The sequence below is a fragment of the Acinetobacter sp. NIPH 298 genome (assembly GCF_000369505.1).
GTDB lineage: Bacteria > Pseudomonadota > Gammaproteobacteria > Pseudomonadales > Moraxellaceae > Acinetobacter.
This window is the reverse complement of the sequence record NZ_KB850055.1, coordinates 57672-173014: the sequence shown is the minus strand read 5'-3', so window position 1 is coordinate 173014 and position 115343 is coordinate 57672. Positions and strand designations below refer to the sequence as shown.

Annotated in this window: 105 protein-coding genes, 1 tRNA gene, 2 pseudogenes and 1 riboswitch (2 of these 109 cut by a window edge); of the genes and pseudogenes, 56 read left to right on the top strand and 52 right to left on the bottom strand. The window is 40.5% G+C overall.

What is annotated here, in order from left to right; translation table 11 throughout:
- The 3 genes from F903_RS05740 to F903_RS05730 form a co-directional block, all read right to left on the bottom strand.
- Positions 1-331: the 5' portion of a YegP family protein gene (locus F903_RS05740; RefSeq protein ID WP_005195403.1), read on the bottom strand. It extends 5 nt beyond the left edge of the window; the window shows 331 of its 336 coding nt (coding positions 1-331); its start codon is at positions 329-331; its stop codon lies off the left edge, out of view.
- Positions 332-494: 163 nt separating this feature from the next.
- On the bottom strand, positions 495-839 hold the full coding sequence (locus tag F903_RS05735; RefSeq protein ID WP_004669437.1) for a zinc ribbon domain-containing protein YjdM: 345 nt from the start codon (positions 837-839) through the stop codon (positions 495-497).
- 58 nt (positions 840-897) lie between these two features.
- Positions 898-1344: an SRPBCC family protein gene (locus tag F903_RS05730; protein ID WP_005195402.1), complete on the bottom strand. Its 447-nt coding sequence runs from the start codon at positions 1342-1344 to the stop codon at positions 898-900.
- A gap of 187 nt (positions 1345-1531) precedes the next feature.
- On the opposite strand from F903_RS05730, the gene F903_RS05725 reads away from it, so the two are divergent.
- From F903_RS05725 to F903_RS05710, 4 genes are all read left to right on the top strand, one after another.
- Positions 1532-2254, top strand: a complete 723-nt coding sequence (locus F903_RS05725) for a CAF17-like 4Fe-4S cluster assembly/insertion protein YgfZ (protein WP_005195401.1) — start codon at positions 1532-1534, stop codon at positions 2252-2254.
- Between the two features lie 129 nt (positions 2255-2383).
- On the top strand, positions 2384-3100 hold the full coding sequence (locus tag F903_RS05720; RefSeq protein ID WP_005195400.1) for a DsbC family protein: 717 nt from the start codon (positions 2384-2386) through the stop codon (positions 3098-3100).
- A 33-nt stretch (positions 3101-3133) separates the two neighbouring features.
- On the top strand, positions 3134-3439 hold the full coding sequence (locus F903_RS16810; RefSeq protein ID WP_034594927.1) for a low molecular weight protein tyrosine phosphatase family protein: 306 nt from the start codon (positions 3134-3136) through the stop codon (positions 3437-3439).
- Positions 3440-3687: 248 nt separating this feature from the next.
- A complete protein-coding gene (locus tag F903_RS05710) occupies positions 3688-4491 on the top strand; it encodes a tetratricopeptide repeat protein (RefSeq protein ID WP_005195399.1) in 804 nt (267 codons plus the stop codon).
- 67 nt (positions 4492-4558) lie between these two features.
- On the opposite strand, the gene F903_RS05705 is transcribed toward F903_RS05710, so the two are convergent.
- Positions 4559-6691, bottom strand: coding sequence for a TonB-dependent receptor (locus F903_RS05705; RefSeq protein WP_005195398.1), 2133 nt, complete (start codon positions 6689-6691; stop codon positions 4559-4561).
- 208 nt (positions 6692-6899) lie between these two features.
- On the opposite strand from F903_RS05705, the gene mutM reads away from it, so the two are divergent.
- The gene (mutM, locus tag F903_RS05700) at positions 6900-7721 is read left to right on the top strand and encodes a bifunctional DNA-formamidopyrimidine glycosylase/DNA-(apurinic or apyrimidinic site) lyase (RefSeq protein ID WP_005195397.1); all 822 of its coding nucleotides are present in this window, start codon (positions 6900-6902) and stop codon (positions 7719-7721) included.
- A gap of 22 nt (positions 7722-7743) precedes the next feature.
- Positions 7744-8022: a peptidylprolyl isomerase gene (locus tag F903_RS05695; protein WP_004669452.1), complete on the top strand. Its 279-nt coding sequence runs from the start codon at positions 7744-7746 to the stop codon at positions 8020-8022.
- A gap of 204 nt (positions 8023-8226) precedes the next feature.
- Here the strand turns inward: F903_RS05695 and F903_RS05690 are convergent, their stop codons facing one another.
- Positions 8227-9642: a S8 family peptidase gene (locus tag F903_RS05690; protein ID WP_005195395.1), complete on the bottom strand. Its 1416-nt coding sequence runs from the start codon at positions 9640-9642 to the stop codon at positions 8227-8229.
- Positions 9643-9686: 44 nt separating this feature from the next.
- A complete protein-coding gene (locus F903_RS05685) occupies positions 9687-9989 on the bottom strand; it encodes a hypothetical protein (protein ID WP_228128680.1) in 303 nt (100 codons plus the stop codon).
- Positions 9990-10476: 487 nt separating this feature from the next.
- On the opposite strand from F903_RS05685, the pseudogene F903_RS16950 reads away from it, so the two are divergent.
- A pseudogene (locus F903_RS16950) lies at positions 10477-10602 on the top strand (peptidylprolyl isomerase); the annotation flags it as partial.
- A gap of 45 nt (positions 10603-10647) precedes the next feature.
- Here the strand turns inward: F903_RS16950 and F903_RS05680 are convergent.
- From F903_RS05680 to typA, 3 genes are all read right to left on the bottom strand, one after another.
- Positions 10648-10980 carry a gamma-glutamylcyclotransferase family protein gene (locus F903_RS05680; RefSeq protein WP_005195393.1) on the bottom strand — a complete coding sequence of 111 codons (333 nt, stop codon included), beginning with the start codon at positions 10978-10980 and terminating at the stop codon, positions 10648-10650.
- A gap of 160 nt (positions 10981-11140) precedes the next feature.
- Entirely contained in the window at positions 11141-11575 is a 435-nt protein-coding gene (gene mscL / locus F903_RS05675; RefSeq protein ID WP_004640655.1) for a large conductance mechanosensitive channel protein MscL, read from the bottom strand.
- A gap of 242 nt (positions 11576-11817) precedes the next feature.
- Positions 11818-13653, bottom strand: a complete 1836-nt coding sequence (typA, locus tag F903_RS05670; protein ID WP_005195392.1) for a translational GTPase TypA — start codon at positions 13651-13653, stop codon at positions 11818-11820.
- 177 nt (positions 13654-13830) lie between these two features.
- Between typA and F903_RS05665 the strand changes: the two genes are divergently transcribed.
- From F903_RS05665 to F903_RS16650, 5 genes are all read left to right on the top strand, one after another.
- Positions 13831-15189 (top strand): uracil-xanthine permease family protein, encoded by a 1359-nt coding sequence (locus tag F903_RS05665; RefSeq protein ID WP_005195391.1) that lies wholly within the window; start codon positions 13831-13833, stop codon positions 15187-15189.
- 61 nt (positions 15190-15250) lie between these two features.
- Positions 15251-16276 carry a methyltransferase gene (locus tag F903_RS05660; RefSeq protein ID WP_005195390.1) on the top strand — a complete coding sequence of 342 codons (1026 nt, stop codon included), beginning with the start codon at positions 15251-15253 and terminating at the stop codon, positions 16274-16276.
- Between the two features lie 9 nt (positions 16277-16285).
- Entirely contained in the window at positions 16286-17743 is a 1458-nt protein-coding gene (locus tag F903_RS05655) for an amino acid permease (protein ID WP_005195389.1), read from the top strand.
- Between the two features lie 252 nt (positions 17744-17995).
- Positions 17996-19201, top strand: a complete 1206-nt coding sequence (locus F903_RS05650; RefSeq protein WP_005195388.1) for an RtcB family protein — start codon at positions 17996-17998, stop codon at positions 19199-19201.
- Between the two features lie 4 nt (positions 19202-19205).
- The gene (locus F903_RS16650) at positions 19206-19364 is read left to right on the top strand and encodes a hypothetical protein (RefSeq protein WP_004669472.1); all 159 of its coding nucleotides are present in this window, start codon (positions 19206-19208) and stop codon (positions 19362-19364) included.
- Positions 19365-19482: 118 nt separating this feature from the next.
- Here the strand turns inward: F903_RS16650 and omp38 are convergent, their stop codons facing one another.
- The gene (gene omp38, locus F903_RS05645) at positions 19483-20532 is read right to left on the bottom strand and encodes an outer membrane protein Omp38 (protein ID WP_005195387.1); all 1050 of its coding nucleotides are present in this window, start codon (positions 20530-20532) and stop codon (positions 19483-19485) included.
- Positions 20533-20922: 390 nt separating this feature from the next.
- On the opposite strand from omp38, the gene F903_RS05640 reads away from it, so the two are divergent.
- The 3 genes from F903_RS05640 to F903_RS05630 all read left to right on the top strand — a co-directional run bounded on the left by F903_RS05640 (position 20923) and on the right by F903_RS05630 (position 23326).
- On the top strand, positions 20923-21435 hold the full coding sequence (locus F903_RS05640) for a GspH/FimT family pseudopilin (RefSeq protein WP_171063397.1): 513 nt from the start codon (positions 20923-20925) through the stop codon (positions 21433-21435).
- A 130-nt stretch (positions 21436-21565) separates the two neighbouring features.
- On the top strand, positions 21566-22741 hold the full coding sequence (locus tag F903_RS05635) for a thiolase family protein (protein WP_005195386.1): 1176 nt from the start codon (positions 21566-21568) through the stop codon (positions 22739-22741).
- A 135-nt stretch (positions 22742-22876) separates the two neighbouring features.
- Positions 22877-23326, top strand: coding sequence for a VOC family protein (locus F903_RS05630; protein ID WP_005195385.1), 450 nt, complete (start codon positions 22877-22879; stop codon positions 23324-23326).
- Positions 23327-23379: 53 nt separating this feature from the next.
- On the opposite strand, the gene F903_RS05625 is transcribed toward F903_RS05630, so the two are convergent.
- From F903_RS05625 to F903_RS05600, 6 genes are all read right to left on the bottom strand, one after another.
- Positions 23380-24795, bottom strand: coding sequence for a hypothetical protein (locus tag F903_RS05625; RefSeq protein ID WP_005195383.1), 1416 nt, complete (start codon positions 24793-24795; stop codon positions 23380-23382).
- 195 nt (positions 24796-24990) lie between these two features.
- A complete protein-coding gene (locus tag F903_RS05620) occupies positions 24991-25476 on the bottom strand; it encodes a DUF934 domain-containing protein (protein WP_005195382.1) in 486 nt (161 codons plus the stop codon).
- Entirely contained in the window at positions 25469-27112 is a 1644-nt protein-coding gene (locus F903_RS05615; RefSeq protein WP_004669479.1) for a nitrite/sulfite reductase, read from the bottom strand. The genes F903_RS05620 and F903_RS05615 overlap by 8 nt, the downstream gene beginning before the upstream one ends.
- A 218-nt stretch (positions 27113-27330) precedes the next feature.
- Positions 27331-29727 (bottom strand): glucose/quinate/shikimate family membrane-bound PQQ-dependent dehydrogenase, encoded by a 2397-nt coding sequence (locus F903_RS05610; RefSeq protein WP_034595109.1) that lies wholly within the window; start codon positions 29725-29727, stop codon positions 27331-27333.
- 144 nt (positions 29728-29871) lie between these two features.
- Positions 29872-31092, bottom strand: a complete 1221-nt coding sequence (locus tag F903_RS05605; RefSeq protein ID WP_171065255.1) for a carbohydrate porin — start codon at positions 31090-31092, stop codon at positions 29872-29874.
- Positions 31093-31236: 144 nt separating this feature from the next.
- On the bottom strand, positions 31237-32355 hold the full coding sequence (locus tag F903_RS05600) for a CaiB/BaiF CoA transferase family protein (protein WP_005195377.1): 1119 nt from the start codon (positions 32353-32355) through the stop codon (positions 31237-31239).
- A 213-nt stretch (positions 32356-32568) separates the two neighbouring features.
- On the opposite strand from F903_RS05600, the gene F903_RS05595 reads away from it, so the two are divergent.
- Positions 32569-33582 (top strand): AraC family transcriptional regulator, encoded by a 1014-nt coding sequence (locus tag F903_RS05595; protein ID WP_005195376.1) that lies wholly within the window; start codon positions 32569-32571, stop codon positions 33580-33582.
- Between the two features lie 93 nt (positions 33583-33675).
- On the top strand, positions 33676-34140 hold the full coding sequence (locus F903_RS05590; protein ID WP_005195375.1) for a GNAT family N-acetyltransferase: 465 nt from the start codon (positions 33676-33678) through the stop codon (positions 34138-34140).
- Between the two features lie 59 nt (positions 34141-34199).
- Here F903_RS05590 and F903_RS05585 read toward each other — a convergent pair whose 3' ends face one another.
- The gene (locus F903_RS05585; RefSeq protein WP_005195374.1) at positions 34200-34748 is read right to left on the bottom strand and encodes a P-loop NTPase family protein; all 549 of its coding nucleotides are present in this window, start codon (positions 34746-34748) and stop codon (positions 34200-34202) included.
- A gap of 173 nt (positions 34749-34921) precedes the next feature.
- On the opposite strand from F903_RS05585, the gene F903_RS05580 reads away from it, so the two are divergent.
- The 5 genes from F903_RS05580 (at position 34922) to F903_RS05560 (ending at position 40409) form a co-directional block, all read left to right on the top strand.
- Positions 34922-36127: an acetyl-CoA C-acetyltransferase gene (locus F903_RS05580; protein WP_005195372.1), complete on the top strand. Its 1206-nt coding sequence runs from the start codon at positions 34922-34924 to the stop codon at positions 36125-36127.
- Positions 36128-36470: 343 nt separating this feature from the next.
- Complete coding sequence (locus tag F903_RS05575; RefSeq protein ID WP_005195370.1) at positions 36471-38606, top strand: 3-hydroxyacyl-CoA dehydrogenase NAD-binding domain-containing protein; 2136 nt, start codon at positions 36471-36473, stop codon at positions 38604-38606.
- A 165-nt stretch (positions 38607-38771) separates the two neighbouring features.
- Positions 38772-39032 carry a hypothetical protein gene (locus F903_RS05570; protein WP_004669488.1) on the top strand — a complete coding sequence of 87 codons (261 nt, stop codon included), beginning with the start codon at positions 38772-38774 and terminating at the stop codon, positions 39030-39032.
- A gap of 66 nt (positions 39033-39098) precedes the next feature.
- Positions 39099-39953 carry a patatin-like phospholipase family protein gene (locus F903_RS05565; protein WP_005195367.1) on the top strand — a complete coding sequence of 285 codons (855 nt, stop codon included), beginning with the start codon at positions 39099-39101 and terminating at the stop codon, positions 39951-39953.
- Positions 39954-40178: 225 nt separating this feature from the next.
- Positions 40179-40409 (top strand): hypothetical protein, encoded by a 231-nt coding sequence (locus F903_RS05560; RefSeq protein WP_005195365.1) that lies wholly within the window; start codon positions 40179-40181, stop codon positions 40407-40409.
- A 60-nt stretch (positions 40410-40469) separates the two neighbouring features.
- Here the strand turns inward: F903_RS05560 and F903_RS05555 are convergent, their stop codons facing one another.
- Together F903_RS05555 and F903_RS05550 are read right to left on the bottom strand one after the other, a co-directional pair.
- Positions 40470-40898, bottom strand: a complete 429-nt coding sequence (locus F903_RS05555; RefSeq protein WP_034595108.1) for a GNAT family N-acetyltransferase — start codon at positions 40896-40898, stop codon at positions 40470-40472.
- 17 nt (positions 40899-40915) lie between these two features.
- Complete coding sequence (locus F903_RS05550; RefSeq protein WP_005195362.1) at positions 40916-42190, bottom strand: class I SAM-dependent methyltransferase; 1275 nt, start codon at positions 42188-42190, stop codon at positions 40916-40918.
- 100 nt (positions 42191-42290) lie between these two features.
- On the opposite strand from F903_RS05550, the gene trhA reads away from it, so the two are divergent.
- From trhA to lpxO, 3 genes are all read left to right on the top strand, one after another.
- Complete coding sequence (gene trhA, locus F903_RS05545; RefSeq protein WP_005195361.1) at positions 42291-42932, top strand: PAQR family membrane homeostasis protein TrhA; 642 nt, start codon at positions 42291-42293, stop codon at positions 42930-42932.
- Between the two features lie 120 nt (positions 42933-43052).
- Positions 43053-44363 (top strand): MFS transporter, encoded by a 1311-nt coding sequence (locus F903_RS05540; protein WP_004669500.1) that lies wholly within the window; start codon positions 43053-43055, stop codon positions 44361-44363.
- A gap of 188 nt (positions 44364-44551) precedes the next feature.
- Positions 44552-45457 carry a lipid A hydroxylase LpxO gene (lpxO, locus tag F903_RS05535; protein ID WP_034594925.1) on the top strand — a complete coding sequence of 302 codons (906 nt, stop codon included), beginning with the start codon at positions 44552-44554 and terminating at the stop codon, positions 45455-45457.
- Positions 45458-45519: 62 nt separating this feature from the next.
- On the opposite strand, the gene F903_RS05530 is transcribed toward lpxO, so the two are convergent.
- Both F903_RS05530 and secA read right to left on the bottom strand, forming a co-directional pair.
- Positions 45520-45948, bottom strand: a complete 429-nt coding sequence (locus F903_RS05530; RefSeq protein WP_004669504.1) for a hypothetical protein — start codon at positions 45946-45948, stop codon at positions 45520-45522.
- Between the two features lie 145 nt (positions 45949-46093).
- Positions 46094-48823: a preprotein translocase subunit SecA gene (gene secA / locus F903_RS05525; RefSeq protein WP_004669506.1), complete on the bottom strand. Its 2730-nt coding sequence runs from the start codon at positions 48821-48823 to the stop codon at positions 46094-46096.
- Between the two features lie 341 nt (positions 48824-49164).
- Between secA and F903_RS05520 the strand changes: the two genes are divergently transcribed.
- Both F903_RS05520 and F903_RS05515 read left to right on the top strand, forming a co-directional pair.
- Complete coding sequence (locus F903_RS05520) at positions 49165-49800, top strand: peroxiredoxin (RefSeq protein ID WP_005195359.1); 636 nt, start codon at positions 49165-49167, stop codon at positions 49798-49800.
- Positions 49801-49804: 4 nt separating this feature from the next.
- Positions 49805-50141: pseudogene (locus F903_RS05515) on the top strand (dual specificity protein phosphatase family protein); the annotation flags it as partial.
- Between the two features lie 19 nt (positions 50142-50160).
- Here F903_RS05515 and F903_RS05510 read toward each other — a convergent pair.
- From F903_RS05510 to trpA, 4 genes are read right to left on the bottom strand one after another with little or no spacing between them, the layout of a single operon-like run.
- Positions 50161-51240, bottom strand: coding sequence for an SPOR domain-containing protein (locus F903_RS05510; RefSeq protein WP_005195352.1), 1080 nt, complete (start codon positions 51238-51240; stop codon positions 50161-50163).
- Positions 51231-52517 carry a bifunctional tetrahydrofolate synthase/dihydrofolate synthase gene (gene folC, locus F903_RS05505; protein ID WP_005195351.1) on the bottom strand — a complete coding sequence of 429 codons (1287 nt, stop codon included), beginning with the start codon at positions 52515-52517 and terminating at the stop codon, positions 51231-51233. The genes F903_RS05510 and folC overlap by 10 nt, the downstream gene beginning before the upstream one ends.
- Positions 52514-53416: an acetyl-CoA carboxylase, carboxyltransferase subunit beta gene (gene accD, locus F903_RS05500; RefSeq protein WP_005195349.1), complete on the bottom strand. Its 903-nt coding sequence runs from the start codon at positions 53414-53416 to the stop codon at positions 52514-52516. The genes folC and accD overlap by 4 nt, the downstream gene beginning before the upstream one ends.
- Positions 53413-54216, bottom strand: a complete 804-nt coding sequence (gene trpA, locus F903_RS05495) for a tryptophan synthase subunit alpha (protein ID WP_005195347.1) — start codon at positions 54214-54216, stop codon at positions 53413-53415. Before trpA ends, accD begins: the two co-directional genes overlap by 4 nt.
- 273 nt (positions 54217-54489) lie before the next feature.
- Here trpA and F903_RS05490 point away from each other — a divergent pair, with 273 nt between their 5' ends.
- Positions 54490-55821, top strand: a complete 1332-nt coding sequence (locus tag F903_RS05490) for a Na+/H+ antiporter NhaC family protein (RefSeq protein WP_005195346.1) — start codon at positions 54490-54492, stop codon at positions 55819-55821.
- Between the two features lie 35 nt (positions 55822-55856).
- Here F903_RS05490 and F903_RS05485 read toward each other — a convergent pair whose 3' ends face one another.
- Positions 55857-56879 (bottom strand): AraC family transcriptional regulator, encoded by a 1023-nt coding sequence (locus F903_RS05485; protein ID WP_005195345.1) that lies wholly within the window; start codon positions 56877-56879, stop codon positions 55857-55859.
- A gap of 114 nt (positions 56880-56993) precedes the next feature.
- Here F903_RS05485 and F903_RS05480 point away from each other — a divergent pair, with 114 nt between their 5' ends.
- Positions 56994-57869 carry a metal-dependent hydrolase gene (locus F903_RS05480; protein ID WP_005195344.1) on the top strand — a complete coding sequence of 292 codons (876 nt, stop codon included), beginning with the start codon at positions 56994-56996 and terminating at the stop codon, positions 57867-57869.
- A gap of 60 nt (positions 57870-57929) precedes the next feature.
- Here the strand turns inward: F903_RS05480 and F903_RS05475 are convergent, their stop codons facing one another.
- Entirely contained in the window at positions 57930-58925 is a 996-nt protein-coding gene (locus F903_RS05475) for a DUF2804 domain-containing protein (protein WP_005195343.1), read from the bottom strand.
- Positions 58926-59132: 207 nt separating this feature from the next.
- On the opposite strand from F903_RS05475, the gene F903_RS05470 reads away from it, so the two are divergent.
- Entirely contained in the window at positions 59133-60908 is a 1776-nt protein-coding gene (locus F903_RS05470) for a bifunctional metallophosphatase/5'-nucleotidase (protein WP_005195342.1), read from the top strand.
- A gap of 65 nt (positions 60909-60973) precedes the next feature.
- On the opposite strand, the gene trpB is transcribed toward F903_RS05470, so the two are convergent.
- Together trpB and F903_RS05460 are read right to left on the bottom strand one after the other, a co-directional pair.
- Positions 60974-62218 carry a tryptophan synthase subunit beta gene (trpB, locus tag F903_RS05465; protein WP_005195341.1) on the bottom strand — a complete coding sequence of 415 codons (1245 nt, stop codon included), beginning with the start codon at positions 62216-62218 and terminating at the stop codon, positions 60974-60976.
- Positions 62199-62858: a phosphoribosylanthranilate isomerase gene (locus tag F903_RS05460; protein WP_005195340.1), complete on the bottom strand. Its 660-nt coding sequence runs from the start codon at positions 62856-62858 to the stop codon at positions 62199-62201. The genes trpB and F903_RS05460 overlap by 20 nt, the downstream gene beginning before the upstream one ends.
- Before the next feature lie 118 nt (positions 62859-62976).
- A riboswitch (cobalamin riboswitch) is annotated at positions 62977-63190 on the top strand.
- A 36-nt stretch (positions 63191-63226) separates the two neighbouring features.
- Here F903_RS05460 and F903_RS05455 point away from each other — a divergent pair.
- From F903_RS05455 to F903_RS05445, 3 genes are all read left to right on the top strand, one after another.
- On the top strand, positions 63227-65038 hold the full coding sequence (locus F903_RS05455) for a TonB-dependent receptor plug domain-containing protein (protein WP_005195339.1): 1812 nt from the start codon (positions 63227-63229) through the stop codon (positions 65036-65038).
- Between the two features lie 91 nt (positions 65039-65129).
- Positions 65130-65717, top strand: coding sequence for a cob(I)yrinic acid a,c-diamide adenosyltransferase (locus tag F903_RS05450; RefSeq protein ID WP_005195338.1), 588 nt, complete (start codon positions 65130-65132; stop codon positions 65715-65717).
- A 20-nt stretch (positions 65718-65737) separates the two neighbouring features.
- Positions 65738-66457: a glycerophosphodiester phosphodiesterase gene (locus F903_RS05445; protein ID WP_005195337.1), complete on the top strand. Its 720-nt coding sequence runs from the start codon at positions 65738-65740 to the stop codon at positions 66455-66457.
- A gap of 30 nt (positions 66458-66487) precedes the next feature.
- On the opposite strand, the gene F903_RS05440 is transcribed toward F903_RS05445, so the two are convergent.
- On the bottom strand, positions 66488-67015 hold the full coding sequence (locus F903_RS05440) for an META domain-containing protein (protein WP_005195336.1): 528 nt from the start codon (positions 67013-67015) through the stop codon (positions 66488-66490).
- A gap of 211 nt (positions 67016-67226) precedes the next feature.
- On the opposite strand from F903_RS05440, the gene F903_RS05435 reads away from it, so the two are divergent.
- The 3 genes from F903_RS05435 to F903_RS05425 all read left to right on the top strand — a co-directional run bounded on the left by F903_RS05435 (position 67227) and on the right by F903_RS05425 (position 70601).
- Positions 67227-68396 carry an acyl-CoA desaturase gene (locus tag F903_RS05435; RefSeq protein ID WP_004669543.1) on the top strand — a complete coding sequence of 390 codons (1170 nt, stop codon included), beginning with the start codon at positions 67227-67229 and terminating at the stop codon, positions 68394-68396.
- Between the two features lie 150 nt (positions 68397-68546).
- The gene (locus F903_RS05430) at positions 68547-69989 is read left to right on the top strand and encodes a protein adenylyltransferase SelO (protein WP_005195335.1); all 1443 of its coding nucleotides are present in this window, start codon (positions 68547-68549) and stop codon (positions 69987-69989) included.
- A 15-nt stretch (positions 69990-70004) separates the two neighbouring features.
- Entirely contained in the window at positions 70005-70601 is a 597-nt protein-coding gene (locus F903_RS05425) for a L,D-transpeptidase family protein (RefSeq protein ID WP_005195333.1), read from the top strand.
- Between the two features lie 125 nt (positions 70602-70726).
- Here F903_RS05425 and F903_RS05420 read toward each other — a convergent pair whose 3' ends face one another.
- Entirely contained in the window at positions 70727-71413 is a 687-nt protein-coding gene (locus F903_RS05420; protein WP_005195332.1) for a response regulator, read from the bottom strand.
- A 45-nt stretch (positions 71414-71458) separates the two neighbouring features.
- Entirely contained in the window at positions 71459-73129 is a 1671-nt protein-coding gene (gene baeS, locus F903_RS05415) for a sensor histidine kinase efflux regulator BaeS (protein ID WP_005195326.1), read from the bottom strand.
- 130 nt (positions 73130-73259) lie between these two features.
- On the opposite strand from baeS, the gene F903_RS05410 reads away from it, so the two are divergent.
- From F903_RS05410 to F903_RS05400, 3 genes are all read left to right on the top strand, one after another.
- A complete protein-coding gene (locus tag F903_RS05410) occupies positions 73260-73658 on the top strand; it encodes a hypothetical protein (protein WP_005195325.1) in 399 nt (132 codons plus the stop codon).
- Positions 73659-73993: 335 nt separating this feature from the next.
- Entirely contained in the window at positions 73994-75796 is a 1803-nt protein-coding gene (locus tag F903_RS05405; RefSeq protein ID WP_004669550.1) for an acyl-CoA dehydrogenase C-terminal domain-containing protein, read from the top strand.
- Between the two features lie 160 nt (positions 75797-75956).
- Positions 75957-77738, top strand: coding sequence for an acyl-CoA dehydrogenase C-terminal domain-containing protein (locus F903_RS05400; protein ID WP_004669552.1), 1782 nt, complete (start codon positions 75957-75959; stop codon positions 77736-77738).
- An 85-nt stretch (positions 77739-77823) separates the two neighbouring features.
- Here F903_RS05400 and F903_RS05395 read toward each other — a convergent pair whose 3' ends face one another.
- On the bottom strand, positions 77824-78720 hold the full coding sequence (locus F903_RS05395; RefSeq protein WP_005195322.1) for a LysR substrate-binding domain-containing protein: 897 nt from the start codon (positions 78718-78720) through the stop codon (positions 77824-77826).
- 105 nt (positions 78721-78825) lie between these two features.
- On the opposite strand from F903_RS05395, the gene F903_RS05390 reads away from it, so the two are divergent.
- Together F903_RS05390 and F903_RS05385 are read left to right on the top strand one after the other, a co-directional pair.
- Positions 78826-79536 (top strand): glutathione S-transferase family protein, encoded by a 711-nt coding sequence (locus tag F903_RS05390; RefSeq protein WP_005195319.1) that lies wholly within the window; start codon positions 78826-78828, stop codon positions 79534-79536.
- Positions 79537-79747: 211 nt separating this feature from the next.
- Entirely contained in the window at positions 79748-80245 is a 498-nt protein-coding gene (locus F903_RS05385) for a phosphate-starvation-inducible protein PsiE (RefSeq protein WP_005195312.1), read from the top strand.
- 39 nt (positions 80246-80284) lie between these two features.
- Here the strand turns inward: F903_RS05385 and F903_RS05380 are convergent, their stop codons facing one another.
- Positions 80285-80650: an RcnB family protein gene (locus F903_RS05380; protein ID WP_005195311.1), complete on the bottom strand. Its 366-nt coding sequence runs from the start codon at positions 80648-80650 to the stop codon at positions 80285-80287.
- A 152-nt stretch (positions 80651-80802) separates the two neighbouring features.
- Complete coding sequence (locus tag F903_RS05375; RefSeq protein WP_005195310.1) at positions 80803-81294, bottom strand: RcnB family protein; 492 nt, start codon at positions 81292-81294, stop codon at positions 80803-80805.
- 169 nt (positions 81295-81463) lie between these two features.
- Between F903_RS05375 and F903_RS05370 the strand changes: the two genes are divergently transcribed.
- The gene (locus F903_RS05370; protein ID WP_171065210.1) at positions 81464-81910 is read left to right on the top strand and encodes a hypothetical protein; all 447 of its coding nucleotides are present in this window, start codon (positions 81464-81466) and stop codon (positions 81908-81910) included.
- Between the two features lie 35 nt (positions 81911-81945).
- On the opposite strand, the gene F903_RS05365 is transcribed toward F903_RS05370, so the two are convergent.
- Both F903_RS05365 and znuD read right to left on the bottom strand, forming a co-directional pair.
- Positions 81946-83409 carry a phospholipase D family protein gene (locus tag F903_RS05365; RefSeq protein ID WP_171065209.1) on the bottom strand — a complete coding sequence of 488 codons (1464 nt, stop codon included), beginning with the start codon at positions 83407-83409 and terminating at the stop codon, positions 81946-81948.
- Positions 83410-83526: 117 nt separating this feature from the next.
- The gene (gene znuD / locus F903_RS05360) at positions 83527-85605 is read right to left on the bottom strand and encodes a zinc piracy TonB-dependent receptor ZnuD (protein ID WP_005195307.1); all 2079 of its coding nucleotides are present in this window, start codon (positions 85603-85605) and stop codon (positions 83527-83529) included.
- Between the two features lie 135 nt (positions 85606-85740).
- Between znuD and F903_RS05355 the strand changes: the two genes are divergently transcribed.
- The 4 genes from F903_RS05355 to F903_RS05340 all read left to right on the top strand — a co-directional run bounded on the left by F903_RS05355 (position 85741) and on the right by F903_RS05340 (position 89624).
- The gene (locus F903_RS05355) at positions 85741-86508 is read left to right on the top strand and encodes a DUF4184 family protein (RefSeq protein ID WP_034594922.1); all 768 of its coding nucleotides are present in this window, start codon (positions 85741-85743) and stop codon (positions 86506-86508) included.
- Between the two features lie 127 nt (positions 86509-86635).
- Entirely contained in the window at positions 86636-88414 is a 1779-nt protein-coding gene (gene aspS / locus F903_RS05350) for an aspartate--tRNA ligase (protein WP_004669569.1), read from the top strand.
- A 107-nt stretch (positions 88415-88521) separates the two neighbouring features.
- Positions 88522-88743 (top strand): hypothetical protein, encoded by a 222-nt coding sequence (locus tag F903_RS05345; protein ID WP_004669570.1) that lies wholly within the window; start codon positions 88522-88524, stop codon positions 88741-88743.
- A gap of 5 nt (positions 88744-88748) precedes the next feature.
- Positions 88749-89624 (top strand): lysophospholipid acyltransferase family protein, encoded by an 876-nt coding sequence (locus F903_RS05340; protein ID WP_005195305.1) that lies wholly within the window; start codon positions 88749-88751, stop codon positions 89622-89624.
- A 376-nt stretch (positions 89625-90000) separates the two neighbouring features.
- Here the strand turns inward: F903_RS05340 and F903_RS16805 are convergent, their stop codons facing one another.
- Positions 90001-90585, bottom strand: a complete 585-nt coding sequence (locus F903_RS16805) for a glycosyltransferase family 25 protein (RefSeq protein WP_005195303.1) — start codon at positions 90583-90585, stop codon at positions 90001-90003.
- Between the two features lie 267 nt (positions 90586-90852).
- Here F903_RS16805 and F903_RS05330 point away from each other — a divergent pair, with 267 nt between their 5' ends.
- The gene (locus tag F903_RS05330; protein ID WP_034595107.1) at positions 90853-91761 is read left to right on the top strand and encodes a glycosyl transferase; all 909 of its coding nucleotides are present in this window, start codon (positions 90853-90855) and stop codon (positions 91759-91761) included.
- A gap of 189 nt (positions 91762-91950) precedes the next feature.
- Positions 91951-92838, top strand: a complete 888-nt coding sequence (locus F903_RS05325) for a hypothetical protein (protein ID WP_005195300.1) — start codon at positions 91951-91953, stop codon at positions 92836-92838.
- A gap of 79 nt (positions 92839-92917) precedes the next feature.
- Here F903_RS05325 and F903_RS05320 read toward each other — a convergent pair whose 3' ends face one another.
- The 10 genes from F903_RS05320 to F903_RS05275 all read right to left on the bottom strand — a co-directional run bounded on the left by F903_RS05320 (position 92918) and on the right by F903_RS05275 (position 104155).
- Complete coding sequence (locus tag F903_RS05320) at positions 92918-93829, bottom strand: glycosyltransferase family 32 protein (RefSeq protein ID WP_005195299.1); 912 nt, start codon at positions 93827-93829, stop codon at positions 92918-92920.
- Between the two features lie 63 nt (positions 93830-93892).
- The gene (locus F903_RS05315; RefSeq protein ID WP_005195298.1) at positions 93893-94651 is read right to left on the bottom strand and encodes a glycosyltransferase family 25 protein; all 759 of its coding nucleotides are present in this window, start codon (positions 94649-94651) and stop codon (positions 93893-93895) included.
- Between the two features lie 14 nt (positions 94652-94665).
- On the bottom strand, positions 94666-95661 hold the full coding sequence (locus tag F903_RS05310; RefSeq protein WP_005195297.1) for a Stealth CR1 domain-containing protein: 996 nt from the start codon (positions 95659-95661) through the stop codon (positions 94666-94668).
- Between the two features lie 34 nt (positions 95662-95695).
- On the bottom strand, positions 95696-96451 hold the full coding sequence (locus F903_RS05305) for a hypothetical protein (RefSeq protein ID WP_004669580.1): 756 nt from the start codon (positions 96449-96451) through the stop codon (positions 95696-95698).
- A 171-nt stretch (positions 96452-96622) separates the two neighbouring features.
- Positions 96623-97783 (bottom strand): nucleotide sugar dehydrogenase, encoded by a 1161-nt coding sequence (locus F903_RS05300; protein ID WP_005195296.1) that lies wholly within the window; start codon positions 97781-97783, stop codon positions 96623-96625.
- Positions 97784-97939: 156 nt separating this feature from the next.
- On the bottom strand, positions 97940-98866 hold the full coding sequence (locus F903_RS05295) for a branched-chain amino acid transaminase (protein ID WP_004669582.1): 927 nt from the start codon (positions 98864-98866) through the stop codon (positions 97940-97942).
- A 25-nt stretch (positions 98867-98891) separates the two neighbouring features.
- Positions 98892-101639 (bottom strand): bifunctional [glutamate--ammonia ligase]-adenylyl-L-tyrosine phosphorylase/[glutamate--ammonia-ligase] adenylyltransferase, encoded by a 2748-nt coding sequence (glnE, locus tag F903_RS05290; RefSeq protein WP_005195295.1) that lies wholly within the window; start codon positions 101637-101639, stop codon positions 98892-98894.
- A gap of 76 nt (positions 101640-101715) precedes the next feature.
- Positions 101716-102987, bottom strand: a complete 1272-nt coding sequence (locus F903_RS05285; protein WP_005195293.1) for a sensor histidine kinase — start codon at positions 102985-102987, stop codon at positions 101716-101718.
- 444 nt (positions 102988-103431) lie between these two features.
- Positions 103432-103794, bottom strand: a complete 363-nt coding sequence (locus F903_RS05280) for a hypothetical protein (RefSeq protein ID WP_005195291.1) — start codon at positions 103792-103794, stop codon at positions 103432-103434.
- Between the two features lie 274 nt (positions 103795-104068).
- Positions 104069-104155 (bottom strand) — tRNA-Leu (locus tag F903_RS05275).
- A 180-nt stretch (positions 104156-104335) separates the two neighbouring features.
- Here F903_RS05275 and queA point away from each other — a divergent pair.
- The 8 genes from queA to secF all read left to right on the top strand — a co-directional run bounded on the left by queA (position 104336) and on the right by secF (position 112828).
- Entirely contained in the window at positions 104336-105370 is a 1035-nt protein-coding gene (gene queA, locus F903_RS05270) for a tRNA preQ1(34) S-adenosylmethionine ribosyltransferase-isomerase QueA (protein ID WP_005195290.1), read from the top strand.
- A 155-nt stretch (positions 105371-105525) separates the two neighbouring features.
- Positions 105526-106419: a hypothetical protein gene (locus tag F903_RS05265; RefSeq protein WP_228128679.1), complete on the top strand. Its 894-nt coding sequence runs from the start codon at positions 105526-105528 to the stop codon at positions 106417-106419.
- A 105-nt stretch (positions 106420-106524) separates the two neighbouring features.
- Complete coding sequence (locus tag F903_RS05260; protein ID WP_005195287.1) at positions 106525-107553, top strand: hypothetical protein; 1029 nt, start codon at positions 106525-106527, stop codon at positions 107551-107553.
- Positions 107554-107640: 87 nt separating this feature from the next.
- Complete coding sequence (locus tag F903_RS05255) at positions 107641-108210, top strand: LemA family protein (RefSeq protein WP_005195286.1); 570 nt, start codon at positions 107641-107643, stop codon at positions 108208-108210.
- A 128-nt stretch (positions 108211-108338) separates the two neighbouring features.
- The gene (gene tgt / locus F903_RS05250) at positions 108339-109466 is read left to right on the top strand and encodes a tRNA guanosine(34) transglycosylase Tgt (protein ID WP_005195285.1); all 1128 of its coding nucleotides are present in this window, start codon (positions 108339-108341) and stop codon (positions 109464-109466) included.
- Positions 109467-109566: 100 nt separating this feature from the next.
- Complete coding sequence (gene yajC, locus F903_RS05245) at positions 109567-109896, top strand: preprotein translocase subunit YajC (RefSeq protein WP_005195282.1); 330 nt, start codon at positions 109567-109569, stop codon at positions 109894-109896.
- 51 nt (positions 109897-109947) lie between these two features.
- Complete coding sequence (gene secD, locus F903_RS05240; protein WP_005195280.1) at positions 109948-111849, top strand: protein translocase subunit SecD; 1902 nt, start codon at positions 109948-109950, stop codon at positions 111847-111849.
- A 10-nt stretch (positions 111850-111859) separates the two neighbouring features.
- Complete coding sequence (secF, locus tag F903_RS05235; protein WP_005195279.1) at positions 111860-112828, top strand: protein translocase subunit SecF; 969 nt, start codon at positions 111860-111862, stop codon at positions 112826-112828.
- Positions 112829-112934: 106 nt separating this feature from the next.
- Here the strand turns inward: secF and F903_RS05230 are convergent, their stop codons facing one another.
- The 4 genes in view from F903_RS05230 to F903_RS05215 are tightly spaced (at most 49 nt apart) and all read right to left on the bottom strand, a layout consistent with a single transcriptional unit that may run on beyond the window.
- Entirely contained in the window at positions 112935-113588 is a 654-nt protein-coding gene (locus tag F903_RS05230) for a 4'-phosphopantetheinyl transferase family protein (RefSeq protein ID WP_005195277.1), read from the bottom strand.
- Positions 113589-113637: 49 nt separating this feature from the next.
- Positions 113638-114072 carry a hypothetical protein gene (locus F903_RS05225; RefSeq protein ID WP_005195275.1) on the bottom strand — a complete coding sequence of 145 codons (435 nt, stop codon included), beginning with the start codon at positions 114070-114072 and terminating at the stop codon, positions 113638-113640.
- 17 nt (positions 114073-114089) lie between these two features.
- Positions 114090-115313, bottom strand: coding sequence for a beta-ketoacyl-ACP synthase (locus F903_RS05220; protein WP_005195272.1), 1224 nt, complete (start codon positions 115311-115313; stop codon positions 114090-114092).
- Positions 115313-115343 carry the 3' portion of a 3-ketoacyl-ACP reductase FabG2 gene (locus F903_RS05215; protein ID WP_005195271.1) on the bottom strand. The gene runs 695 nt beyond the window's last position, so the window shows 31 of its 726 coding nt (coding positions 696-726); its start codon lies beyond the right edge, outside the window — the gene reads right to left on this strand; the stop codon is at positions 115313-115315. The genes F903_RS05220 and F903_RS05215 overlap by 1 nt, the downstream gene beginning before the upstream one ends.

The following is a 115343-nucleotide window of genomic DNA, read 5'->3' as shown; positions in this document are numbered from 1 at the left end:
CCGTTAAGTCTTTAAGTTTTTCCGACGGACCATTATTTTTGACTGAATCGATTCCTTTATCTCGAGATTGCTCACTGGCATAAAGCTGACTGGTTCCAATCACCTGATGATTTGCAGCCTTTAAATTAAAATAAGCTTTATCATTTTTTGACGTTAATCGCTCATAATGAGCATCATCTGGGCTATTCTTTTGCACTGATGCAATCCCATTCAATGCCGATGCCTTGGTCTTGTATAATTCACTATTTAAAATGACTTCACCATTTCCCGCTTTCAAGACAAAACGATATTGCCCATCGCTTGCCCGACTCACCTCAAACCATCCAGCCATAAATAACCTCTATTATTGGAATTCATATTGTTTTGTTTCTTCCATAATATAAATCAGTCACAACGGTTTAAGTAGATTGTTTTTTGTTCAATTTTGGTAGCTTAAAATTCACTTTTGACATAAAAAAGGAGCATTTGCATGCTCCTAGATAAGATGGTTGGAATTAAACCTTTTTAACAAACTCAGATTTAAGCTTCATTGCACCAACACCATCAATTTTACAATCAATATTATGGCCATCACTCGCATCAGCGACCAGGCGAATTGATTTAACCTTTGTACCAACTTTAACAACTGATGATGAACCTTTAATTTTTAAATCTTTAATGACCGTAACGCTATCACCGTCAACCAAAACATTACCGTTGGCATCTTTAATAATTTCTTGTGCTTCTGAAGCTAGACTATCACCTTCTTTCCATTCATGTGAACATTCAGGACAAATAAGGAGTTCGCCATCTTGGTAAGTATATTCTGATTGGCATTGTGGGCAATTTGGAAAAGACATAAAAAATCTCAAAAGTCTTATTATGAGCGATAGAGGCCATTTTTCAAAATTAAACCGCTTATTGATCTGGGATTTCAGCTTGAATCAACAAACCCAACAAATGAAGTGACTCTTGCCACCCCAAATAACAAGCTTCAACAGGGATAACATCTGGTAGTCCCTCTTGGGTAATATTCACCTCTGTACCCACAAGCACAGGTTTGAGTTGAATGGTCATTTGGATCTCACCTGTCAGATGAGGATCATCGAACTGATCCGTATAGCGAAGCAGTTCATTTTGAACAATTTCGATATACTTTCCACTAAATGAGTGCATGCTCCCTGTAGAAAAATTCGTAAACGACATTTTATAAGTACCGCCAACTTGTGGATCTAAGTGATGCACTTTAGCGGTAAATCCATGAGGTGCCATCCATTTGACTAACGCATCTGGATCTAAGAAGGCTTTAAAAACACGTTCAGGGGGCGCATTAAATACGCGATGTAATCGTACTGTGCCTGGCATCGTTATTCTCCATTGTGGCTATTATTTTACTTGCAGGTTGAGTATCGCAATCTATATCGTCATTGCGATATTTCTAATCTCTTATTTCAACATGAATATCAACAATCAAAAGCTGCTTTTTTGTGAAAAATGGCGCAAAATAACAGTCCATATTTTAGTGACCAAAACGCAGCTTTAGGATCGATCTATGAGTCAGCTTGCTTTTACTGCTTTTAGCTTAAATGGTATAGATGCACAAAAATTTTTACAGGGTCAGGTAACTGTTCACACTGAACGTTTACCAGAGAATGAAAGTCGATACACTGCTATTTGTGATTTAAAAGGGCGTATTCATTTTGGTTTATGGATTAAAAAATTAAATCCAGAAAGTTTTGAACTTGTCATCACACAAGATCAAGCAGAAGAGTTTTCCAAACATATCAAAAAGTTTGGTGCTTTTTCAAAAATGAAATTAGAAGAAATTGGTCAAGTTTTTCCAAATATTGTTGGACATCAAACTGAGTTCTCTCAGACAGAAACCGATGTAAAGACTTGGCAATTACAGGCTATTCAGTCTGGACAAGCTTGGATTACTCAGACAACAGAACATGTGTTTCAACCACAAGAATTACGCCTACATCAACGTGACGGCGTACATTTTGATAAGGGATGTTACTTGGGACAGGAAATTGTGGCGCGCCTTTGGTTTAAAGCAAAACCTAAACACTGGTTACATTTAATTCAAGGAAAAGGTGAAGCTCCCTCTTCTGCGGCTCAAATCACTAAAGATATAGAAGTGGTTAATAGTGTTGCCATTGAAGATGGTTATTTAGCACTTGTGGTGGCAAAACCAGCTGCTCTAGAAGAGTTTGATTTGACAGTGTTGGACTTGCCAGAAGCACTAAGTGGTGATGTGGCGAGACCACAATAAGAGCGCTTAAAAAGCCCTATTAGTAGGGCTTTTTAATTATTTATAAAACAACCTAAAAAATTAAATTAGCACTATACTTATTAAAAAATGAACTAATTATATTTTGACTTTATTTTATAGGAAACTTCTGTGTATACACTCAAATACCTCTTAATTATTACTTTATTGACCTCATTAAATTCGCAAGTAATTTTTGCTAATACAGAGCAAATTAATCAACGTGTAAAACAACTTCCTAGTGAATTAAAGCCAGACTATATCGATAAAACACCTATTTCTAACTTATATAGTCTTTCAAACCCCAGAGGGTCAACATTCATTGATGCTTCAGGTCGATATCTGATTCATGGTAATATTTATGATCTTGAAAATATGCAGAATATCGCCCCAATTAACTATCAAAAACATTATGCTATCAACCCTAAACAACTACCTCTTGCAAACGCATTAAAAGAAGTTAAGGGGAATGGTAAAAGAATTCTATATGTTTTTGCTGACCCAGACTGTCCCGCATGCAGAGTCCTACAGAGTGAACTTGAAAAAGTTGACAATGTAACAATCTATACATTCCCTATGGGATTAACTCATTTACATCCAACGGCGGTAGAAACCTCTAAAAATATTTGGTGTTCAAAGGATCCAGTTAAGACCTGGAAACTTTATTTACTCAATAATATAAAACCGAACAAAAGAGAAAATTCCTGTAATCAACCTATCGATAAAAATATGGAAATTACTAAAAACTATCAAATTAAACATACACCAACTTTATTTAATTCCAAAGGTCATAGAGCTGTAGGTATCCCTGAACTAGAAGATTTAGAAGAATTTATGAATGAGTATTAGAATTGATTTACTATTTGATCGGACGTTTTATTCATCTGTAGTCGTAATCAATCGCGTAGTCCAACTGCTGAACGCATCTTTGCACAAGGGTATGGTCTCCATACCCGATCAGCTGGTACCAGCCGCCACGCTAAACATACAATTTCGCTCAAAGATATACTTTGGGCTGATCAAATCTTTGTGATGGAAATACGACATAAGCAACAAATTAAAGTGAAATTCTCTAAACAGCTCATGAATAAGAAAGTGTTTGTTTTAGATATCCCTGATAATTATCAATATATGGATTCTGATCTAATTGAATTGCTACAACTCACGATGCAGCCTTATATAGCATAACGTTAGCGTTTATTTCCTCATTCATTTTCTCTCCATAAATCCTCCACAAGAATTCTGCAAAATAAAAATATATCCCATTGTTTCCATAAACTTTTATTTAAAAACAGTCAAAAATTAAAGGTATTATTCGGGCATGATATATACAAAATCATCATTTACATTTTTTACCAAACTTTTATGATGTGCACATCAACAAAATATTCTGCTATACAACGGATTAAAGCAGATCGATGCGAAGGGAAAGAAAAATGAAAAAGTTGCTTATAGCCAGTTTAATGATTGTTGCAAGCCACGCCACACTAGCAGCAGACAGCAAAGCTTCAGCCAAAACAGATGTTTTTGCAAAAGCAACCCAACTGTATGAAGCAAAAAACTACCCTGCTGCATTCGCAGAAATGCAACGTCTCGCAGAGTCAGGCAATGCTCAAGCCATCTACAATCTTGGCTACATGACCCAGAATGGACAAGGAACGACTAAAGATGAAAAAAGAGCTTTGCAATATTACCAAGATGCTTCAAATAAAGGCTACGGCAAAGCTAGTTTCACCTTAGCGCAACTTTATCGTCATGGTGGATTGGGTATTACACCGAATACGCCAAAATTCAAAGAGTATTTAGATAGAGCATCAAAACAAGGTTCTGACGAAGCAATCGTGGAAATCGCAACACTATTATTTGCCCAAGGCAAACCAGAAATAGACCAAATTGCGATTCGCCAACTCAGACCATTGATTCAAAAAAACTACTATCCTGCTATACACATTAGGGCTTTATATGATTTAGCGCAAAGTGATAAAAACAAGAATCCTGCGATGCGTCAACAAGCAATCAAAATGATTCAATCCCTTGCCGAAAAAGGCTATGCACCATCATTAATGGCACTAGGTAATATGCTGGCGAATGGCGATATTCTTCAACAAAACTTACCAGAGGCGAAAAAGATTTTTACAGAACTGGCGAGACAGGACATCCCTCAAGCCAAAGAATCTTTGGCAAAAGTAGAACAGATTATAAAAGCCAAAGAACAACAAGCCAAAGCTTCAAAACCGTAGTATTTTATTTTACCCGTAACCACCAAATATCGACTTTTCTAGCAGATATTTGGTGGTGGTCAACAGATTAAAACTGTTTAGTGACTTTAATCCCAGCACCCCAATTGCGCCCATCCGCAGGTTCATAGAAGCGTCCATTGCCATCATTTACAATCACTGAACCGACGTAATTTTTATCCAACATATTATCGACTCGCGCATACGCATTGACGTTCCAATCATTCAATGTCCAGAGATAGCCTGTGTAGGCTGAAACAGTGGTATAACTTGGCGCTGCTTCAGTGTTGGTATCATTCACATAAATTTTGTCATTATACTGCGCATCGACCCCACCATAAAAACCAGTGTTTGGTTTCCATGCCACCGCTGCATAAGCACGTTGCTTCGCAATACCAGGAATCAGATTTCCTGAGGCAATTTCTGCTACAGAGCCAACAGCAGGAACCGTTGAATCAAAAGTTGCATCTAAATAACCATAACTGGCATTAGCCACCAAATCACGCCAAAGTGCTTTGTTCCATGTCAACTCAATCCCTTCACGCAAGGTCTTATCAGCGTTACGAAAGGTCGTGCGTCCATTGCTTGCGCCTGCGGAGACAATGTCGTCTTTGGTCTTGGTTTGGAAAACAGCCAAAGTAAAATCACCAAGTTGATTTTGTGATTTTAAGCCAAGCTCATAGGTATCACTGCTCGATGCATCAAGATCAAAATTAAAACCGCCTACACCATCAGGGCGATAAGCCATTTCAGTAAATGTAGGTGTTTCAAAACCTTTGGCATAACTGACATAAGCCAAAAGTTCAGGAATAACTTGCCAACTTAATGCAATGGATGGAAGTAGCTTAGAATAATCATGTTTGCCACTATCATCACCGTTTACACCAGAAATGTAATGGTCTTTAGATTTGTAATGTACATTACTATAACGAAGGCCCGTATCGACTCGCCATGTCGGTAAAAACTGCCACGATGCTTGTAAATAAGGATCGATATTCCATAAGCTATTGTCTTCGTTACGATGTAAATTACCTTTCACACCATAACTTGGCTGATTACTCATTAAGACAAAGTTTTCATAGCCTTTACGATCTTCATCCATGCTATCAAGTGCAACTCCAAGACTGATGCTCGTATTTGGTAGCAACTCTTTTCCAGTCCAACGGAAATCAGCACCATAATAATTACGATCGAAATCAATCACCCCACCGGCATGACGTGGATTGGCTTGAGCTGATGCAGGTATAGACTGATATTGTGTTACCTGACGATTGCCCCAATACCCCATCACATATAACTCATGCTGATCATTAATTGGCTTCGACCATGTCACCCCAGTTTGAGTTTGTTCAATATCTTTGCGTACATCATAGGTATTATTGGCATCATTAACTTGACGAGGATTTTGCTGCCACTGAGTTTTATTCAATCCTTGAGGGTCGTTTGCATGAATTTTGACGTAATTGGTGATCCAATTAATCTTCGAACCATCGTCAAGATCCCATGTCAGCTTGGCATTGTTGAGCACCTTACGTGCATCACTATGATCACGATAGCCATCAGTATCAAAATATGATGAGCTAATCACATAACTCGGTTCATTGGCATGTTTTGAACCGCCTTGGAGAACTAAACCTGCACGATTTTTATTGTGACTACCACCCGCATAGCTCATTTCGATTGAATCTTTACCCTGTCCCTCTTTGGTCGTTGTCAAGATCGTCCCACCAGAGGAGTTCCCATAAAGGGAGGAAAATGGTCCCGTCAAAACTTCAAGGTGATCTAAACTACTCAAATCAATATTCGAGGTTTGCCCCTGTCCATCAGGCATCGTTGCAGGAATACCATCGGCATAAAGACGAATTCCTCGCACACCAAAAGTAGAACGTGCACCAAATCCACGCATTGATAGCTGTAAATCTTGCGCATAGTTCTCACGGTTATTGAGTTGTAAGCTTGGAATTCCTTTCACAAGTTCAGTTAGATTGACCTGTGCAGACCGTATTTGCTCAGGTGCATCAACGCGAAATACCGAAGCGGGTGTCTGTAGATAGCTTGTATCTGTACGTGTAGCTTCGACTTTAATCGTTGGAAGTTGCACAGGCTTCTGAGTATCAGGCTCGACTGCCCATAGTAAGGAACTGTTTAGCCCCATACTCATTGCGACACAACCGTATAACAGATTAATTTTCCAGAAAGGCATGAAGATTCCTTATTTCTCAAAAAATTGAAACGATGATTTTTAAAAGTAAGCCGCTATTTATTTTATAATTATCTGAATATCATTAATTTTAGCTAAATCAGTCAAAGCTGTTACTGATCTATATTGGCAAATAAAATTAAATATCGACATAATTGTAAGTTAAACATTTACCCTCATTGTATTGTTGTTGAAACAACTTGATCTTATTATGCCCGAACTTCCTGAAGTTGAAACCACCAAAACCAGCCTGTTACCTTTATTGGAACAGCGCGTCCAAGCCGTGAAAGTCTGGAATGCCAGTTTACGTTGGGCGATACCTGATGATATTGATAAGCTGGTTGGCCAACGCCTAATACACCTTTTACGGCGCTCCAAGTATATTTTAGCTGAGTTTGAACATGATCAAATGCTTTGGCATCTGGGTATGTCTGGAAGTTTTCGTTTGTGTCAGCCGAGCGATGAACTAAGAAAACACGACCATCTGGTGATTGATTTTGAAGATTTTCAGCTCCGCTATCATGATCCTCGTCGCTTTGGCTGTATTCTTTGGTTAGATCAAAACAATCAAACTAAGCTCATTGACACACTTGGCCCCGAGCCGTTAAGTGATGATTTTAATTCGTCATATCTTTTAGAAAAACTAAGCAAAAAAAATGTCGGCATTAAAATTGCTTTAATGGATAATCATATCGTGGTCGGTGTAGGCAATATTTATGCGACTGAAAGCCTATTTAATATCGGCGTTCATCCAGCACAACCTGCGTCAACCTTAACCAAAGTTCAAGTGGAAAAGTTGGTGATTGAAGTCAAACGAATCTTGCAACAAGCCATTGATTTAGGTGGTTCGACTTTACGTGACTATAGCAATGCGATGGGTGAAAATGGTTATTTTCAACAAACCCTTTTGGCATATGGTCGAGCTGGCGAGATGTGTGTTAACTGTGAGACGACCTTAGAGAACCTAAAACTGGGACAACGTGCAAGTGTTTTTTGCCCACAATGCCAACCATTGAAACTGAAAAAAGCATAGTTTTTTTAAAGGAGAACAGCGCATGAAAACTGCTATTGTTCGACATATCTTAGTCAAAGATAAAGACATGGCTGAACAATTGAAAAAACGTATCCATTCTGGTGCTGATTTTTCAAAAATTGCGAAGCAATATTCAACCTGTAATTCAGCCAAACGTGGTGGCGAGTTAGGCGAAGTCAAAAAAGGACAGCTTGTTCCTGTTATAGATAAACTGGTTTTCAGCGCTGCTGAACGCGTCTTACATGGTCCGATTAAAAGTCAGTTTGGTTTCCACTTGATCGAAATCAAATTTAGAATGTGAATCAATAACCAATTCTAAAAACACAAAGGCTTGTGTAATGCTTTACTCTCGGCTAACCGAAAGAACAATTGCAGTAGTATCGCCATAAGCAATCGATTCAAAGCAAGTTTAAAGAACTTGTAAAGTTTGGCAAAAGAATCCATAAAAAATGGCAACTTATAAAATATCAGTTGCCACTCATTCAACTATTTCACTTCGTTCAATTTATACATACTGGCAGATTGTAAAGAAGAAATAGTTAGTACACACCTGCTTTGGTGCTGGTGTTGGTGTTGGTGTTGGTGTTGGTGTTGGTGTTGAAGATGTTAAACCATCAACTGCTGCACTCAAGTTCAGACGTGGAAAACGTTGATTCGTACGATGATCGGTCACCAATGTTCCTGTATTCTTCAAACGGTTTACAATGTCATCTAAGCTAGCATTTGGTAAGGCATTATTTGCAAGCAACACAGCAACTGCGCCCGCAACATGTGGAGCTGCCATGGATGTACCACTTTGGGTATACCCCCCTGCCGTAATCGGTGCTCCTGGCGCCAATAAAGTTAAATTTGATGCACTATTACTGAAGCAAGTTACTTTATCCATATAGGTCGACTGATCTGAGCAATTTTGATAACCCCGTCCTCCAACATTTGCATCATAAACAGCGCCAACACTGACTGCACCAGCTGTGCATGCTGGATATGAGATACCATTGGTATAAGCATCATTACCAGAAGCAACCACAGGGATTACGCCCGCATTACGTAATTTTTGGAATGAATTAGTCAACGATGAAGAAGTACAAGTTGATGAATATCTTGTTGAATTACCCAAACTCAAGTTAGCCGACTTGATATTGAGAGTTTCCGCTTGATTCGTCACCCAGTTTAAAGCCGAAATAATATCGCTATCATAGGCACTTCCGCCACGAAATACATCAAGAGCAACAATTTTAGCCTCAGATGCAACACCAGCAACAATTGAAGATACATTTGAACCATGACCATTGTCATCCAATGAGTTATCTTCTGGTGCAAAATCAAGTGCATAGCTGACTCGACAACTAGCTGGCGTGCCAGGTGCAGTACAACTTCCTAGATCGGGATGTCTATAATTTGCACCTGTATCTAAAACTGCAACTGTTGTACCCGCACCTGTAAAGCCTTTATTTTTGGCTACAGGTTGACCAATTTGGTTTAAACTCTGTGACAATGTGGCTTTGGATACACGGTTCGGATAGACCGCTTTGACATTTGGATTATTTAATAAATTCACCAACGCATTACGATTTTGTATACGATAAAAACTAATAGGTAAGGCATTGTAATCACGCAACAACTGAACACCCGAGTTTTGTTGTGCAAATTGATTAGATATCATTTGTTTTTGTTGTTGGAAATACTTCCTTAACTGTGCCGCAGTCAAATTTTGGTCTGCATCGTTATAATATTCAATAATCAGGTCATTCGATGCATTTTGTAATAATGCATTGATGTCAATTTTACCCTGTTGAATTTTTTGTTTAGCAGCATTACTCAATTGCGCATTTGCAGCCTGCGGTGAAATTTGCGCTTGTACATTACTAGCCCCAAACGATAACCCCATGCATAGCGCTAACAGAATCTTTTTGTAAATCATAAACATTTTCCTTTTTTTTTGCTTGTTTTAACAAATTATGTTGATCAATTTGGTTCAATAATTTGGTTGCCTACATCGGTTTCTGGATCAATCGGTTGAATGCTCATATCACTTTTAGTATCAACCAACTCATTGTCACCCGAAGTACTAGTGGCAGCCTGTTCAACATTAGAAGCTAACTGAGTTGGATGACTTGCGAAGGCATTTTGATCGTTTGGAGCACTTTGTGATGTTGTATCTATTGGATACATATTGACCGAAACTGACGTTTCGTTAGTTGGTTTAAAATAAACAACCAGTGCAATCACCAAACCAAACATAATGACAATACTTAAGATAACTTTCATCTTATTATTCATAGCTCTGTTCACTTCTATTTATTTGCTTGAATTAAATTGCGTTTACAATCCGTACGCAATCAATAGTTAAAAATTAAACAGCGACTGCCATTTATTGTCTAGATATGACATAAATTATTAATGTGAATGCCCTCACAAAAGATTTTCTTTCTTTGATTTAAATTAATCAAAATTACAAAAAAAATTTATTTTTAAATTTGAAATGTTATAACGTAAAAAATAGCCCATTTTTCTTAGAAAAATTTTTATAATAAGCAGGTCGGCAAACTAGATGATTTTTCAAGTATATTGGCGCACTCTCAACCTCATACCAACAACTATTATTTGACATATTTTAGTCAAAGATAAAGATATGGCTAAGCAATTGAAAAAACGCATTCATTCGGGTGCTGATTTTTCAAAAGTTACCAAACAATAAATATTCAACCTGTAATTCAGCCAAACGTGGTGGCGAGTTAGGCGAAGTCAAAAAAGGAAGCTTGTTCCTGTTATAGATAAACTGGTTTTCAGTGCTGCTGAACGCGTCTTACATGGTCCGATTAAAAGTCAGTTTGGTTTCCACTTGATCGAAATCAAATTCCGTATGGATGGGGTGAGGTAATCAGAATTGGGCTTAAATTTAAGCACCCAGAAACTGAAATAATTTTCAGTCTTGCGCTTTCATCACATAGGTCCATGCCAGTATTCTTTCACCCGAAATTAGATATACTTCAGTCTGTACCCGTTGGTATTGCATTCCTTCAAAATCGTCCAGCATTTGCCAATTTTCTTGTAATTTTTCAGTGCTAAATAAGTAGCCTGCTACCAAAGCATCTTTTTGGTTTAATACAATTGCAGGTAAGCCTTTATCTGGTCCCCAATCTAAAATATGTACTGTGCCATGCACAAAGGCTTGCTGCCAGTCTCCCCCAATTCCACCGAGAATATGCGCATTTTCTCGATTTGGACATAAAGTACCGTAGACGAACAATCGATTCATTTTTGTCTCTTTCTCCCTCATATTTGCATAGCATCTTAGAATGAAGTTGGCTATTTTCCTAGATGCTTAAATGACCATCAAATCTATATCGCCAGCTCTCCCCGAAACGAATAGCCATAAAAAACGGCATCTTAAGTGCCGTTTTTTGTTTAAAGCTAATTTAGCCCTGTTTTTTTAGCTCATCACGAATTTCACGTAACAATTGAACATCTTCTGGTGTTGGCGCTGGTTCTGCTGGTGCAGCTTCTTCTTGTTTGCGTAGACGGTTCATCACCTTAACTAATAAGAAAACCACCCATGCCAATAATAAGAAGTTAATCAATACTGTAATGAAATTACCATACGCAAACACATTTAAACCGGCTTCTTGGGCTGCTGCAAGATTACTAATACTATTCGGGTTATCTCCCAATACGACAAACCAGTTGGTGTAGTCGACATCGCCACCCAATATCCATGAGATAATTGGCATCAAAAGATCTTTGACCATTGAATCAATGATTTTACCAAAAGCCCCACCGATGATCACACCAATGGCGAGATCCATTACATTGCCTTTTACAGCAAATTCTTTAAATTCTTGAATAATACTCATCTTAACTCTCCAGAGTTGAATTTTGTCGTGCCCTGTTTTTGCATTGTTTATTACACAGGCACAGCGACCAGCCATATAGTTGATAATTTAATATTTTTTCAAAAAAATGAAAGTTATTTCACACTTTAACAACATATTTTATTTTAATAAAAAGATGAATTTAAGCACGCTCGTTGTTTTATGTTTTGCAATAAAAAACCGCTAAATAAATTTAGCGGTTTTTCACTTTTCTGTTAAAAAAATTATTTACCACGGTTACGCTTACGTTCGCCTTCAGTAAGATAACGTTTACGAATACGAATAGATTTAGGTGTTACTTCAACTAATTCATCATCTTCAATGAATTCAAGTGCCTGTTCAAGCGTGAATTCAATTGCAGGAACTAAGGTTAACGCTTCGTCTGTACCAGATGCACGTACGTTGGTTAACTGTTTCGCTTTAGTCGGGTTAACAGCCATGTCGTCAGAACGTGAGTTAATACCTACGATCATACCTTCATAAACTTCTAACTGTGGTTTAGCAAATAAACGACCACGGTCTTGCAATGTGAACAATGCATAGCCCAAGCATACGCCTTGAACCATAGAAACTAGAACACCGTTTTGACGTTGTGCGACAGTACCTTGTTTTGCAGGACCATAATGCGAGAAGCTTGACGTCATGATACCCGTACCAGAAGTCATGGTTAGGTATTCTGAACGGAAACCAATCAAACCGCGTGAAGGAACAGTTGCCTCAATACGCATACGACCTTTGCCGTCAACTTCCATATTGGTCATTTCGCCTTTACGGAAACCCATTTGTTCCATAACGAAACCTTGATGCTGTTCTTCAACGTCAAAAGTCACGTTTTCGAATGGCTCGTGTTTCACACCATCGATTTCTTTCATGATCACTTGTGGACGTGATACGCCCATTTCAAAGCCTTCACGACGCATGTTTTCGATCAATACAGAAAGATGAAGCTCACCACGACCAGACACTTTGAAACGGTCTGGACTGTCAGTATCTTCTACACGAAGTGCAACGTTATGAATCAATTCACGATCAAGACGTTCACGAATGTTACGTGATGTTACAAACTTACCTTCTTTACCAGCAAACGGTGAATTGTTTACTTGGAATGTCATCGAAACAGTTGGTTCATCGACAGACAATGGTGGTAAAGCTTCAACCGCTTTCGGATCACAAATGGTGTCAGAAATGTTAAGTGCATCGATACCAGTTACACAAACGATGTCACCAGCGTTTGCTTCGGTAATATCAACACGTTCTAAACCATGGTAACCCATAATTTTTAAGATACGACCATTACGCGTCTTACCTTCTTTATCGATTACAGTTACTTGTGTGTTCAATTTAACTGAACCACGTTGAATACGACCAACACCGATTACACCAACAAAACTGTTATAGTCAAGTGAAGAAATCTGCATTTGGAATGGACCATCAACATCTACTGCTGGTGGCTCAACGATATCTACAACGGTTTGGAACAATGGCGTCATATCGTCAGCAAGTTCTTCAGGTGAAGGACCAGCAACACCACGAAGACCTGATGCATAAACGATTGGGAAGTCTAACTGTTCGTCAGAACCACCAAGGTTATCAAATAAATCAAATACTTGATCGATAACCCAGTCACAACGTGCGCTTGGCTTGTCAACTTTGTTGATAATCACGATTGGCTTCAAACCACGCGCAAAGGCTTTTTGTGTCACAAAACGAGTTTGTGGCATTGGACCTTCTTGTGCATCAACCAAAAGTAATACGCAATCGACCATCGACAAGACACGTTCTACTTCACCACCGAAATCGGCGTGTCCCGGGGTGTCAACGATGTTGATGCGATACTCAGTGTTTGTGCGTGCATCTAACCATTTGATTGCAGTATTTTTTGCAAGAATGGTAATACCACGTTCAGACTCAAGCGCGTTAGAATCCATAACACGTTCAATCTCGCCTGCGCGATCACCAAGAGCACCTGATTGTTGTAAAAGTTTGTCTACAAGAGTCGTTTTACCATGATCGACGTGCGCAATAATGGCAATGTTACGGAGAGTTTTAATATCTGACATGTATAATTCAATACGCTTTAAATTTGAGGGCAAATTATACAGAAAAATATTACGCTTTAGTAGTGACAGTTTATTGACAGACAACTTTTTTTCTGACGAATTGCAATCGAATCGTTGGTAAAATAGTCCAACTCTATTAGAATATTCCACTAATGCTTATCGCTTTTTTATGCTCCCATGTCGAAACCCCTACCTCAGCAACAGCTCGATCTTGTTTACGGGCTGAATGATCGCCCGAAACCTTTTGTTGCATTTTTAGCCGCTTTGCAACATCTTTTAGCCATTTTAGTCCCGATTATTACCCCCGGATTACTGATTTGTCTCGCACTTGGTGTCTCTCGTGAAGACACCAATATGATTTTATCGATGTCTCTCATCATTTCAGGCATTGCTACTTTTTTACAGTGTAAAAAAGTAGGGCCTTTCGGTGCGGGATTATTAATTGTTCAGGGGACAAGTTTTAATTTTATTGGTCCAATCATTGGTATTGGTAGTGCAATGGTGGCTGCTGGCACGCCTGTTGAACAAGTGATGGCTGCCATTTTCGGGGTTGTGATTGCAGGTTCATTTATCGAAATGGGTGTTTCACGCATTTTACCTTGGGTCAAAAAACTGATTACGCCTTTGGTTACGGGTATCGTGGTTCTGCTGATTGGTTTGACCTTGATTAAAGAAGGTTTGATTAGCATGGGTGGTGGTTATACCGCGATGCAGAATCAAACATTCGCCAATGCTGATAATTTAATCATGTCATGTACCGTACTTGGCATCATTATTTTGCTGAATCGTATTCGTATTATTTGGGTGAAAAGTTCAGCAATTTTGATCGCCTTGGTGATCGGTTATATTCTTGCAGGATTTATGGGGCATTTAGATTTTTCTGTTTTAAATGATGCACCGCTTGTGCAAGTTCCTACCCCGATGCATTTTGGTTTAAGTTTTTCTTGGAGCTTATTTATTCCAATGGCATTTATTTATTTAGTCACTTCACTTGAAGCGATTGGCGATGTCACTGCAACCAGTAAAATTTCAAATCAACCCGTTGATGGTCCGATTTGGATGCAGCGAATTAAAGGTGGCGTACTGGTCAATGGTGCAAATTCATTCTTAGCAGGTATCTTCAATACTTTCCCGAGTTCAGTTTTTGCCCAAAATAATGGGGTGATTCAGCTCACAGGTGTCGCGAGTCGATATGTGGGTCTTTGGATTGCTGCTCTGCTGGTCATTTTAGGGCTATTCCCTGCTGTTTCAGCTGTGATCCAAGCGGTCCCTCAAGCTGTTTTAGGTGGCGCGGTAATGGTTATGTTCGGTGCTGTTGCAGCTTCTGGCATCAACATCCTGTCAGGGATTCATTTGGATCGTCGTGCCTTGTTAATCATTTCAATTTCTCTAGCTTTAGGTCTAGGGGTTGCACAAGTTCCACAGATTCTTGAACACCTACCCGAATTATTTAAAAATATTTTTAGCTCTGGTGTCGCAACAGGCGGTATTGCCGCTTTGATTTTAAATATAGTTTTACCTGAAACGCATAAATAATCATCCAACCTCGACACTTACCCAGTTTCACGACTGGGTTTTGTTTTGATGAGAGATCAATATGGATCCACGTAGTGAAGTCGTCTTACGTCAACAAGATTATTTAAATGGGCATATCTTATTGATTAATGCCCCGAATGATCAACTCGCCAAAGAACTACCCAGCCAAGCACAAGCATCTGTATGGACTTGGAACTTTGCTGAGCATCAAGGCTTTTTAAATGCTGGAATTTCATCACATTTCTCAGTTGAATTTCCTCAAGCTGTCTTTGAACAAGTCATTATTTTTGTGCCTAAATCAAAGGAATTGTTGAACTATATTCTGCATGTGGTGGTGAGCCATTTACAGCAAGGTCAGCACGTTTTTCTCGTTGGTGAGAAAAAAGGTGGGGTTGAACGTGCAGCAAAACAATTACAGCAGTATGGTCAAACACAGAAATTAGATAGTGCGCGTCACTGTCAACTTTGGCACATGAAAATTGAAAAAACTGAACAATTGAAACCACTAGATTACTGGTTAAAAACCTATACCGTACAAGTGAATCAAGATCGTTTAGAAGTTTGCGCACTGCCCGGTGTATTTAGCCAAGATCATTTGGATATTGGAACGGCCGTATTAGTTCCTTACCTTGATCAAGTAAAATCGGGTAAGATTGCCGACTTTGGCTGCGGTGCTGGGATTATTAGTGCATATTTGGCCAAACTAAATCCACAGCAACAAATTTTTGCGCTTGATATTGATGCATTTGCATTACGGTCAACTGAAATGACGTTTCAGCGAAATGGGCTAAATTTAGATCAGTTACACCTTCAACCTGTAACAGGCTTTGGTGATGCACCCAAAGATTTGGCTGCGATTGTCAGCAATCCGCCTTTCCATCAGGGAATCTATACCGATTACGATGCCAGTGAAGCGCTATGCAAGCTTGCAAAATCACACCTAAAACGTTCAGGTGAATTATGGATCGTCGCAAATCGTTTTTTGAATTATCAGCCACTTATTGAACAAAGCTTTGGTCAATGTGTCATCAAAACTGACCAACAAGGGTTCAAGGTTCTATATGCCAGTGCGAAATATAAAGTTTAAGGAATTTTTATGAGCGATACATCTGCTCCCCAACACCTTCAGCGTAAGCTCGGCGCTCGCCACCTCAATATGATTGCCATTGGTGGATCAATTGGTACTGGCTTATTCCTTGCTTCAGGCTCTACCATTGCAAATGCTGGCCCTGGTGGTGCATTGCTGGCCTATGCATTGATTGGTCTGATGATTTATTTCTTGATGACCAGTTTAGGCGAATTGGCAACACACACCCCAACATCAGGTGCATTTTTCACTTATGGTAGTCGTTATGTTGAGCATGGCTTTGGTTTCGCCTTAGGTTGGAATTATTGGTATAACTGGGCCATTACCGTTGCTTTTGAACTTGTCGCTGTACAATTCATCATGAAATTTTGGTTCCCAGATCTTCCTGGTTTTTACTGGAGTGCGATTTTCCTTGCGATTATTTTTGGGATCAACTCGTTAACAGTTAAAGGCTTTGGTGAGAGCGAGTTCTGGTTCTCCATGATCAAAGTGATTGCAATCATCGTCTTTATTATCATTGGTATTGCCATGATTGTTAAAATCATGCTCACGCCAAATGTTGCTGCTTTTTCCAATTGGACCTATCAAGACGCGCCCTTTGTAGGTGGTCTGCAAGCCATGATTGGTGTAGCAATGATTGCGGGATTCTCTTTCCAAGGTACAGAAATGGTCGGGGTCGCTGCGGGTGAATCAAAAGATCCGAAGAAAACAATTCCTTTGGCAATCAAACAGATTTTTTGGCGTATCCTCTTATTCTATATTCTATGTATTTTCATCATTGGTACACTGGTCAGTTACGATGATCCAATGCTATTAAAAGCTGCTGCAAGTGAAGATATTGCGTTGTCACCTTTCACCTTACTGTATGAAAAAGCAGGCTTTGCTTTTGCAGCCAGTTTGATGAATGCGGTCATTCTCAGTGCGATTTTGTCTGCTGGCAACTCAGGCATGTATTCTTCGACTCGTATGTTATGGAATATGGCACGTGAAGGAAGAGCGCCTAAACTCTTCTCCAAACTTGATCGTCGTGGCGTACCGATGAATGCACTCTATGCGACAACTGCCGTTGCTGCATTATGTTTTTTGACAACCTTTATGGGCGAAAAGCAGGTTTTTAACTGGTTGCTCAATATGTCAGGCATGTGTGGCTTTATTGTCTGGTTAGGGATTGCGATTTCACACTATCGTTTCCGTAAAGGATATATTTTACAAGGCTACAAGCTGGAAGACCTCGCCTATCGCGCCAAGTTCTTCCCATTTGCACCGTGGTTTGCATTTATTCTTTGCTCAATCATCATCCTTGGTCAAAACTATGAGGCCGTGCTCGGTGGAAAAATTGATTGGCTTGGAGTTTTATCCACCTATATCAGTATTCCTCTATTTTTGGCAATCTGGCTCGGTTATAAGTGGAAACATAAAAGCAAGTTAATCGCTTATAAAGATATGAATGTGAAAGCAGGTGAATAAATCATTGATTTATACTTGACTGAACACAAAATATGAGTAGAATCTCTGCTCATATTTTCAACGGCACTATTATATAGGAGGACGACATATGCCATTACAACTAGGAAACACATTGTAAGATTTGGCACTGTCACCTCACGGACAAGTGGTGAATCTTCATGATCACTTGTCCGAATGTCTATTTAAACCTAGCATTCGCTAGGTTTTTTTATGCCTATTCGGACAAAAAAATAAAATGACCGAGATAAGAAAATGGGCATACAAAAAATACTGAATGCTGATGCTCTATATGGCGTTCCAGTGAAAATCTTCACCAACGACATTGATAGTGAAAGCATTGAACAACTCAAAAAAATGGCACAACTGCAATTTATATATTCACATATTGCAGTGATGCCTGATGTACATGTCGGTAAAGGCGCAACTGTTGGTAGTGTAATTCCCACCAAGCACGCCATTATTCCTGCGGCAGTCGGGGTGGATATCGGCTGTGGAATGAATGCGATTCGACTCAATCTAAAAGCATCACAATTGCCAGATCACCTTGCACCATTGCGACATGCAATCGAACGCAAAGTTCCTGTGGGTTTTGAACTGCATAAACAGATCAAAGCCAAAGCTTCGAGCATTATCCCTTTGGAAAAACGCTTACAGCCTATTATCAAAAAGCATCCAGGCTTGGTGCGGATGTTAAGAAAGTTTGACGCGACTTGGCAGAAACAACTCGGTACGTTGGGTGGAGGTAATCACTTTATTGAACTGTGCTTAGATGAAAATCAGGACGTCTGGGTAATGTTACATTCTGGAAGCCGAGGTTTAGGTAATGTGATTGGCACATACTTTATTGAACTGGCGAAGAAAGAAGCTCAGCATCGTTTTGGTCATGTTCCAGAAAAAGATTTAAGTTACTTTGCCGAAGGTTCGAACAGCTTTGATGACTATGTAGAAGCTGTGCAATGGGCGCAAGAATACGCTTATGAAAATCGTCGCGAAATGATGCGGTTAATCCTAGAAGCGATCCGTCCGCTTCTACCACCCTTTCAAATGACCAAGGAAGCGATTAATTGCCACCACAACTACGTCAGTCGGGAAAATCACTTTGGTGAAGATCTATTCATTACTCGAAAAGGTGCTATTCGAGCAGGTTTAGACGAATTAGGCATTATCCCCGGTTCAATGGGAGCACGCTCTTATATTGTCAAAGGCAAGGCCAATCCTGAATCGTTCTGCTCATGTTCACATGGTGCTGGACGGAAAATGAGTCGCAATAAAGCGAAGTTACTGTTTAGCCAAGAGGATCTTATTCAACAAACCCAAGGCATTGAATGCCGTAAAGATGCGGGGGTGATTGATGAAATCCCAAGCGCATACAAAGATATTGATCAAGTGATGGCAAACCAATCAGAACTGATCGAAGTCGTTCATACACTTAAACAAATTTTATGTATCAAAGGATAATCAAATGAAACTGAAAGAGATGCCAAAAATCAAAGTTCGCAATCCTGTAGCTTTGTCCCCTTTACTAAAGAAAGGAGGGATTCACGAAACAGAAAAGCCACGCGCACAACACCGTCGCGATCGTCAACAAGCCAAACAACAATTGAATAAAGGTGTTTGGTAGACACATTTTTTGATAAAATGAGTAAAACTGAGGAGAAATAAAATGAATATTTACAGCGTATCGACAATAAAAAAAGCGACTCAAATGAGTCGCTTTTTTTATTATCAATGACTTGAAATTATTGACCTGGTTGAACTAAAACAGTACGGCTACCAGAAATCGCAGCGAATACGCGACGGTTCATAGCACGACCTTCTTTAGTTTTGTTGTCAGCAATCGGTTGATCCCAAGCGAAACCTTGAGTAGACAAACGAGATGCATCAACATTGTATTCATTTACAAGTGATGATTTAACTGAGTTAGCACGAGCCAATGATAAACGTTCGTTTAATGCACGTGGACCAGTGTTATCTGTATGACCTTCAATACGAGCAGTCGCATTCGGGTACTCAGCTAACTTCTCTGCTACTTTCGCAATCTCAGACTTGTATTGTGGCTTGATGTCTGATTTATTTGTATCAAAGAATACGCGAAGTTCCATGTTAAGATCTTCGGTCAACTCTTGTGGCTGTGGAGCAACTGGAGTTGGTTCAACTGGAGCAACTTCTACGACTGGCGCAGCAGGCTTCAAGTGACCACCAAGAACTACGTTTAAACCAGCAAGTGCTGTATAGTTCCAGAAGTCTTCATCGATGTTATAAGTACCACGAGCTTCAGTACGAAGAGATAAAGCATCGTTCAAGCGCCAGAAAGCACCGATACCAGCATTACCCAAAGTACCTTCTTCTTTCAAACCACGACCAGCACGACCTAACTGAGTATCAGTTGCATCGGTGAACGAGTATTTATAGTGACCAGCACCTAATAAAACATAAGGTTTGATTTTGCTGTCATAGTTTTTAGTGATCAAATCAGAAGTAACATAGAAGTTACCGTTGATTTGTTGTTGCTTATATTCAGAGTTAGCAGCAGCGCTATCAACGTCGCCTTTAACTTGGTTATATTCAACTTCAAAACCTAACCAAGGTGTTAATTCCACACCAATAGCAGCACCAACGAATAAATCGTCTTGTAATTCACCGCTACTAGTTAAATTTTCAGAACCATTGTTGTGCTTAGTGTCTTGGAATGTGTAACCAAGCAATAATGGAGTAATTGTTACGCCCGCATTAGCAGCAGCTAAGGGAGCAGCAACAAGCATAGCAAGTGCGATACGACTCAATTTCATGGATATCCTCCAGAGATAACAATTGTTTGTTGTTCAAGCTCAGCCTATGATTTTTGGCCCCTGAGAACAAGGTATGTTCCACAGTATTTTTTTTAAGCTATTCACTTCACTTTGAATCATACAAACACTTGATGAATTTTCCAAGTGCTTGATAACCTTAACCTCGTAAATTATTGACAAATTTTCTTACAATTTCCGTTGTAGTTCAGTAATTTTTAATTCAAAGCGATAGAGAGAATAGCTTATTGTTCACTGTCTTTGATTTTAGCAGTCTTTGTAGTACGAAGTAATCATTAGTTTGTCTAAATACTAAACTTAACAGAATAAATACAGCCGTTACTTAACACTTTGTTAATAAAAAAATTACAGAAATATTATATGGGTCAAACAATGTTTAAAATTTTAGGTCTCACAATCAGTGAATTAATCACGTGTATCGCAATTTTTGCAATTTTAGTGTGTCTCAGTCTACCCCATTTTAATGACTTAATGATGTCAAATGAAGCCATTCAACTCAAAAGAACACTCACAATTCATATACAAAAATCAAAAGCTGATGCACAAACCTATCGAAGAAATGTGACGCTGTGCGCAAGTCAAGATTTATTGACCTGTGATCGGGATTGGAATAAAGGATTTATAAGCTTCATTGATACAAATAACAATCGACAACGTGATCCCAGTGAGACCCTCCTCTATGCCACACCACTTAACTATAAATATGGAAGCTTAGACTGGAGAGGTACACTAAGAATCAATTCGATTACTTTCCAAGGCGATAGTGGGTTACCGAGAGGTTCAAATGGTAGTTTCTTTTATTGTGCAAATTCCCCCAAATATCATACGCGAATAAAATTAAGCCAAATGGGTCAAATTACCCCTGAACCTCTAGCCACTTGCTAAGAACTGTTCAGTCTAGCTTAAGCGATGTAAAACACTTTCTTCATTGCTTTTTTTTACTATACTGCATAGGTTTTGAACATTCTCTGCAAACGAATTATTTGCTACAAACTATAAAGTCTGGAGACACATAATGACTGACATCGTAATTGTCAACGGCGCTCGTACAGCAATGGGCGGCTTCCAAGGTGCATTATCAAGCGCAACTGCACCTGAATTAGGTGCAATCACAATTAAAGAAGCAATTGCTCGCTCAGGCCTACAACCCACTGATGTAGAAGAAGTCATCATGGGTTGCGTTTTACCAGCAGGCTTAAAACAAGGTCCTGCTCGCCAAGCAATGCGTAAAGCAGGTCTGCCAGACTCTACAGGTGCCGTGACCATCAATAAACTGTGTGGTTCAGGCATGAAAGCCGTCATGCAAGCAGCCGATATGATTAAAGCTGGCAGTGCAGAAATCGTTGTTGCTGGCGGTATGGAGTCAATGACCAATGCACCTTATGTTTTACCAAAAGCGCGTGCGGGTTATCGCATGGGTCATGGTGAAATTAAAGATCACATGTTCTTTGATGGTTTAGAAGATGCTGAAACTGGTCGTTTAATGGGTTCATTTGCGCAAGATATGGCAAACAAACGCAGTTATACACGTGAGCAAATGGATGACTTTGCCATCCGTTCATTGAAGCGTGCACAAAAAGCCATTACTGAAGGCTATTTCAAAGACGAAATCGTTGCAGTCACCGTATCGAGCCGCAAAGGCGATGTTGTGGTTGATCAAGATGAACAACCATTAAATGCAAAAATTGATAAAATTCCAAGTTTAAAACCTGCTTTTGCAAAAGATGGAACGATCACAGCAGCAAATGCCAGCTCAATTTCTGATGGCGCATCTGCTTTAGTATTAACATCAAGTGATGTTGCTGCTCAGCGTGGGTTACAACCTTTAGCAAAAATCGTAGCAACGGCTTCAAACTCTCAACATCCATCTGAATTTACCATTGCGCCAGTTGGTGCAATCGAAAAAGCCTTGAAAAAGGCAGGTTGGGATGCACAAGACGTTGATCTATGGGAAATCAATGAAGCGTTTGCGATGGTCACCATGTGTCCAATCGATGATTTCAAACTCGATGCAGAAAAAGTCAATATCAATGGTGGTGCATGTGCACTTGGTCACCCTGTGGGTTCTACAGGTTCGCGTATCATCTTGACACTGATCCATGCGCTTAAACGCACTGGTGGTAAGAAAGGTGTTGCGGCACTTTGTATCGGTGGTGGTGAAGCAACGGCGGTTGCGATCGAATTGATCTAAGTTCTAACCGATCTCATAAAAGATCTTGCTTCATGCAGGATCTTTTATTTTCAGAATTACAAAATAATAATCAACCAATCGTTAAATTCCCGCTATGTTATGCATTGTATAAAAAAACAACAATGGAGCTATCTTATGCAACTGAATCATTATTTAAATTTTCAAGGACAAACTGAGCAGGCATTTAATTTTTACAAATCAGTTTTTGGTGGTGAGTTTGCAATGATCAGCCGCTATGGTGACTTACCGCCTGAAGAAGGTGTGACATTGACTGAGGAGGAGAAAAATTCCATTCTCCATGTCTCTTTACCAATCAATGACTTCACGGTACTGATGGCTTCAGACGTCAATAATCAATTTTGTGCCCCAAACAGCATATTCACGCAAGGGAATAATCACTATATATCCATCAATTTAGATGCAGATGAAATGGATGAAGCTAAACGTTTATTTGATTCCCTTTCTGTCAATGGCCAAATCGAAATGCCGCTAGAACAGACCTTTTGGGGCGCACTGTATGGTGCTTTTACCGATCAATTTGGAGTGAAATGGATGGTGAACTGTCAACTTGACTCAACCATTTAAGGCTTCCCAAACTTTTGATGCAATATGCCCCATATTGCATCATTTTTCTTTGATCAACTTAAATATTTCTCTAGTACTTTCTTTACACCCTTTTCTTCAAAAATTTCAGGATACTTTTGCACAAAGATCGGCAGATGTTGTTTCATCTCAACTTTCTGTCCCACTGTCCATCTTGGCGGATAGGTTTTATAGTGCAAAAACTGTAAACGGCATCTGACTTCATAATCAAAGTTCTGCTGTTCTCGTTCACTTTGTATGTATGGTTCTTGTGTCACAAACCAGTAAACCTGATCCCATAAATCATAATCTTGGGTCAAATTTAATCTTTGCTCAAGTGATATACTCTCTTTAAGCAATTGAATATATTGCACTAACTCATCTAAAGTGGGTTGCATTCCACTATACGTTTTTGCTTTAAAAAACTGATGGGGCAATAACTTTTGTTGAGTTGATTGTAAATAGGATAGATATTGATCAAACTGAATAAACTTCTGTTTAACTGCATATAAAACCAAAGCATTGCTAATTTGCTGAGTTTCAATTTTTTCAATGATCTTAAAAAATTGGGCTTGATCCCCTTTAAATAATATCCATTGATAGGCTCGAATTTTTGCCTGTTGCGAGTTAAGCAACTCAATTGGATGTTGATTAAAATATTCTTGAAAATCAAATTTCTGTTGTCTAAGTACAAAATAAGCATAATCCATCACGGATAAAAAACGACTATGCCATAGTTCAATCACATCTTCGGGATTCAGAATTTGTCGTTGATATAGAACATCAAATAAATGATATTTCACCTCTCTAAATTTGCTGTGTTTTAATTCAAAAACTAACGTTTGCTCCGATTCATTTTTAATAATATGAGCTAACCAAAATTTACGCACCAGTTGATCTTTGGCATTTTTGCATAACTCAAGTAACTGTTTTGATTCAATCCATTGATATCGTTCAATATAAGTCAACAACACTCTAGGCAACTGACCTTGTTCAGAAATTAATATGCGCTGTAAATACTCTTGATTTTTTGCGACTTCATTAAGTAACAAATTTTCAATTTCAGGAACAGTGCGTACCCGTTGTTGTACTGCTACAATCTCTAAAAAATAATCGAGACACAGTTGAGCAAATTCAGGATGTTGACTCCAACGCTGAATATGTTTAGCCGCTAAGTTTCGATTGATTTCCACGTAATCACTTAAACGAAAGAGTAAAGCAGGAAATAATGCTTGGTCATAGCAATCCTTTAAATGCTCTAATGTACGTTGTCGTGTGTAACCATCATAAGATCTCAATGAGCATAGCAACTCATCTAAACTCATTGTTATAAATGGAATTTGTACAATTTTTGGTGTAGGCATACTTGCTATGCGTATTTGCTCATCAAATGCTTGGCGTTCTGCCAATATTTCTGCTGTATCTCGATAAGGTTCAGGATACCCAAATATCTTTTTAAGGAATTTAAACATTTTCGTTCTGATTCAAGTGTTATATTTTTTATAACAAACTCTAAAATCGCTGTCACCCCTTGCTTGCATAAAAACTCACATTTAAATATTGAATAACTCCTATTCAACCCAGTCAAATCAATAATTGCTATATGGAAAATCCCCATCCATAAAAAAAGCTGAACCGTAGTTCAGCTTTTTTCATTTTCAGACGACTTATGCACCAGTCTGATAACTTGCTTGTGGTACAGCTGTTGAAGCTTGATAAGGATTGGTAAAATCTTGAAGCCCAGCTGCTGCTTCATGAATATCTTTACCCTCTTTCACCACAAAGGTATCAAATCCAGAGCGTTTTAAATAATTTAAAACATCCTTAAAGATATCGCCCACCGCACGTAACTCACCTTGGTAACCTTGACGACGCAATAACGCAGCAAATGAATAACCACGACCATCGTTAAAACCCGCAAACTCAATGAAAATGGCATCAAAATCATTTAATGGAAATTGATGCGTTTCAGGAGAATCATTCACGGTCAAATAAAGTGCTTTTTTACCTTGCACATTTTCCAATTGATCGATTTGCGCAGTTGTTACAACCACATCACCTTGAGGAATCACACCATCTTCAGCGATGGCTTGATAAGTATTGTCGGCAATGGTGCCATCTTTAGAAAGCACTTGTAGCGTTGTATTAAGCATAAGCACGCTCCTTAAATGGTTGAATCCCCACACGACGATAGGTATCGATAAAACGCTCACCTTCTGTACGTAAATCAAGATAAGTATTCAAAATCTCTTCAATCACATCAGGGACAACGTCCGCAGCAAAAGATGGCCCTAAAATATCACCAATCGATGCATCATGATCTGCATGACCGCCTAAAGTGATTTGATAGAACTCTGCACCTTTTTTATCGACACCGAGGATTCCGATATTACCGACATGGTGATGACCACAGGCATTCATACAACCAGAGATATTCAGATCAAGTTCGCCTAGATTGTAAACAGTATCTAAGTCATCAAAACGACGTGTAATGGCTTCTGAAATTGGAATCGATTTGGCATTTGCCAATGAACAGAAATCACCACCCGGACAGCAAATGATGTCCGTAATAAAACCAATATGCGCACGCGCCATATCGTTTTGGTCAAGTGTTTGCCACAATTCGAACAAATCTTTTTGTGGAACATCAACCAGTGAAATATTCTGTTCGTGTGTGGTACGGAACTCACCAAAAGTATACTTATCCGCTAAATCTGCGATTAAGTTCATTTCTTCAGAAGTTACATCACCTGGTGCAATACCTGCCCGTTTCAAAGAAATCGTCACGATACGATAGCCTTTGACTTTATGGGCATTGGTGTTGACGTTAAACCATTGTTTGAATTTTGGATACTCAGCAAACAATGCAGTAAAATCTTGGTCTTCTAAAGCTTGATAATCAAATGGCGTAAATTCTTGATCTAGTTTTTTCAAGATTTCAGGTTGAATCTTTAATGATTCACGGGTGTGTTCAAATTCAGCTTCAACTTTTTGTGCAAATACTTCAGGCGTTAATGCCTTTACTAAAATTTTGATACGCGCTTTGTATTTGTTATCACGACGACCATGTAAATTGTAGACACGTAAAGTCGCTTCCAAATAAGCAATCAAATCTTCGCGTGGTAAAAACTCACGAATGACATTACCAATAATCGGTGTACGACCTAAGCCACCACCAACCATGATTTTATAACCCATTTCGCCCGCTTCATTACGTACCAAATAAATACCAATATCGTGGAATGCAGTTGCCGCGCGATCTTTTTCTTCTAAAGCAGAAACAGCGATCTTGAATTTACGAGGTAAAAAGGCAAACTCAGGATGGAAAGTACTCCACTGGCGAATCAACTCACAGGTCGGTCGTGGATCTGCAACTTCACCTGCAACCACACCTGCAAATTGGTCAGTTGTGGTATTACGGATACAGTTACCAGAGGTTTGAACGGCATGCATTTGAACAGTTGCAAGTTCAGCAAGAATATCAGGCACATTTTCTAATGCAGGCCAGTTCAATTGAATATTTTGACGGGTTGATACGTGAGCATAACCACGATCATATTCAGTCGCAATTTCTGCAATTTTACGTAACTGTTTAGAATTCATTAAGCCATACGGCACAGCGATACGCAGCATTGGCGCATAGCGTTGCACATATAAACCATTTTGCAAACGTAATGGACGGTACTCATCTTCAGTCAATTTTCCCGCTAAATAGCGTTCTGTTTGATCACGGAACTGAGCAACACGTTGATTAATCAATTGTTGATCGAAATCAGTATATAAATACATGGCGTACGGCTAGTAAATTCATGATAAAGGCGACTAGCATAACCAGCTTTCCTTCATCAACAAAATGCTTTTTTTGCATATTTAATAACTGTTTTATTGATAAGCCTATATCACGACTCAAAAAAAAGCCCAGATGAATCTGGGCTTTCAATCTCCCCTAGCCCCTCTTTTATAAAGAGGGGAACTCCTCCCTTTATGAAAGGGAGGCTGGGAGGGATTTAAGGCAATGCATACGCAACGAGATAATCACCCATTTTTGTACCAAATGAACCATGTCCACCAGCCATAATCACCACGTATTGTTTGCCATTAATTTCATAAGTCATTGGTGTTGCTTGTCCACCCGCAGGTAAACGCGCTTCCCATAACTTATCACCATTACTGACATTAAATGCGCGAATATAATTATCTTGTGTCGCTGCTACGAACATCACATTACCCGCAGTCGACATTGGACCGCCTAGTCCTGGCACACCAATTTTTACAGGTGGTAATTGGAATAATGTTGGCAAACTATCACGAATCGTACCGATACGTTTCTTCCAAACCACATCATGGGTCTTCAGGTCGACACCAGCAACAAAGCCCCAAGCTGGTTGCTTACATGGCAAGCCAAATGGTGAGAGGAACGGGCTAATATCAACACCATAAGGCGTACCATACATTGGCTGCATACCGTGTTCAGTACCCGCACCACGCGCAACCGCTTGACGATTTGGGTCTGCTGGTATTAAACGACTTACAAACGGTAAGCCAATTGGATTCATGACTGCAACTTGACGATCCGCATTGACTGACATGCCGCCCCACTCAAACACACCTAAGTTACCCGGGAAAACTAAAGTACCATTTTCAGATGGTGGCGTATAAATACCATCGTAGTTCAGACGTTTAAATTTCACACGACACATGAGCTGATCAAACATCGTGGCACCCCACATGTCTTTATCAGTTAACTTATCTTTCGGTGCTAAATTAAAGTCAGAGAACGGCTGAGTTTTTGCGTAAAACTCACCTTTGGTTTGTGGTCCCCATTTCACTGTTTGCGGTACTGGTTTCTCATTAATCGGTACAACCGTCTCACCAGTACGGCGATCTAACACAAATACATTACCTGTTTTTGTTAATACATAAATCGCAGGAATGGTTTGACCAGATTTATCTTGAATATCAGCGAGCGAAGGTTGCGATGGTACATCCATATCCCACAAATCATGATGTGTGGTTTGGAAATGCCAGACCAACTTACCTGTGGTTGCGTTAATTGCGAGCATTGAGTTGGCATAACGCTCTTTTAACTCAGTACGATCTCCGCCCCAAATATCAGGGGTACCCACACCTGTCGGCACGTAGACAATATCAAGTTTTGCGTCATAGGCAAGTGGCGCCCATGCATTCGGAGAGTTGTGAACAAAAGTTCCACCCTCACCTGGCAATGCATTTGGATTTTCAGCACCCGTATCAAATGCCCACAGCAATTTACCTGTATTTACGTCATAACCACGAATGACACCAGATGGTTCTTTATTCGAGTGGTTATCTGTCACAGAGCCTGCAATCACTACAGTTGTACCTGATACCACTCCCGGTGAAGTCGGGTTATAGCCACCCGGATAGGCAAAAGGCATAAAGGCTTGTAAATCGACTTCACCATTGTCACCAAAGTCAGAGCATGCTTTACCCGTATCTGCATTGACCGCAACCAAACGACCATCATTGACAGGAACAAAGACTTTACGCGGACATTCTGTCGAACTTGATTTTTTAGCCTGTAAGCTTGTTGCAAACTTGGTGGTATTATCCGCATCGTAGTACATCACACCACGACAGGTTAAGTGTTGGAAGGTTTTATCCGTTTTCAGTTTTGGATCAAAGCGCCATTTTTCTTGACCTGTTGCAGGATCAATCGCAATTAAATGCTGATGTGGCGTACACATAAACAGATTATTACCAATTTTGATCGGTGTAACCTGATTGGTGGTTTCACCTGAATCATTTTCGGTTCTAAAATCACCAGTACGGAAAGTCCAAGCAACTTTCAAATCTTTGACATTTTGGTCATTAATCTGTGCAAGTGGAGAATAACGCTCGCCACCTTGGCTACGACCATAAGCTGGCCAATCCTCAGGTGCAATCCCTTCAAGCGCTTTTGCTTGTTCAGGTTGCGGTGTTTCAATCACACCATTAATCTCTTGTGGATCATTAAAGATCGAATACACCATTACCACGATAGCAATCGCCAAAGTAGAGGATAATGCAACTTTACTTGAGGTCAGATTATCAATTCCTCGCGTTACCGCAGGAACTAAAAGCCACAAGCCTAATATACCTAATATATCTAGACGTGGTGCTAGTGCCCAAAAGTCAGTACCAACTTCCCAAACACCCCACACCACACTGCCTAACATCAAAGCTGCATAAACCCATAAAGGTCCAGATGCGCGCTTATACAGTTGCACTGCTACGATAAGCAACAACACACCAGCAATTACATAATAAAAAGACCCGCCGATTGCTGCGAGCCAGATACCGCCAACGAGCAAGAACAATGCAATGAGGGCAAGAATTATTACCGTCAATGTTCTAAGCCCCGATTTTGAAGCAGATTGATTCATACGATCACCTTGCATCTTTTGTATTTTGAGGTCCATCAACAAGACGATCAATCTTGTAAATGGTCGAGTTCAAATCACAACGAAAAACCTTGCAGATCTCACCCAATAGATGAATCAAATCTGCAAAATTTTTCGAATGTAGAATTAGAAAATAGTTTGGAACTTAATGCCGCCAACCCACGTTTTATCGCCATTCTTCAATGCACCCACATGGTGTACATATTGAATATTTGGTCGAATGGTTAGCCAGTTAGTCGCATGAATGCCGTAATACAATTCAGTGTTGTATTCTTCATTCAATAAACTGTTGTTTTTGTCATTGGCATGAATACGCGCAACACCCAAAGCAAGTTCGTCTTGGGGACGTTGATCAAGTAAGCCTTTATAAATCAAACCGACATTTTGCATGTCTTTGACTGAGTTGGTTTTAGAATCATGCACCGTGACATTGACGAAACCTGTTAGACCACGATCAGATTGACCATCATGACGGGTTAACTGTTGCTTGGCAGTAAACCAACCACCCTGCTTATGTGAAGTTTTCGCTGGATTCGCAATTTCTTCAGCATCCGCTGTACTGTAGTAATAGCCAAAACGATATTCACCAGCTAAAGCTAGCGAGCCTAATTTTGGTGTCCAAACCACTTCTGCTGGAATAATCGCACCATGAGAGCCATCAGTACTTAAGTTAAAACCTTTGCCGCGCTGCAAATTTTCAGGGTTATATTCATATGCCCCGATTTGCGCATAAAGATCTGGTTGTAGGTTATATTTGACACGTAATGCCCACTGGCTCACAGGCCAGTTGTACCATTGGTCACCCACCCAGTTACCGACTTGTGAACCACATAGTGCTAAGTTTTGGAAATCACAATCAAAACTGTTGAAATCTGCACCTTCACCAAAACGCCCGACTTTAATATCGAGCGCTTGATCTAAAAATTTCTTTTTGATCCACAATTCAGATAAGCGCCAAGTTTGACCACGCCCCCAGACTTCTTGTGCAGAACTTAAGTGTCCTTGCAAGCCATCTGCAGTTTGCGACAATGACTGACCATCACGATAAGTTAAAGTGAGTTGTGCTTCGGTGTCTTGCCAACCTAAAATTTTATTTAGGTCGAGATGCGTGCCTAAAGCCAACTGTCCAGTATATTCACTGCCATGACTAGAATGCTGTTTGGAGTCTAAAACTCCTGCGAATTCACCCGTGTAACCTGCAGAAAACTGATAACCCTGTTCCTGTAACGCAGTGCGTTGACCGTTCCAATCACCAAACATCCACTGACCATTTGGATCAAATGCTGCGGCTGCTTGAGTATGATGTGAAAAAAGACTCAATGATAGAACGGATAAACAAGAAACAATCATAGATTTAGAGATTGTCATGTTTACGTAACCTTTTATGTTATTGTCTATAAAAGGTTACTCCGATTTTTAAATAACAATTTATTCAAAATGTTAACGATCTGTACAATATTTTAACAATCAGTGATTATATGCACATATTTTCTACCATTTACCCTCTCCCAAGCCCTGACCAATAAAAGTATATTTCATTTTGGAGCGAGAAAATTGAATCGGACAACCCAATTGAGGTTCGGTCTGTTCAGCATTCTCAGATACCGGAACATCCACGACCCAACCGCGTTGTTGAGCAATCGGCGAAACCAATGCCTCATCCAGCGTTAATACAGGTTCTACGCAAATATCTAACGCTTGGAATAAAGACTGCCAATCTGCAAAATCTTGAGTTTTAAACTTTTGCTGCAACGCTTGTTTAACCGCGTTGCGATCGTCTGGATCGAATGATGTGCCTTTTGCCAAAAGTAATGGCAACTCTAAAGCAGCAGCTAAACCAGCCATGAATTGAGGTTCTAAACTCCCAACTGAGAAATAGCGACCATCTTTGGTTTCATAATAGTCATAGAAACTCGCGCCGTTTAACATTCCAGCTTCAGGTGCTTGTGGTGTTTTCCCAGCAAGACTGGCTGAAGCAGCCATACTATTTAGACTCGCCACACAATCGGTCATGGAAATATCAATATATTGTCCCATACCACTGCGTTGGCGCTCTACAACTGCGGCTAAGATTCCAATCACAGCATGTAAAGAACCACCTGCAACATCAGCAATTTGAATCCCCAGTGGCGGTGGTCCACTGTCTTGACGCCCACTATGACCTGAAATACCAGCCAGAGCTAAATAGTTAATATCATGCCCCGCTCGATCCTTATATCCTCCCGTTTGACCATAGCCCGTAATCGAACAATAAATTAAACGTGGATTTATCTCTGCCAAGGTTTCATAATCCAACCCTAGACGGCGCATTACATCAGGACGGAACTGCTCAAGCACAATATCAAACTCAGAAATTTTATTTTTGATCAGTTCAATATTTGCCGCATCTTTCAGATCCAATGCAATCGACTGCTTATTTCGGTTGAGATAACTGTGTGCAGTGGCTTGACCATTGGCATAGGGTGGCATAATCCTTACAAGATCTGGACGCGTTGGAGATTCAACATGGATCACTTCTGCACCCATGTCTGCTAGATACATACTGGCAAATGGACCTGGTAATAATGTGGAAAAATCTAGGACTTTCAATCCCTTTAGTGCAGATGGCATAATAATTTTTACTCAATTTGTTCAAATTTTCTTTTATACTAGGTGTGGATAAACACAAAAACAATGTCATGTTCAGCCATTTACCTTGATAGTTTCGGCAATTTAACATGTACGCATTGGGCAATTATTTTTATTGTCAATTGCCCAATTTGATATTTTAGACGGTTATTTAGGTCAATTATCGTGAATAGTAAAGAAACTGAAGGATTCAATATGAGCCGTGATACGATCAGCATCCACTTCGTGAATGCGGCTTTAACAGGTGTAAAACGCCTAGGCATGGACGTTGAAACATTACTTTCACATGTCGGTATAGAAGCTGAGCTGCTGCGACAACCCAAAGCGCGGATCTCCCCAGAGCAGTACACTCGCTTTGTCAAAATGTTATGGATGGTGACCCAAGACGAGCATGTTGGTTTCGATGTCCAACCGCGTCGTTTAGGTACATTTGCCATCATGTGCCAATTAATAATTCACTCGAAGACACTTGGACAAGCACTTGAGCTGTCATCCCAATTCTACAAACTATTTGGTGATGAATGGTCAGTAAGCTTAGAACGCGATAAACATGAAGCGCGTTTGGTTCCACATATTCCTAAAGCATTAGACCCAGATCATTTTATCACTGAAAGTATGCTGATGATTTGGCATGGACTTGCCTCATGGTTGATTGAACGTCGTTTACCCTTAGAACGTGTTCATTTTGGTTATGAGCGTCCAAATCATGCCGATGAATATGATGCGCTGTTTTTTGCGCCTGTGATGCAGTTTGATGCGCCACGTACCGAAATTACTTTTGCTGCAGATTATCTTGATTTACCCATTCGTCAAGATGACAAAAGTTTAGAAGAATTCTTGAAAGCTGCGCCAGCTCAGTTATTGGTGAAATTCAAAAATACCAACTCGCTGACGTCACGTATTCGTGATGTGCTAAAAAGCCAAATTGGCGAGGAAATGCCAACACTCAATGATGTTGCGTCAATGTTGTATTTATCCCCACAAACCTTGCGTCGTCGTTTAGCAGCCGAAGGTAAGAGCTATCAAGGTGTGAAAGATGCATTACGTCGTGATGCTGCGATTCACTTATTGTTGACGCCGAATCTCACCCTTGAAGATGTTGCTCAACAGGTCGGCTTTAGTGAAACCAGTACTTTCCATCGTGCTTTCAAGAAATGGACTGGTGTCACTCCGGGTTTATATCGCCAGTTGCATGGACATCATAATTAATTAATTCGATATAGTGTTCAACTTATCAAAGTTGAACACTTATTAAAAATTATGGTATTTATCTACCATAGTTATCAACAATCAAAATGAATAATGATTTTAAAAAAAGGTGATTTTTCACACCCTCAAGTTCAGGAATTAATTCGTATCCATTTATATGGTATGCATCAAAACACTCCGATTGAAAATAGTTTTGCATTAAATCTAGACAGTCTACAAAAGGACAGTATTAGTTTTTATACTCTTTGGAATGAAGACAAATTATTAGGTTGCGGCGCTATTCAAGAATTGACACATCAACATGCTGAACTCAAATCAATGCGAACTCATCCTCATTATTTGCGCAATGGGGTAGCCACGCAAATTCTAGATTATTTATTAAGAATAGCAAAACAACGTCAATATCAAAAAATCAGTTTAGAAACTGGAAAAGATTCAAACTTTGATGCCGCAATCCATCTGTATAAAAAGTTTGGTTTTATACAAGGGGAGGCTTTTGCTGAATACACAGAATCTGAGTACAGCCAATTTTTTCATTTAGATTTATCAAATAAATGAAAGCAGTATATCTATTCTGTAAATAGCCACTGCTCTATTCCTTTGGGATAAATAAGATGTCATTCCGACATATCCATAATCTGCTGTAAAAATACTGCCGCCTGCTTAGGTGAAGTTAAACGAATAAATCGAATATGCTGATATTTGGGATTTTGCATCATTTCTAAATATTTCTTTCGATTTTTGGCATGATGATTCATCATCCATAAGATGATGGAATCTTTAGATAGAAAACTTTTCCTAAAACTTTCTCGATTGTTAGAATTAGCCCATAATCTTTTTTGCGTAGCAGCTCGGATGATTGCTCGTTTTACTGAACGATAAAGATTTAAAGAAAATGAATAATCCAACCAAATAATCGTATCAATATACTTTAATTTTATATCTTGAGTCCGTGAATAGTTACCATCCAAAACCCATCCATCTTTTGCTTGGTCCATTTGCTTTTGCAATTTAGAAAAAAATTCATCATCTGATGTTTCTTGCCAATCATCCAACCAAAATAAGTCATCCATTTCGATAAGCATGAATCCTCGTTTTTGTGCTAACTGACGGGAAAACGTTGTTTTGCCAGAAGCAGTTGTTCCTACAACATTAATGAATTTCATCAAGATAATTGGGTTGAATTATGGCTGTCTATTTTACTGAACAATTCACTTGCTAGACAATCCAATAAATTGGCGAAAAACATCAGATTTGCCAATGTTTATCATCATTGCACTGACATTTAAATTGAGTACACTCAATACACAACAATTTTAAGGTGACACAAGGAAAAGCTATGAGCGAGGCCTATATTATTGATGCCATTCGCACACCACGCGGAAAAGGAAAAAAAGACGGCTCACTGCATGAAGTCAAACCTATTACTTTACTCACAACATTACTCAATGAATTACAACAACGTCATCAACTCGATACCTCAAAAGTCGATGATATCGTTTTAGGTTGTGTAACCCCTGTTGCTGACCAAGGCGGTGATATTGCCAAAACCGCAGCGATTGCAGCAGGTTGGAATGATGATGTTGCAGGTGTCCAAATCAACCGTTTCTGTGCGTCTGGTTTAGAAGCCGTAAATATGGCAGCACAAAAAGTACGCTCAGGTTGGGAAGATATTGTGGTTGCTGGTGGTGTTGAATCAATGTCACGTATCCCAATGGGTTCAGATGGTGGTCCATGGGCGCTTGATCCTGAAACCAACTTAAAATCATCTTTTGTTCCTCAAGGTGTTGGCGCTGACCTGATCGCAACGCTTGATGGTTATAGCCGCGAAGATGTCGATGCTTTTGCTGTGGCTTCACAACAAAAAGCAGCAGCGGCACAAGCCAATGGCTATTTTGATAAATCTGTAGTCCCTATCAAAGATCATTCAGGCGTAATGATCTTAGACAAAGACGAGTTCATTCGAGGCAACACCACCGTTGAAGGTTTGGCAAAACTGAATGCCAGCTTTGAAATGATGGGACAAATGGGTTTCGATGCAGTTGCACTACAGAAATATCCAGAAGCGCAAAAAATTAACCATGTGCATCACGCAGGTAACTCATCAGGTATCGTGGATGGTGCAGCAGTTGTATTGCTTGCTTCTGAAAAAGCAGTTAAAGAACAAGGCTTAAAACCTCGTGCCAAAGTACTTGCAACCGCATTGGTGGGTACAGATCCAACCATTATGTTGACTGGTCCTGCACCTGCTGCACGTAAAGCATTAGCCAAAGCTGGTTTAACCATTGATGACATTGACTTATTTGAAGTAAATGAAGCTTTTGCCGCAGTGGTTATGCGTTTTATCACTGAACTTAAAGTTCCTGCTGAGAAAGTTAACGTCAATGGTGGTGCAATCGCAATGGGCCATCCATTGGGTGCAACTGGTGCAATGATCTTAGGCACTTTACTTGATGAATTAGAGCGTCAAGGCAAAAAACGTGGTCTGGCAACTTTATGTGTTGGTGGTGGTATGGGCATCGCTACCATTATTGAGTTGGTGTAAATCACTCAAAACCTCCCTGAAATATGAGACTCGGAAACGTCATTCGCAACCTGAGCAAGCCAAAGCGGCTAAAGCTTTGGCTCAGCGCAAGACAAACAAAGTGCGTAGTTTATGCTCAAGCATAGCTTTCGCCTTGCGGTACGGCAAAGATTATTAATCTTTGCTATTCGTACCTCAGGTTTTGCGAATGACAATGGTTTTGCCTACTTTTGACGAAACAAAAGTAGGTCGAACCGAAGGTTTATCCTAAAATTAGATAAGAGCTTAACAAGACGCTGCGATGCTTATATTTACTTATGCAGGTCACTTACGATTAAGCTCATAAAATATTGGACGATGATGTATGAGCGCTATTAAATACGAAAAAAACGCTGACAATATTGTAATTCTTACCCTTGATTCATCTGGTCAATCTGCCAATACCATGAATGCAGAGTTCCGTGATGCTTTAGATGAAGTGAGTCAAAAGCTCAAAGCTGAAACTGATCTCAAAGGTGTGATTTTCCGTTCAGCCAAGAAAACCTTCTTTGCTGGCGGCGATCTTGATGAACTGATTCAAGTTCAACCTGAACATGCCACTGAATTTTTCAATATGATTGAAAAGCTCAAAGGTGACTTACGCAGCATTGAAACGTTAGGTGTGCCTGTCGTTGCTGCTTTAAACGGCACTGCCCTCGGTGGTGGTTGGGAGATTGCTTTAGGCTGTCACTATCGTATTGCTATCAATGACCCGAAAAGCAAGTTTGGTTTACCTGAAGTGACTTTAGGCTTACTTCCAGGCGGTGGTGGTATTGTACGTATGGTACGCCTGCTTGGCTTACAAAATGCCTTTCCATTCCTCATGGAAGGTAAGCAATTTGGTGTAGATAAAGCAAAATCTCTCGGTTTAATACATGACACGGCTGAGAATGAACAAGAGCTGTTAGATAAAGCTATTGCTTGGGTCAAAGCCAACCCTAAATCGCAACAACCCTTTGATGTGAAAGGCTACAAAATCCCGGGTGGTGATCCAAAAACCCCAGCAGTCGCTCAAGTGCTTGCGATTGCACCAGCCATGCTGCGTGATAAAACCAAAGGCTGCTACCCTGCACCTGAAGCCATCATGGCAGCGGCAGTTGAAGGTGCACAAGTTGATGTGGATACCGCTTTACGCATCGAGTCTCGCTATTTTGCCCAATTAACAATTAGTAATGTCGCCAAGAATATGATTGGTACTTTTTGGCATGGTCTGAATGCGATCAAGTCAGGCGCAAGTCGTCCTGCCGATGTCGCAAAATGGCAAGCGAGCAAAGTCGGTGTACTTGGTGCAGGTATGATGGGGGCAGGTATTGCCTATTCAACCGCGATCAAAGGCACGCCTGTGGTACTCAAAGACGTATCAGTCGAAAATGCAGAAAAAGGCAAAGCTTATTCGCAGAAACTGTTGGATAAACGCGTTTCACAAGGTCGTATGACTGCGGAAAAACGTGATCAGGTTTTAGCATTGATTACCGCCACAGCAGATGCAGCAGACCTACAAGGCTGTGATTTGATTATTGAAGCAGTGTTTGAGAATCAAGCACTCAAAGCCAAAGTCACCCAAGAAGCTGAACAGTATTTGGCAGAAGGTAGTATTTTTGCATCAAATACCTCGACATTACCTATCACGGGTTTAGCACAAGCTAGCAAAGATGACAAAGCATTTATTGGCTTACACTTCTTTAGCCCAGTCGACAAAATGCAATTGGTTGAAATCATCAAAGGCAAAAACACATCTGCTGAGACTTTAGCGAAAGCCTATGACTTCGTTCAACAAATTGGAAAAATCCCAATTGTAGTCAATGACAGTCGTGGCTTCTTTACCAGTCGCGTGTTTGGTACGTTTATTCAAGAAGGTATGCGCTTACTGGCTGAAGGTGTACACCCTGCCAAAATTGAAATGGCGGCACTGAAAGCAGGTATGCCCGTTGGCCCACTCGCCATTCAGGATGAAGTGTCACTCACTTTGACTGAACACATTACCAATGAAACTCGTAAAGCACTGCAAGCTGAAGGCAAAGACTTACCCAAAACACCTGTGGATGATGTGGTACACAGCATGGTTCACGAGTTAGACCGTAAAGGTAAAGCTGCGGGTGCAGGTTTCTATGAATATCCTGAAAGTGGTAAAAAGCATCTATGGGATGGACTCAGCCGTTGGAGCAAAGAAAATGACATTTCTGAACAAGAAATGATTGATCGCTTCTTGTTTGTTCAAGCACTTGATACTTTGCGTTGTTATGAAGAAGGCGTTTTGGAATCTGTGATTGATGCCAATGTCGGCTCGATTTTTGGAATTGGTTTTGCACCGTGGACTGGCGGCGCGATTCAGTTCTTAAATCAGAATGGTATTGAAAAATCATTGCAACGTGCTGAACAATTGGCTGCTCAATATGGTGAACGTTTCAATCCACCACAATTGTTGAAAGACAAAGCACAAAAGAAAGAAATCATCCAATAATTGATTTCTTTATAATAAGTTAAAGCCCATATCGATCGTCATGATCGATATGGGCTTTTTACTATTCGACAAAATCACTGCAAAACTTCTGCCTAATACATCACAAAATATGCTATAAATTCTCCTAATTCTGCCTTATTTTTTGTCCTTTGGAAATTTTGTCTTATGTCTGAGAAATTGTGCCCAGAAACTTCACCTTGGGGGTGGAAAGCGCTGATTATCACGATCATTCTAAGCTTTGTTTTTATGGTTATTTTTTACTTAGCGATTACTAACGAACCTGACTATATGCCAAGTCACAAACAAACCAGTAGCCAACAACATGCATTGAAAACAGCACCAGCAATGTCTCCTGAAGCCTTAGAAGCGGCTAAAAAAAATGCGGCAGCAACAGTTGCCCCTGAATCAGAGCATCATCAGCACTAAAGTGCTATTGTCGAACATGATAAATCCGTGTTAAACAGGGATTTATCATGTTATTCGAGATTTTCAATGCTTCAACAAAATCGTCAGGCACTCGTCGTTGAAGGTGGCGGAATGCGTGGTGCATTTACCAGCGGTGTCTTAGATGCATTTTTACAGCAACACTTTAATCCTTTCGATCTTTGTATTGGCGTTTCCTCAGGCTCAACCAATGTTGCAAATTATCTTGCAGCCCAACACGGTCGCACGCTAGAAATTTGTCTAGATCACTCCCTTCGTTCTGAATTCATCCATTATGGTCGCTTTTTCAAAGGCGGTGACTTACTCGATTTAAAATGGATGTGGGATGTGGTGGAAAAAGAGCATCCACTGAATCAAAGCCATCTATTTTCTAATCATCCAGAGTTTTATATGGTGCTGACTCATGCCATTTCAGGTGAAGCAACCTATATCAGAGCATCTAGAGACAATATTCTTGATGGGTTAAGAGCATCTAGTTCTATTCCTGTGCTGACACGTCAGGCCGTTGAGGTCTTTGGTGAACCTTACTTTGACGGTGGTGTTGCAGATGCATTGCCTGTGCATTGGGCAGCCAAACAAGATCATGTTTCCAAACTGATGGTATTACGAACGCGCCCTAAAAATTATTATAAAGCCAGCAGTAAAGGCGATCAGTTTTTGGCTAAATATTTATTTAAACAACAACGTGGTTTTGCTCAAAGTCTACTAGCAAGAACCCAACGTTATAATGATGCAGTCAATTTCGTACGTTCTTCATCGGAACAAAAAATCCTAGAAATCTGCCCACCTGATTTAAAAAACATGGCAAGTCGACTTTCCAAAAATAAAGCGAAGATTCGCTATAGTTATGATGTCGGCGTAGAAACAGGTCTAAAAGCCATTGAAGACTGGCATTCTCTTTAGACCTGATAATCTTCCGAGTTTATAAGCTAAACAAAAGAAACGATTAGATCGCTTCCATCATTAATCACACCCTCTTTGTGTTTCTTCTATCGGGAGGAGCACAAGGAATCGTGTAAAAAGTCTATTTAAGGTATTGCACAACAAAGCATAAACCTCTGCAAGTCTCCCCCTTGTCAACGGATATAAAAAAGGCGCAAAATCACATTTTTATATTTGGAATCTCTTATGAGCAATCAACCATCCCCACAAAAAGATTCAAATGAAACGGTATTAGGATGGAAGTTTGTCATCATTGTTGGGATATTAAGCACGATCTTTTTAAGCTTTTTCTATTTGGCGATGACCCAAGAGCCTGACTATATGCCCGGCGCTCAACGTAAAATTCAACAAGAAAAAGAGCTGAACCATAGCCATTCCGCAGCCTCAGAAGTTGCGGAACAACATCAACATCCTTAATACCCATTCAAAGCTAAACCAAGCAATCAAATAAGTGATGAGTTCACCTGCTGACTCGACTTATTTGATGATTGGCATCATCATTTCAATATGCGGAATACCACACTCATCATATTCATCACCTTGCACCGTAAATCCAAGCTTTTCATAAAATGAAGTCGCATGCGTTTGTGCAGAAAGATGTAACAATGGTCGATTTTGGGATTTGGCATAAGCAATCATATCAAGCATGATCAATCGCCCAATGCCCTGCCCTCGGTATTCTGGTAGTACCGCAACACGTCCTAGATGATGATCTGGCAATAATCGTGCCGTCGCAATCGCTCGATCTTGCTCATAAACCACAAAATGTTGTGACACTGGATCTTGATCATCCCATTCATCTTGTTCAGGAATATTCTGTTCCTGAATAAAGACCAATTCTCGAATCAATTTAGCATCTTGCTGCAGCTGCAATTGACTCCATTGCCCATTTTCAACTTTAAACATATCTTTCTCAGCTTGATTTAACATTTACAACCCAAGTTCTCGATTGGCATTTGATCTTGCAACAACAATTCCAAACTTTGTTTTTCAATGCCATACATGGTTTTCAAGGCTTGAATTTGTTGCATGATCTTAGGGTCGGGTTGTTGAACATTTTTACGCTTGGTCGCCAAGATCATCTTGTTTTTACTGGTATGTTCCAAAGACACGAACTCAAACACTTTGGTTTCATAACCATACGCCTTAAGCAACAAAGCACGTAAAGTATCTGTAAGCATTTCTGCCTGTTGCCCTGCATGAATCCCAAATTGCAACATCGGTTGCAACACTTCTGGACTCTTGAGTTGTGGTCTTAATTCTTTATGACAGCACGGTGCACACATGATCATCGAAGCATTGAGACGGATCCCTGTATGAATCGCAAAATCCGTAGCCACATCACAGGCATGCAGTGCGATCATCACATCTAAGTCACTCGAACGAGGTTCTCGCCTTGCGCTCGGATGAAGCGATGCTTCATTTAATCCTCGCTCATCATCAGGTTGATAACTACGGACGTCCCCCTCAAAGAAATCGAGGTGATTAAATCCTACCTCATCAGCCACTTTCTGACAAAACTCGACTAAATTTGAGCGTAACTCAACCCCAGTGATCAATGGTGTCTTGCCTTGTGCTTGCAAATAATCATATAAGGCAAACGTTAAATAGCCTTTGCCTGAACCAAAATCAACGATCTTCAATGCTTGTTGTGAGGCATCAATTTGCTCATAGGCATTGGAAAAGATCTCGATAAACTTATTAATCTGTTTCCATTTACGCGCCATGCTTGGAATAATTTGACCATTGGCATCGGTAATACCTAAATGCGTTAAGAACGGACTTTGCTGTTGAATATAACGTTGCTTTTCACGATTGTGCTGTTGTTCAACGATGCCTGTTGCCTGTTTTTTCTGTGCATTTAACATGGCTTTCTTTTTATTTTTCTTGAGTTGAATCTCTTGTGTTGCGCTAAATAAATTCGCCTGCTTAGACTGAGCTAATAATGCTGCAATTCTCTCTACACCCTCGTCCATAGTATAGTTCTTGGTGATGTCTTGCGTCTTATGGTGATATAAACAGGACAAAACCGCCTGCCCTTGCAGCTCAATAATCCGAAACGTCATTTTCTCTAAATCTGCCAATTCACCTTTATATTGACTGAGAATCAGGCGATCAAAACTTCTATTTTCAATAGCTTGCTGTACTTCTAGAAAAAACTGCTGTTCTTGTTCAAAAGAAAAAATCGGCGCAAACATAATGAAAACCTAACAAATAGAAACTAAATTTTAAAGCGTCTTACTTTAAAAGGGAAATTGCATTACGATACAGTCGTATTTTTATGCAAAGCGTATTGCCATGAACATGAACTCACTGTTGGATTATGATCCAAAAGAAGAACGACTAAACGCTTATAGTCATGCTATTGGCGCAATATTCGCTTTAATTGCCTCAATTTTTCTCATTATCAAAGGTTACTATCTCCCTTTAGCTCAATGGATGAGTTTATGGATTTATGGTTTTAGTCTGGTGCTATTACTGCTTAGCTCAACGCTCTACCACTTCGCCCAAGATGAAAACAAACGATACTGGTATAAAAAACTAGATCATACCGCGATTTATTATCTCATCGCAGGGACATACACCCCCTTTTTAAGTATCGCGATTCCAACGGCAAAAGCACATTACCTACTCATTGCACTTTGGGTCATCGCAATGATCGGAACACTGTTTAAATTAGTGTTCATTCACCGTTTCCAAAAGCTTTCACTGGCAGCGTATTTGGTCATGGGTTGGCTCGCTGTTCTACTGATGGATGATATGCAACTCTATCTCTCTCGAGAGGCGCTACAGCTATTAATCGCAGGTGGGCTTGCCTATACCGTCGGTACATTGTTTTATGCCTTAAAAAAGGTAAGATATAGCCACGCAATTTGGCATGTTTTTGTGCTGCTAGGAGCAGGGTTACATTTTTTAGCGATCTACTGTTATGTCCTATGATGAGCACCAATAAATACGCGCTCCATAACATCAGGTTTCCTGAGTAAACTCCGCATTAAAAAAGGAATATCCAAACAATACATCTATCTATGTTTTGGATAATGAGAATTAAGGTCTTGTATGTCGTCAAACGCTACGGCTGCCACCCCTGAAGTGGCAAGCAATTCAAAAGTACGGGTATTATTTGCCAGTCTGGTTGGTACTACGATTGAGTTTTTTGACTTTTATATCTACGCCACAGCCGCAGTACTGGTTTTCCCCCATCTCTTTTTCCCTGAAAGTAGCGATGGCGCAGCCGTATTACAATCCCTTGCAACTTTCGCACTTGCCTTTATTGCCCGCCCGATTGGTGCTGCAGTTTTTGGACATTTGGGTGATCGAATCGGACGTAAGGCAACCTTGGTTGCCGCCTTGCTCACCATGGGGATTTCAACCGTCTGCATCGGCTTACTGCCAACCTATGTACAAATTGGTATTGCAGCACCACTACTGCTCGCCTTATGTCGTTTAGGACAAGGTTTAGGTTTAGGTGGTGAGTGGAGTGGTGCGGTTTTACTCGCCACTGAAAATGCGCCTGAAGGAAAACGCGCTTGGTATGGAATGTTCCCACAATTGGGTGCACCGATTGGCTTTATCCTTGCAACAGGTTCATTTCTATTACTGAATGCATTTATGTCGGAACAAGCCTTTATGCAATGGGGCTGGCGTATTCCGTTCATCGCCAGTGCAGTACTGGTGTTAGTCGGTTTATATATCCGTTTAAAACTGCATGAAACGCCTGCTTTCCAAAAGGTCTTAGATAAGCAAAAAGAAGTGAATGTACCCTTCAAAGAAGTCATGACTAAACACTTCAAAATGTTGGTACTCGGCACAGTTGCTGCGATTTGTACTTTTGTGGTGTTCTACCTGACAACGGTATTTGCGCTGAACTGGGGAACCACCAAACTGGGTTATGCACGTGGAGATTTTCTTCAGCTACAACTGGTTGCCACCTTATGTTTTGCTGCATTTATTCCAATAGCAGCTATTCTCGCAGAGAAATTTGGTCGTAGAAAAACCTCCATCGCAGTCTGCATACTTTCTGCTTTATTTGGATTGTGTTTTGCGCCGCTACTCGATTCAGGTAATCCAATACTGGTCTTTTTATTCTTATGTATTGGTCTTTCGATCATGGGACTCACCTACGGTCCAATCGGTACGATTTTATCTGAACTTTTCCCAACTTCAGTCCGCTACACGGGCTCAGCGTTGACCTTTAACTTGGCTGGCATTTTTGGTGCTTCATTTGCACCTTATATTGCAACCAAACTGGCTGAAAGTTATGGACTTGGTGCGGTGGGTTTGTATCTCAGCTTGGCTTCAATTTTATCGTTGATCGCATTTTTAATGATGCGTGAGACTAAACATGACGATGTAAATAACCAAGTTTAATCACGTCTTTCGTCGAAAACACACCTCCCTTACACAAGGGAGGTTTAAATAAATATACAAAAAATCACCGAATTGGCATCCATTCATCGCATGGCGCGGCAATCAATAAAATTGATTTTATCGCAACATTCTACACAATATTTTTTATGCTAAAATGGCCGCCTCCCATTTTCTAGATGATTGCACTTATGTACGCAGTGATTATCGTTGCCGTATTTTTAGTCAGTTTTTTATATACATATTATCGTGGCAAAGAGCGATTAAAAGCATCTCGACAATTATTCGATCATTCGACCTTCTTAGCGCCTATCAATATGTTTATGACTGGTTTCTCGAAGTTACCGAACCAGCCATTTTTTGATGTGGCGCAATTCCCTGAACTCAAACCACTACAAGATAATTGGCAAGTGATTCGGGAAGAAGCGATTCAACTACAAAATCAAATCAAAGCTGCTGAAAAAAATAATGATGCAGGTTTCAACACGTTCTTTAAACGTGGTTGGAAGCGTTTTTATTTGAAATGGTATCGGGATAGCCACCCTTCCGCACAACAACTTTGCCCAAAAACTGTGGCATTACTAGAAAGCATCCCATCAGTCAAAGCCGCTATGTTTACTGAACTTCCATCTGGAAGCTATTTGGGTAAACACCGTGATCCTTATGCAGGTTCAGTTCGTTATCACTTGGGTTTAGTGACGCCCAATAGTGATGATTGCTTTATCGAAGTCGATCAGGAACGGTATAGCTGGAGAGATGGCGAAGCCACTGTATTTGATGAAACCTATGTACACTGGGCACATAATAAAACCGATCAAACTCGGATCATCTTGTTCTGTGATATTGAACGTCCAATGAAATGGGGCTGGGCGCAAAGATTTAATCACTGGTTTGGTCGCAATATTATGTCGGCAGCAAGCTCACCAAATGATGATCAAGATAAGACTGGTTTTATTAACCGTATTTTCAAATATGGTTATGCCGTTCACCACTATGGTCGTGGCTTAAAACAGCGCAATCGCCCACTGTACTATGCTTTAAAATGGTTAATGTTTGCGATCATTATTGGTTTGATTTTATTACCAAGCCTCTTATAAAGGTTTGTATTAAAATAAAAAAGAGATGCCTTAGCATCTCTTTTTTATTGAAAAATGATCAATTAATTTGTTTTCGCTGTTTGAGTGCTTGCTGTCTGTGGTGCTTGTGCACTCGCAGTTTGTGCAGCTGCTGCATTCGCAGCTTGTACCGCTGCTTCACCAATTAAAGCAATCTTGGCTTTTTCTTGGCTCTTTTCAGAGAGTGCAGGATTTGATGCCACGATACGATTGATATTGGCAGAATTTGCTGGTGCAATCGCAGCGGTTTGCAACACGATTGGACGGTTACCCGTATCGCCTAAAGTATAGCGAATGCCCGTACGTGGACTAATGACCGTTGTGACATCATGCTTAACCTGTGCTTGAGCAGAAGTCTCTCCTTTTGCAGCCTGCACTTTATCCACTGTCGTAGTTTGTGGAACATCTGCCGCAAGTGCAAAACCTGATGTCGTCGCACTTGCTAAAATTAAAAGTTGTAATGCTTTTTTCATTGTCTTCCCGCTTCTAATATCAATTCAACGAAGAACTGTAAGTCTGCTAATAAAACTACAAAGCTTGATTCCACTCAAGTAGTTTATCGTAAAAAAAGCAGAGTCTATGCTCTGCTTTTCTATCATGACCAAATAAAACCTAAGCTTAGATTTTACCGTGACACTGCTTGTATTTTAAACCAGAACCACAAGGACAAGGTGCATTGCGACTCTCAGGCACTGGGAATACTGCATTTTGCTGTTCTGTTTCTTCAGAAGCAGTCACTTCACCCGTTAAACCATCGACCTCATCATGCTCAAAAGAAAGACGCATCGATTCAGCTTGACGTTGCTGCTGTGCTTCCATTTCTGCAAGTTCTTCAGCCGTCGGAACATGTACACGAGATAGATCAGTCACCACATCAGATTTGATCACACCCAACATATTCACGAATAAATTGAATGCTTCTTTTTTATATTCTTGCTCAGGATTTTTTTGCGCATAACCACGTAAATGAATCCCTTGACGCAAGTAATCCATCGCAGCCAAATGCTCTTTCCAGTGACGATCAAGTGAATTCAACATAAAGTGACGCTCAAGCATAACTGCTGACTCAGCACCCATTTGCTCGCGACGCTGAAGATAGCGGTTCACAATTTCATCAGAAATACGCGCAACTAAACCTTCTTCATCTAAACGACGATCTTGGTCTAACCACTGTTGCACTGGCAATTCAACGCCCAAATCGGTACGTAAAGCAGTTTCTAAGCCTTCAACATCCCACTGATCATGTACCGATTCTGGTGGAATAAAGTTTGCAATCACACCCTTAATCACATCTCGGTGCATTTCTTCAATGTAGTCTTGTAAAGTGCTTTCAGTGAGGACTTCATCACGCTGAGCATAAATAATCTTACGTTGCTCATTATTGACATCATCGTACTTCAATAGATTCTTACGAATATCAAAGTTACGTGCTTCAACTTTACGCTGCGCATTTTCGATCGAACGACTGACCATCTTGTGTTCAATGGCTTCATTTTCTTGCAAGCCCATTGCACGCATCATCGCGACAACACGATCACCGGCGAAGATACGCATCAAGTCATCTTCAAGCGATAAATAGAAACGAGATACACCTGGGTCACCTTGACGACCAGCACGACCACGCAACTGGTTATCAATACGACGAGACTCATGACGCTCAGAACCAATGATATGCAAACCACCAGAACTTAGAACATCCTCATGGTCTTTTTCCCATTGCGCTTGTAAACGTGCTTCATCTTCTGCTGTTGGATTTTCAATTTTCGCCAGTTTTGCTTTCCAGTTACCACCTAGCAAAATATCTGTACCACGACCTGCCATGTTGGTGGCGATCGTGACTGCATTTGGGCTACCTGCTTGGGCAATAATATCGGCTTCGCGCTCATGTTGTTTTGCATTCAAAACTTCATGCTGAATACCCGCCTGTAATAACTTAGAAGATAAGATTTCACTGGCTTCAATCGTTGCCGTACCGATCAGAATCGGTGCAACACCCTGCTGACGAATATTGGCAATTTCTTCAATAATGGCACTATATTTGCCATTACGATTTAAATAAATTAAGTCATTATGATCTTTACGCACCATCGGACGATGCGTTGGAATAATGATCACATCCAAACCATAAATCTCTTTCATTTCTGCTGCTTCTGTATCAGCAGTACCAGTCATACCTGAAAGTTTTTTATAGAGACGGAAATAGTTCTGGAAGGTTGTTGTAGCAAGCGTTTGATTCTCAGGTTGAATTTCCATACCTTCTTTGGCTTCAACCGCTTGATGCAGACCTTCTGACCAACGGCGACCAGGCATGGTACGACCTGTGCTTTCATCCACAATAATGACTTCTTCTTTTTGAGTCTGTGGATTTACACCGATGATATAGTGCACATTTTTTTGATACAGATAATGCGCACGAATCGCAGCCGTAACATGATGAACCAAGTTCAAATTGGTTGCTGAATATAAGCTCTCGCCTTCAGCCAATAAACCCATACGAATCAGTTCATCTTCAACTGTTTCATAACCGATTTCAGTCATTTCAACTGAACGTTGTTTTTCATCCACCCAAAAGTGTCCACCGTCAGCCACTTTTTCTTCTTTCTGCGGGCGTAAGGTTGGTGGAATACTATTGATTAACTGGTAAAGATGCGATGAATCTTCACTTTGCCCAGAAATAATCAATGGTGTACGTGCTTCATCGATCAGGATGGAGTCAACTTCATCGATAATCGCATAACTTAAACCACGTTGTTTTTTCTCTTGTAGAGAAAACACCATGTTGTCACGCAAATAATCAAAACCAAATTCGTTATTGGTTCCGTAAGTAATGTCGGCAATATAGGCTTGCGCTTTTTCATCTGGCATTTGCATGGAATAAATCACGCCAATGCTTAAACCTAAAAACTCAAATAATGGGCGGTTAAGCTCAGCATCACGTTGCGCTAAGTAATCATTTACGGTGATCACATGCACGCCTTGTCCACTCAATGTATTGAGGTAACATGCCAAGGTACCCATGAGGGTTTTACCTTCACCTGTACGCATCTCAGCAATTTTACCTTCGTGCAAGGTAATACCACCAATCAACTGCACATCATAATGACGCATGCCCATGACACGCTTTGCAGCTTCACGGCAGACCGCAAATGCTTCAGGCAATAATTGATCTAAACTTTCACCGTCTTTATAACGTTGTTTGAATTCTTGAGTTTTTGCAGATAGGTCTGCATCGTTAAGAACAGATACCGTCGGTTCGAGCGCGTTAATTCGTTCGACGATTTTACGCATACGTTTGAGCTCACGCTCATTTTTAGTACCGAAGATACCTCCGATCAGACTTGCCAACATGAAGAACTCTCTAATCCTGTTTGTTTAAGTTTAAATAGGTAATTTTTTCTTAGCTGTTATTATGGAGTCAGAAATAAGAACTACAAGGGCTTTACATTCAAACAGGTAAAAAAATCTGCCCTACGATTCTGACATCACACAACCAAAGAGCGTTAATGTAGCAAATTTGCATTTAAGTTACACCGATTTAAATGTGAATTCCTGATCAATTTTTTAACCACGCTACTTATTCGATATCTAAAAACATCATAAACATATGAAAAAACAATAATTTTATTTATAAAATCGATACTGCATATTAAATAAACATTGAGCACCTATAGTATGGATGGAGAATTGAAATGACACTACGTTTAGGCGATATTGCCCCAAATTTCCAGCAACAATCAAGCGATGGAACAGTTGATTTTTATGAGTTTTTAGCTGACAGTTGGGGGATTTTATTTTCACACCCAGCGGATTTTACCCCCGTTTGCACCACTGAACTTGGCTTTACCGCCAAACTTAAAGATGAATTTGCAAAACGTGGCGTCAAAGCGATTGCGCTTTCTGTGGATGATGTTGAATCTCATCAAAGCTGGATTCAAGACATTAATGAAACCCAAAATACAACAGTGAACTTCCCGATTATTGCAGATAAAGATCGTAAAGTTTCTGAGCTTTATGGATTTATTCACCCCAATGCCAATGAAACACTGACAGTACGCTCGTTGGTCATCATTGACCCAAATAAAAAAGTGCGTTTGATTATTACCTATCCTGCCTCTACGGGTCGGAACTTCAATGAGGTGTTACGTGTGGTCGACTCATTACAGTTGACGGACAAACATAAGGTCGCAACGCCTGCAAATTGGCAACAAGGCGAAGATGTCGTCATTATTCCATCACTTAAAGATGAAGAAGAAATTAAACAACGTTTTCCTCAAGGCTATACAGCAATAAAACCGTATTTACGATTAACCCCCCAGCCTGAGTGAGGATAACTGGGGAACGCTTATTTCCAATATTCATAATTTTTATCAAATTAGCCCAGATGTATTTCGTAGCAATCAATCGTAATGACCTCTTGCGCGCCATTCAAACAGCAAAACAACACAATTAAAAAGTCTTAGTACATTGCTATCATGGTTCTGACCGTACAGGGGCCACGATCACAATGTATCGTATTGTCTTTGAAAACTGGTCAATTGACGATGCAAAGCAAGAAATGAAGCAAAGGGACTACGGCTACCATGTCATTTGGAAGAACATTGATCATTTGCTTAGTCCTGAAAATGTAAAATGGATTCAACAGCAACTGAAGAATCCATTAACTTAGCACTTAGTAAGTGTTTGATTTAGCGCTGTTCGAGTGGCACCCAGTCAATCACCCAAGCTGATTTCATATTTAAACTTTCATCTGCAGCAATTTTCTTACGCGCGGCATCCGCAGTTTCTCTGTCTTTGGATGGACCAACCATGATGCGAATCCCTTTAGAGGTTGGGCTAGTTGTAACTTTATAGCCTTTCGCTCGCAACTTGGATACTACGGCATCTGCATTGGCTTGGTTTGCAGCCAAAGCCACTTGTACCATCCAGTTCTTGTCGCCATTTTCCAAAAGTTCGCGTGCCTTTTCAGCATCTGCTTTCTTCTTCGCATCTTCTTCGGCTTTGCGTTTTTCATCAGCAGCTTTCTTGTCTGCTTCGGCTTTACGCTTATCTTCGGCAGCTTTCTTATCGGCTTCCGCTTTACGTTTATCTTCGGCAGCTTTCTTATCTGCTTCCGCTTTACGTTTATCTTCGGCAGCTTTCTTGTCTGCTTCCGCTTTACGTTTATCTTCAGCAGCTTTCTTGTCCGCTTCCGCTTTACGTTTATCTTCAGCAGCTTTCTTGTCTGCGTCCGCTTTACGTTTATCATCAGCGGCTTTCTTGTCTGCGTCCGCTTTACGCTTCTCTTCTAACTTACGCTTTTCTTCCGCAAGTCGTTGTGCTTTGACTTTGTCATCTTCAATCAACTCTGGTGGAATATTATCCGAGCTTTCTTGTGCAGCATTTCGACGGGCATTAATTGCAGCATATTCCTCCGCTGCCTTACGTGCTGCAGCAGCTTCTGCTTCTTGTTGCATCTTTAAAAAATCAGCAGCAAGCGCTTCTTGTTCAGCAACGGCTTTTTCACGCGCTTGGCGCTGCTCTTCAAGCAGACGTTTTTCGGTTTCAATGTCAACAGCCATGGGTTGTAACGATACCATTTCACTGTCTTGCGCAGGCTGTGCAAGTTTTGGTTTAGACTCAGTTTGAGCACTTGGGTGTTCAATCTGAGTCTGTGTCTTGTCTTGTTCTATTTCTTCATTACCTTTGAGAAGTAATGCTGCCAATAAAACACCACCTCCAAGTAAAACAACGCCGCCCATCCAGCGTTGTTTGTTATTCATTGACATTGTTCTAAATACTCCCAGACCGCTTCTAAGGTATGAAACGAACCACAGACTAAAATCAGCTGATTGTTATTACATTTGTTCAGCGCAGTTTCAAAAGCTTGTTGGATACTGCCAAACTCATGTACCTGTTGACCGTGCAATGCATCATGTAACTGTTGCACAGGCGCGGCTCTAGGCACATCTAAATTAGCAATAAACCAATTTTTTACTGTTGTTTTTAGTAAATCAGTGACCGATGCAATGTCTTTATCTGCCAACATTGAAAATACCGCAACAACTTCTGTGTACTGTTTATTGTATTTTAGGAATTTTCGCAACTGCTTCAATAAAAATTCAACACCATGCGGATTGTGACCTGCATCAAAAACAACCGTTTTACCTTGAATTTGACGTATTTCAAAACGACCTTGCAAACACGCTTGCTGAATTCCTTGTGCGATTGCTGTTTGCGATATTTCTATGCCACTCAAGAGCACAGCAGCAACAGCCGTAGAAATATTATCAAGCGCTAACTGCCCGACTGGGAGCTGTAATGTCGTTCCTGATGATGCAAATGACCATGTTTGACCATCATCATTGAGCTGATAAAAATAATCTCGATTTAAAATAGACAAGTGAGCTTGAGTCTCGGTCACTTTATCTTGCACTGCTTGAGGTAGCTGTTGTTGACCTGCAAAAATAACGGGAATATTTGGGCGAATAATGCCTGCTTTCTCAAACGCAATTTTTTCGATGCTATCACCAAGCCAATCAGTATGGTCTAAACCGATATTGGTAATGACTGCAATGTCAGGATCGATGACATTGACCACATCTAGACGACCGCCAAGACCGACTTCAAGCACCCAAACATCACATTGTTGTTGTTTAAAAATAACAAAAGCAGCCAAAGTGGTTGCTTCAAAGAAAGAAAGTGATAAACCACATTCACGGCGGGCTTGATCGACCAAAACAAAAGCATCAATCAAAGTTTGATCGGCGACTTCCACGCCAGCCAACTTCACACGCTCGTTGAAACGATAAATATGCGGTGACTGATAGAGACCAACTTTATAGCCTTGCGCATTTAAAATAGCGGCTAAAGTGGTTGTGGTTGAACCTTTACCATTGGTACCCGCGACCGTAAATACTTTTGCATCAGGCTGCATCACACCTAATCTTTCAGCGACTGGAATGACACGTTCTAGGCCTAAATCAATGCCTGTAACATGAACATGGCTCCAATAATCGAGCCATGTTGTTAGGGTATCTTTTGAATGTGGGTCGTGCGGTTTCAAGGTAAATTCATCAGCTTTGCAACAAGTCGATATACAGTATCACGTAACGCATGACGGTGAACAATCTGATCGATCACACCATGATCGAGTAAATATTCTGCGCGTTGGAATGGTTCTTCCAGTTTTTCACGTACCGTTTGTTCAATCACACGTTTGCCCGCAAAACCAATCATGGCTTTCGGTTCAGCAATATGTACATCACCCAGCATCGCCAATGATGCAGTTACGCCGCCATAAACTGGATGCGTCAATACCACCACATAAGGTACACGTGCTTCTTTCATTTTTTGAATCACAGCCGAGGTACGTGCCATTTGCATGAGGGACAACATCCCTTCTTGCATACGTGCACCGCCCGAAGCAGCAAAACAAATCATAGGTTGATGCAGTTCAATCGCGCGTTCAGCCGCTTGTACAAAGCGATCACCCACAACTGTACCCATTGAACCGCCCATGAAATCAAATTCAAAAGCACAGGCAATCAAATCTAAACCTTTCAGAGAACCTTGCATGACCACGAGTGCTTCTGTCTCACCCGTTTTATCTTGTGCTTCACGCATACGATCTGGATAAGGTTTAGTATCTACAAACTTCAATGGATCTTTGGCGCTAAACTCTTGACCTAACTCAGTGTTGACTTGATCAAAAAACCAATTCAAACGATCACGCGCACGCATGCGTAAGTGTTCGTCGCATTGTGGGCAAACATAAGCATTGAATGACATCGCAGTACGAGTAACCAGTGCATGACACTCAGGACATTCAATCGTCGGTTCAGTAAAGGTCGCTTTGAATATCTGTTGTTGATCCGCGACCTGAATCCCAGGAACTTCACGCTCCGTCCAAGGGGTTGCAGGGTGAAGTACTTTCCCTGTTATGATTTCTACGTCTTGACTCATACTAACTCATCGAGCGCAGCTCGAAGCTCCTTCACTTTATTCACCGTCTGTTGCACAGCCTCATCGACTGGCAATGTTGCAAAAGATTTAACGAAAGCACTACCTACAATCACGGCGTCGGCAACTTGTCCCATAGCTTTTGCAGATGCAGCATCACTAATCCCAAAACCCACACCGACTGGCACATTAGTTTTAGATTTAATTTTTGCAATCCGCGCTGCTGCTTCTGAGGTATCTAATGTTGCTGCACCTGTCACACCTTTGAGGGACACATAGTAAACAAAGCCACTGGCTTGATTGACCACATGTTGAATACGCTGATCTGTCGAAGTTGGTGCAAGCAAGAAGATTTGATCCATCTCATTTTGTTTTAAGATGTCTCCCAACTGCTGTGATTCTTCTGGTGGTAAATCCACGAGAAGAACACCATCAACGCCACAATCTTTCGCATAAGCTGCAAACTTTTCATAACCAATCACTTCAACAGGGTTTAAATAGCCCATTAAAACAACAGGTGTCGTTTGATCTTGTTGACGAAATTCTTTCACCATATTCAAAGCATCTAAGGTATTTGTTCCACCTGCTAAAGCACGTTCAGCGGCTAAGGCAATGACTGGACCATCTGCCATTGGGTCAGAAAATGGTAGACCCAGTTCAATGACATCAACGCCCGCTTCAACCATTTGGTGAAGTAAAGGAACGGTTACCTGTGGATGCGGATCACCTGCCATCACATAAGAAACAAGCGCTTTACGTTGCTGAGATTTAAGCTGTTCAAAACGAGTGGCAAGACGTGACATAGGATTATGCTTTCCTTGATTTATGTTGAGGAGTTGTTTGTAGTCGTACAAAAAACACTGCATTGTAACGCTATTTTTTGTACATTGAACAGCGTTTGACGTGATTGCACGTGCTGATTATGACCACCAACAACAGCCCTAATACATTTATCTATATTTTGGACTTTTTCTCAATGATCAAAGCTTCCTAATTTTAGACCAATCGCACTACATTTTAGAAATCCGCCAAGCTCCTTTATACTATGCGCAATTTTTGAATGTTCTTTTGATTTTATGTCTTCCCACTCTCAGGAAAAAGTGCACAGTAATGCGCTTGCGTTGCTACCTCTATTGGTATTTTTGATCATCTTTCTAGGGAGTGGTATTTATCATTCAATGATTGGGACAGAATTTGCCTTTTATCAAATCAAAGCCCCTGTCGCTGCAGTTCCAGCAGTGATTCTTGCACTACTCCTCTACAAACAAAAACTCAATACTGCTATTGAAGATTTCCTACAGGGCGCAAGTCATCCCAACCTGATTTTGATGTTTATGGTGTTTATGTTGGCGGGCGCATTTGCCAGTGTTTCCAATACCATTGGCAGTGTCGATGCTACAGTCCAACTAGGGCTTTCATTGATTTCAGCAGAGTATGTTTTACCCATGCTGTTTATCATCTCCGCGTTTATTGCAACAGCAATGGGAACGTCAATGGGTACGATTGCAGCCTGTGCCCCGATTGCATTTGGCTTTTCTCAAGCAACCGATATTGCTCCGATTTATGCCATTGGTGCCGTGGTGGGTGGTGCAATGTTTGGCGATAACTTATCGATGATTTCAGACACGACTATTGCCGCAACACGCAGCCAAAATGTTGAATTAAGAGATAAATTCAGAGTCAATATCTGGATTGCTTTGCCTGCAGCATTGATCAGCTTGATCGTTTATGTTTCATTGAGCCAGCATGCCGAGGAGATTCAATCCAAGCCGTATGATTTATGGTTAATTCTGCCCTATCTAGCCGTTTTCTTCCTCGCATTTAGCCGCTTACATGTACTTGCTGTTTTAATGATTGGTGTGGTTTTATCTGGGGTTATGGGGCTTATTGAAAAGCCAGAATTCAACCTGCTGCAATTGAATAATTCAATTTATAACGGTTTTGTGGGCATGTTTGAGGTGGCATTACTTTCCATGCTCCTTGGCGGACTGTCAGCTTTGATGCAAAAAGAAGGCGGTTTACAATGGTTAATCCAACGAATCTACGCCATTACTCGCTTATTTAAATTTGGGAGACAACGTGCAGGTGAATTAGGCATTAGTTTCCTTGTGGTCTTCTCAAATCTATTCGTTGCCAACAATACTGTTGCGATTATTTTATCGGGAGATATGGCACGTGAGGTCGCCAAAGAATACGGGGTTGATCCGAAACGTAGTGCCGCTTTACTTGATATTTTTTCTTGTGTAACCCAAGGGATTATCCCCTATGGCGCACAATTACTTCTTGCCTGCTCGATAGCCAAACTTTCGCCTATAGAATTGATTGGACATATCTACTATTGCTGGATTTTAGCTATCGTTGCGATACTGGCAATTGTATTTAATTATCCACGCTTAAGAACATCTTAAAAACTTATATGAGTCTCTTTAGTTTGTTCTGAAAACTAAAGAGACTTTAAAAACTGCTTTGGTGTAATACCTGTCCAACGCTTAAACGCACGCCCAAATGCGCTTTGATCCGCATAATTTAAACGTTCTGCAATCTCAGAAAATGATTTGCCTTGCTGCAAATAAAGCTTACTTTGCTCCAACCGATATTGATCTAAAATATCCTGAAAATTCAACTGATAGGCTTTAAGTTGACGCTGTAAAGTTCGTTCAGAACAATGCAAACGCTTGGCGACATAACGTTGCAAAACTTCTTCTTGCTGCAATAAACCTTGCTCAATATAACTTTGAATTTTCTGTTTAAATTGTTGTTGCTGCATTTCCACCGAAGTAATGCTATTCATTGATTGCTGTGCTTGACTCGATAAAACCTGATTGAGCTGTTGGTCGGCGGCAATACTTTTAGCTTTTAAAACTTGATTAGAAAAATGAATCGCATAATGTCCTGCTTGTACTTGTATTGAACATCCATAAAAGCGCTCAAAATGATATAAAGCCATATGCGGCGTATAACCAAACTGGATAACTTGAGGAGGAATTAAGGCATCTTGCACAATAGACTGCGCAATTTTAAAGATCAGAGCCAAATTCAACTCATACATCCCACGATAATCAGGATATGAAGCACTCCACACTATTTGGATATGATCCGAAAATTGCTGAACATTAAGTTGTTCTAAATTGGTCTGTTTAAAAATCAAGGAATAATAACGTTGTAATAGCTGTAAAGCTTGTTGTAAATCTAAACTGGTCGATGCCAGATACCCCATGAGGCCAAAATCTTGCAAATTGGCATGTTCAGCCAAAATCAACGCAATTGGACGAGAAAAATAGGGTTGTGCGGCTTGCAACAACAAAGCATAGCGTTCAACATCAAAATCTTGTTCATCTGGATTCGCCAAGCAGGCCTGAAAAGTCTGCCAAAGTTCAGGCGCAACAACTTTAGACAAATCAATGTGTTCCTGTTGCAAAACACGATTAAACAATCGTAAGTATCCAATAATTATTTTAACTGACATACGTCAATCTCATCCTGATCTGTCGTTATTTGTATAAAAATTGGCTGTAACTGTCAAAACATTTCATCGAACTTTTTCCATACTGAACTCATGAAAAGAAAAGGAATAGCACCGATGAATGCACATGTTTCCTATCAAGTTGATCCAATCGTAAGAACGAACTTAGACTTCCACTTAAATGAAGCACCTCGTTTTTGGTTTGGAGGCGATCCGTTCCGTACCCGTATGTTTGATGCCTTGAGCCTCACATTTCCTGATGGTGAGCGCTATTTCATTGAATGTGTTCGTTTATTTCGTGACAAAATCAATGATCCTGAATTGCAGGAACGCGTGACGGACTTCATTCGTCAAGAAGCTCAACATGGGATTGCGCATGACAAAATGAACCAAGTCATGAAACAACAAGGTATGCCTGTTGATCAATTCACCCATCGTTTAAAGAAAATATTTAAATTTGAATTGATGAATCGCTCTCCACAATACAACATTGCCATGACTGCAGCGGCAGAACATCTAACTGCACTGATGGCGGATACCTTCTATAGCCAAAAAGAAACGTTAGCGGATGCAGATCCTTTTGTTCGTGCCCTGTTTGCTTGGCATGCTATTGAAGAAATGGAACATCGTGATGTGGCATTTGATGTAATGCAACAAGTCGGCGAAGTACCTGAGTTTACCCGTAAATCTGCATTGGTGATTACGACGGTATTAATGTTTGGATTTACCCTTTATCGTACCGACGTGATGCTAAAATGTGATGGTTTCAGTTTAAGACAACGTTTTGATATGGCGCATAAAGGTTTACCTTGGTTCTTTGGTCGTAACGGTATTTTGACCGCAAAAAGAGCGCAATATAGCGACTGGTTTAAAAAAGACTTCCATCCGAATCAGCATCCTGTGATTCGTCAATACGATGTTTGGATTGATACTTTAGCTAAAACCAATGACCCAATTGCAGCGGGTGAGGCTTTTTGGCAAGCAGGGCTATAATATTTAAAGAGAAGAATCCCCCTCCTTTTTAAAAGGAGGTTTGGGAGGATTTCTCAACCATCACCACTTCGCATAATGCTGTTCCAATAAACCATACTGATCATTCAACACCAGCAATTCACCATTTTCTTGCTCAATCGTGCCACTCACTTTGGCTTGCCATTGATTAAACTGGCTTCCGATCAAACGCAAATTGATATTTTCAAAACGACACCACCCTGTTTGCACCAATAAATTTAATCGGGCATCCAAAGAGCGAATTGACCAATTTTTTTCATCTTGTTGTTCAAATAAAACATCCGTAAGTGGATATAAACGCCCATCAACCCACAAGGCATTTTCATTGCCAAAGCTTTCATTCACACCAGAAGCAAGGTTAAGCCCAATACGACGATCTTGTTCATCACGGAACTGACAAGACAACCAGAACCAAGCCGTTTCAGGGCGTAAAAAACCACAGGTATCATCTAATGATGCAAGGCTTTGTGCATTAAATTTTATCTGTTGCTGTTTTGGACTTATAAAATAACCTTCAACCGCTAAGGTGGTTTGCTTTTGGGTATACGTCCAACCATTGATCCCAGTTGGACTACATAAACTCAGTGCATCAGTCCCCGCACAAAAGATACGCGCTTTAAGCTGAACTTCACCATGTCTGGTGATTTGGATATAACGCACACCATTGGCGTGTTTCATGTTAAAACAATAGCCTGATTTTTTAAAATAGCTTTGACTAAATAGCGGTTGTTCATCCAGTTTGGTTTGATAGCCAAAAGGTTGAATTGCATTGCATTCAATCACTTGTTCAGCATGATGATCATAGATATAAAAGAAAGCATGTCCAGCCCACGATAAATCAACGATTGCGACGCCGATACTGTAGTGCTCATGCTGTATACCGCAAAACTTGAATTTCTTATATTTTAACTGTTTACGCCAGCCTTTAAGTATCTGACCATACGGCGTTTTATAGATATAGTCATCGAGGTTAATTCCAGATGGTACCTGATCAAAACGCCCATAACGTGGCTGACCATTGGCTTGTATCAAATCCATGATTTTTGATTCCGTGACCGCATGAGAGCTTCCTGTCTATCATAGCCGCTAATTCATAATATTTACTCAAAACCATTCACAATTTTTGAGCATATTTCAACTTCACTCGATCTTCATTTCATTCGCATTAAAGTTCAATATTTCATCAAATATTCATACATAAGTTTTATCTTTAAAAACAATCTTATACCACTTGATCAAAAAATCATGAAGACGCGTACTCTTTTTAAAGTAAATGCATTGTGTGTAATGCTGTTGGCGCTAACCGCCTGTAATGATAGTGATGATAATCAAGCACCCAAAACCGAACGAAAAAATCAAAGTATCAATGTTCTTGCCTTTAATGACTTTCATGGCAATTTAGAACCACCTAAACGCTTTATTGAAGCAGATGATCCACATGACCATAGTAAAACGGTACAGATACCTGTTGGTGGTGTCAGCTATTTTGCCGATGCAATCAAAAAATTACGGGCACAATATCCCAATAATGCTGTGGTCTCGGCTGGTGACTTAATTAGTGCTTCCCCATTAATCTCATCGTTATTCTTAGATGAACCGACCATTGAAGTAATGAATGACATTCAAATCGATTTTAATGCGGTTGGAAATCATGAGTTTGATCGTGGAACCGATGAACTTCGTCGTTTACAAAATGGTGGCTGTCAGCAATACACCAGTACTAAGCCATGTCAAATCAATCCAAACTTCACTGGGGCAAAGTTTAACTTTCTCGCTGCCAATGTTTCCATGAAGGCCGATCCAAATAAGACGCTTTTTCCTGCCTATAAAGTCAAAACTTATGGTGGCATCCCTGTTGCGTTTGTTGGGCTTACTTTAGAGGCAACTCCGAGCATCGTTTCTGCTGCTGGTATTACCGATGTCAACTTTCATGATGAAGCAGATACCGTCAATGCATTGATTCCTGAGTTAAAGAAACAAGGGATTGAAGCGATTGTGGTGGTGGTGCATGAAGGCGTTGCGCCAAGTACCAAATTCAACAAGAAAACCTGTGATGGGTTGAGTGGCCCATTAATCGATGTATTGGAACGCTTAGATCCTGCGGTTGATGTTGTCGTATCGGGTCATACACATCAATCTTATATCTGTGACTATGCAACCCAAAATCCACAAAAACCGTTCTTACTCACATCTGCAGGACAATACGGCACAGCCATTACCAATATCCAACTCGAACTAGATGGAAAAACAGGTGATGTGATCAAGAAAGACGCGACCCAAGTTCCTGTGCAAAGCGAAAGCTATACCTCTGGGACGACCACGGTCAGCTTAACGGATCTATACCAAAAGTTTAGTAAAACACAAAGTATCGAAGCGATATTAGATAAATACCGTCCAGCCGTTGCGACTATTTCCGCACGCGTGGTCGGATCAGCAAGCACTGTTATTGATCGTAATCGTACTGAAAGTGGCGAAACCGCGCTGGGTAATTTGATCGCGGATGCTCAACAAGCGGCAGCACTTGCAGCCAGCAATCAAGGTTCAGATTTTACATTGATGAATGCGGGTGGTGTACGCGCAGACTTATTGATTAATAGTAGTAATCAGATTACCTTCGGTGATGTATTCAGCGTACAACCGTTTGGTAATTCGTTAGTCACGCTGAGTCTCACAGGCAAACAAATTCGTGAGCTATTAGAACAACAATGGTCTGGTGCCAATGCGGCAACCACTCGGATATTACAGCCGTCAAAAGAATTCAGTTATTCGTATAAACAAGATGCCGCAGTATCTCCTCGCACCAGCAATATCATGATTGCAGGACAAGCTTTGGTCGATACTCAAGTCTATCGCGTTACTGTGAATAGTTTTATTGCCGATGGTGGTGATAACTTCACAGTTTTAAAACAAGGGAAGAACCCAATCGGTGGCGGACAAGATATTGATGTTTTAGAGCAATACGTGACTCAAAACTCACCGCTTAGTGCACCTGCGACAAATCGTATCAAACTGATTCAATAATAGGTTTTAGACAATAAAAAAAACAGGGAAGCATTTGCTTCCCTGTTTTTTTATTCCGCTGAGATTTACATCTCAACCATTTCCACACCATCAATACGTGCAACAGTCATCAAATCTTTATCACCGCGACCTGAGACAGTGGCAATAATGATTTGATCTTTAGACATCGTTGGCGCAAGTTTGGTGACATAGGCCATGGCATGAGCGCTTTCAAGCGCAGGAATAATCCCTTCGATCTTGGTTAAATCACGGAAACCTTGTAACGCTTCTTCATCATTGATCGGCACATATTCAACACGGTGCATATCTTTTAAGAAACTATGTTCTGGTCCTACACCTGGATAATCAAGACCTGCTGAAATACTATGTGTCTCAATAATCTGACCTTGTTCGTCCGACATCAAGTAGGTACGGTTGCCATGTAATACACCCACATGACCTGCATTCAATGGTGCCGAATGCTTGCCTGTTTCAATGCCATAGCCTGCAGCTTCAACACCGTACATTTTCACATCTTGATCATTCAAGAATGGATAGAACAAGCCCATTGCATTTGAACCGCCACCAACACAAGCCACCAAAGCATCAGGTAAACGCCCTGCTTGCTCTTGGATTTGACGGCGCGCTTCACGACCAATAATCGACTGGAAATCACGAACTAGCTGCGGATATGGATGTGGACCAGCCACGGTACCAATCACGTAATAAGTGCTATCCACATTGGTGACCCAGTCACGCATCGCTTCGTTCATGGCATCTTTCAATGTTTTTGAACCGCTTTGCACAGGCACAACCTTCGCACCGAGTAAACGCATGCGGTATACATTCATCGCTTGACGTTTAACATCTTCCGCGCCCATAAATACCACACACTCAAGGCCTAAACGCGCTGCGATCGTTGCTGTCGCAACGCCATGCTGACCAGCGCCTGTTTCTGCAATGATACGTTTTTTACCTGATAGTTTTGCCAATAAGGCCTGACCAATGGTGTTATTGACCTTATGTGAACCTGTGTGATTTAAGTCTTCACGTTTCAAGTAAATCTGCGCACCGCCGAGGTGCTGTGACCATCGCTCTGCATGATAAAGTGGGCTAGGGCGACCAACATAGAACGCAAGATCACGGTCAAATTCTGCCAAAAACTGTGCATCATTTTTCATACGACCATAAAGATTTTCTAAATCTTCAAGTGCAGCCATCAGCGTCTCTGACACAAAACGTCCACCATGAATACCAAAATGCCCTCGAGCATCTGGAAACTGGGTATAGTCAATTGTCTGATTTTTTTGACTAAGATTTTGCTGATCCACGTTGGACTCCTTGCATAAATTTTTCAATGAGTTGTTGGTCTTTTATACCTTTTGCGGACTCTACGCCTCCGCTGACATCCACAGCAAAAGCAGCTGTAGTATCAATAGCTTCACTCACATTTTCAGGGGTTAGTCCGCCTGCCAAAATTAGTGGAATATCTAGTTGTGGAAATTGATTCCAATCAAAGCTGTGCCCTGTTCCACCCTTTAACTCAGGATGCCATGCATCTAATAAGACTGCACTAGCACCCGCAGCTTGATAACGTTGAATTTCGGTCACAACATCGATATCTGGTTTTACCTGAATCGCTTTATACCAACGACGCTTGCAGTGTTGAGCAATCTGTTGGCATTGTTCAGGTGTTTCATCACCATGTAGTTGTAATACATCCAAAGGAACTGAATCAAGCACCGTTTGTATTTCTGCGGGGCTTGCATTGACAAACAAGCCCACCAATTGTACATACGGCGGAACGAGCACTGCTAATGATTGAGCTTGTTCAATGCTGACATGACGTGGACTCGGTGGGAAAAACACCAAACCAATCGCATCCGCACCAGCTTGCACTACAGCCTGAATATCTTGTGCTCGGGTAATTCCACAAATCTTGGCGCGAGTTCGCAGTTGGATTTGGTGCATGTCATGTCCAATTTTAAATGAATACTTTTAAACCATCATATTGTAATGCAATTTGACCTTCATAGGGCAAAGTTCATTCCGAAATGCGATTGTTTAAAAAACGTTAACACTTTATACTTTGATAAATTTTGCAACAAGTCTAAAGCAATTTCTTTTGCTTATAGGGAAGTTGGTGTAAGTCCAACACTGCCCTCGCAACGGTAACACCGTATTATTAATCTTAGCTCTACGCCAAATCACTGCATCTGAATGATGTGGGAAGATGATTAATAGCATCATTATTGTGATGATATAGTGAAGTCCGGAGACCTGCTTGTTGTTATCTTCTACGCAAACATTCACGAAGGGTGAATGTATGGAGCAACATCATGTCTACTACTTTTCAACCGACTCGTTTAGTTGGTGCTATCGCTATTGCGATGGGGTTTTCCTCTCCTGCTTTTGCTCAAGAACAAACAACTGATAAAATAGCTTCACTTGATACCATTGTTGTAACAGCGTCAAAAACACCTGAATCAATTAAAAACGTGCCCGCAAGAATAACCGTTATTGATGAAAGAACAATTGAGCAATCTCCGATTGCGGATTTACCAAATCTATTGGCACGAGAAGCGGCAGCCAATGTAGTACAATTGGGTGGCTACGGACAACAAACCTCGATCTTTTTACGTGGTACAAACTCCAACCAAACACTTGTGTTACTTGATGGTGTCCGTTTAAATACCGCTACTACAGGTGCAGCCTCACTACCATTTTTAGATACAACTGGCTTACAGCGTATTGAGGTTTTAAAAGGTCCAGCATCGGTGTTGTATGGAACAGATGCGATTGGTGGTGTGGTACAACTTATTTCTAAAACACCTGAGAAAACCTCTGCCTTTGTGACAGGTGAAATGGGTGAACACAATACTTATAAAGCAATTGTTGGTGCTGATCTTGCCGAAAATGGTTTTTATACACAAATTCGCGGTCAACGTTTAGAAACTGATGGCACTATTATTAAAGAAGTTGCCAATGCTGAACGTGCGCCCTATGATCAAAAAGGCTACAGTACGAAAGTAGGCTATGATTCTAATCGTGTCGCAACCTCTGTGGATTTTAGTCAAAATGAAGGCAATAGTACCTATGATAATTTCGGTACAATGACCAGCCAAGACTTCAAAAATCAAAGTATTAACCTAAAAGGTCGTGTATCGATCAATGAACAATTCGATATACATGCTCGGCTATCTCAATTTAAAGATGATCTTGATCAAGTGGATAGCCCAAGCTTTGTACATAGCACCACAGAAGAAGCTGAACTCTATACAGTCTATAATTTAGCAAAGTATCAAAACATCCTTGTTGGAGCAACATTCCGTAATACTGATGCAAAAACCGCCTCTATTAAAGAGGATGTAGATTCAACAGGCTATTACATCCAACATCAATACAATGATCATGGATTTAATACGCAGGTTGGTGTTCGTGTTGAAGACAATGAAAAATTTGGAACACATACAGTCGCACAAGGCGGTATTCGTTACCAACTTTTACCATTAACCAGCATCTACACCAATATTGGCAGTGCATTTAAAGCACCGACCTTTAACGATATGTATGGTTGGGGTGGCAACCCTGACCTTAAACCAGAAGAAAGTATTTCTTATGAAATCGGAATAGATCAGAAATTTAACTATGGAATTAATGCTGGACTCTCTGCATTTGTTACCAAAGTGGATGATCTGATTAATTCAGATCCTGTCACCTATCAAATGGTGAATATTGATAAAGCTAAAATCGAAGGTGCTGAAAGTTATATCAAATGGCAAGGTGACAATCTCTATACTAATTTAGGTTATAGCTATGTTCGTGCCAAAGATAAAAAGACAGATGAAGACCTTAGCCGACGACCTCGCCAAAGTGTTTCATTGACTGCAGGTTGGACAGATGAACAATATACTTTCTCGACCACGATGCTTGCGAATGATGATTACGATAACACTGCCTTTGACGATGTTCAAATCCCTGGACATTTCCGCGTAGACATGCATGGACAGTACAAAGTAAATAAAAATGTCGATGTCTTTGCGAACATTCAAAATGTAGGTGATTCAAAATATCGTACAGCATATGGTAGTGGCGGTTATTACATCAATGGCGGTCGCTTAGCTTCAGCGGGTGTCACATTCCGTTATTAATCTTGCGATAACATCATAAACATATTTTCTTAACTCCAGTTTCGAGGTAATGTCTTGACCGCATTGCCTCTTTTTTATTTTAGGAAATCCGATGGGACATCGTTTAAGTAAAATCTATACACGTACAGGTGATTCAGGCACAACAGGTTTAGGCGACGGTTCACGTGTTGCCAAAGATGACTTACGTATCACCGCTTTGGGGGATGTCGATGAACTCAATGCGACGATTGGCGTGCTTCGCTCACAAATTAGCGCGAGTCAAATCAGTGATAAACATCAATGGGACCAAAGCCTGAGCTTGATTCAACATTGGCTCTTTGATTTAGGCGGCGAAGTTTGTATTCCAAACTACCACCTGCTTCAACCTGTTTGTATCGAATTTCTAGAAAAAGAAATTGATCGCATGAATGAATCCTTACCGATGTTGAAAGAGTTCATTTTACCCTCAGGTACTTTAGCGTGTAGCTATGCACATCAAGCACGTGCGGTATGTCGTCGTGCAGAACGCGCATTGATGTCAGTGCATGCACGTGACCAAAATATCCAAGCAACCGCATTACAATTACTCAATCGTCTATCAGATTGGTTATTTGTCGCTTCTCGTGCATTACAACGTGCTGAAGGTGGCAGTGAAGTGTTGTGGCAGAAAAATATTAATGACAGTATTGATCCAGAATAACCATATTAGGCAGCACATAAATGCGAATCATCGGTCATCGTGGAGCACGTGGTGAAGCACCAGAAAATACCTTAGGTGGTTTTCATTATCTGCATGGTCTTGGCGTCCGTGCTGTCGAATTTGATGTTCGACAACTTGAAGATGAGCAACTGGTTGTAATTCACGATGACAACTTTATTCGTACCACAGGTCTGTCGCAGCATGTCGAAAGCTGCAGCTTAGCTCAGGCTCAACAATTCGACCATCGCCATCTATGGCAAACTTGGGCTGAACCAGAATACACGCCGAGTTTAGTGCAAGTCATGGCATGCTTAACCGACTTTGAGCATATCGAAGTTGAAATTAAAGCGGTGCCTGATGAAGCTGCTGCGGAAAAGCTGATTATCCAGCTACACCAAGACCTTAAAGACTTTGAGAAAACGGCAATTATTACCAGTTTTGATGTCAAAATTTTTGCGGCATTACAACAGTATCAGAGTCATTTTAAACGTGGTTTATTGGTTGAGATTCCCATCGCTGGACATGCAATTGAATTGGCTCAGCAATATGGGTGTCATCAAATAGGTTGGAAAGATCAACTTGCAACAGATGAGATGATTAAACTCACTCACCAAGCAGATCTAAATGTCAGTGTTTGGACAGTCAACGATATAGAACGAGCTAAACACTTACAGCAGTTAGGCATCCATGGCTTAATTACTGATATTCCAAGCACCATGTTGCAACATTTATCCTTATAGAAATGGTGGAATAAATTCCACCATTTTCCTCTATTTTTTCTTTTGTGCCTGAATCAAACGCTGCCCTTTTGCATCTAGCAAATACAAATGAGTTCCATCAAATTGAAAACGCTGAACACGTTGAATGGCATCTAATAGATCGGCCTCTTGTGCCAATGCTTTATTACAACTCAAATGACCAGCTCTCACATCAAAATCAAGTTTACGCTGAGCAAAATCAAAGGTGTAGCCCCCATACATATTATTGCAACCCGTATGCCCAGAAACACTCTTGCTAATTGAGTTCAGCGAAAAACTCGGGTATTGGTTAAAGAACAACGCACGCTTGTTCTGGATCATGGTAATTTGCCAATCAACATCTTGTATTCCATCTATACTCTTACGAACCTGCAAACTCGGTAGTTGGTTACCATGTTTGGTTTGTAAGGTCTTCTTTTGCATTTGAGTTGGTTGACTTTGACAAGCGGCAAGCATCAAAACAGCAGAAAGTATTAAAGTTTTGTGAACATATGCCTTCAAAGCGTAAATGGGATTTTTCACGATAATTTGCTCAGACATTGATTTGTTTCACCTTTTAATAGATAAGCCGATGTGGTAAACGAATTCTGTTACGGTTCTTTCGATACAACTGTAGAATAATACTAGTGCTTATTGATTTGAGCATGTTAATATCAGGACTAAAATAGCAATATATCGTCATGATTGGTCTTGCTATCTCGTTTAGTTTTATTATCTTGTGTGAACAAGGTTATTAGGAGCGCTGACGGATATGAATTCCGCCCCACTCAAAAAAGCACCCATTAACTGGACTGCTAGCATTACCTTAATTGGAACTCCAATTCTTGCTGCTATTTTAATCCCTTTATATGCTTATTATTATGATTTTAGTGTAAGTGCTTGGGTCAGTTTGTTTTTCCTTTTGGCTTTAAGTAGCTTAGGAATTACAGCAGGTTACCACCGTCTTTGGGCACATCGTGCTTATGATGCGGCATTACCACTCAAAATCTTACTGATGATTGGCGGTACTTTTGCAGTTCAGAACAGTATTTTGTTTTGGGCTTCAGGTCACCGTACTCATCATCGTCATGTCGATGACATTGATCAAGACCCGTATTCAATTAAACGCGGCTTTTGGTATGCTCATTTAGGCTGGATGATTCGTGATCACTCACCATCTGAACCTGACTATAAAAACTCACCTGATTTATTGAATGATAAATTGGTGATGTTCCAACATAAATACTATGTCCCACTGGTGATTGCTGTCCATGTTGGTGTCTTAGGTGGTATTGGTTGGGCTGTCGGCGATATTTGGGGTGTGGTTTTACTTGGTGGTTTACTGCGTCTCATCATTAGCCATCATGTTACCTTCTTTATCAACTCACTTTGCCACATGTGGGGCAAACGTCCTTATACCGATGAAAATACTGCACGTGACAATTTTGTCTTGGCTATTTTCACTTGGGGTGAGGGCTATCATAACTATCACCACATTTTCCAATACGATTATCGTAACGGCGTGAAATGGTGGCAGTATGACCCAACAAAATGGTTGATTTGGACCAGTTCTAAACTCGGTTTAGCCAAAAATTTACGCCGTATTCCAAGCTTTAATATCAAAAAAGCTGAGCTTGCAATGCGCTTTAAATATGCTGAACAGGATTTGGCGATTTATGGGCATGACGTCAATACTGACATCGTACAAATGAAACAACGTATTGCTCAAGAATATGAAGCATTTACCCATACCTTAAATGATTGGGCAAAATTGAAAGAACAAGAGCTTCAAGCGAAAAAAGCAGCGATGGCTGAAAGAATCCATCAAATCGACCACAAGCTGAAAGTCGATTTCCAATTGCTTGAACATCGTTTAAGCCACCATCGTGAATGTTTAGAAACCTTAATGCGCAACATCAAAAAAGCGCCTGTTTCTGAATAACTGACTAAATAATTTCTAAAATGGTCTCTTTATGGGGCCATTTTTTATGCCTAAGTGCATGTACAAGCAGCCCCCCTTACACGGCTTTAATCGCGACTCAAATCAAAATTTGCTATAGTCTTTGCTCTGCCCTTTCAAGATTTCTATCTTATGCATTTTAACCCACGTTATGCGTCTCTCGATTCCAAGCTTTATCATCAGCAACAGCCCACCCCCTTACGTGGTGCGAAAGCAGGACATTTCAATGAAAGCTTAGCTGACGAATTGCAATGGAGTGAAGAAGATAAAGCCAACTGGGTTGAGATTTGTAGTGGGCAAAAAACTTTTTCCGAATTCACCCCATTGGCAATGGTCTATGCAGGTCATCAGTTTGGACAGTGGGCTGGGCAGCTTGGAGATGGCCGTGGTTTGTTGATTGGGCAAATTTTAAATCAGCAAGGTCAAACCATAGACCTACATCTCAAAGGTGCTGGTGCGACCCCCTACTCTCGTATGGGTGATGGTCGTGCGGTACTTCGCTCAGTCATTCGTGAGTACTTAGCTGGCCATGCACTCAATGCCTTGGGTATCGCCTCAAGTCATGCAGTTGGTTTTACCACCTCGACCCAAGGGGTCCAACGTGAAACATTAGAACTGGGGGCAATGTTATTACGCACCTCAGAATGTCATATTCGTTTTGGGCATTTTGAGTGGATCAATCAATACGCACCTGAACTTTTGCCAGAATTCACACAAAAATGTATCGAATGGCATTATCCAGAATGTTTAAATGCTGAACAGCCAATTCTCGCTTTTGCTCAAGCGGTGATTGATCGAACCGCACTGATGATTGCCCAATGGCAACTTGTCGGTTTTGCACACGGTGTCATGAATACCGACAATCTAAACATTACTGGTTCAACCCTAGATTTTGGGCCTTATGGATTTTTAGAACGCTTCCGACCGAACTGGATCAACAATCATTCGGACTATCAAGGCAGATATACTTATCAAAACCAACCGAGTATTGGACATTGGAATCTTTGGAAATGGTTAAATACACTAATTCCATTGGCAAAGCCTGAAGATAAAGAACAATTCAAACATGATTTGGCGCAATGTTTAGAACAATATGAACCGACCTTTTTACAATATTATGGTCAAGGATTATGTAAAAAGATGGGTTTGCCAAATTTTCATAAAGACAGTTTAGATTGTAGTTTTGCTTTCCTCGGAATCCTGCAATCAGAGCAACTGGATTACACCCAAAGCTTTATTCGTTTACAGCAACACGAGTACAAAGCTTTGAGAGATGATTGTATCGATGTGCAACAGTTTGATAACTTCCTCACACGTTATCAAAACATTCGTCAGCATCAAGACACTGATGAATTGGATCTGGCGATGCAACAGGCAAACCCACACTATATTTTACGCAATCATATGGCGCAAAAAGCCATCGAACTGGCTGAACGCGGTGATTTTAGTGAGGTAGAACGTCTATTTCAACTGCTCAATCAGCCTTATCAGAAGCAACCTGATTTAGAAACTGAACAAGATATCGCACCATTGCCAAGTGATGTGCCTGAAGTTGTAGTGAGCTGTTCATCTTAAAAAGAGGTTCAATTAATGAAAGTTTGGCTGGCACTATGCATTATTGTAATTCTAATCATCATTGGCGTTGTGGTTTATCATTATAAACAATACCTCCCCAGTTCGATTTCGACACAGCAAACACACGTGCCCAAAGCACTTTCGACCGAAGAGATTCAGCAACTTAAACAAAGCAAGCCAATTACCGAGATCGAAGTCTTTAAAGAAAAACGTCGTCTTCATCTTAAACACCATGATGAAATCGTACGTGATTATCCGATGCGTTTAGGCTTTGATCCAATTGGGCATAAACAATTTGAAGGTGATGGAAAAACGCCTGAAGGTGAATACCGAATTGATTGGCGCAATCCACAAAGTGCTTTTTATAAATCACTGCATATTTCTTACCCCAATCAAGCTGACCTTGCCTATGCACAGCAACATGGTCAATCTGCGGGTGGCGATATTATGATTCACGGCACGGTGCCCAAAGATCGGACGGCGATCCCCTCAAGTGCAACCTATATGCCACAAGGCGATTGGACTTTAGGCTGCATCGCTGTACGCAATATTGATATGGATGAAATCTGGCAATTGGTGGATAACAATACCAAAATTAAGATTCATCCATAATATCGAAACAATCTAGACTAGCAGTAGATATAAGCAGTACTATATAAAGAAAACTATCCACATTTTCTGTGGATATGAGCCACGATTGTAGTGGCGCAAGGGTTGCCCACAGGATAAACTTTTATTTACTCATCAGGATATTCGAAACGATAGCCTACGCCATACACAGCTTGAATCCATTCATGACGATTCCCTGTTTCGGCAGCATCAGAGATCTTGCGGCGCAGATTCTTAATGTGACTATCAATCACACGGTCTGCCACATCAAAACTATCCGGGTTGATGTGATCCAATAACTGCGCACGTGAATACACCTGCCCTAAGTGCTCTAAAAATAGCTCCAATAAACGGAACTCTGTCGGGGTTAAGGTCAACGCTTTTTGTTGATACCAAATCCGTTGCTGTGCTTTATCAATACGGAATAAATCATTTTGCTCAGGCTCGGCTTTACGTTCTAAACGGCGTAAAACCGCTTGCACACGTGCAACCAACTCTTTCGGGCTAAACGGTTTACAGATATAATCATCTGCCCCCATGTTTAAGCCCAAAACTCGATCAATTTCTTCAGTACGGGCTGTCACCATAATGATGGGTAAATCTGATTGTTCACGTACTTTACGGCAAATGGTCAAACCATCCATCCGTGGCACCATCAAATCTAAAATCATCAAGGTTGGTTTGCGTTGTTGAAAATGCGTATAAGCCTCCTGACCATCATGAAACATACTGACTTCAAAACCAGCCGCTTCTAAATAATCACGAACCAACTGCGCCAGTTCCACTTCATCTTCAACCAACATAATATGTTTCATGTCTTCATCCTATTCATTATCCTCAAGCAAAAGAGGATCTCAACGTTATTTCATTTGTTTGGGAAAAGTCAGCACACAACGCAATCCACCTAATGGTGAATGATCAAAAGTCAACGAACCACCCAATGCCTGTGCCAATTTACATGAAAGTGCCAAGCCTAAACCTGTTCCACCTGTACTGCGGGTACGTGAGTCATCGACGCGATAGAAACGCTCTCCTAGTCGTGCCAATTGTTCGTCATTGACCCCAAATGGACTATCGTCTACATACAATATCCATTGTTGCTCATCTTGTTGAGTGTGAATCTGTATTTTTCCACCCTGTTCGGTATAGCGGACACAATTGCCTAATAAATTCACGATAATCTGTTTAAACCGATCTCGATCTAAAGATAAAGTTGCATCCTCTCCTGCAAGCAATACTTCCAACTGATGTTGTTCAAAGGTTGACTTAAAATTCTCAACTTCTTGTAACACCACATCCCAAGGATTCACTTCAGCAAAATAACATTTCAATTGTTGTGCTTCGGCTTGCGCTAAATCGGCCAAATCCTGCGTCAGCTTCTTTAAACTGGCGACTTGTCGCATCATTGCATCTAAATGCTCTGGTGTCGCTTTACGAATCCCATCTTGCATCGCCTCAATTTGCGCTTGCAATACAGCCAATGGGGTTTTTAGCTCGTGTGAAGTATCGGCGACCCATTGACGGCGTGATTGTTCATGTTGATGCAGAATATCAGCCAAATGGTTCAACTGATTGGACAAATCACCCAATTCATCATTTCGTCTAATCTTAACTTGGTACTGATAATTGCCTCGCGTCAGCTCCAATGTGGCATCAAGCAAACGACGAATCGGATTTCTAAAGTAAGCGGCCATCAGTAAAGCAGCCACCATACTGGATAACACTGTTAATGCGTATACTAAAAGTAAATAGCGCTTTTGATTGCTAAAAAAGTTAATACTTGATGCATCATCTTGATCTAGCACAGGCTTTAAGCCGAGATAGCCCACCACCTTTTGCTCAACCATAATCGGACGATACGAAATTTGATCTGTGGTTGGCTCACCCACAATAAATTGTTGTTTTTCATTATATAAAGATAGTCGAGAACTTAGCCCCAGACGATCAGGAATGGATACAAAGCGCTTTTTCCCTTGCGCATTCACATTGTTCGATTTACTTTCCTGTTCACCTTCTGAGCCTTCTTTCTTTAGACGAAATTGACTTGGACTGAGCGGAAAGCGTAAGCCCTCAAAGGGTTGGTATTCAGAAGGCAAATTCTGCTTTAAAACACTGAGTTCTTCTTCATTAAAAATCTGACGATTTCTTATTTCAGTATTGTTTTGAGTCAAAGCTGGAGAAAGGTTTAATAAAGTATGCTCATTAAAATAGCGCTGTTGCAGTGCAATATCATATTGACGACGCAACCACCACTGAGATAAACGATCATAATCGTCAGGCGCAGCAGTACCTTCAATCTGTAAAATTTGTGCCTGAACCGCATTGCCCCAATCATGATAAATCGTATACACATTGGCTAAGTTGGCAATCAGTCGATCGAGCTTCTGCATTTCTACATCAGCAACATAACGTGCAAAGTTCTTTTGCATGGTCCAATGCAAAACACCCAAGCTGATCGTTGCGATCAACAAAGTGGTCAGTAGCACAGTCAGAAATAAACGTAAGGCTATCGGAATACGACGAACATTCAAAAGCTAAGTCTCAATAGTGTTCTATTTATGGATTGTAACCAACATGGTCCAAAAAAACTCTCCATTGTTTCTTCATGTTTATTATCTAATCTTTAACCATCAAATCACAACCTATTTGCTGGATAAAACAATGAACAAAACAAAAGTTGCCTTTATGACTACACTACTCGGATCCATGTTTGCTTTAACTGCATGCCAATCAACACCACCAAGCAAATATGCAGATGAAAGACACCATCATGGTAAATATCAAATGCAACGAGACGGTGACTATCGTGATCACAAACAACGCCCACAGCTTACACCAGAACAACGTAAAGAATGGCAAGCAAAACGTGATCACCGCCAACATCAACAAGGGAAAATCCGTCAAGAACGCCAACAACAGCGCGCATTAATTGAAAAAGCCTGTGTCGGCAAAAAAGCAGGGCAAACTGTTAACGTACGATGGCAACAACGTACCATTCAAGGCAAATGTGAAATGCGCTTTAGCCCTGAAAAATCGCAATATAAACGTCAAAGCAATTAAACAACTTAATTTGGATTTCCTCAAAGGCGCACTAAGCGCCTTTTTAGTGTGCGCCATTGAGTAGCATGAATAAATGAAGGCCCAATACCTGATACACAGCTGCTTACGATTTTCAGTAAGCAGTTGGAGTAAAAAACAATAAAACCGCTACAATCTAATGGTTTGAGCAGGTGACATCACAAACTTTGACTTAGCAGTCACTAAGAAATGACCTGCAAGAGCTTGTACCGAACTATAACTTGTTGCACGATTAGCGGTACAAAATGGTGCCATTGGGCACATTTATCATTGACTAAGATTATAACTCTGGTTTAACCAGTATTGAGGAACCCGCTATGCCACAATACAAAGCACCCTTACGTGATATGCAGTTCGTATTGCACGAATTATTAAATGCTGAAGCACATTACGCGAAACTTCCTGCATTTCAAGACACAGTAAGCCGTGAATTGGTTGATCAATATCTAGAAGCAGCGGCTGATTTCTGTGAGAACGAACTTTCTCCTATTAACCAAACAGGCGACCGCGAAGGTTGTACTTGGAATGATGGTGTTGTTACTACACCGACTGGCTTTAAAGAAGCGTATCAAAAATATATCGAACTTGGCTTCCCTTCTCTTTCTGCAGATGAAGAATTTGGCGGTCAAGCATTACCGAACTCTTTAGGGATTACCATCTCTGAAATGGTGGGTACAGCGAACTGGTCTTGGGGTATGTACCCAGGTCTTTCTCATGGTGCTGTTCGTACAATTGAACACCATGGTTCTGATGAGCAAAAAGCGACTTATATGCCAAACCTTGTATCAGGTGTTTGGACAGGTACAATGTGCTTAACAGAGTCTCATGCTGGTTCAGACCTCGGTATTATTCGTACTAAAGCAGAACCAAATGATGATGGTAGCTATGCAATTTCTGGCGAGAAAATCTTTATCTCTGCTGGTGAACATGACATGGCTGACAACATCATCCATATCGTACTTGCTCGTTTACCAGGTGCACCTAAAGGCACGAAAGGGATTTCACTCTTCATCGTACCTAAGTTCCTTGTAAATGCTGACGGTTCAGTTGGCGAGCGTAACGCTGTACGTTGTGGTTCTATCGAACACAAAATGGGTATCCATGGTAACGCAACTTGCGTGATCAACTTTGATCAAGCAAAAGGTTACTTGATTGGACCAGAAAACCGCGGCCTAAACTGCATGTTCACATTCATGAACACAGCACGTATTGGTACGGCAGTTCAAGGTCTTGCTGCATCTGAAGGCTCTTTCCAAGGTGCTTTAGCATATGCGAAAGATCGTTTAGCAATGCGTTCACTTTCAGGTCCGAAAGCACCTGAAAAAGACGCTGATCCAATTATCGTTCACCCTGCTGTTCGTAACATGCTTTTAACGCAAAAAGCATTTGCTGAAGGTGGTCGCGCACTTGTTTACTTATTGGCTCAATATGCAGATATCGTTGAAAAAGGCGAAACTGAAGAAGAGCGTAAGTTTGCTGACAACATCTTGTCTTTATTAACGCCAATTGCTAAAGCATTCTTAACTGAAACTGGTTCTGAATCTGCGAAGCACGGTGTACAAGTCTTTGGTGGTCACGGCTTTATTTCTGAACATGGTATGGAGCAAATCGTACGTGATACACGTATCGCTTGCTTATACGAAGGTACAACTGAGATTCAAGCACTTGACTTGTTAGGTCGTAAAGTATTGCAAACTCAAGGTGCAATGCTGAAAGACTTCACCAAGATCATCCATAAATTTGTTGAAGCAAACAAAGACAATGCTGCGATGCAAGAATTTGTTGCACCATTGGCTGCGGCGAACAAAGAATGGGGCGACATCACTATGCAAATCGGTATGCGTGCGATGCAAAACCCTGATGAAGTGGGTGCAGCTGCGGTTGACTACTTATACTTCGCTGGTTATGTAACACTTGCATACTTATGGGCACGCATGGCGCTTGTAGCTCAAGAGAAATTGGCTGAAGGTACAACTGAAGTTGACTTCTACAATGCGAAAATCACGACAGCTCGCTTCTACTTCAAGAAGATCTTGCCACGCGTTCGTTCTCACGTAGATGTACTTTCAACTGGTGTTGAGCCATTGTTTGAACTCGATGCGGAACACTTCGCGTTCTAATCATAGATTAGAATGGGATGCAACGTTCATCACAAAAAAAGGACTGGTCAGTTTTGACCGTCCTTTTTTTGTTTAATCAGTGCTAAATTTATAGCATTGATTTATTTCTTCGTTTTATTTGATCACTTTGCACATAAGTTGTGCGTATAAGGGAACGATTATGCCAGTTTACAACGCGCCTTTAGCAGACATGAAATTCATCTTAAATGATGTATTTAAAGCAGAACAATTTTGGCAGTCTAATGAGAAACTTGCTCATGTAGATGCTGCAACCGCTGAAGCAATTTTAGAAGAAATGGCTAAATTTGCTCAAAACGTCACTCACCCGCTTAACCGCACAGGTGATGAAGAAGGCGCGCGTTGGGAAAATGGTGAAGTATTCACACCTACAGGCTTTAAAGAAGCCTTCCGTCAATACGCTGAAGGCGGTTGGATTGGTTTAGGTGCTGAAGAAGAATGGGGCGGTCAAGCAATGCCAAAAATGCTGACTGTACTTTCTGATGAGATGTTATTTGCGACGAATCCATCATTCATGCTTTACCCACTGCTTTCTGTGGGTGCTGGTATGGCGTTAAACAGCTATGCATCACAAGCACAAAAAGAAACTTACTTACCTAAGATCTATTCTGGCGAATGGTCAGGTACCATGTGCTTAACAGAACCACATGCGGGTACTGATTTAGGTATTATCAAGACTAAAGCTGAACGTAACGAAGACGGTACTTATAACATTACGGGTACTAAAATCTTCATCACTGGTGGTGATAACGATTTAGCAGAAAACATTATTCACCTCGTGCTTGCGAAAACCCCTGATGCCCCTGCTGGCTCACGCGGTATTTCTTTATTCATCGTACCGAAGTACCTTGTAAATGAAGATGGTTCTTTAGGCGAACGTAACCCAGTTGGTCCAGGTTCTATCGAACACAAAATGGGGATCAAAGCTTCTGCAACTTGTGTCATGAACTTTGACGGTGCAAAAGGTTACCTCGTTGGCAAAGAAAATGAAGGTCTTGCAGCAATGTTCGTGATGATGAATTACGAACGTTTGTCTATGGGTATCCAAGGCCTTGGTGCTTCTGAATTTGCCTATCAAAATGCAGCACAATATGCGACTGACCGTTTACAAGGTCGTAGCGCTGCCGGTGCTCAATCACCAAACAAACCTGCTGACAGCATCTTAGTACATGGCGATGTTCGTCGTATGCTACTCAACGTACGTGCTAACAATGAAGCTTCTCGTGCATTTGCAGTCTATGTCGGTCAACAACTGGATATCACCAAGTTCTCGACTGATCCTGAAGCAGTAAAGCAAGCCAACAACCGTGTTGCATTGTTAACACCAATCGCAAAAGCATACCTTACGGATACCGCATTCCAAGCGACTTTAGATGCACAAATGGTCTTTGGTGGTCACGGTTATATTCGTGAATGGGGTATGGAACAATGTATTCGTGATCTTCGTATTGCTCAAATCTACGAAGGTACCAACGGTGTTCAATCACAAGACTTAATTGGTCGTAAAACCATTAAGTGTGGCGGTGCATTCATTGCAGAATACATCACTGAAATCCGTGACTTTGCGAATACCTTAGATGCTGATTTAAACTTCATTAAAGATGCAACACTAGATGCTGCAACTGAAATTGAAGCAGTTACCCAGTTCATTATTGAACAAGCGGCTGAAAATGTAGACTTCCCGAATGCTGCTGCAGTTGATTACTTGCATGCGGTTGGCTTACTCAGCTTTGCTTATATGTTCGCTAAGATTGCTGCGGCAGCTAAAGACAAGTCTGGTGATTTCTACCAAAACAAACTTGCCTTAGCGCAATACTTTGTAACGCGTATCTTGCCTGAGTTAGATTCACGCATTAAGAAAGTTGAAGCAGGTTCTGACTTACTAATGAACTTCAGTGAAGATTACTTCACCAATCAAGCTTGATCATCTAAGTAAACAAAAAAGCGTCTGATTATTCAGGCGCTTTTTTTATGTTCCAATCAAATTTACATATCGGTGAAACGCATTTTTATTTTTTTAATTTTTCAACGAGGAAATCAGCCGTAGTCGTGACACTCGGTAATAATCCACGTCTTGTCGGCATCAATAAACTGGTAGTTACACTCCCTGCATACCACTCAGGTAAAACATTAACCAAACCTCCATCAGACAATTCAGGTGTACAAAAGGCTTCTGGCAATAATGCGATCCCGATACCGCGCTTAGCAGCCCCTTTTAACACCTCAGTCTCATTCGCCATAAAACGGATATTCGGACGAACAGAACACTCCTCTCCTGAGCGATGCTGAAAATGCCACGGATTCATTTGCATGTCTGACCACAACCCAGCATGATTCACGAGGTCTTGAGGTTCATGTATTGAGCCGACTTTGGCTAAATAACACGGCGCAGCAATTGCGATAATATTTTCATGGCTAAGTACCCGCTGAATTAAACCTGAGTCTGCCAAGGTATGGAAATGACTGCGTATCACAATATCAAAGTTTTCATTCATGACATCAACATATCGGTCAGTCACTTCAAGTTGTAAAAGTAGTTTAGGATAGCGTTCTGCGAGTTCAGGCAAACAATCAGATAAAATATACTGTGCGACAGGGACAGAAGCACTCAGTCGTACTACACCGCTGGGTTCTTGCTGACGCATTAGCAAATTTTCTTCAGCGTAACGGAACTCATCTACCGCATTTTTAGCATGTCGATAAAAAATTTGCCCTGCCTCAGTCAGAGAAAAACTTCTTGAGCTGCGATGAATCAGTGTTAGACCTAATTTGTCTTCCAATATCGCAACACGCTTGCTTACCGTGGATTTAGGAATATTTAGCTGTCTTGCTGCAGCAGAAAATCCCTGATGCTCTACTGCGATTACAAATAGAAAAACGTCATTTAAATTTTGTCTGAGTCGCATAAGCCAATGTCCATATATGTAGACAATAGGTTTCATAATACCTGACTACTCGAAACCTTTCCGCTGTCTTAAGATAACTCTATCTTCAATGAATGAGTAAACATCATGTCAGTTTTCACTTTATTCTACGGTATCCCTTCTGGTTGTTCATTTGGTTCAATTGTTGCGCTGGAATGGTCTGGCTTACCCTATCAGCTATGCAGAATAGAAATGCCAGCTCAAAGCAATACCGAGGCATACTATCGAATCAACCCATTGGGTGAAACGCCTGCACTACTCTACGACAGTGGTAAAGTTTTAACCGAAAGCATGGCGATTTTGAATCATCTTATCGCAAAAAGCTCAAATACAGCTTTTCATTATCAACAAGGGACTGAAGCATTTAATCTGTTTAATCAAAAACTCGCATTCTTGAATACCACCTTATTCAATGCATTCAGCCCGTTGTGGTATAGCCTTGAACATCCATCATCTGAAGATGCAACACAAGCATTACGAGCGTATGGAACCACACAAGCTGAAAAGGCATTCACTGCTTTAGAACATGCGTTAACAGGACAGGAATGGCTACTAGGTGAACAAAAGTCTTTTGCAGACGCTTACTATGCAGGCATTGCCCGATGGTTAAAATATCACAATGTGATTGATATTGATCATTTTCCAAACTGCCAACGTCTTTATCAGCAGCTACAAGAACAGGCAGCCACTCAGTTTGCACATGCGATCGAACAACAACACCCCACTGGGAGTTCGGGCAAATTTTTAGGTCATGTCTCACTTGAAAAAATCTTACAACAATACCCTAACCTAAAATAACGTCTTCGACTTACATCACTGAAATTATTCCATTAGCTCATTAATGATGAACTTCAGTGAAGATTACTTCACCAATCAAGCTTAATTTTTACGAAGCTAATCAAAACTGCCTAAATCATTTGGTTTAAGCAGTTTTTTATATTCACTTTTCATAAAAACAGCACAGAACTTGCATAACATTCTTATCATCATGCTGAGAGTCGTTATTGCTATGTCTACTCAAAAAGATAAACTTGCAAGCTATCACCGCTTATTCGATCGTCTAGGCCACTATGCGGTAGAGGCTTTTCATTATACTGCGCTGTTTATTATCGGCTGTATGATTGCTTGGTCAGCAGTGCATACCATCATCGAAATGCTGACGGTTAAACAATACGCAACGATTGACGATATCCTACTGCTGTTTATTTATCTTGAACTCGGTGCCATGGTCGGTATCTATTTCAAAACCAATCACATGCCTGTGCGCTTTCTGATTTATATCGCCATTACCGCACTGACTCGCCTTCTAATTGCCGATATTCAACATAATCATAAAGCATCCATGGATTTAGTGATCATTACTGGCTCTATCTTGATTTTGGCGGCCGCCATATTGGTAGTGCGTTTTGCATCATGGCATTATCCTTCTGTACTTCGCGGTAAAGATCAAGAACAAACTTTAGCTGCCAACAAAACACCAAAACCGCAAGATGATGAACTGGCATAAAAAAAGCAGGCAAATGCCTGCTTGGATTTTTGACCATACTTATGCAACACGATACACACGGTATTTGGAATCGACTAGCACATAGCGACCTTGTACTTGCATCCACTTATAACCACGCGGTGGTTGATACAGGCGATGCTGGCGATAGTTTGATACGACATAACGGCTACTACGGAACTGTGATGGTAAACGTTCTCCACGGTTAAAGCTAATGCGTTGACCATAATGATGCCCTTTGTTGGCATTTGACCAATGTGGCGGATTACGATGGTCTTGGCGGTGATCATAGCGTTGATCGTAACGATCTTTATGCTCGTTTTTCCAACGATTTGATGAGTCCGCCATCGCAGATGCTGACATGCCTAGCATAAGGGCTGAAACAAGCAATACCAATGTCTTTTTCATTCTTTGATCCTCAGTGTTTTGATCTGAACTCAGATTAAAAGAAACTCAAGGAGAAACCATGAATAAAACAAAGGACATTGCAAAGCTTTGTAATGATATCCAAGAAATTGTGGAGAGCTATCACCTGAGCAGATCTCCAACACTTCTATTCATCAACGAATAATCTCAATGGTGAAGTTATCATTGGTGACCAGAAAGTAACGACCATCAACCATCACCCAGTGTCGCCCTTTTGGTGGTTCGCGCAATGAATAATATCCCCAATCCCGAACCACATAACGCTCACTACGAAACTCACTCGGCAAGGCATTGCCGACTACGAAAGACTCTCGGCTATAGCGGTACTCAGTTTGAGTATCTGGATAATACTCTATCCGTACTCGCGGCTGTGGATAGTGAGGATAAGGATGGTTGTTTTGGTAAGGCTGATAGTAATATCCTTTCGGCGGTGCTGTAGGGGTATAGCGCTGATTTGAAAATGCAAATGGGTCTTGCGCAGGCGCTTGATAAGACGGCGAAGTTTGATGGTATGAACGACGTTCTACTCCACCATAACCACCCCAAGCATTGTCGGCATACAGCAGTGTAGGGAAACAGCTGAACACACCAATCAAAGCATAATGATAATATTTAGATTGCAGCATTGCGCTCCCCCCATATTGAGTACTATTGTCTTATTTTAGAACAAAAAAACAGCAGTGACTGTTACCTTTCTATACTTTTTAGCGCAGATTGAGGATGAAATAAGGAGGCCATTTTTAGCTCACTTTTAGAATATGCTAGAATCCATTTTTCAGTTTTGAGTCAATAGCTGTGTCGGAAATGAACTTTGATCGTCTCTATCAATTTTTTTGTAATGTTCCTAGCGTTCAAGAGTCTCGTATTGTTGCGCATGGCTCAGATGGTCAACATGCGTGGTGGTTTAAATTTAGCATTGATGTACAACATCCACTCGCTTGGCAAACGGTTCAAGAGCTAGGGCATGTACTGAATTATTTATCCACCAATGAACGTTTACCGACACAATTCTTTCCTGTATCGCCACCACCGTATATGAATGGTGAAGCCAAAGACTTTTTAGCTTGGGTGATTCAATGTAATCATGCAGACTTTACGCCGGATGTCGTTTGTGACTGGTTAGAAGGTCGTTTGCCGAATCCTGTTGATGATGAAAAGCAGTGGGCAATTAAAACCGATCTCAATGAATTAGAAAAGTTAAGCGATAAAGATTTGGATCAGCTGATTCCGCCAAGCCCATAATTAAAAAGAGGCATTACGCCTCTTTTCTTTTTTCTTCAAAAAGTCGATAGCCCCGACCATTCCATAAAACGATACACCCAGTACTTGGTTTTCGACTCGTCAGCATATTTTGCATATTCAACGCTGATCTGGCGACCATTGGCATTGGTCCAAGAAGAATCAAAATACTGTCCAGCATCCTTAAACACTTGCGCTTGAACTGAACCAATCACACGCATATTGGTCTCAAGATTATAGTTTTTCAGATTGCGTGCCGTTAGGTTTGCAGAACCCAAAATCAACTCAGCTTGTTGAGAATTGTATTTCAACAGCATTTTACTGTGGCATTGCTCACCATGCGTATCACACCAGCGAATTGGAATACCAACAGCATTGAGTTCAGAAGCCACTTGTCGATTTGGCATACCATTCTTTTGACGACCAAATGCATCTTTATTCGGATCAAGCACCATACGGATGCGGACACCACGCTGTTTAGCTTGCTTTAATGCTGAAATAATCTTCCGTTCAGACAAGTAGAACATCGCGATATCCAAATGTTCATCCTGTTTAGCGGTGTTTATCATTTCCAATACTGCATCATAAATTGCTTTTTCAGTCAGCACCTGAACTTGGGGCAAGCTTTTATCTTCCGTTAGCTCACCCATGATCACAATTGGGCTTCCCCCCTGCGACATTTGCGCAACCGCCTGTTCAGTTTGCAGCATATCAATCGCTGTAGCACCATCGACCACCAAAGCGACATTGCTATGATGCGAACTTCCATCATGTGGATTCGCCGAAGTCACTAGACTTTTCCAACCTGCCTCAGTATCCACTACCAAGGTTTTACGGTGATTGGCTTTAAAATTAAACAATGCGAGATAACTGCGTAGCGTGATCTTCTGCTCACCAAATGGATTTTTTAGCCAGCCTTTTTCAGGATTATTGCCGACATCTTGACAACAGATATACCAAAATCCCGACCATAGCGGATTCGATGCACGCAATGGTTTTAAATCGGTTTCGATCACTTCAATGTTTGCTTGGCGGAGTTGTTCATAATGCTTTGGTTTAAGCCCACCATAAACAGAATTAATCGGATCTGTAATCACCACAATTTGTATCAATGGATTTTCATGGCGCTTGGCAATCAAAGCGTCAGTCAACTGTTGCATCAAGGTAAACTGCTTTACTTTAGATGCGCCCACTTCTTGATTGAATAGAAACATATCCAAAACAATGGTGCTTCTCGCATCTTCAATCAACTGAAACACTGCTTTAAAAATCTGCTGATCAACTTGCTGCTGACCCTGAGCATCTAGATAGGTCTGATCAGCTAAGAACTTCACATTGGCATGCCGTAGTTGACCAGTAAAATCCAATCCTTTCGGAAGTGGTTTTACGGTATGGTAAATTGCAGAAGCAAGATACCCAATCACCAAAATACTCAATATGACTGCCATGTAACGCCGACCTGACCAGTTTAATTTTTGATGGATTCGTTGGAAGATACGCATATAAACAGAAAAAGCCCTAGCCTAATGAGTTAAGGCTAGAGCTTATGCTTTGATTTTTCAATGCTAATTTGGTGATCGTTTATAAAATCAAAGTTTTATAATCAATTTTACTTAAGCTTAGAAGCTAAAGTTCACACCTACAGTAAAGTTACGCCCAACTTGTGGAATCGTCGATAAGAATGAAGCATGTTGATACACCTTTTCATCCAAAACGTTATTGGCATTTAGGAAGACACGATAATCCCCAGCATTACTATATTGACCTGAATACGCCACACCAAGATTCAACATATTATAACTTTGGGTATCTGTTTCATATGCTGCAATCTTATTTTGCTGGAATACATGATAGTACTCAGCCGAACCGCTGTATCCATCACCAAAATCAGCCTTTACTTTAGTTCCGACGCGACCAGCTGGTACACGTGGTGCATTTTCATTGTCGATCTTGCCGCGTACATAGTCACCGAATAAGCTGACTTTATAGATTGGTGAGATTTGATAGCCTGCTTCAGCTTCTGCACCGTAGAAACGCGCTTTATCTTGCGTATATTCAACCAAACGGAAATCTTCGTAACGATCTAAAGTTTGTGCAAAGATGTAGTCATCAAACCAGTTATGGTAGACGTGTACATGGTAATCAAACTTGTTATTGTCATAATGGAAACCAAGTTCTAGATTGTTTGATTTTTCTTTCTTCAACTGATCATTACCCAATTCATAGGTATTGGTCGCAAAGTGTTTGCCATTTGCGTACAACTCTTGTGCCATTGGCAAACGTTGTTGATGAGAGGCAACAAAAGACAGCTTGTAATCTGGGGCAAATTCCCAGTTGGCTGCACCAGAGAATGAATAAGCTGAGCCATCAAAATCTTTCTTGCTTGAATCATCAATATCGATCTTTTGTTTATCCGCACGTGCTGCGAGTTCAACATGGACATCATTGAATTGTGCGTGTTCTAAAGCAAATACACTCCATTTCTTGGTGGTATTTGGTGCCAAGAATGCTTCTTCGCCTGTTAATGTGAGTTTTTGCTGACTGTATTGCGTTCCAATCACACCTTCCCATGCACCGAGTGGGTTATGAACGAGCTCAAAACGCCCATCATAACCTTTATTTTTAAATCGGGTTGTGATGGTATCTTCTTCAAGTTCATCATGGCGATAGTCGGTATAGCTTGCTTGCGCACGCATCTTTTTAAAGCCTGCAAATGGATCGTCTAACTCTGTACGGAAGTCATAACGCTCAGACTTTAGGTCAATCCATGGCCCGCCATGTGCATGTTCGTGGTCGTGGTCGTGGTCGTGGTCGTGGTCATCATGACCGCCATGTCCATGATCATGATCGCCACAATGTAAGTGAGGTCGTCCCGTTAGGTGCGCATCACAACTTTCATATTCATGGCTGTGTCCAGGCAAACCATATTTATCTTGACGGTTACTATATGAAATACCAGTAAAACCACGATCATAGATCCAAGACAAACCGACATTTACCGTTTGACCTTCCGCAAAAGTATTGTCGACTCGACGTTCCTTTTCGCCCTCATGGAAGTAATTAGGAGCGATATAATCATTTGCTTCGCGCTTGAGTCCTTCAACACGCAAGGCAACTTGGTCACCTAAACCGACAGTTACACCAGCACTTGCTAGTTTTTCATCACTGCCCGTGTTGTAACGTAGACCCACATTGCCTTCATAGCCTTTTTCTGGCATTTTGGTAGGGATTTTGTTGTCCGTTACATTGACCAAACCACCGACAGTACCAGCGCCAAATAATAATGTTGATGGCCCGCGAATCACTTCAACCTGCGAAGCCAATGCTGGATCGACAGTTACTGCATGGTCAGGTGAAAGGGTTGAAACGTCAATATTTTCAGAGGAGTTTTGCAACACTTTAACACGTGTACCGTCTTGTCCACGAATCACAGGACGGCTTGAACCAGCACCAAACTGGTTAGAATAAATACCAACTTCGTTGGCTAATGCATCCCCAATGGTTACCGCACCTTGCGCTAAAGTTTTTTGATCAACCACCGTATCTGCAACCGCAAAGTCCTGTGAAGTTTGCTCAAGCGGATGCGCTTTAATTCGTATTGTTTCTAATGTTTTAACTTGCTCATTTTCTGCTGCAAATGATGATACTGATGCAGCAGCTAATATAGATAAAGTCAGAATACTTTTTGAAAATGACATACCGTGTCTCGGATCAGCTCAAATATTAATTGTTATACTATAACATTTCACTTAATTTGCAATAAAAAACATAGCTGAAAAAAACATTTGCTACACTGTCGCTCCATGATTTTAAAAAACTCGTTTTCTAACGATATGCCTTTTACCCTGTCTCATGCAGTTCTTGCACCACCATTATCAAAAATCAGTAAAGGTCATTTGCCCATCGCAGCTTTAGCGATTGGCTGTATGACACCTGACTTATATCGTTTATTTACACAAGGAAATATTGCACTGACCCACCAATGGAGCGGCATTTTATTTCCAAATCTTCCAATTGGCCTATTCTTTTGCATCCTGTGGTATTTACTTTATCGTCCAGTGATCTACCGTCTGTTCGCGATCCAAGATCCTTTACATATCCACTCATTTGACCGTTTTATTGCCTTTAGTTTGATGAGTTGTTTTGCGGTTATCGTGGGAACTGCAACACATCTAATTTGGGATGGACTCACCCATTTAGATTTCCGTACTTTTGCATTTAAAACAATGCTTGCTCAGCAAATCTCATTGTTTGGCTTTAACTATCCATTACATTTCGTTTTACAGATTGGCTCATCCATTATTGCACTGCCCTTTATCTTTTGGATGTGTTTAGGTTATTACCAAAAACATAAGCAAAACGGGATTGCTCCAAAGGCGTTTAAATTTTTTTTATGGATTAGCCTGATCATTTCAAGCATTGGTGGACTGTTATCACTTTGGGATTATAATCGTCATATCGCATCCGAGATTTGGATGAAAGAGCCTTACTTTTTCATTGGTAAATCAATCAATGAATTTACTCAAACAGGACTAACGATCTTCACACTGTCTTGCTTATTATTGTTATTTTTCGATCGAAAATCACCTCAGCATTTGTGAAGTGCCAATAAACCCGCTTAAGACTTGAGACAATCCGCTCAACAAGGCATAATCTCCCTCTTCATTGGTGCTGCGCTGTTTACGCATTCACCTTTACAGCCAATATAGTTTGGATAAATAATTCAATATGATGCGCACTCATTACTGTGGCTCTTTAACTGAAGCCCAAATCGATCAAACCGTAACTTTATGTGGTTGGGTTCATCGTCGCCGTGACCATGGCGGTGTGATTTTCCTTGATATGCGCGACCGCGATGGTCTCGTGCAAGTGGTCATTGATCCAGATACCCCAGAAGCTTTTGCAACTGCGGATAAAGCACGTTCAGAATTTGTTTTAAAAATTACTGGTCGCGTTCGTCGCCGCTATGAAGGCACTGAAAATGCCAATATGGTGAGTGGTCAAATTGAAGTTTTAGGCAAAGAGATTGAAGTACTTGCTGCTTCAGAAACGCCGCCTTTCCCTTTGAATGATGAAAATACCAATATTTCTGAAGAAATTCGTTTGAAATATCGTTTCTTGGACATTCGTCGTCCAGAAATGTTAGACCGTCTGCGTTTCCGTTCTAAATTAACCAACTTAATTCGTAATTATTTCGAAGACAATGGTTTCTTGGACGTTGAGACACCGATTCTCACTCGTGCAACACCAGAAGGTGCACGTGACTATCTCGTTCCTAGCCGTGTTTCAAATGGTAGCTTTTACGCTCTGCCACAATCACCACAATTGTTTAAACAATTACTGATGGTCGGTGGTATTGATCGTTACTACCAAATCGCTAAATGCTTCCGTGATGAAGACTTGCGTGCTGATCGCCAGCCTGAATTTACCCAAATCGACGTTGAAACATCGTTCATGAGTGACGATGACATCATGGATTTGATGGAAGTCTTAACAGTGAAGATGTTCGATGAACTTCTTGGTGTTAAATTCGATAAATTCCAACGTATGACTTATGCGGATGCAATGCGTGATTATGCGTCAGACAAACCTGATATGCGTATTCCGTTGAAACTCATCGATGTTGCTGATCTGATGCAAGAAGTTGAGTTCAAAGTGTTCGCGGGGCCTGCTAAAGACCCTAAAGGTCGTATCGTTGCTTTACGTGTTCCAGGCGCAGCATCATTACCACGTAGTGCGATTGATGAATATACCAAATTCGTCGGCATCTACGGCGCGAAAGGTTTGGCATATATCAAAGTCAATGAATTGGCAAAAGGTATTGAAGGTCTTCAATCTCCAATCGTTAAATTCATCGAGCCAATCGTACTTGAACTGTTAGAACGTGTCGGCGCTCAAGATGGCGATATCGTGTTCTTTGGTGCGGATAAAGCTAAAGTCGTCAATGACGCGATGGGTGCTCTTCGTGTCAAGATCGGTCATGACTTGAATCTTGCAACGTGTGAGTGGGCTCCTCTTTGGGTTGTAGACTTCCCAATGTTTGAAGAAACGGATGATGGTAAATGGACCTCGGTTCACCATCCATTCACATTACCAAAATCAAGTGTTGAAGAAGTGAAGAACAACCCAGGTGCTGCACTCTCGGTTGCTTACGACATGGTACTCAACGGTACTGAAGTCGGTGGTGGTTCATTGCGTATTTATAACTTAGAAATGCAAAAAGCGATCTTTGAAGCTTTAGGTATTTCTGATGAAGAAGCAGAAGAGAAATTCAGCTTCTTACTCAATGCATTACGTTATGGCGCGCCTCCACATGGTGGTTTGGCATTTGGTTTAGATCGTCTAGTGATGTTAATGACAGGCGCATCTTCGATTCGTGATGTGATTGCATTCCCGAAAACCAAAACGGCTGAATGTCCATTGACTCAAGCACCTGCACCAGTTGAAGCAAATCAATTACGTGATTTGGGTATTCGTTTACGCGAACAACAAAAGAAAGAAGCTTAATCATTTAAGCAAAGGAAAGGCGCTGTTTACAGCGCCTTTTTTTGTAAATTGAGATTGATTCTCTTTAATGGCATAATAAACCAGTTTTTTATTGAAGGTATCTGCCCATGGCCATGCGTCCAGATGTGCGTCGACACACAATTGTCCTTATTGTGTTTTCACTTGCGCAATGGTTTCTTATGCGTTACATCTTGTCGAATGAACTCTTCAATATGACCACCTATCAACGAATTTTATATTTTTGCGTCAGCAGTCTAGCAGGTGCATTAGTGATTTTTGCCGCACTGATTTACATGGTGCTCAAAGGCAATGCAGATAAAAAAGACTAATTCAAATGTCCTTTTATAGCGCACTGCTTCGTCTTTTACCTTTGCCATTTTTGCGTAGTATTGCAAAAGTGGCAGCGTATTTGATCAATCAAAATCCCAACAAAAGCATGTTGTGGAAAACACGAATCAATCTAGGTTTAGCTTATCCAAGCATTCCAGAGAATGAACGCGAGCACCTTGCAAGAGAAAGCGTTACCAAGCAATGTTTGAGCTATATTGAATCTGGAAAATGTTGGGCTATGTCGCCCGAATGGAGCATCCAACAAATCCAAAAAGTTCATCACTTAGATGTCTTAACAGATGCCTTAAAAGACCCTAAAGGCGCATTGATCATTACACCGCATCTCGGAACTTGGGAAATGATGAATGCATGGGTACACCAATACGGTATCCCCACCATCATGTACAAACCGATGAAAGATAGTGGCTTTAATAGCTTTGCTCTCCATGCTCGTCAGCGACTCAATGCAACATTGGTTCCAACTGATGCCAATGGTGTAAAGGCTTTATTTAAAAACCTTAAACAAGGCGGGTTTAGCGTGATCCTGCCCGATCATGTACCTCAACCTTCAGGTGGTGTTGTGGTTCCTTTCTTCGGCATTCCCTGCCTTACGAGCACATTAGCAAGTAAAATGGCACAAAAAACCCAATGTCGTTTAGTAGGTTTAAGCTGTTTTCGTCGCGAAGATGATGAAGGTTTTGAAGTCTACTGTGATGATCTTAATGATCCTCAACTCTATGATCGAGATATTGAGGTTGCAACGACTGCACTGAATAAAGCAGTTGAACAGATGATCAACCGTTTTCCTAGTGAATATATGTGGGGATATAAACGGTTTAAGGGTGGTAAAGGTTCTGAGGACCTCTATAAAAAGAGCTGATTCCTTAAAACCCAAAAGTTACACAATTATTTAAATGTAACTTTTACCAGTCTCTCCCCTCTCAACTTTCGCGCTAACACTTTAAAGCACTTCATGATTTGGATAACAGGGCGCAATCCTTCTCTTCGTATTTTATGCGTTAGACTACGTTTCATCTTATTTTTAGCCTTATATTCATATTCACCTTTACGAATATTCCGGTCTTGCTCTAAAAAACTTGAGAAATTATTATGCTCGTTCTCTAGATTATATCTCTTCGCTAATAGGTGATCTTGGATACAAAGAGCAGGTAACATTTGAAAAATGTCATCAGGGAATTTCATCATATAATCTTTAAAAACAATATGATCGACAGGAATTAACTTATCGTACTGTTTTAATAGTGATAGTAATTCACGAGCTGATTGCTGAGATAAAATATATCCACCACAGCCCATATGTACTGTTTTAATAGTGATAGTAATTCACGAGCTGATTGCTGAGATAAAATATATCCACCACAGCCCATATGTACCGTTTTTAATGATGATAGATTACGTTCCATTGGCAATGGTCTAAAGGAGGATGAAGCCACGCCAACTTTGGGATAAAAAGCTTCTAGTTTAACAATTGAACAGTTTTCAGGTATCCAATCACTCTTCGTCAAGAAGCGATCAGCATTTTCACCTAAATGTATATCATCTTCAAAAATAGCAATGTAGCTCAGGTTTTCATCAATTGCCTTTTTCCACAATGCCGCATGACTTAATAAACAAGCTATTTCACTTTTTGCTAAGTCTGTTTTTGTAATATCTAAATCTAGATCCTTGGCAACTTGTTCCAGAGTGATTGGTGTTATCGCATCAAAAAAACTAAATTCGATCGATTGTTTTTCAAAAATAGAGAGAATATGATCGCGACGCTGATTAGCAAACGTGAGACTAATCACAAAATTTTTCATAGTATAATCTTCATCAACCACAACAGGTCACAATATTAAGGCAGTAAATCTAACGTATTATTCATATTATATATTGTAAATTCAACCACAAACTATATCTCATTTGTATTACCTAAAAACCATGCCCCATATGAAACCTCTAGACTAATTTGTTTCAACACACATCAACCCTAGTCATGTTGAAAATATAGACTTACAATGTTAGCTTTAATTCGTCATGCAGTGCATTTTTAGAGATCCATTTCTACCTACTGCATTGATTTATATATTATGAAGTGTATTGCAGATATGAATAGTGAAGTAATTAAAATTTTTGTGGGCTGTGATCCCAATAACTGTGATCTCGAGCAAATGATGGTGCTTGATTACAGCATTCGTAAACATACCCAACATCAAGTCGAAATTGTTTGGATGCAACTCAGTCACGATCCACAAAGTCCGTGGTATACCAACCCACAAGCCGATGAAGGCTGGCATACTGAGAAATGGGCAACACCCTTTTCTGGTTTCCGCTGGGCTGTTGCTGAGTCATCAAACTTTGAAGGTCGTTCGATCTATATGGATGCTGATGTCATTGTACTCTGTGATATTGCTGAATTATGGTCTCACCCAATGCATGATGATGCCATCGTGATCGCCAAAGGCGGTAAAAGCACAGCTCGTCTTTGTACATGTGTTTGGGATTGTGAAAAAGCAAAGCAATACCTCCCCTCCTTGAAAGCGATCCAAGCAGATCCAAATAGCCACAAACAATTAATGCAGCTTTTGAAAGACAAACCTGAGTTAGTTCAACCTTATCAAGATTCCTACAATAATATTGATGGTGAAGGCTTAACTATTGAACAGATTAAAATTTTGCATTACTCAGATATGGGGACGCAATTTAGCCACAAATATGCGCTACCACGTCTTGAAGCCGCAGGCCAAAAACATTGGTTTGATGGTAAAATCATGCCTCATCCAAGACAGGATTTAGTTGAGCTATTTGATCAATATTATCAAGAAGCTTTGGATCACGGTTTTAAACCTGAAAACTATCTAGTGGAACCTTTTGGCGCATTTCAAAAAGCCACCCAAGTTAACTATCAGGGTAACAAGGTAACTCGCCCTGAAGATGACGGGAACTGGTTCAGCCGATCGATCAAATATCTTAAGTCTACGTTTAAAGAAAAGAAGAAGTTTACTTTAGATGATTGAGTGAACCCACACTTTAAAACGGTACTGTTGACCATATATGTCTGAGTACCGTTCATCGATTGAAAAATATTCAATATAGATTTTTTGACACGCTGAGCACTCTTTGCATTAAAGATATAATATAATTAACCTGTTAGTCATGGTTCGCCTCCATTGCTACAGCGATAAACTTATTACTGGGTATCCTCAATGCAACAGTTTTTTTTTAATCACATCACCAAGAATATTCTCAAATTCCTATATAAGTCTTTTCATTCCAAAGCATATAAACATAATCGACGTTATTGGCCGTATTACAAAGCCATTCGCAATGACGAGGGTGACCTAGAGCAATTATTCTTCAACAAAAGATTGATCGCCGACCATACAAAACCATTTAAGAGCGACAAAAAAACCTGTGTATTGGTTGCAACAGGACCTTCAATCAAAGAGATAGATCATCGTTTTTTTTCAAACCCTGATTATGACTATATTGGTGTCAATGGTGCCATCTCACTCGATTATATTCATTTTAAATATTATGTAATTATTGATTTTAACTTTACAACTAAACGCTTTGATCTTGTCTTAAAAGTACTTAAAAGTGATTGTATTTTTTTTACCACACCGCGCTGTTTAGGTATTATCTTAAATAAAATAGATCCGAGTCAGATTAAGTGTCAAATCAAAATCATCGAGACCATACTTCAAGATGACACGATAGAACCTTTTATGGGTAAAAAGCAAAAGATTGACCCAACAAAACCATATTTCCATTTATATGACAAATTTGGCTTCTCAACCAATATATTTAATGCTGTTTTTGACTATTTGACTGTACCTTACGTTGCTCTGCAAGTTTGTTATGCTATTGGTTTCAAAGAAATTTATATCGCGGGGCTAGATATGAACAATTTCTCACAACCACGTTTTTATGAAAATAGCGAAAATAAGCAACCGACCATGCTAGACCAATATTTACATTTAATCTTTCCTGCATTTGATGCAGCCGCAACATTCCTTTCAGAGCAGAATGTTCAGGTCTATAACCTTTCGCCTCAGAGTGCGATAGAGTCCTTTAAAAAGATACAACTCTAAAATTAAACATCCAAATACAATACTGCTCACCCAACAGGAACTATTTAAGCCAAATTAAATGAGAATCCACTACATCTGACTAAATATCAATCAACGATCCTTCGAAATACATACCTTTATTATAAAACTGGCACAAATAGTTACGCTCTTTCCCTGCCAGTTTTATCAATTTCGGGTATTCATCTGCTGGATAATTAATTGCCATATTGATTAATATTTTTTCTTTCACCCATCTATTTTTGACTTGGTAATAGAATGCATTTTCATCACAATCAATCAAAGTAATACTAGGGAAATTTTTTCTCATAATTTTTTGGCATGCAACATAGGCCACCAAGTATTCTAGATTACTGATCTGTTGAAATATATCCTTAGTATTTGATTCCGTTGCTTTAATATGCTGTATATATTTTTTGGGTGTCTGTTGAATTGCTAAATACAATTCATCATACCACTGTTTAAAGAAAAGATGATTTCCAACGCTGGCCAATAACCAGTTCTCCAAAACAGGATAACTCAAATTTGTTGTATTTTTCCGTCGATAATATGCGAAGTTCTCTGTCTTATTTTTTTGCATAATATCCGATATCCAATCCAAGCTATCATACAAAATAATACTGGCATCTAACCAAATACCACCGTGCTGGTACATCAGATCAAATCTAAGTAAATCAGCTTTTTGCTGGGCTGTTGCATCTTTAAGTAGGCTAAAGTCAATTTGGCTATATTGCTTGACATTATCTGGATTGAGCACAAAAACCTCATAATCAGGGTTTTTCTCACGCATCCGATCAATACACTTTTCAACAAATTCGGGAATATCATTTTCCCAATACATCCATATTTTTTTCGGTAGAACAATATTTTTCTCGGTTGGATTAAATGTGAGCATTCCCGCATAATTGTCGATTTTTTTATTCTTATGCCTAACTTTATAGGAATACATCAAATGAAATTTTGCTAAATAGAATAATTTTTTAAAAATTTTCATCAAAATACTCAGCTATAAATAAATATAATGTGGTGCATTGTGATCCACTCAAGTGACTAACCTTTAAGAAATCAAATGTCGAATAGCATAAAAGCGGTCACGCCACATTCGCTTCTGCTTCTTTAAACCATGAGACGCACTGCGGTTTTCTAAATCTTTACGTTTGATACCCTGTGTCGCAACAGTACCTAAAATATCACTATCTATACCCGCCGGCTGCACAAAGGGTTGCCATACTCCCAATCCTTTACCATTTTTACTTAACCAGCTTTGGAGGAAAATATCGACAGGAACTTGCATCGTTTTACCAAGTCGAACAAACGCTTCTGCCCCCTGTCTTGACCAAACCAATCCCACACCGCGAATCGGGAAATAATAAGCATGCCAGAGTGTATATTCATGGATTTGAACAATATCTTTTGCGAGTTTTTTCTTTTTTGCAGCAAGGTTTACCACATACCAATCAAGTTCTTTATGCTGATCGAGATAACTTAAAAGTGAGTTTAGATTTTGCTTAAAGTTCGGTAAAACATCAATATCATCTTCTAGTACTACGAGATAATCTGCATCAGTTTCTAAAAATTTTTCAGCACAGCCATAGTGACTCAAATAACAACCGAGCTCTGAACTGATCAAACTACGCCCTAAGATTTTTTGAGCGCTTTGATCATCATAATTTTCAAACTCAGTGAGTGCTTTGCCTCGACCATCGTATGCAGGGAAACGACTAAACGCCCAATTTTCTTTTTGTAATTGGGCTGTTGCATTGGCTAAGCGTTGCTCACTACCTTCAAGATTGATCAGATAAGTTACGACTTTCATATGAGATCTCTACCTTATACTGCGACACTTGCTCGAATCTGACTCGGCAAAACATCATTAAATTTATCGATCAATGCTGAACGTACTGTTTGCTCTGCATTTGGCTCTAACTGATCTAGACTTTGGATACAGCCAAACTTGGTTTCACCTTTTTTCAGTTGCTGCATAAACCATTCTAGATCACGACCATCTTTCAAATAGGCAATTTCAACGTCATCATTTAAAATCGTTTGATTAGACTGAATAGCTAAATGATTTGACAAGCCGACAGGCAAAAATTGGTCGATATGTCTAAATCTAAAACTTATTTGCTTTGCTAAAACACTAGGATGTTGTTGAAAATACTGAGTTAAAATTGTTTTATCGAGAATATGCGGACGGTGGTGTATTTCATAATATTTAGGTAAACCGAGCATATCTGCACTTAACATCTGTGCAATTGAATATTTGGGTTGCGCGATTTTCCCCATTTTTTCTTGGAGAAATCGACGAATGATGTATTTCATTTTTTTTATAAAATTACTTTGCCAATGACCATAGATCACCATACGGCTAGCATCTAAAAAATCATGGATATTAGAGATACGATTAAAAAAGAAATCATCATTTAGATAAATAAAACGCTCCGATAGCCCTCGGATATTCCAAAGCATCGTTTCTATGCTCAATGAATTAAACGTCGGCAGTGCAGACTCATGGCCTTCAAATAATTCGGTATGATCGACGATTCTAATTTTGTCTTTTTCACAGAGATTTTGTTGTTCAAATTGATCTAACCATTGTGGTGACTGTTGATCTGTCACCACATAGATTGTTCCACAATACGGCACATATTTTAGGATTGAGGCAATACAAAAATAAATTTCATCATTACTGGCAAAACGGGTGGCTTCTACAGCATTTGATGGTGCAGATGGGTTTATAAATTGTTGACGCTTGTTTTTTAACTTAGGATCGCTCCCATCAACCCAAGCAATCACGATATCAATAGGTTGTATGGTATCTATCATAAATCAAACTCTTTTGTCCTTATCGCAGTTACACTTACTGCCAAGCGTCTTTAATCCAATCCGATGGCAATACATAACGATACCATTTCCCACCGCCGCCGCTGACTGCATCAGGTGGATTAATCTCACCGTGGAAAATAATAATTTTTGCACCTTTTGGTTTGATTGGTGGCTGAAAATAAGCAAATGGTACTTTTCTTAAGCAATGGTATTTATAGCTCTTACACCATTCTTTATTCCAGTAGCTTAATTTACCTTCTTTATGCACAAACCAAGATAAGTATTCTTGCTCATTTCTAAATTTATGACTGATTTCATCAAAGTTTTCGCGGAAATACGGCAAAATTCCAGAAAAAGCACCCAACTTAAAACGATAAACTGAGCTATTGCCTGTGACACGCCAAGGACGTTTCCAATCATGGATAACCAGGAACTCACCTGATTCTTGAAAGAAGCAATCGATGTTATCAATAATCACAACATCAAGATCAAGAAAAAGTGCATTACCTTTCAAGCCGTATAAATCTGGCTCAAAGGTAGAAAGTTTATTCCAACCACGCTCAGGCGCACCTGCTGGCAAATCTAAAGGTGGGATTGGGAAACATTGTACATTGGGGTCAATCCCCTCGGTACGATCAGTGAGACAGACCATTTTAAAAGGTAGGGTCAAGTGGCGTTTGACCATGTTATACAAACGATTGACGTATTCAGCACCGTATTTGGTTCCCCATTTCATACACAAAATGATATTTTCTTCGTGTGTTGCTGAGCTTTGTTGAATGTCGACCATTTGATAACCTTGAATGCCTGAAATAATATTTTTTGCGTTGCGCGTCCGATATCGCAAGCCTTAAATAGTACGCACCGAATATTGAGCTATCTTAGCATAGGCATGATTAAATTGATTATTATAAATTCGTCAAACGATTAGGATTATTTCATTTTGTTTTTGCTACAAAAGCTAGTTCACTCCAAACAAATCCCGTGTATAAATTTTTTCCATTACATCACTAAACATAGGAACCATTCGGTTCACAATAATTAAATCAGATTTGCTCTTAAATTTTTGTAGGCTTGATTCAATCGGATGACCTAAATATTCCTTTACATCCAAGGTCGGCTCATAAATCACAATATTGATACCTTGCTCAGCCAAACCTTGCAACACATCATGCACAGCCGACTCTCTAAAATTGTCTGAATCAGCTTTCATGGTTAGTCGATAAACCCCGACACAGGATACTTTTCGACTCAAAATATCTTCAATAATCGCCTGTTTACGTGTCTGGTTGGAACGAATAATCGCTGAAATCAGTTCTTGTGGCGTATCGTAATAATTGGCTAACAGTTGCTTGGTATCTTTCGGCAAGCAATAGCCACCATAACCAAAGGATGGATTGTTATAGTGATCTCCGATACGCTGATCCAAAGCAACACCTGTAACAATATCTAAAGCACTCAATTTATTCTTCAAACAATAGGTATCGAGTTCATTAAAGAAAGCCACTCGCATCGCCAAATAGGTATTTGAAAACAGCTTAATCGCTTCAGCTTCAGTCGAGTCGACACAGAGCAACACAGCATCTTTTTTAATCGTTGCTTTTAGATACAACTTGGCGATTTTTTCTGCGCGTTTGGATTTTTCGCCGACAATAATTCGTGATGGATATAGATTATCCTGCAATGCCTGCCCCTCTCTAAGAAACTCAGGCGAAAAGATCAGATTTTTCAACTTGAGTCTTTTAGAAATTTCAGCAGTATAGCCAACGGGTACGGTGGATTTAATCAACATGAGTGCTTTGGGATTGATGCTGTGAATATCTGCGATCACGCTTTCAATACTTGAAGTATCAAAGTAATTGGTTTCAGGATTGTAATTGGTTGGGGTGGCAATAATAATCAATTTTGCCTGTTGATAAGCCAGTTCTTTATCACTGGTGGCTTCAATATGCGATTCGGCTAAGTAGCTTTGGATACAGGCATCACTGATTGGGGATATCTTTTGATTGATCTGCTTAATTCTTGTTTGGTCAATATCTAGTACGATCACATCGTGTTGTTTGGAAAATAACAAGGCATTGGATAAACCCACATAACCTGCGCCGACCACGGTAATTTTCATTGTTTCTCTATTTTTTAATTGTGCTTAGAGATCAACGTAGCCGAGTTTAATTAAGGATTGATGATGCTTTGATTGCAATCTGTTGACAGCTTCACTATTAAAAAGCAGCTAATAAAAAAGCGAAGCCTGAGCTTCGCTTAATCTATGGTTATTTACTTATTTCACATAAGTCAACCAATGCGCATATTTATCATTACGGCCTTGAACAGCATCAAAGAAAGTCTTTTGAATTTCAGTGGTGATCGGGCCACGTGAACCACAACCGATTTCACGATCATCATATTCACGAATTGGGGTTACTTCAGCAGCAGTACCAGTAAAGAATGCTTCGTCAGCAATATAAAACTCATCACGAGTAATACGACGCTCTACGACTTCATAGCCAAGGTCTTTAGCAATGGTCATCACTGTTTGACGAGTAATCCCTTCAAGTGCACCCCCTGCTAAATCTGGGGTATGTAACACGCCATCTTTGATCAAGAAGACATTTTCACCAGCGCCTTGGCAAACAAAACCTTGTGGGTCAAGCAGCATTGCTTCGTCATAACCCGCACGAGCAACTTCTTGGTGTGCCAAGATTGATACTGTGTAGTTACCACAAGCTTTTGCTTTACACATGGTCACGTTTGGATGGTGATGCGTAAATGAAGACGTTTTTACACGAATACCGTGCGCCATTGCTTCGTCACCAAGATACGTTCCCCAAGACCACGCCGCAACCGCTGCATGAACGGTATTATCCGTTGCCGCGATGCCTAACTTCTCAGAACCGATCCAAATCAATGGACGTAAATAGCATGACACCAATTTATTTTCACGCACGACATCAATTTGTGCTTGTTCTAAAGTCGCTTGATCAAATGGAACTTTCATTTGATAAATTTTTGCTGAATTTAATAAGCGTTTGGTGTGATCTTGCAAACGGAAGATTGCTGTACCGTTCGGAGTTTCATAGGCACGAACACCCTCAAACACACCCATACTATAATGTAGTGTATGTGTTAAGACGTGAATCTTTGCATCACGCCAATCAACCATTTTTCCATCTTGCCAAATAAAACCATCACGATCAGCCAAACTCATCGCACATACTCCATTTTTTTCACTATTATTCACTTTCCAATGCTATTGCATTTGGATCAACTAATCTTTGCCATAACTTGCAAACGATCTCGCGGGTATCGTGCCAATCCGCAGCATTGACTTGCATAGATTGATTTGCAAGCGCTAAACGGTGACTCTCAGCTCGTTCACGGAGGTAAGCTTGTATTAATGCTGTGGCATCTTCACTTGATAAGCAGCCTGCTTTAGCAGCATCCTCTAAAATTCTCACATTGTCGGAAAAATGGGCGAGATCTGTATTCGTCCCACTCCATGCAAGCACTGCATACTGTGCCATAAATTCTATGTCAACGATACCACCCGCATCCTGTTTTAAATGAAAAATGCCATGTTTTTTTTGCTCAGAAGATGAACCCAAATGATCTTTCATTTTTTGCCGCATTTTGATCACTTCGTCACGTACTACGTTTTCATCACGAACTTGAGTAAGGATTTTGCACCGAACCATTTCAAACTGCTGACAAAGCTGTGTATCACCTGCAATCGAACGAGCACGTACCAAGGCTTGATGCTCCCATAGCCATGCATGTTTTTGCTGATATTGCTCAAAGGCCTTTAGGCTAGTAACCAACATTCCCGCCTCGCCTGACGGTCTTAGACGAGTATCAATTTCATAGACGCGCCCATCTAGCGTTTGCGTGGTCATGAGCGACATAAATTTCTGTGCCACACGAATGGCAAATTCAGCACCACTAATATGCTTTCTGCCATCCGTTTCACTTTGTTCTTCAAAGGCATGGATAAATACCAAATCAAGATCAGAGCCATAGCCCAATTCAATTCCACCGAGCTTGCCATAGCCAATCACGGTGAAGCCTTTTACATCCAGACTGCAACGCTGTCCATTGCTCCCCATCGGATAACCATGTCGTTGCGCAACCGCTTGATAGGCCAGATTTAAGGTGGCTTGAACACTGACCTCAGCGATATCGGTTAAAGCATCTGAAACTTTCATCAATGGACTTTCAGCCAATACATCACTGGCAGCAACAGTTAAAACGTTGCTCTTTTTAAATAAACGTAGCACACGCATTTGATCTTCAACTTGATCAATCTCGATACGCAGTAATTGCTGCCGTAGAGAGTCCTCTAGGTCTTTGCGTAAGGGCAAACCAAAGTCCATTGATAAGAACTCATCGAGCAATACTGGATATTGTGCTAACTCCTCACAAATCCACGGGCTCACCGTTGCCATTTTCACCAAGCGTTGCAAAGCACCACGGCTTTCCATCAACATGACCAAATACACGGTACGGCGCAGTACCGACTCCACCAAGGGCATCAAACGTAACAATGCCATTTGCGGTCGATCAGACTGTAAAATCGCTTCAATCAAATGTGGCCAAAATTTCTTTAGCCGTTCGAGTGCACTTGCAGGAATTTTCTTTAAGGCCTGTCCATGCCAGAAGTTCTGAATTAGTTTCTGTGCATCATCATCTAATACCGCATTCAGTTGCTGTTCCAACTGCTCAAAATCATCAACAGGCTCAGCAAATTCGTTTTCTTGAATCAATTGTTTAAATTGGACTTTAACCTTATCGCGCTTCTGGTTCAGCACATTTAAAAATGATGACCAATCCGTAAAACCCAAGGTATCCAACATACGTTGTCTGAGTTCAGGTTCAGTCGGTAAGGATTGTGTCTGCTGATCATTGAGTGCTTGAATCGCATGTTCGACTCGTCTTAAAAATAAATAAGCATCCTCTAGGTCAGTCACTGCCTGCTGATCAAGTAATTCGGCCTGCCCCAAATGCTGTAAATTGACCAAGCACTGACGATCATGCAGTTCGCGTCTTGATCCACCATAAATCAACTGAAAAACTTGGACAATAAACTCAATTTCACGAATCCCGCCTGCGCCCAGTTTAATATCATCCTCTATATTACGACGCATCACCTCACGTTCGATCATGGCTTTCATTTCACGCATTGCAGAAAATGCGGAATAATCGACATAGCGACGGAACACAAAAGGACGTGCCATCGCCATCAAATCTGCACCCTCTTTGCCACCAGTAATTACCCGTGCTTTAATCCACGCATAGCGTTCCCATTCCCGACCATGCTGACTTAAATATTTTTCTAAACCTATGTGGCTAATCGCAAGCGCGGAACCATCTCCCCACGGACGTAACCGCATATCCACGCGAAACACAAAGCCATCTGCGGTAATTTGATCCAGCAAATAAATCAGTTTTTGTCCCCACAAAATACAGAACTGCTGAACATCAATACATTTACGACCATTGGTTTCGCCTTGTTCATCAAAAGCAAAAATCAAATCAATATCGCTAGAAAGATTAAGCTCCTGAGCACCAAGTTTGCCCATACCGATGATTATGAGATCTTGCACCTGACCTGAATAACCGATTGGTTCACCATGTTTGGCAATTAATGGAACACGTGCGAAAGCTTTCGCAGCACAAATACTGGCATCAGCAAAGTCGGAAAGCTCACGAGTCAGGGTAACCACATCCGTCAGTTGATTGGCATCTTGCCAAATCCAGCGAAACATCAGCTTGGCACGCAAGACACGCAAAGCTTTCATCCAAGCTTGTTCATCACTTAAATCTGCAATGGCCTGTTGAACTTTTTGAAAAATACTTTCCGTCGAAAGTGGACCAAGAAATTGATCTTCAGCGTAATCTTGTTCTAATTGTAATGTATAAAAATTTAAAACTTGCTCTGCATACTGACTGGCAACTAAAGTTCTTTGTAGCTGTGCTGCATTCATATAAAAAAGCTCGACTGATGTCATCTTAATGAGGTCTGTAGACCTTTCAAGTTATATCCTTATCTTTAAAATCTCTTTAGGCTAATTTTTCTTGACTTTTATGCTGTTCAACACATGAATCCACATGTTCACGTGCTATAGGCAATCGTACAGTAAAGAGCGTACCTTCCCCTTCTTTCGAGCTGGCACTAATTTCACCAAGGTTCATTTCAACAAACCGCTTACACAAAGCCAGCCCTAAACCAGCGCCTTTTTCCCCAGCCGTCCCTTTTAAACTCATGGTAATCCTAGGTTGAAATAGTTCCTTTATCTGTGCTTGAGTCATACCTAATCCTGTATCTTTGACATGGATTTCTACAAAGTCACCGTTGTTTTTCGCTCGAATAAAGACTTTTCCAGCGCTATCAACATCGGTAAATTTCAATGCATTTGAAACGAGGTTCTGTATCACCGAAGTGATCATATTCATATCGGCATAAACTTTAAGATTCTCATCGACTTCATTGACCAGTTCGATATGTTTTTTCAAAGCCAACGTTTTCAAAATATCAGTGACAATGTTGGTAATCTGCCGCAACTTAAAGTTGATGGGATGATAAACAAAACGGCCACCCTCAGCCATTGCCCAATTCAACAAACTTTCCAATAAGTTATAAGTCGATTGCGAAGTATCATGGAGATAGTCTGCGATATTTTGGATACTGGATTCATCTAAAGTATCACGCTCTTTCGCCAATATTTCAGAAAAGCCAAGTAAGCCATGAAAAGGTGCGCGTAAATCATGTGAAATGATCGAAAAGAATTTGGTTTTACTGACGTTCAAAGCCGCTTCTTGTTCGTACAATTCTTTTAATTCATCATGATTGAATTTCAACTCTAGCTGTTGCATAAAATTAACACAGTGGGCTTGTAAGAGCTGTTTTTGTAACTCGCTGAATGCTTGGGCATCCTCATCAAATAAAACCACATATCCTAATGAGGTTTGATCTGGATGTCTGAGATGCAATGCAATGGCACTTTGAACTTTTCGCTTGAACGTATTTAAAAAGGCAATCAAGGTTGGATAGCGAGGATGTTCACTATCGATCAGATCATCATTGACAAATAATGTATTTAAACTTTTTGCAATCTTTGTAGAATCAATTGCTTGTAATTTTTCAGGGCAACGATGCCAAAGATAAGGTTCTTGGTGAAAAGAGAGCAATGCTGTGCTGGCCTGCATCAATTTACGATTAAATTGCAGGAAATGTTCAATCAAGTTCTGTTCAGTGTTTAGGCCTAAAGACAAAGATATCTTACAAGCACTTAACTTTTCGGCCTGCTGTAATTCTAATAGTTGAATAGCCATGCCCGCCTCTCGAATATTATCATTATACGGTTGCTTACGTTTTATTAAGAAAAATGTGACAACTATCACTTAGTATTAACAAAGTTTAACATAAAAGGCAATAAATGCTTCTCATTATTTCGAAACAAAACGTGAAATTTCATTAAATCTTAACATGAACATTTGATTAAAGAGAACCGTATCACACAAGCGCTCTTCTATCGTTTTTAGCCGCTTTGTATTTCCCCATAGAGAGAATGATGAGCGATTGAAGTACCGCAAGGGTATGTATGAAAGAAGTCTACTAAAACTTGCGGACGAATAAAGCAGATTACACTTGTCATCAATGCGCAAAGAAGCAGTCATAGACCACTGCTCTTCGCCATTGATGTTTGTTTAAAAATTATTTAACGACAAGCAATTGAAAATTATTAATTTATAAAAGATGAAGCAATAAAGATCTTTTTATGCATAGTTATAGTATAGCGCAGTGCCATAGTCATAAAAACTCACATTATTTCCCTGACATGCAATCGAATAATAACGACCACTTCCATAATGATACCCCTCGTAACAACCAGCAGATTTTTGTTTTATCGAGATGTATTCACCATGCCCGTAGTCATAAAGACGATATTCACCGTCATTAAACCGCCCCTCAAAATAGGTATTTCGATCGTAATCAAAAAACTTTATGCACTCTTTATCGGCATGACCTGAAATACGAGGATAACAAGACTGAGTATAATCATAGATATTGCGTTTTGTGTTATTGGTTTCCAGCTTTAGTACTGCCAAAGCAAGTGCGGCTCTTTGATACGGCTTCATTATTTATCCTTTTCATAGGATCTGCTGACATTACACAAATACTGACGACTCAAGTGTTTTCGACTTAAGCAATCCTAAACAGTACGAGGCATAACATAATGAACAATTAGAATGACAACAGATCCTGATTATTCTTCAAAAAATTTACGCCTATGGCTATAAAGCAACCACGACCTAAACTAGAGTAAAAATTAAACAAGCTTCTTAGACTAACATTTTTAATCGCCATAAAAAAACCCCAAGCCTTTAATACCAGCTTGGGGTCTTTGAATCTTGGTCCCGAGGGTCGGACTCGAACCGACACGTCATCTCTGACAGCGGATTTTGAGTCCGCCGCGTCTACCAATTTCACCACCTCGGGAAGAGTGCGATGCTTTGTGTTGCGTATCATAACCTGTTTGATTTTATTGTCAAACCCCATCTCGCACTTATTGCTCACTTTTAAATCATTCAGATATTTTTTTAGCTATAAACATCAAGCTCAGCGAAAAAACACAAAAAAGACTATACTACGCCCAATTTTTTGCAATGTTTTAGATGTATGCAGCTCTCCGACTTTTCTTTTGATCTTCCAGATGAACTTATCGCTCGCTACCCACTAGAAAGCCGTAGCGCATCACGCTTATTGCATATCGATGCACAAGGTCAATATCACGACCATGCTTTTACCGATATTTTAGATTTATTGGAAGATGGTGATTTACTGGTTCTGAATGATACTAAAGTCATGAAAGCACGATTAAAAGGAAAACGTGCCACTGGCGGTGCTATCGAAGTTTTGGTTGAACGTATGTTGGATACACATACAGCACATTGCCATATCAAATCGAGCAACTCACCTAAAGCAGGCGCAGAACTGTATATTGGTGAAGATGCAATTCCTGTGACGGTACAAGGTCGCCACGAAAATCTATTTGTGGTGAAATTTTCACAACCAATTTTGTCGGTGTTGGATCAATACGGTCAGTTACCGATTCCACCTTATTTCAATCGTGAAGCTGAAGAGATTGATACTGAACGTTATCAAACGGTTTTTCATGATCCTGAAAAAATCGCCAGTGTAGCTGCTCCGACTGCAAGCTTACATTTCGACCAAGATTTGTTAGTAAAATTGGCAGAAAAAGGCATTCAAAAAACTTTTGTCACTTTGCATGTTGGTGCGGGAACCTTCATGCCAGTTCGCACCACAGACATTAGTAACCATATTATGCACAGTGAATGGTGTGATGTACCGCAAGCGACGATTGATTTAATTTTAGCAACCAAAGCACGAGGCAATAAAGTGATTGCCGTTGGCACAACTGCGACACGTGCCTTAGAAAGTGCAGCGCAAGCAAATGGTGGTAAGATTGCAGCTTGGACAGGTGACACTCAAATCTTTATCTACCCAGGTTATCAGTTCTGCATGGTGGATCGTTTGATTACTAATTTCCATTTACCTGAGTCCACGCTATTGATGCTTGTTTCCGCCCTATCAAATCGGAATAATATTTTGGCGGCATATCAGCATGCCGTTGAACAACGCTATCGCTTCTTTAGCTATGGCGATGCGATGTTGATTGATCAACTCGCATAAATATCACTCATAGGCTAAATCATGGTTTAGCCTATTTTTTCAGAATGATTATCTAAAAAACTATGCCATTCATATCCAATAAAATTAAAAAAACTTTTCAAAATCAATCTACTCATAATCAGTCGACCTTAAAAAATATTGAGACCATTCGCCACTTGCTAGAGAAACAACCCTCACCAGAACTTTTAATTAATACCTTAAAACACTGGGATGGCGAGCAATATCTGTATATCAAGAATTACCTATATTGGACAATGTGCACGCTGAGTCTGATTTTTTTATTGGCAGGCCTTTTGTTCTCTGCCTACTATCTAATTGTTTGTGTTGTTCTGTTTGGTGTTGGTACTCGTTATCGTATTCCGACAACTGAATTAGACAGCCTAAAAGAACAATTAAGAATCTATGTTCTGGAGCAGACCTATCAGGTTAAGTTTCATGCTGATAGCACCCCCTTAAATCCTGCTTTACTGGATCATCCCTTATTTAAATTAGGTAATAAAGACAATACTGTTAAAATATTGCTAGATGGGCAATTAGTGATTAAACAAAAAACATATGATTATTCTGTTTTTAATTATCACTACACCTATCAAACAAGGACAACCGATGATCAGGGAAAAGAAATTTGGCAAACAACCCATTGTGATCTATGGGGCGTACTGATGAAGAATTTTCCATTCAAAGGCATCAGCATCTCAGCTCACTATAAACATCAATGTCATCTAGGTATAGAGTGGAAATCTAGTGATATTCTCTTTAATAAGAAGTATCAGCAAACTGGCGTAAATGAATACGAGTTTGTTAAGTTTTTAACTCCAGAAAGAGTATTGTCATTGGAAAAAATGATGCAGACTTTTTATGGAGATTTTTATGTACACCCACAAACGAGTGTGATGTGCTGGCTATTCAATGAATCCCCTTTAGCGGAGAATAATTATTTATTTCAGGCAATCACGGTTAATAAACTTGCTGAAAAACTAGAACAACTTCAAATGCCAAAACTTCAACGTTTACAAGAAGCTCTCACCAGTCTGCTCAAGACTCTCTAATTCCATCTATACTGATTAAAATAGCCCACAAGGCACTTCTTAGTTTCTGAAATTTAAAGCATAATCTATACCTCATCAATCTAATATAATGAATTGATCATCGCCATGCCGATCGACACTGTACAACAAGCACTCCATATAAGACGTAAAAAAAACGCTCAAGTTTTTCGCAATATTGCTCGGCTTTGGGATATTGGAAATAAATCAACAACCGATCAAGAACTGCTCGATAAACTACATCCTTGGGGTGAAGCGCATAGCTTGCATTTCTTTAATATACTGCCCCTACTCCTTGCGATTATCAGTGCATGCTGTTTGGTTTTCGGCTATTTTATTCATCCGCACATTCAATTTATTTGGAGCTTTTTAGGCGCATTTCTTTCTGGATTTTTAGCCTATTTGCTTTATGAACCGAAACAGCCCTTGATACAAGTAACAGAATATCTAGAACAACGCTTGATGACACTACGTTATCATTTAAACTTCCAACAACTCCCTGCATATCTCCCAATTCAAGCGCAGCCAACACTGGTGATCAGCCGACTTAAACAATTTTTTCCATTGTTTCATCGGGGCACTGAATCAAATGACATTACGCAATACGCCTCCACAACATGGCATGATGGTGTCACGGAACATCAGGTGCTGATCTTCCAATATCATTATGTCAGCGAACTGCCCATTCTTAGAAATGGTGATAAGAATCAACAGATCAGTAAAGAAATACATAAAGACTTATGGGGCGCATTTATTTTTCAAATTCCTGCTTTAGGGATTGCTGTCAGTAACCAACGTTCTCGTTTTTTTGAACCTTATGCTCATGCGTGGGAAAGTAGTGATATCTCAGTCAATCGCAATCTTAAAATTTTTGGGCGAAGCCAACATGAACTCGCTAAAAGCATTAGCCCAAGCATGACCTTAAAATTACATGATTTTTTTCAACATTTTAAAGGCGATTTAATCTATCATCATCAAGAGCAAATTCTTTGTTATGTTGGTGAACAAAACCTATTACAAACAACGAGTAAACGCGACCAAATCAATGATATTCCAGCACTACGTGGCCATCTTCGTACCATGACCATGCCTCAATATCAAAGATTTCAAGAAATGATGCTCAATTTAATTAAATAACTCATCCTAGCCCTGATCCACAACTAAAACGGTAAGGGATGAGGAACGATAAAAGTTCGACTAGGTAAATAATAAAGGGGAATGGCAATGACAGGTTTACTCATTTTCTTGGGGATTTTTGTTGTACTCATCGTTTGGGGAATTCATATCCGCAACACGATCGTGCGATATTTCAATGCCACCAAACGTGCTTGGGCAGAAGTTGCCAATTTTGAGCGCCAGAAAGTCAAAACACTGGAAGCACTCGAAGATACCTTAAGCAAATATACGGTTTTTGAAAAATCGACCTTAGAACAAGTGACTGCTTTACGTCAGCAGATCATGAATCTCAATATCAATGATACCGATATTGCCAAGTTACAGCACATCGAAAAATTAAATACCGATTTAATGAGAAGTTTAAATGTTGTGGTTGAAAATTATCCTGAGCTGAAAGCAGATACGCTGTATAGCAAGATGATGGATGATATTCAAGAACAGAATGAAAATGTCGGTGCTGCGATTACCATCTTTAACCGCAATGTCGAATTGTTTAATAATCACATTCAAGTTTTTCCAAATAATTTGGTCAATACCCTCACTTTATCAAAGAAAGCGATTCGCCCTTTCCGTGATCCCGTGATTGATCGTAATTTTGACTATAAACCGAATTTTTAACGCCAGCTACATTTAGTAGTAGAACTGCGCGCCATAATCAAGGAAAATAGCCGTTTTTGATCAGCGAACTGTTTTTTCGCCTCCTAGTACTCCCTTAAAGGGTACTTCGATCTTGCTCGGGTTATGACATGAAATTTGAAAAATTAGGCCAGTCGGGACGCGCCCGTCGTGGTCGACTCACTCTAGAACATGGTGTGGTAGAAACACCAGTGTTTATGCCTGTCGGTACTTATGGTACGGTTAAAGGCATGTTGCCTCGTGATCTTGAAGAAATTCAAGCACAGATTATCTTAGGCAATACTTTCCATTTATATTTGCGTCCTGGCTTAGAAGTGATTAAAGAGCATGGCGGTCTACATGAGTTTATCAAGTGGGATAAACCTATTTTGACCGACTCAGGCGGCTTCCAAGTGTTTAGCTTGGGTGCAATGCGTAAAATTAAAGAAGAAGGCGTGACGTTCCGTTCTCCAATTGACGGCTCAAAAGTCTTCTTGTCTCCTGAAATTTCGATGGAAATTCAACAAGTCCTCAATTCAGATATCGTCATGATCTTTGATGAGTGCACGCCCTACCCTGCAACCCATGAAGAAGCGCAAAAATCTTTACAGCTTTCACTACGTTGGGCCAAGCGTTGTAAAACCCACCATCATGATGAACTCAAGAATAAAAATGCCTTATTCGGTATTATTCAAGGTGGCATGTATGAAGATCTGCGTGATGAATCTCTCTCAGGTTTGTTAGACATTGGCTTTGATGGTTATGCGATTGGTGGTTTATCTGTCGGCGAACCAAAAGATGAAATGATCAAGGTGCTTGATTATTTACCCAATAAAATGCCAGAGGACAAACCACGCTACCTCATGGGTGTTGGTAAGCCTGAAGACATCGTGGAAGCAGTTCGTCGTGGTGTCGATATGTTTGACTGCGTGATGCCGACACGTAATGCACGTAATGGGCATTATTTTGTCACTGATGGTTTAGTGAGAATTCGTAATAGTCGATATCGCCATGATCAAGGTCCTTTAGACCCACATTGTGATTGTTACACTTGTAAAAACTTTAGTCGTGCCTATTTATATCATTTAGAGAAGTGTGGAGAAATGTTGGCATCGATGCTCGGCACAATTCATAACCTCCGTTACTACCAACGCCTGACGCAAGGGATGCGTGATGCGCTGGAAAACGATACATTTGATGCCTATGTACAGGACTTTTATGCACGTCGTGGATTAGAAGTTCCACCTTGTCCAAATTAATTCATCTGGATTTGCACGCAAAGCCAAGACAAGGTACATTGCAAAACGAATTGGAACTTATTGTCAATTTTTTGACCTTTTTAAACTTTAGGAAATCAAAATGAGCTTTTTCATTTCTACTGCCCACGCTGCTGAGGCTGCTCAACAAGGACCAAGCTTGATGGCTAACATATTGATGATCGCTGTATTTGTTGCGATCTTTTATTTCTTAATCTGGCGTCCTCAAGCAAAACGTGCCAAAGAGCATCGTAGCTTGGTTGATAGTCTTGGTGTTGGCAGTGAAATCGTATTTGCTGGCGGCTTAATGGGCAAAATCATTCGCTTAGATGGTGACTTTGCAACCGTTGAACTGAGCCGTGGTGTAGAAGTTAAAATTCAACGTGCAAGCGTTATTTCAGTGTTACCTGAAGGCACACTCAATAACCTTTAATCATAAAATAGTCGTGCCTCAGCACGACTTTTTCATTTAAGAAGAAAGCGAATGCGTTACCCTGCATGGAAATATTTACTGATCATTGTGGTATTTGTGATCAGTACGTTATATGCACTTCCTAGTCTGTATCCTGATGAACCTGCTGTCCAAATTTCGGGCGCAAAAGCAGGTACTCAGATTGATCAGAGTGTCGTGCAAAAAGCTGAGCAGATTTTAAAAACTGCCAATATTAGCAGTCACGATAATAGTTTCTCTAATAATGCAGCTTTATTACGTTTAGACTCATCAGAAGAACAGCTGAAGGCGAAAGCGATTCTGAGCCGTGATTTAGGCGAAGACTACGTGATTGCACTCAATCTTGCGCCAACAACACCAGAATGGTTGCAAAAGATTGGGGCTAAACCGATGAAACTCGGCTTAGACTTACGTGGTGGTGTACATTTCTTGCTCGAAGTCGACATGGATAAAGCGATTAGTCAGCGTATGGAAACATCTGCGACTGATTTGCGTCGTCAATTTCGTGACAATAAAATTAAATTCAATAATCTCGCTTTAAGTAACAACACCATTACCGTCCAGTTTGCAGAGAATGCAGACCGAGAAGCTGCGGCTGATTTCTTACGTCGTAACGGTAACGAGTTTACGCAGCAGCCAGTTGCTACCGCAACAGGTGCAACCTTAAGACTGAGCTACACTGATGCACGTCGTCAAGAAATTCAATCTTATGCAGTGAACCAAAACTTAACCACCTTACGTAACCGTATTAATGAATTGGGTGTTGCTGAGGCATTGGTACAAACCCAAGGCAGCAATCGTATCGTGGTGGAGTTACCAGGGATACAGGATACTGCTGAAGCAAAGCGTGTTTTAGGTCGTACTGCGAACTTAGAATTCCGCTTAGTTGCCGATAGCAATGATCAATATATTGATCCTTATACGCGTCAATATAATGGGCAACCTGTTCCTCCTGGAACAGAAGTGTTTGCTTTTGAATCAATGGATAGTGGTCGTCAATTATTGCTCAATCGTAGTCGTATTTTGACTGGCGAACGCGTTCAAAATGCAAGTTCGGGCTTTAGCCAAGATTCTGGCGGCGCAGAGGTAAATATTACCTTGGATAGCGCTGGCGGCAAACTCATGGCTGACGGCACACGTAATGCTGTTGGTAAACGTATGGCGGTTTTGTTTATTGAAAATAAACAACGAATCAGTTATGTCACCGATCCTGAGACTGGTGCACAAACTGAGGTACGCACACCATATACCGAATCTGTGGTCATCAATGCGGCAACGGTTCAAGCTGTTCTAGGTTCACAATTCCGTATTACGGGCTTAGATTCACCACAAGAAGCGGCTGAACTTGCGCTTATGCTCCGTGCAGGTGCTTTGGCTGCACCGATGTATTTCGTTGAAGAGCGTGTGGTTGGTCCTAGTCTCGGTAAAGAGAATATTGAGAAAGGGGTTCAGTCGACCATTATCGGCTTTATCTTAGTCGCAATTTGGATGGTGGTTTTCTTCCGTCTATTTGGTTTCATCGCAAACTTTGCACTTGTGTTTAACTTGGCGATGATTTTGACCGTAATGTCATGGTTAGGTGCATCTCTTACCCTTCCAGGGATTGCAGGTATCGTCATTACCATTGGTATGGCGGTCGATGCCAACGTTCTGATTTGTGAGCGTATACGAGAGGAAATTCGTTGGGGTGCTTCACCAAAACAAGCCATTGTGGCGGGCTATGATCGTGCCTATAACACAATTCTTGACTCCAACTTAACCACTTTCCTTGTTGCATTTATCTTATTCGCTATTGGTACGGGTCCGATCAAAGGCTTCGCTGTCACGTTGATGATCGGTATTATTTGTTCGATGTTTACTGCGATTACAGTCACACGTGCAATTGTGCAACTCATTTATGGCAAACGCCGTAATTTGACCAAGTTGAGTATTTAAGGAGATTGATATGTCAGATCTGACTCAACGTGACTCAAAGCAATACGGTCGTCCAGATGATTTAAAAATCATCCCATTTATGAAGATTGCCAAACCTGCAGCAATCATCTCGATCTTACTGACGATTGCCAGTCTGTTCTTTATTGCAACCAAAGGTCTAAATCTCGGTTTGGACTTTACGGGTGGTGTGTCTGCTGAATTGAACTATGAACAAGCGGTTCAACCATCGCAGATTACCCAAGCATTGAGTCAAGCTGGATTTAAAGATGCAGTTGTTCAGACTCTAGGCAGCAATACGGACCTCATCGTTCGTATGCCTGTACAGGATGATCTAGAAGTTGAAGACCTTAGCAATAGCATTACCAAAGCAGTTCAGCTACCGAATAATACTGTTAACGTTCATAAAGTGGATGCGGTCGGTGGTGCGGTTGGTAACGAACTCTATGTTCGTTCTGCTGGTGCGGTTGCACTTGCGCTGATCCTGATGTTGATCTATGTCACCATTCGTTTCGAGTTTAAGCTTGCGATGGGCGCTGTGATGTCGTTATTCCACGATATTGTCATCATTCTAGGTGCATTTGCATTGTTCCAATGGCCATTTGACTTGACCGTCTTGGCAGCATTGTTAGCGATTATCGGTTTCTCGCTCAACGATAACATCGTGGTATCGGATCGTATTCGTGAAAACTTCCGTAAGATTCGTGACACCAGTTCGCAAGAGATCATTGATATTGCCTTAACCGAAACCCTACGTCGTACTCTCCACACTTCTGCAACGTTATTGCTGGTTGTGGTGGCTATGTTCTTCTTGGGTGGTGATGGTTTACATTGGTTCTCGGCGGCGATGATTGTCGGTGTGTTTGTTGGTACTTATTCATCTATTTATATTGGTACTGCATACGCATTATGGCGTGGTCTAAATCGTCAAGATTTTATCGTACAAGTGAAGCCTGAATTTGAAGAAGACGAGATTCCTTAAATCTCACCACTCTTCTTGATTCAAAAAAATGCCAGTGTAATCACTGGCATTTTTTTGAGTATACGATTTGAACATCTATGAAAAAGCCAACTAAAAGCAGTAAAAATTAATGCTGAATCATTTGGATCTGTGGAAACTGAAAACCTCGACAAGACTGCTCTGCTCGCCATGCAACTGTCACCACAACACGATTTAAGATGAAATTCTGATAGGCAAAAGTGCCGATCAATGGATGCGTACACATTCCACCATGATTTGATGAATGAACTTGCGTATTTAAGCTATTTAAATCTAATCGAATACCTAGGCCAGAAGCTTTTAAAATCGCTTCTTTGGTCGTCCAAACTTTAAACCAATACTCCTGATCTTGTTCAGATTGCTGCCATATTTGATATTCTTCAGGATGAAAAGCATGTTGCGCCAAAGCATCAAAACGTACTTTTCGATCCAACTCTTCGACATCGACCCCAATATCATTTACTCGTTCGCTCATGGCCAAAGCATAGTATTGTTGACTATGCGAATGGTTAAAATGCAGCGGATGTGAGTTTAAAAAAGGTTTGCCCTGTTCATGTTTGGAAATGTTTAAATCTTCAATTTCGCAGGCTAACTTTTTTGCGAGCAGTCGGTTGCGATAAGCTTGAATCTGATCTTTTTTATAATAGTTAAATGATCTTAAGTCAGCAAAATCAGCTTTATCCAGTTTTAGAAGCTGAGCCAATGCCTGAACATGTATTTCGATTTTACGTGTAGTCGTCATTGGCTTTACTCATAAAACCCCTCAGTGAAAGGAGGGCCGTTGGGATTTTTTAGAACTTAACAATATCACCTTTCAAAGCAACACCTGCAACTGCCATACCTTTATGGCATTCGTACGTTGTCGAACTTTGAACTTCATTCTTTTTAAAATAACTGACGATGTTGGTCACGGCATTTGCACCACGTGCTTTTGCTGCTTTATCCAATTGTAACAGTGCAGAACGAAGCACCCAATCACATGATTTCTCAGCAGACTTGCCAAAACCATTGGTCTTTTGATTGGTCACGATATCTTGCTCTAATACCTTACCCCCTGATTTGTTGCCTTTAAGATAGAACTTTACCGAACCATCTAAAGTACCATCAGCCACTGCACGATCAACTGCCGCTTTAAAATCAAATTGATGCACGGTATCTGCAGCCTGAACGGATGCAGTAAAAGCGGTTGTTAAAACAGTTGCTAAGAATAATTGTTTGATTGACATTATTTTGATGCCCCTTGTTATGTTATACGTTTAAAAATCAGTGAGGTATTAATGCCACCAAAGGCAAAGTTATTGCTCATCATGATACTGATATCACTCGCTCTCACTTGCTGAGTAATATAATCTAAATCACCACAGAGTGGGTCAACCATATCCAAATTTAAGGTTGGAATAAGTTCTCCACGCTTCATCATTTCGATACCTAGCCATGCTTCAATCGCACCACAAGCACCTAAAGTATGCCCAAAATAACTCTTTAACGAACTAATCGGCTTGCGACCCAAAACGCGTGCTGAGGCCTGACTTTCGGCAATATCACCTTGATCGGTAGACGTACCATGCGCATTGACATAGTCGATTTGACTGGCATCAAGCTGGGCATCTTTGAGCGCCATCTGCATACATTGCCCCATCCTTTCACTATCAGGCTTGGTCACATGCTGCCCATCGGTATTACTGGCATAGCCAACAATTTCAGCATAAATGGTTGCGCCACGCTGTTTGGCATGTTCATATTCTTCCAGAATTAAACAGCCTGCCCCCTCACCAATCACTAAACCATCACGATTGGCATCAAAAGGACGTGGTGATTTTTCGGGTTGATCATTCATGCCACTAGTCGCCAGTAATACATCAAAAACCGCTGCGCCTGCTGCACTCAGTTCTTCTGCACCGCCTGCAATCATGACGGTTTGTTTGCTATATTTGATCGCTTCATACGCCTGTCCAATTGCCATTGAACCTGAGGTACATGCACTTGAAGTGGGCAAGGTTAAACCTTTCAATCCAAAATAAACGGTCATATTGACCGCACTGGTATGTGACATCATACGAATATAAGTCGTCGCATTAATCTTACTCATATCCTGATCGATCAGCATATTGCCAAACTCACGAACCGCATCGACACTACCCGCTGAAGAACCGAAGGCCACGCCCGCATCACCACTCTTCAGGATCTCGTGATCGATCAGCCCCGCATCTTGCAATGCATTTTCAGCACTAATCACCGACATGAGTGCAACGCGCCCCATACCCCGCGTCACTTTACGATTAAAGTGCTTGGCCATATGAAATGTCTTCACGGGTCCTGCCAGTTTGGTTCTTAGGTCTGGATATTGTTCCCATTCAGGCATATAACAAATACCACTTTTGCCCGCATGGAATTGAGCAAAGATTTCATCTGCCGTTTCACCTAGTGATGTAATTCCAGCCATCCCCGTTACAACAACACGTTTCATTAGATTAAGCCCCCATTCACCGAAATCACC

Bases quoted from the DNA above. Each gene is read 5' to 3' on its own strand.
- F903_RS05680 (WP_005195393.1), bottom strand. From the start codon at position 10,980: ATGAATCGATTGTTCGTCTACGGTACTTTATGTCCAAATCGAGAAAAT.
- F903_RS05620 (WP_005195382.1), bottom strand. From the start codon at position 25,476: ATGCTTAATACAACGCTACAAGTGCTTTCTAAAGATGGCACCATTGCC.
- F903_RS05285 (WP_005195293.1), bottom strand. From the start codon at position 102,987: ATGGCTATTCAACTATTAGAATTACAGCAGGCCGAAAAGTTAAGTGCT.
- F903_RS05540 (WP_004669500.1), top strand. From the start codon at position 43,053: ATGTCGTCAAACGCTACGGCTGCCACCCCTGAAGTGGCAAGCAATTCA.
- F903_RS05315 (WP_005195298.1), bottom strand. From the start codon at position 94,651: ATGAAAGTCGTAACTTATCTGATCAATCTTGAAGGTAGTGAGCAACGC.
- F903_RS05615 (WP_004669479.1), bottom strand. From the start codon at position 27,112: ATGTATTTATATACTGATTTCGATCAACAATTGATTAATCAACGTGTT.
- omp38 (WP_005195387.1), bottom strand. From the start codon at position 20,532: ATGAAATTGAGTCGTATCGCACTTGCTATGCTTGTTGCTGCTCCCTTA.
- F903_RS05730 (WP_005195402.1), bottom strand. From the start codon at position 1,344: ATGCCAGGCACAGTACGATTACATCGCGTATTTAATGCGCCCCCTGAA.
- F903_RS05735 (WP_004669437.1), bottom strand. From the start codon at position 839: ATGTCTTTTCCAAATTGCCCACAATGCCAATCAGAATATACTTACCAA.
- accD (WP_005195349.1), bottom strand. From the start codon at position 53,416: ATGAGTCAAGACGTAGAAATCATAACAGGGAAAGTACTTCACCCTGCA.
- trhA (WP_005195361.1), top strand. From the start codon at position 42,291: ATGAACATGAACTCACTGTTGGATTATGATCCAAAAGAAGAACGACTA.
- F903_RS05455 (WP_005195339.1), top strand. From the start codon at position 63,227: ATGTCTACTACTTTTCAACCGACTCGTTTAGTTGGTGCTATCGCTATT.
- F903_RS05380 (WP_005195311.1), bottom strand. From the start codon at position 80,650: ATGAAAAAGACATTGGTATTGCTTGTTTCAGCCCTTATGCTAGGCATG.
- yajC (WP_005195282.1), top strand. From the start codon at position 109,567: ATGAGCTTTTTCATTTCTACTGCCCACGCTGCTGAGGCTGCTCAACAA.
- F903_RS05320 (WP_005195299.1), bottom strand. From the start codon at position 93,829: ATGAAAATTTTTAAAAAATTATTCTATTTAGCAAAATTTCATTTGATG.
- trpA (WP_005195347.1), bottom strand. From the start codon at position 54,216: ATGTCACGTCTTGCCACTCGTTTTGAACAGCTTAAATCTCAGCAACGT.
- F903_RS05450 (WP_005195338.1), top strand. From the start codon at position 65,130: ATGGGACATCGTTTAAGTAAAATCTATACACGTACAGGTGATTCAGGC.
- F903_RS05470 (WP_005195342.1), top strand. From the start codon at position 59,133: ATGAAGACGCGTACTCTTTTTAAAGTAAATGCATTGTGTGTAATGCTG.
- F903_RS05295 (WP_004669582.1), bottom strand. From the start codon at position 98,866: ATGAGTTTGGCTGATCGTGATGGTTTTATTTGGCAAGATGGAAAAATG.
- F903_RS05705 (WP_005195398.1), bottom strand. From the start codon at position 6,691: ATGCCTTTCTGGAAAATTAATCTGTTATACGGTTGTGTCGCAATGAGT.
- F903_RS05490 (WP_005195346.1), top strand. From the start codon at position 54,490: ATGTCTTCCCACTCTCAGGAAAAAGTGCACAGTAATGCGCTTGCGTTG.
- F903_RS05485 (WP_005195345.1), bottom strand. From the start codon at position 56,879: ATGTCAGTTAAAATAATTATTGGATACTTACGATTGTTTAATCGTGTT.
- F903_RS05435 (WP_004669543.1), top strand. From the start codon at position 67,227: ATGAATTCCGCCCCACTCAAAAAAGCACCCATTAACTGGACTGCTAGC.
- F903_RS05330 (WP_034595107.1), top strand. From the start codon at position 90,853: ATGAATAGTGAAGTAATTAAAATTTTTGTGGGCTGTGATCCCAATAAC.
- typA (WP_005195392.1), bottom strand. From the start codon at position 13,653: ATGTCAGATATTAAAACTCTCCGTAACATTGCCATTATTGCGCACGTC.
- F903_RS05220 (WP_005195272.1), bottom strand. From the start codon at position 115,313: ATGAAACGTGTTGTTGTAACGGGGATGGCTGGAATTACATCACTAGGT.
- F903_RS05625 (WP_005195383.1), bottom strand. From the start codon at position 24,795: ATGTTTAAATTCCTTAAAAAGATATTTGGGTATCCTGAACCTTATCGA.
- F903_RS05530 (WP_004669504.1), bottom strand. From the start codon at position 45,948: ATGAAAAAAGCATTACAACTTTTAATTTTAGCAAGTGCGACGACATCA.
- F903_RS05580 (WP_005195372.1), top strand. From the start codon at position 34,922: ATGAGCGAGGCCTATATTATTGATGCCATTCGCACACCACGCGGAAAA.
- F903_RS05570 (WP_004669488.1), top strand. From the start codon at position 38,772: ATGTCTGAGAAATTGTGCCCAGAAACTTCACCTTGGGGGTGGAAAGCG.
- F903_RS05430 (WP_005195335.1), top strand. From the start codon at position 68,547: ATGCATTTTAACCCACGTTATGCGTCTCTCGATTCCAAGCTTTATCAT.
- secA (WP_004669506.1), bottom strand. From the start codon at position 48,823: ATGTTGGCAAGTCTGATCGGAGGTATCTTCGGTACTAAAAATGAGCGT.
- F903_RS05420 (WP_005195332.1), bottom strand. From the start codon at position 71,413: ATGAAACATATTATGTTGGTTGAAGATGAAGTGGAACTGGCGCAGTTG.
- F903_RS05690 (WP_005195395.1), bottom strand. From the start codon at position 9,642: ATGATTTACAAAAAGATTCTGTTAGCGCTATGCATGGGGTTATCGTTT.
- F903_RS05480 (WP_005195344.1), top strand. From the start codon at position 56,994: ATGAATGCACATGTTTCCTATCAAGTTGATCCAATCGTAAGAACGAAC.
- F903_RS05660 (WP_005195390.1), top strand. From the start codon at position 15,251: ATGGATCCACGTAGTGAAGTCGTCTTACGTCAACAAGATTATTTAAAT.
- F903_RS05555 (WP_034595108.1), bottom strand. From the start codon at position 40,898: ATGTTTAAAGTTGAAAATGGGCAATGGAGTCAATTGCAGCTGCAGCAA.
- F903_RS05725 (WP_005195401.1), top strand. From the start codon at position 1,532: ATGAGTCAGCTTGCTTTTACTGCTTTTAGCTTAAATGGTATAGATGCA.
- F903_RS05695 (WP_004669452.1), top strand. From the start codon at position 7,744: ATGAAAACTGCTATTGTTCGACATATCTTAGTCAAAGATAAAGACATG.
- F903_RS05425 (WP_005195333.1), top strand. From the start codon at position 70,005: ATGAAAGTTTGGCTGGCACTATGCATTATTGTAATTCTAATCATCATT.
- F903_RS05325 (WP_005195300.1), top strand. From the start codon at position 91,951: ATGCAACAGTTTTTTTTTAATCACATCACCAAGAATATTCTCAAATTC.
- F903_RS05475 (WP_005195343.1), bottom strand. From the start codon at position 58,925: ATGGATTTGATACAAGCCAATGGTCAGCCACGTTATGGGCGTTTTGAT.
- F903_RS05355 (WP_034594922.1), top strand. From the start codon at position 85,741: ATGCCTTTTACCCTGTCTCATGCAGTTCTTGCACCACCATTATCAAAA.
- F903_RS05280 (WP_005195291.1), bottom strand. From the start codon at position 103,794: ATGAAGCCGTATCAAAGAGCCGCACTTGCTTTGGCAGTACTAAAGCTG.
- F903_RS05590 (WP_005195375.1), top strand. From the start codon at position 33,676: ATGATTTTAAAAAAAGGTGATTTTTCACACCCTCAAGTTCAGGAATTA.
- F903_RS05510 (WP_005195352.1), bottom strand. From the start codon at position 51,240: ATGTCAATGAATAACAAACAACGCTGGATGGGCGGCGTTGTTTTACTT.
- F903_RS16650 (WP_004669472.1), top strand. From the start codon at position 19,206: ATGAAACTGAAAGAGATGCCAAAAATCAAAGTTCGCAATCCTGTAGCT.
- F903_RS05560 (WP_005195365.1), top strand. From the start codon at position 40,179: ATGAGCAATCAACCATCCCCACAAAAAGATTCAAATGAAACGGTATTA.
- F903_RS05305 (WP_004669580.1), bottom strand. From the start codon at position 96,451: ATGGTCGACATTCAACAAAGCTCAGCAACACACGAAGAAAATATCATT.
- F903_RS05255 (WP_005195286.1), top strand. From the start codon at position 107,641: ATGACAGGTTTACTCATTTTCTTGGGGATTTTTGTTGTACTCATCGTT.
- tgt (WP_005195285.1), top strand. From the start codon at position 108,339: ATGAAATTTGAAAAATTAGGCCAGTCGGGACGCGCCCGTCGTGGTCGA.
- F903_RS05610 (WP_034595109.1), bottom strand. From the start codon at position 29,727: ATGAATCAATCTGCTTCAAAATCGGGGCTTAGAACATTGACGGTAATA.
- znuD (WP_005195307.1), bottom strand. From the start codon at position 85,605: ATGTCATTTTCAAAAAGTATTCTGACTTTATCTATATTAGCTGCTGCA.
- F903_RS05440 (WP_005195336.1), bottom strand. From the start codon at position 67,015: ATGTCTGAGCAAATTATCGTGAAAAATCCCATTTACGCTTTGAAGGCA.
- F903_RS05565 (WP_005195367.1), top strand. From the start codon at position 39,099: ATGCTTCAACAAAATCGTCAGGCACTCGTCGTTGAAGGTGGCGGAATG.
- F903_RS05635 (WP_005195386.1), top strand. From the start codon at position 21,566: ATGACTGACATCGTAATTGTCAACGGCGCTCGTACAGCAATGGGCGGC.
- F903_RS05400 (WP_004669552.1), top strand. From the start codon at position 75,957: ATGCCAGTTTACAACGCGCCTTTAGCAGACATGAAATTCATCTTAAAT.
- F903_RS05520 (WP_005195359.1), top strand. From the start codon at position 49,165: ATGACACTACGTTTAGGCGATATTGCCCCAAATTTCCAGCAACAATCA.
- mscL (WP_004640655.1), bottom strand. From the start codon at position 11,575: ATGAGTATTATTCAAGAATTTAAAGAATTTGCTGTAAAAGGCAATGTA.
- F903_RS05640 (WP_171063397.1), top strand. From the start codon at position 20,923: ATGTTTAAAATTTTAGGTCTCACAATCAGTGAATTAATCACGTGTATC.
- F903_RS05225 (WP_005195275.1), bottom strand. From the start codon at position 114,072: ATGTCAATCAAACAATTATTCTTAGCAACTGTTTTAACAACCGCTTTT.
- F903_RS05445 (WP_005195337.1), top strand. From the start codon at position 65,738: ATGCGAATCATCGGTCATCGTGGAGCACGTGGTGAAGCACCAGAAAAT.
- F903_RS05600 (WP_005195377.1), bottom strand. From the start codon at position 32,355: ATGCCATCTGCACTAAAGGGATTGAAAGTCCTAGATTTTTCCACATTA.
- queA (WP_005195290.1), top strand. From the start codon at position 104,336: ATGCAGCTCTCCGACTTTTCTTTTGATCTTCCAGATGAACTTATCGCT.
- F903_RS05685 (WP_228128680.1), bottom strand. From the start codon at position 9,989: ATGAAAGTTATCTTAAGTATTGTCATTATGTTTGGTTTGGTGATTGCA.
- F903_RS05650 (WP_005195388.1), top strand. From the start codon at position 17,996: ATGGGCATACAAAAAATACTGAATGCTGATGCTCTATATGGCGTTCCA.
- mutM (WP_005195397.1), top strand. From the start codon at position 6,900: ATGCCCGAACTTCCTGAAGTTGAAACCACCAAAACCAGCCTGTTACCT.
- F903_RS05375 (WP_005195310.1), bottom strand. From the start codon at position 81,294: ATGCTGCAATCTAAATATTATCATTATGCTTTGATTGGTGTGTTCAGC.
- F903_RS05365 (WP_171065209.1), bottom strand. From the start codon at position 83,409: ATGCGTATCTTCCAACGAATCCATCAAAAATTAAACTGGTCAGGTCGG.
- secF (WP_005195279.1), top strand. From the start codon at position 111,860: ATGTCAGATCTGACTCAACGTGACTCAAAGCAATACGGTCGTCCAGAT.
- F903_RS05410 (WP_005195325.1), top strand. From the start codon at position 73,260: ATGAACAAAACAAAAGTTGCCTTTATGACTACACTACTCGGATCCATG.
- lpxO (WP_034594925.1), top strand. From the start codon at position 44,552: ATGTACGCAGTGATTATCGTTGCCGTATTTTTAGTCAGTTTTTTATAT.
- F903_RS05655 (WP_005195389.1), top strand. From the start codon at position 16,286: ATGAGCGATACATCTGCTCCCCAACACCTTCAGCGTAAGCTCGGCGCT.
- F903_RS05300 (WP_005195296.1), bottom strand. From the start codon at position 97,783: ATGAAAATTACCGTGGTCGGCGCAGGTTATGTGGGTTTATCCAATGCC.
- F903_RS05630 (WP_005195385.1), top strand. From the start codon at position 22,877: ATGCAACTGAATCATTATTTAAATTTTCAAGGACAAACTGAGCAGGCA.
- F903_RS05665 (WP_005195391.1), top strand. From the start codon at position 13,831: ATGTCGAAACCCCTACCTCAGCAACAGCTCGATCTTGTTTACGGGCTG.
- F903_RS05340 (WP_005195305.1), top strand. From the start codon at position 88,749: ATGTCCTTTTATAGCGCACTGCTTCGTCTTTTACCTTTGCCATTTTTG.
- F903_RS05310 (WP_005195297.1), bottom strand. From the start codon at position 95,661: ATGATAGATACCATACAACCTATTGATATCGTGATTGCTTGGGTTGAT.
- F903_RS05390 (WP_005195319.1), top strand. From the start codon at position 78,826: ATGTCAGTTTTCACTTTATTCTACGGTATCCCTTCTGGTTGTTCATTT.
- F903_RS05385 (WP_005195312.1), top strand. From the start codon at position 79,748: ATGTCTACTCAAAAAGATAAACTTGCAAGCTATCACCGCTTATTCGAT.
- secD (WP_005195280.1), top strand. From the start codon at position 109,948: ATGCGTTACCCTGCATGGAAATATTTACTGATCATTGTGGTATTTGTG.
- aspS (WP_004669569.1), top strand. From the start codon at position 86,636: ATGATGCGCACTCATTACTGTGGCTCTTTAACTGAAGCCCAAATCGAT.
- F903_RS05585 (WP_005195374.1), bottom strand. From the start codon at position 34,748: ATGAAATTCATTAATGTTGTAGGAACAACTGCTTCTGGCAAAACAACG.
- glnE (WP_005195295.1), bottom strand. From the start codon at position 101,639: ATGAATGCAGCACAGCTACAAAGAACTTTAGTTGCCAGTCAGTATGCA.
- F903_RS05260 (WP_005195287.1), top strand. From the start codon at position 106,525: ATGCCGATCGACACTGTACAACAAGCACTCCATATAAGACGTAAAAAA.
- F903_RS05345 (WP_004669570.1), top strand. From the start codon at position 88,522: ATGGCCATGCGTCCAGATGTGCGTCGACACACAATTGTCCTTATTGTG.
- F903_RS05405 (WP_004669550.1), top strand. From the start codon at position 73,994: ATGCCACAATACAAAGCACCCTTACGTGATATGCAGTTCGTATTGCAC.
- F903_RS05395 (WP_005195322.1), bottom strand. From the start codon at position 78,720: ATGCGACTCAGACAAAATTTAAATGACGTTTTTCTATTTGTAATCGCA.
- F903_RS05230 (WP_005195277.1), bottom strand. From the start codon at position 113,588: ATGACGACTACACGTAAAATCGAAATACATGTTCAGGCATTGGCTCAG.
- F903_RS05460 (WP_005195340.1), bottom strand. From the start codon at position 62,858: ATGCACCAAATCCAACTGCGAACTCGCGCCAAGATTTGTGGAATTACC.
- F903_RS05710 (WP_005195399.1), top strand. From the start codon at position 3,688: ATGAAAAAGTTGCTTATAGCCAGTTTAATGATTGTTGCAAGCCACGCC.
- F903_RS05575 (WP_005195370.1), top strand. From the start codon at position 36,471: ATGAGCGCTATTAAATACGAAAAAAACGCTGACAATATTGTAATTCTT.
- F903_RS05550 (WP_005195362.1), bottom strand. From the start codon at position 42,190: ATGTTTGCGCCGATTTTTTCTTTTGAACAAGAACAGCAGTTTTTTCTA.
- F903_RS05595 (WP_005195376.1), top strand. From the start codon at position 32,569: ATGAGCCGTGATACGATCAGCATCCACTTCGTGAATGCGGCTTTAACA.